This is a genomic window from Spongiactinospora sp. TRM90649 (genome assembly GCF_029382225.1).
Classification (GTDB): Bacteria; Actinomycetota; Actinomycetes; order Streptosporangiales; family Streptosporangiaceae; genus Spongiactinospora.
On the sequence record NZ_JARLTC010000020.1, the window covers coordinates 1 to 114289 of the forward strand.

General features: G+C 72.0%; 108 protein-coding genes and 1 pseudogene (1 of these 109 cut by a window edge). 57 read left to right on the forward strand and 52 right to left on the reverse strand.

Going from position 1 to position 114289, the window contains the following annotated elements:
* The 6 genes from P3X83_RS22800 to P3X83_RS22825 form a co-directional block, all read right to left on the reverse strand.
* On the reverse strand, positions 1–771 hold a 771-nt coding region (locus P3X83_RS22800; protein WP_277307203.1), incomplete at its 3' end, for a sigma factor-like helix-turn-helix DNA-binding protein.
* Positions 772–822: 51 nt separating this feature from the next.
* On the reverse strand, positions 823–2904 hold the full coding sequence (locus P3X83_RS22805) for a UvrD-helicase domain-containing protein (RefSeq protein WP_277307204.1): 2082 nt from the start codon (positions 2902–2904) through the stop codon (positions 823–825).
* Positions 2905–2917: 13 nt separating this feature from the next.
* Positions 2918–5269 carry a hypothetical protein gene (locus P3X83_RS22810; protein ID WP_277307205.1) on the reverse strand — a complete coding sequence of 784 codons (2352 nt, stop codon included), beginning with the start codon at positions 5267–5269 and terminating at the stop codon, positions 2918–2920.
* Between the two features lie 231 nt (positions 5270–5500).
* A complete protein-coding gene (locus tag P3X83_RS22815) occupies positions 5501–6268 on the reverse strand; it encodes a class I SAM-dependent methyltransferase (RefSeq protein WP_277307206.1) in 768 nt (255 codons plus the stop codon).
* A gap of 407 nt (positions 6269–6675) precedes the next feature.
* The gene (locus P3X83_RS22820; RefSeq protein WP_277307207.1) at positions 6676–7788 is read right to left on the reverse strand and encodes an ABC transporter substrate-binding protein; all 1113 of its coding nucleotides are present in this window, start codon (positions 7786–7788) and stop codon (positions 6676–6678) included.
* Between the two features lie 86 nt (positions 7789–7874).
* Positions 7875–8114 carry a hypothetical protein gene (locus tag P3X83_RS22825; RefSeq protein ID WP_277307208.1) on the reverse strand — a complete coding sequence of 80 codons (240 nt, stop codon included), beginning with the start codon at positions 8112–8114 and terminating at the stop codon, positions 7875–7877.
* 110 nt (positions 8115–8224) lie between these two features.
* On the opposite strand from P3X83_RS22825, the gene fdxA reads away from it, so the two are divergent.
* The 3 genes from fdxA (at position 8225) to P3X83_RS22840 (ending at position 10530) form a co-directional block, all read left to right on the forward strand.
* Positions 8225–8551, forward strand: coding sequence for a ferredoxin (fdxA, locus tag P3X83_RS22830; RefSeq protein ID WP_277307209.1), 327 nt, complete (start codon positions 8225–8227; stop codon positions 8549–8551).
* 207 nt (positions 8552–8758) lie between these two features.
* Positions 8759–9838 carry a succinyldiaminopimelate transaminase gene (gene dapC / locus P3X83_RS22835; RefSeq protein WP_277307210.1) on the forward strand — a complete coding sequence of 360 codons (1080 nt, stop codon included), beginning with the start codon at positions 8759–8761 and terminating at the stop codon, positions 9836–9838.
* Positions 9839–9849: 11 nt separating this feature from the next.
* Complete coding sequence (locus P3X83_RS22840; RefSeq protein WP_277307211.1) at positions 9850–10530, forward strand: DUF4178 domain-containing protein; 681 nt, start codon at positions 9850–9852, stop codon at positions 10528–10530.
* 40 nt (positions 10531–10570) lie between these two features.
* Here the strand turns inward: P3X83_RS22840 and P3X83_RS22845 are convergent, their stop codons facing one another.
* Entirely contained in the window at positions 10571–11425 is an 855-nt protein-coding gene (locus P3X83_RS22845) for a hypothetical protein (protein WP_277307212.1), read from the reverse strand.
* 100 nt (positions 11426–11525) lie between these two features.
* On the opposite strand from P3X83_RS22845, the gene P3X83_RS22850 reads away from it, so the two are divergent.
* The 6 genes from P3X83_RS22850 to P3X83_RS22875 all read left to right on the forward strand — a co-directional run bounded on the left by P3X83_RS22850 (position 11526) and on the right by P3X83_RS22875 (position 16218).
* Positions 11526–12362 (forward strand): 2,3,4,5-tetrahydropyridine-2,6-dicarboxylate N-succinyltransferase, encoded by an 837-nt coding sequence (locus P3X83_RS22850; RefSeq protein WP_277307213.1) that lies wholly within the window; start codon positions 11526–11528, stop codon positions 12360–12362.
* Position 12363: 1 nt separating this feature from the next.
* Positions 12364–13422, forward strand: a complete 1059-nt coding sequence (gene dapE / locus P3X83_RS22855; protein WP_277307214.1) for a succinyl-diaminopimelate desuccinylase — start codon at positions 12364–12366, stop codon at positions 13420–13422.
* A gap of 221 nt (positions 13423–13643) precedes the next feature.
* Positions 13644–14441 (forward strand): TIGR00730 family Rossman fold protein, encoded by a 798-nt coding sequence (locus P3X83_RS22860; protein WP_277307215.1) that lies wholly within the window; start codon positions 13644–13646, stop codon positions 14439–14441.
* Positions 14442–14460: 19 nt separating this feature from the next.
* Positions 14461–15042, forward strand: coding sequence for a TIGR00730 family Rossman fold protein (locus P3X83_RS22865; protein WP_277307216.1), 582 nt, complete (start codon positions 14461–14463; stop codon positions 15040–15042).
* A gap of 43 nt (positions 15043–15085) precedes the next feature.
* Positions 15086–15658: a hypothetical protein gene (locus tag P3X83_RS22870; RefSeq protein ID WP_277307217.1), complete on the forward strand. Its 573-nt coding sequence runs from the start codon at positions 15086–15088 to the stop codon at positions 15656–15658.
* Positions 15655–16218: a DNA-3-methyladenine glycosylase I gene (locus P3X83_RS22875; protein WP_277307218.1), complete on the forward strand. Its 564-nt coding sequence runs from the start codon at positions 15655–15657 to the stop codon at positions 16216–16218. Before P3X83_RS22870 ends, P3X83_RS22875 begins: the two co-directional genes overlap by 4 nt.
* A gap of 35 nt (positions 16219–16253) precedes the next feature.
* Here P3X83_RS22875 and P3X83_RS22880 read toward each other — a convergent pair whose 3' ends face one another.
* The gene (locus P3X83_RS22880; RefSeq protein WP_277307219.1) at positions 16254–17033 is read right to left on the reverse strand and encodes an enoyl-CoA hydratase-related protein; all 780 of its coding nucleotides are present in this window, start codon (positions 17031–17033) and stop codon (positions 16254–16256) included.
* Positions 17030–17824: a PaaX family transcriptional regulator C-terminal domain-containing protein gene (locus P3X83_RS22885; protein WP_277307220.1), complete on the reverse strand. Its 795-nt coding sequence runs from the start codon at positions 17822–17824 to the stop codon at positions 17030–17032. The genes P3X83_RS22880 and P3X83_RS22885 overlap by 4 nt, the downstream gene beginning before the upstream one ends.
* 180 nt (positions 17825–18004) lie before the next feature.
* Here P3X83_RS22885 and P3X83_RS22890 point away from each other — a divergent pair, with 180 nt between their 5' ends.
* A complete protein-coding gene (locus tag P3X83_RS22890) occupies positions 18005–18172 on the forward strand; it encodes a DUF3117 domain-containing protein (protein ID WP_277307221.1) in 168 nt (55 codons plus the stop codon).
* Between the two features lie 167 nt (positions 18173–18339).
* Positions 18340–19791 carry a leucyl aminopeptidase gene (locus tag P3X83_RS22895; protein ID WP_277307222.1) on the forward strand — a complete coding sequence of 484 codons (1452 nt, stop codon included), beginning with the start codon at positions 18340–18342 and terminating at the stop codon, positions 19789–19791.
* Between the two features lie 22 nt (positions 19792–19813).
* On the opposite strand, the gene P3X83_RS22900 is transcribed toward P3X83_RS22895, so the two are convergent.
* Complete coding sequence (locus P3X83_RS22900; RefSeq protein ID WP_277307223.1) at positions 19814–20464, reverse strand: O-methyltransferase; 651 nt, start codon at positions 20462–20464, stop codon at positions 19814–19816.
* A gap of 172 nt (positions 20465–20636) precedes the next feature.
* Here P3X83_RS22900 and sigE point away from each other — a divergent pair, with 172 nt between their 5' ends.
* The 6 genes from sigE to P3X83_RS22930 all read left to right on the forward strand — a co-directional run bounded on the left by sigE (position 20637) and on the right by P3X83_RS22930 (position 25522).
* Positions 20637–21266, forward strand: coding sequence for an RNA polymerase sigma factor SigE (gene sigE / locus P3X83_RS22905; protein ID WP_277307224.1), 630 nt, complete (start codon positions 20637–20639; stop codon positions 21264–21266).
* Positions 21263–21856, forward strand: coding sequence for an anti-sigma factor (locus P3X83_RS22910; protein ID WP_277307225.1), 594 nt, complete (start codon positions 21263–21265; stop codon positions 21854–21856). The genes sigE and P3X83_RS22910 overlap by 4 nt, the downstream gene beginning before the upstream one ends.
* The gene (locus tag P3X83_RS22915) at positions 21853–22902 is read left to right on the forward strand and encodes a hypothetical protein (RefSeq protein WP_277307226.1); all 1050 of its coding nucleotides are present in this window, start codon (positions 21853–21855) and stop codon (positions 22900–22902) included. Before P3X83_RS22910 ends, P3X83_RS22915 begins: the two co-directional genes overlap by 4 nt.
* Positions 22903–22998: 96 nt before the next feature.
* A complete protein-coding gene (locus P3X83_RS22920; protein ID WP_277307227.1) occupies positions 22999–24654 on the forward strand; it encodes a trypsin-like peptidase domain-containing protein in 1656 nt (551 codons plus the stop codon).
* 84 nt (positions 24655–24738) lie between these two features.
* Positions 24739–25098 carry a sec-independent translocase gene (locus P3X83_RS22925; protein WP_277307228.1) on the forward strand — a complete coding sequence of 120 codons (360 nt, stop codon included), beginning with the start codon at positions 24739–24741 and terminating at the stop codon, positions 25096–25098.
* A gap of 58 nt (positions 25099–25156) precedes the next feature.
* Positions 25157–25522: a cupin domain-containing protein gene (locus P3X83_RS22930; RefSeq protein ID WP_277307229.1), complete on the forward strand. Its 366-nt coding sequence runs from the start codon at positions 25157–25159 to the stop codon at positions 25520–25522.
* Between the two features lie 82 nt (positions 25523–25604).
* On the opposite strand, the gene P3X83_RS22935 is transcribed toward P3X83_RS22930, so the two are convergent.
* Genes P3X83_RS22935 through P3X83_RS22950 form a run of 4 tightly spaced genes read right to left on the reverse strand, consistent with a single transcriptional unit; the run spans position 25605 to position 31552 of the window.
* Positions 25605–28007, reverse strand: coding sequence for a penicillin acylase family protein (locus P3X83_RS22935; RefSeq protein ID WP_277307230.1), 2403 nt, complete (start codon positions 28005–28007; stop codon positions 25605–25607).
* A gap of 22 nt (positions 28008–28029) precedes the next feature.
* Positions 28030–30306 (reverse strand): FtsX-like permease family protein, encoded by a 2277-nt coding sequence (locus tag P3X83_RS22940; protein ID WP_277307231.1) that lies wholly within the window; start codon positions 30304–30306, stop codon positions 28030–28032.
* Complete coding sequence (locus P3X83_RS22945) at positions 30303–31028, reverse strand: ABC transporter ATP-binding protein (protein ID WP_277307232.1); 726 nt, start codon at positions 31026–31028, stop codon at positions 30303–30305. The genes P3X83_RS22940 and P3X83_RS22945 overlap by 4 nt, the downstream gene beginning before the upstream one ends.
* Positions 31028–31552 carry a PadR family transcriptional regulator gene (locus tag P3X83_RS22950; protein ID WP_277307233.1) on the reverse strand — a complete coding sequence of 175 codons (525 nt, stop codon included), beginning with the start codon at positions 31550–31552 and terminating at the stop codon, positions 31028–31030. The genes P3X83_RS22945 and P3X83_RS22950 overlap by 1 nt, the downstream gene beginning before the upstream one ends.
* A 127-nt stretch (positions 31553–31679) precedes the next feature.
* Between P3X83_RS22950 and P3X83_RS22955 the strand changes: the two genes are divergently transcribed.
* Positions 31680–32978 (forward strand): cytochrome P450, encoded by a 1299-nt coding sequence (locus P3X83_RS22955; RefSeq protein ID WP_277307234.1) that lies wholly within the window; start codon positions 31680–31682, stop codon positions 32976–32978.
* 38 nt (positions 32979–33016) lie between these two features.
* On the opposite strand, the pseudogene P3X83_RS22960 reads toward P3X83_RS22955, so the two are convergent.
* Both P3X83_RS22960 and P3X83_RS22965 read right to left on the reverse strand, forming a co-directional pair.
* Positions 33017–33133 (reverse strand): annotated as a pseudogene (locus tag P3X83_RS22960) (TetR family transcriptional regulator); the annotation flags it as partial.
* Positions 33134–33151: 18 nt separating this feature from the next.
* Entirely contained in the window at positions 33152–34291 is a 1140-nt protein-coding gene (locus tag P3X83_RS22965; RefSeq protein ID WP_277307235.1) for a P-loop NTPase, read from the reverse strand.
* A gap of 108 nt (positions 34292–34399) precedes the next feature.
* Between P3X83_RS22965 and P3X83_RS22970 the strand changes: the two genes are divergently transcribed.
* On the forward strand, positions 34400–34879 hold the full coding sequence (locus P3X83_RS22970) for a MarR family transcriptional regulator (RefSeq protein ID WP_277307236.1): 480 nt from the start codon (positions 34400–34402) through the stop codon (positions 34877–34879).
* A 6-nt stretch (positions 34880–34885) separates the two neighbouring features.
* Here the strand turns inward: P3X83_RS22970 and P3X83_RS22975 are convergent, their stop codons facing one another.
* Both P3X83_RS22975 and P3X83_RS22980 read right to left on the reverse strand, forming a co-directional pair.
* Entirely contained in the window at positions 34886–35383 is a 498-nt protein-coding gene (locus P3X83_RS22975; protein WP_277307237.1) for a DUF1003 domain-containing protein, read from the reverse strand.
* The gene (locus P3X83_RS22980; protein ID WP_277307238.1) at positions 35380–36645 is read right to left on the reverse strand and encodes a CBS domain-containing protein; all 1266 of its coding nucleotides are present in this window, start codon (positions 36643–36645) and stop codon (positions 35380–35382) included. The genes P3X83_RS22975 and P3X83_RS22980 overlap by 4 nt, the downstream gene beginning before the upstream one ends.
* A gap of 96 nt (positions 36646–36741) precedes the next feature.
* Between P3X83_RS22980 and P3X83_RS22985 the strand changes: the two genes are divergently transcribed.
* Entirely contained in the window at positions 36742–37608 is an 867-nt protein-coding gene (locus P3X83_RS22985) for a sigma-70 family RNA polymerase sigma factor (RefSeq protein WP_277307239.1), read from the forward strand.
* 70 nt (positions 37609–37678) lie between these two features.
* Positions 37679–38632, forward strand: a complete 954-nt coding sequence (locus P3X83_RS22990; protein WP_277307240.1) for a DMT family transporter — start codon at positions 37679–37681, stop codon at positions 38630–38632.
* A gap of 15 nt (positions 38633–38647) precedes the next feature.
* Here the strand turns inward: P3X83_RS22990 and P3X83_RS22995 are convergent, their stop codons facing one another.
* From P3X83_RS22995 to P3X83_RS23005, 3 genes are all read right to left on the reverse strand, one after another.
* Positions 38648–39067, reverse strand: a complete 420-nt coding sequence (locus P3X83_RS22995) for a hypothetical protein (protein ID WP_277307241.1) — start codon at positions 39065–39067, stop codon at positions 38648–38650.
* Positions 39064–39435 carry a hypothetical protein gene (locus tag P3X83_RS23000; protein WP_277307242.1) on the reverse strand — a complete coding sequence of 124 codons (372 nt, stop codon included), beginning with the start codon at positions 39433–39435 and terminating at the stop codon, positions 39064–39066. Before P3X83_RS23000 ends, P3X83_RS22995 begins: the two co-directional genes overlap by 4 nt.
* 246 nt (positions 39436–39681) lie before the next feature.
* A complete protein-coding gene (locus P3X83_RS23005) occupies positions 39682–40263 on the reverse strand; it encodes a biotin transporter BioY (RefSeq protein WP_277307243.1) in 582 nt (193 codons plus the stop codon).
* 184 nt (positions 40264–40447) lie between these two features.
* Between P3X83_RS23005 and P3X83_RS23010 the strand changes: the two genes are divergently transcribed.
* A complete protein-coding gene (locus tag P3X83_RS23010) occupies positions 40448–41386 on the forward strand; it encodes a CoA ester lyase (RefSeq protein ID WP_277307244.1) in 939 nt (312 codons plus the stop codon).
* A gap of 16 nt (positions 41387–41402) precedes the next feature.
* Here P3X83_RS23010 and P3X83_RS23015 read toward each other — a convergent pair whose 3' ends face one another.
* Positions 41403–42107, reverse strand: a complete 705-nt coding sequence (locus P3X83_RS23015; RefSeq protein ID WP_277307245.1) for a DUF6529 family protein — start codon at positions 42105–42107, stop codon at positions 41403–41405.
* Positions 42104–42763: a hypothetical protein gene (locus P3X83_RS23020; protein ID WP_277307246.1), complete on the reverse strand. Its 660-nt coding sequence runs from the start codon at positions 42761–42763 to the stop codon at positions 42104–42106. The genes P3X83_RS23015 and P3X83_RS23020 overlap by 4 nt, the downstream gene beginning before the upstream one ends.
* Positions 42764–43167: 404 nt before the next feature.
* On the opposite strand from P3X83_RS23020, the gene P3X83_RS23025 reads away from it, so the two are divergent.
* Positions 43168–44100: a type II CAAX endopeptidase family protein gene (locus P3X83_RS23025; protein ID WP_277307247.1), complete on the forward strand. Its 933-nt coding sequence runs from the start codon at positions 43168–43170 to the stop codon at positions 44098–44100.
* A gap of 1516 nt (positions 44101–45616) precedes the next feature.
* Complete coding sequence (locus tag P3X83_RS23030) at positions 45617–47956, forward strand: exo-alpha-sialidase (protein ID WP_277307248.1); 2340 nt, start codon at positions 45617–45619, stop codon at positions 47954–47956.
* Here P3X83_RS23030 and P3X83_RS23035 read toward each other — a convergent pair.
* Entirely contained in the window at positions 47925–48338 is a 414-nt protein-coding gene (locus P3X83_RS23035) for an NUDIX hydrolase (protein WP_277307249.1), read from the reverse strand. The genes P3X83_RS23030 and P3X83_RS23035 overlap by 32 nt on opposite strands.
* Before the next feature lie 74 nt (positions 48339–48412).
* Between P3X83_RS23035 and P3X83_RS23040 the strand changes: the two genes are divergently transcribed.
* The 3 genes from P3X83_RS23040 (at position 48413) to P3X83_RS23050 (ending at position 50864) form a co-directional block, all read left to right on the forward strand.
* Positions 48413–49057, forward strand: a complete 645-nt coding sequence (locus P3X83_RS23040; RefSeq protein ID WP_277307250.1) for a DUF6758 family protein — start codon at positions 48413–48415, stop codon at positions 49055–49057.
* Between the two features lie 82 nt (positions 49058–49139).
* The gene (locus tag P3X83_RS23045; RefSeq protein WP_277307251.1) at positions 49140–49856 is read left to right on the forward strand and encodes an MBL fold metallo-hydrolase; all 717 of its coding nucleotides are present in this window, start codon (positions 49140–49142) and stop codon (positions 49854–49856) included.
* 87 nt (positions 49857–49943) lie between these two features.
* Entirely contained in the window at positions 49944–50864 is a 921-nt protein-coding gene (locus P3X83_RS23050; RefSeq protein ID WP_277307252.1) for a PD-(D/E)XK nuclease family protein, read from the forward strand.
* 31 nt (positions 50865–50895) lie between these two features.
* Here the strand turns inward: P3X83_RS23050 and P3X83_RS23055 are convergent, their stop codons facing one another.
* The 4 genes from P3X83_RS23055 to P3X83_RS23070 all read right to left on the reverse strand — a co-directional run bounded on the left by P3X83_RS23055 (position 50896) and on the right by P3X83_RS23070 (position 55435).
* Positions 50896–51354, reverse strand: a complete 459-nt coding sequence (locus P3X83_RS23055; RefSeq protein ID WP_277307253.1) for a carboxymuconolactone decarboxylase family protein — start codon at positions 51352–51354, stop codon at positions 50896–50898.
* An 88-nt stretch (positions 51355–51442) separates the two neighbouring features.
* Positions 51443–52354 carry an oxygenase MpaB family protein gene (locus tag P3X83_RS23060; protein WP_277307254.1) on the reverse strand — a complete coding sequence of 304 codons (912 nt, stop codon included), beginning with the start codon at positions 52352–52354 and terminating at the stop codon, positions 51443–51445.
* Positions 52355–52407: 53 nt separating this feature from the next.
* Positions 52408–53286, reverse strand: coding sequence for an alpha/beta hydrolase (locus P3X83_RS23065; RefSeq protein WP_277307255.1), 879 nt, complete (start codon positions 53284–53286; stop codon positions 52408–52410).
* A 193-nt stretch (positions 53287–53479) separates the two neighbouring features.
* Positions 53480–55435, reverse strand: coding sequence for a DEAD/DEAH box helicase (locus P3X83_RS23070; RefSeq protein WP_277307256.1), 1956 nt, complete (start codon positions 55433–55435; stop codon positions 53480–53482).
* Positions 55436–55806: 371 nt separating this feature from the next.
* On the opposite strand from P3X83_RS23070, the gene P3X83_RS23075 reads away from it, so the two are divergent.
* Positions 55807–56481: a ferritin-like fold-containing protein gene (locus P3X83_RS23075; protein WP_277307257.1), complete on the forward strand. Its 675-nt coding sequence runs from the start codon at positions 55807–55809 to the stop codon at positions 56479–56481.
* Between the two features lie 291 nt (positions 56482–56772).
* Positions 56773–57291, forward strand: a complete 519-nt coding sequence (locus P3X83_RS23080) for an SRPBCC domain-containing protein (RefSeq protein ID WP_277307258.1) — start codon at positions 56773–56775, stop codon at positions 57289–57291.
* A 29-nt stretch (positions 57292–57320) separates the two neighbouring features.
* Here the strand turns inward: P3X83_RS23080 and P3X83_RS23085 are convergent, their stop codons facing one another.
* The 4 genes from P3X83_RS23085 to ligD form a co-directional block, all read right to left on the reverse strand.
* The gene (locus P3X83_RS23085) at positions 57321–57548 is read right to left on the reverse strand and encodes a DUF3107 domain-containing protein (RefSeq protein ID WP_277307259.1); all 228 of its coding nucleotides are present in this window, start codon (positions 57546–57548) and stop codon (positions 57321–57323) included.
* A gap of 102 nt (positions 57549–57650) precedes the next feature.
* A complete protein-coding gene (locus P3X83_RS23090; protein ID WP_277307260.1) occupies positions 57651–58271 on the reverse strand; it encodes a TetR/AcrR family transcriptional regulator in 621 nt (206 codons plus the stop codon).
* 99 nt (positions 58272–58370) lie between these two features.
* Positions 58371–58604 (reverse strand): hypothetical protein, encoded by a 234-nt coding sequence (locus P3X83_RS23095; protein ID WP_277307261.1) that lies wholly within the window; start codon positions 58602–58604, stop codon positions 58371–58373.
* A 60-nt stretch (positions 58605–58664) separates the two neighbouring features.
* Positions 58665–59558, reverse strand: a complete 894-nt coding sequence (gene ligD, locus P3X83_RS23100) for a non-homologous end-joining DNA ligase (RefSeq protein ID WP_277307262.1) — start codon at positions 59556–59558, stop codon at positions 58665–58667.
* 128 nt (positions 59559–59686) lie between these two features.
* On the opposite strand from ligD, the gene P3X83_RS23105 reads away from it, so the two are divergent.
* Complete coding sequence (locus P3X83_RS23105) at positions 59687–60550, forward strand: Ku protein (protein ID WP_277307263.1); 864 nt, start codon at positions 59687–59689, stop codon at positions 60548–60550.
* Between the two features lie 3 nt (positions 60551–60553).
* Here the strand turns inward: P3X83_RS23105 and P3X83_RS23110 are convergent, their stop codons facing one another.
* The 4 genes from P3X83_RS23110 to P3X83_RS23125 all read right to left on the reverse strand — a co-directional run bounded on the left by P3X83_RS23110 (position 60554) and on the right by P3X83_RS23125 (position 63387).
* The gene (locus P3X83_RS23110) at positions 60554–60937 is read right to left on the reverse strand and encodes a hypothetical protein (protein ID WP_277307264.1); all 384 of its coding nucleotides are present in this window, start codon (positions 60935–60937) and stop codon (positions 60554–60556) included.
* Positions 60934–61587, reverse strand: coding sequence for a TetR/AcrR family transcriptional regulator (locus P3X83_RS23115; protein WP_277307265.1), 654 nt, complete (start codon positions 61585–61587; stop codon positions 60934–60936). The genes P3X83_RS23110 and P3X83_RS23115 overlap by 4 nt, the downstream gene beginning before the upstream one ends.
* Positions 61588–61660: 73 nt before the next feature.
* Positions 61661–62791 (reverse strand): DUF5808 domain-containing protein, encoded by a 1131-nt coding sequence (locus P3X83_RS23120; protein WP_277307266.1) that lies wholly within the window; start codon positions 62789–62791, stop codon positions 61661–61663.
* 176 nt (positions 62792–62967) lie between these two features.
* Positions 62968–63387 (reverse strand): GntR family transcriptional regulator, encoded by a 420-nt coding sequence (locus P3X83_RS23125; protein ID WP_277307267.1) that lies wholly within the window; start codon positions 63385–63387, stop codon positions 62968–62970.
* Positions 63388–63451: 64 nt separating this feature from the next.
* On the opposite strand from P3X83_RS23125, the gene P3X83_RS23130 reads away from it, so the two are divergent.
* From P3X83_RS23130 to P3X83_RS23140, 3 genes are read left to right on the forward strand one after another with little or no spacing between them, the layout of a single operon-like run.
* Complete coding sequence (locus P3X83_RS23130) at positions 63452–63832, forward strand: hypothetical protein (protein WP_277307268.1); 381 nt, start codon at positions 63452–63454, stop codon at positions 63830–63832.
* Positions 63829–64734, forward strand: a complete 906-nt coding sequence (locus tag P3X83_RS23135) for an ATP-binding cassette domain-containing protein (protein WP_277307269.1) — start codon at positions 63829–63831, stop codon at positions 64732–64734. The genes P3X83_RS23130 and P3X83_RS23135 overlap by 4 nt, the downstream gene beginning before the upstream one ends.
* The gene (locus P3X83_RS23140; RefSeq protein ID WP_277307270.1) at positions 64731–65528 is read left to right on the forward strand and encodes an ABC transporter permease subunit; all 798 of its coding nucleotides are present in this window, start codon (positions 64731–64733) and stop codon (positions 65526–65528) included. Before P3X83_RS23135 ends, P3X83_RS23140 begins: the two co-directional genes overlap by 4 nt.
* Here the strand turns inward: P3X83_RS23140 and P3X83_RS23145 are convergent.
* Together P3X83_RS23145 and P3X83_RS23150 are read right to left on the reverse strand one after the other, a co-directional pair.
* Positions 65518–66777, reverse strand: coding sequence for an MFS transporter (locus P3X83_RS23145; RefSeq protein WP_277307271.1), 1260 nt, complete (start codon positions 66775–66777; stop codon positions 65518–65520). The genes P3X83_RS23140 and P3X83_RS23145 overlap by 11 nt on opposite strands.
* Positions 66778–66867: 90 nt before the next feature.
* Positions 66868–67521: an SDR family NAD(P)-dependent oxidoreductase gene (locus P3X83_RS23150; RefSeq protein WP_277307272.1), complete on the reverse strand. Its 654-nt coding sequence runs from the start codon at positions 67519–67521 to the stop codon at positions 66868–66870.
* A gap of 170 nt (positions 67522–67691) precedes the next feature.
* Here P3X83_RS23150 and P3X83_RS23155 point away from each other — a divergent pair, with 170 nt between their 5' ends.
* Entirely contained in the window at positions 67692–68909 is a 1218-nt protein-coding gene (locus P3X83_RS23155) for a vanadium-dependent haloperoxidase (protein ID WP_277307273.1), read from the forward strand.
* 236 nt (positions 68910–69145) lie between these two features.
* Here the strand turns inward: P3X83_RS23155 and P3X83_RS23160 are convergent, their stop codons facing one another.
* On the reverse strand, positions 69146–69490 hold the full coding sequence (locus P3X83_RS23160; RefSeq protein ID WP_277307274.1) for a hypothetical protein: 345 nt from the start codon (positions 69488–69490) through the stop codon (positions 69146–69148).
* Between the two features lie 357 nt (positions 69491–69847).
* Here P3X83_RS23160 and P3X83_RS23165 point away from each other — a divergent pair, with 357 nt between their 5' ends.
* From P3X83_RS23165 to P3X83_RS23220, 12 genes are all read left to right on the forward strand, one after another.
* Positions 69848–70777 (forward strand): alpha/beta fold hydrolase, encoded by a 930-nt coding sequence (locus P3X83_RS23165; protein ID WP_277307275.1) that lies wholly within the window; start codon positions 69848–69850, stop codon positions 70775–70777.
* Positions 70778–70862: 85 nt separating this feature from the next.
* The gene (gene moeZ / locus P3X83_RS23170; RefSeq protein WP_277307276.1) at positions 70863–72044 is read left to right on the forward strand and encodes an adenylyltransferase/sulfurtransferase MoeZ; all 1182 of its coding nucleotides are present in this window, start codon (positions 70863–70865) and stop codon (positions 72042–72044) included.
* 201 nt (positions 72045–72245) lie between these two features.
* On the forward strand, positions 72246–72974 hold the full coding sequence (locus tag P3X83_RS23175; protein WP_277307277.1) for a hypothetical protein: 729 nt from the start codon (positions 72246–72248) through the stop codon (positions 72972–72974).
* On the forward strand, positions 72968–74245 hold the full coding sequence (locus P3X83_RS23180; RefSeq protein WP_277307278.1) for a S8 family serine peptidase: 1278 nt from the start codon (positions 72968–72970) through the stop codon (positions 74243–74245). The genes P3X83_RS23175 and P3X83_RS23180 overlap by 7 nt, the downstream gene beginning before the upstream one ends.
* 300 nt (positions 74246–74545) lie before the next feature.
* Entirely contained in the window at positions 74546–75382 is an 837-nt protein-coding gene (locus P3X83_RS23185) for a hypothetical protein (RefSeq protein WP_277307279.1), read from the forward strand.
* Positions 75376–76635, forward strand: coding sequence for a S8 family serine peptidase (locus tag P3X83_RS23190; protein ID WP_277307280.1), 1260 nt, complete (start codon positions 75376–75378; stop codon positions 76633–76635). The genes P3X83_RS23185 and P3X83_RS23190 overlap by 7 nt, the downstream gene beginning before the upstream one ends.
* Positions 76636–76758: 123 nt before the next feature.
* Positions 76759–77127: a hypothetical protein gene (locus P3X83_RS23195; protein WP_277307281.1), complete on the forward strand. Its 369-nt coding sequence runs from the start codon at positions 76759–76761 to the stop codon at positions 77125–77127.
* Positions 77115–77444 (forward strand): MGMT family protein, encoded by a 330-nt coding sequence (locus tag P3X83_RS23200; protein WP_277307282.1) that lies wholly within the window; start codon positions 77115–77117, stop codon positions 77442–77444. The genes P3X83_RS23195 and P3X83_RS23200 overlap by 13 nt, the downstream gene beginning before the upstream one ends.
* 126 nt (positions 77445–77570) lie before the next feature.
* On the forward strand, positions 77571–80480 hold the full coding sequence (locus P3X83_RS23205) for a CDP-glycerol glycerophosphotransferase family protein (protein ID WP_277307283.1): 2910 nt from the start codon (positions 77571–77573) through the stop codon (positions 80478–80480).
* 48 nt (positions 80481–80528) lie between these two features.
* Positions 80529–82079, forward strand: coding sequence for a beta-N-acetylhexosaminidase (locus tag P3X83_RS23210; RefSeq protein WP_277307284.1), 1551 nt, complete (start codon positions 80529–80531; stop codon positions 82077–82079).
* A 178-nt stretch (positions 82080–82257) separates the two neighbouring features.
* The gene (locus tag P3X83_RS23215) at positions 82258–85440 is read left to right on the forward strand and encodes an ATP-dependent DNA helicase (RefSeq protein WP_277307285.1); all 3183 of its coding nucleotides are present in this window, start codon (positions 82258–82260) and stop codon (positions 85438–85440) included.
* Positions 85434–88724, forward strand: a complete 3291-nt coding sequence (locus tag P3X83_RS23220) for a UvrD-helicase domain-containing protein (RefSeq protein ID WP_277307286.1) — start codon at positions 85434–85436, stop codon at positions 88722–88724. The genes P3X83_RS23215 and P3X83_RS23220 overlap by 7 nt, the downstream gene beginning before the upstream one ends.
* A 4-nt stretch (positions 88725–88728) precedes the next feature.
* On the opposite strand, the gene P3X83_RS23225 is transcribed toward P3X83_RS23220, so the two are convergent.
* The 4 genes from P3X83_RS23225 to P3X83_RS23240 all read right to left on the reverse strand — a co-directional run bounded on the left by P3X83_RS23225 (position 88729) and on the right by P3X83_RS23240 (position 94370).
* Entirely contained in the window at positions 88729–89850 is a 1122-nt protein-coding gene (locus P3X83_RS23225; RefSeq protein ID WP_277307287.1) for an alanine racemase, read from the reverse strand.
* Entirely contained in the window at positions 89847–91508 is a 1662-nt protein-coding gene (locus tag P3X83_RS23230; RefSeq protein ID WP_277307288.1) for an IucA/IucC family protein, read from the reverse strand. The genes P3X83_RS23225 and P3X83_RS23230 overlap by 4 nt, the downstream gene beginning before the upstream one ends.
* 67 nt (positions 91509–91575) lie before the next feature.
* On the reverse strand, positions 91576–93153 hold the full coding sequence (locus tag P3X83_RS23235; protein WP_277307289.1) for an IucA/IucC family protein: 1578 nt from the start codon (positions 93151–93153) through the stop codon (positions 91576–91578).
* Positions 93150–94370, reverse strand: coding sequence for an ATP-grasp domain-containing protein (locus P3X83_RS23240; RefSeq protein WP_277307290.1), 1221 nt, complete (start codon positions 94368–94370; stop codon positions 93150–93152). Before P3X83_RS23240 ends, P3X83_RS23235 begins: the two co-directional genes overlap by 4 nt.
* Positions 94371–94577: 207 nt before the next feature.
* On the opposite strand from P3X83_RS23240, the gene P3X83_RS23245 reads away from it, so the two are divergent.
* The 5 genes from P3X83_RS23245 (at position 94578) to nudC (ending at position 100020) form a co-directional block, all read left to right on the forward strand.
* On the forward strand, positions 94578–94961 hold the full coding sequence (locus tag P3X83_RS23245; protein ID WP_277307291.1) for a hypothetical protein: 384 nt from the start codon (positions 94578–94580) through the stop codon (positions 94959–94961).
* A gap of 3 nt (positions 94962–94964) precedes the next feature.
* Positions 94965–96386: an ATP-binding protein gene (locus P3X83_RS23250; protein ID WP_277307292.1), complete on the forward strand. Its 1422-nt coding sequence runs from the start codon at positions 94965–94967 to the stop codon at positions 96384–96386.
* Entirely contained in the window at positions 96383–97042 is a 660-nt protein-coding gene (locus P3X83_RS23255; RefSeq protein WP_277307293.1) for a response regulator transcription factor, read from the forward strand. The genes P3X83_RS23250 and P3X83_RS23255 overlap by 4 nt, the downstream gene beginning before the upstream one ends.
* A gap of 579 nt (positions 97043–97621) precedes the next feature.
* On the forward strand, positions 97622–98413 hold the full coding sequence (locus P3X83_RS23260; RefSeq protein ID WP_277307294.1) for a hypothetical protein: 792 nt from the start codon (positions 97622–97624) through the stop codon (positions 98411–98413).
* Positions 98414–99024: 611 nt separating this feature from the next.
* Entirely contained in the window at positions 99025–100020 is a 996-nt protein-coding gene (gene nudC, locus P3X83_RS23265) for an NAD(+) diphosphatase (RefSeq protein WP_277307295.1), read from the forward strand.
* Between the two features lie 26 nt (positions 100021–100046).
* Here nudC and P3X83_RS23270 read toward each other — a convergent pair whose 3' ends face one another.
* Both P3X83_RS23270 and P3X83_RS23275 read right to left on the reverse strand, forming a co-directional pair.
* On the reverse strand, positions 100047–100286 hold the full coding sequence (locus tag P3X83_RS23270; RefSeq protein ID WP_277307296.1) for a mycoredoxin: 240 nt from the start codon (positions 100284–100286) through the stop codon (positions 100047–100049).
* Positions 100287–100365: 79 nt separating this feature from the next.
* Positions 100366–101328 (reverse strand): alpha/beta hydrolase, encoded by a 963-nt coding sequence (locus P3X83_RS23275; protein WP_277307297.1) that lies wholly within the window; start codon positions 101326–101328, stop codon positions 100366–100368.
* Positions 101329–101502: 174 nt separating this feature from the next.
* On the opposite strand from P3X83_RS23275, the gene P3X83_RS23280 reads away from it, so the two are divergent.
* From P3X83_RS23280 to P3X83_RS23295, 4 genes are all read left to right on the forward strand, one after another.
* On the forward strand, positions 101503–103590 hold the full coding sequence (locus P3X83_RS23280) for an ATP-dependent DNA helicase UvrD2 (protein ID WP_277307298.1): 2088 nt from the start codon (positions 101503–101505) through the stop codon (positions 103588–103590).
* Positions 103559–104476, forward strand: coding sequence for an acyl-CoA thioesterase II (locus P3X83_RS23285; RefSeq protein ID WP_277307299.1), 918 nt, complete (start codon positions 103559–103561; stop codon positions 104474–104476). Before P3X83_RS23280 ends, P3X83_RS23285 begins: the two co-directional genes overlap by 32 nt.
* 221 nt (positions 104477–104697) lie before the next feature.
* Positions 104698–104928, forward strand: coding sequence for a hypothetical protein (locus tag P3X83_RS23290; RefSeq protein WP_277307300.1), 231 nt, complete (start codon positions 104698–104700; stop codon positions 104926–104928).
* A 129-nt stretch (positions 104929–105057) separates the two neighbouring features.
* Positions 105058–105327: a WhiB family transcriptional regulator gene (locus tag P3X83_RS23295; RefSeq protein WP_277307301.1), complete on the forward strand. Its 270-nt coding sequence runs from the start codon at positions 105058–105060 to the stop codon at positions 105325–105327.
* A gap of 492 nt (positions 105328–105819) precedes the next feature.
* Here P3X83_RS23295 and P3X83_RS23300 read toward each other — a convergent pair whose 3' ends face one another.
* The 4 genes from P3X83_RS23300 to P3X83_RS23315 form a co-directional block, all read right to left on the reverse strand.
* Positions 105820–106818, reverse strand: a complete 999-nt coding sequence (locus P3X83_RS23300) for a CU044_5270 family protein (protein ID WP_346742736.1) — start codon at positions 106816–106818, stop codon at positions 105820–105822.
* Positions 106706–107428, reverse strand: a complete 723-nt coding sequence (locus P3X83_RS23305; RefSeq protein WP_346742737.1) for an RNA polymerase sigma factor — start codon at positions 107426–107428, stop codon at positions 106706–106708. The genes P3X83_RS23300 and P3X83_RS23305 overlap by 113 nt, the downstream gene beginning before the upstream one ends.
* Before the next feature lie 313 nt (positions 107429–107741).
* The gene (locus P3X83_RS23310; RefSeq protein WP_277307303.1) at positions 107742–109088 is read right to left on the reverse strand and encodes an AarF/ABC1/UbiB kinase family protein; all 1347 of its coding nucleotides are present in this window, start codon (positions 109086–109088) and stop codon (positions 107742–107744) included.
* Positions 109089–109240: 152 nt separating this feature from the next.
* Entirely contained in the window at positions 109241–110419 is a 1179-nt protein-coding gene (locus P3X83_RS23315; protein ID WP_277307304.1) for a thiamine biosynthesis protein ThiF, read from the reverse strand.
* A 731-nt stretch (positions 110420–111150) separates the two neighbouring features.
* On the opposite strand from P3X83_RS23315, the gene P3X83_RS23320 reads away from it, so the two are divergent.
* Positions 111151–111666, forward strand: a complete 516-nt coding sequence (locus P3X83_RS23320; RefSeq protein ID WP_277307305.1) for a M48 family metallopeptidase — start codon at positions 111151–111153, stop codon at positions 111664–111666.
* A 38-nt stretch (positions 111667–111704) separates the two neighbouring features.
* Positions 111705–112310: a hypothetical protein gene (locus P3X83_RS23325; protein ID WP_277307306.1), complete on the forward strand. Its 606-nt coding sequence runs from the start codon at positions 111705–111707 to the stop codon at positions 112308–112310.
* Between the two features lie 29 nt (positions 112311–112339).
* Here P3X83_RS23325 and P3X83_RS23330 read toward each other — a convergent pair whose 3' ends face one another.
* The 3 genes from P3X83_RS23330 to P3X83_RS23340 all read right to left on the reverse strand — a co-directional run.
* Positions 112340–113254 carry an endonuclease/exonuclease/phosphatase family protein gene (locus P3X83_RS23330; RefSeq protein ID WP_277307307.1) on the reverse strand — a complete coding sequence of 305 codons (915 nt, stop codon included), beginning with the start codon at positions 113252–113254 and terminating at the stop codon, positions 112340–112342.
* Between the two features lie 204 nt (positions 113255–113458).
* Complete coding sequence (locus P3X83_RS23335; protein WP_277307308.1) at positions 113459–114001, reverse strand: NUDIX domain-containing protein; 543 nt, start codon at positions 113999–114001, stop codon at positions 113459–113461.
* Positions 113998–114289, reverse strand: partial view of a zinc-dependent metalloprotease gene (locus P3X83_RS23340; protein ID WP_277307309.1) — the 3' portion only. Its footprint extends 1022 nt past the window's final position; 292 of the gene's 1314 nt are visible here — the last part of the coding sequence; its start codon lies beyond the right edge, outside the window; its stop codon occupies positions 113998–114000. Before P3X83_RS23340 ends, P3X83_RS23335 begins: the two co-directional genes overlap by 4 nt.

Consider the following 114289-nt stretch of genomic DNA (forward strand, 5'->3'; position numbering starts at 1 on the left):
CCCGCCCCCCCCCCCCCCCCCCCCCCCCCCCCCGCCCCCCCCCGGCCGCCCCGGCCGCCCCCCCCCCCCCCCCCGGGGGCCCCCCCCCCCCCCCGGGGGGGGGGGGCCCCCCCCCCCCCCCCCCGCCAGGTCGTCGGCCGGGACGGCCGAGCCGAGCCGCCCGCGCAGCCAGGCCACGTGCGCCACCACGGGGGAGGCGTCGGCGCTGGACAGCCACGACTCGATGTGGTCGCGCAGGTCGCGCTCGATCTGGCGGATCCGCTCACGGGTGACCGAGAACCGCTGGGCCAGCTCGTCGAGGGTCGCCCGCTGCGGGGCGTAGAGCCGGTCTCTGGCGATGGCCCGCTGGCGGTCGTCGAGTTCGGCGAAGATCTCGCTGAGCAGCTCGGGGATCGGCATTTCGGGGCGCCCGGGGAGGGGCAGCACCGCCGTACGGGTCTCGGCCGGTTCCAGCAGGCGCTCCAGGACGGCCAGGCACAGCTTGTGCACCACCTCGCGCCCCAGGGTGTCCGGAGTCCGCGCGGAGTCAAGCGGATCGGTGAACCTGACCAGCGGCAGAATGTCGCCGAGCACCAGGTGGCCCCAGCACGCCATGGACAGGTCGGCCAGGCGCGAGGCCACCTGTGGCGTGCCGATGGTGGTGCAGGCGCGCTCTACGGGCAGCGCCTGCCACCACACCTCGGGGAGGCGCGGGTCGTCCGCGATCGGCGCGATCTGCCTTGGTGAGGTCCAGCGCAGGGGTGGCACGATGTCGCTCAGGCTGAGGTTCATTGAAATCCAACCGGCAAAGGATTCATATCCGCAGTTCAGACATTATGGGGGTCAAGATGGCAGGAAAGGGCTTGCCCTGCCCGAATGGGACACGTACAGCAGCTCGCCGGCCCGGGTGCAGGCCACATACAGAAGACCGCGCTCTCGTTGCAGATCATGGGCCCTTGCCGCCGGGTCCTCGGCGGCCGGGGTCAGCGCCTGGGGTGAGGGCACGATCCCATCCGTCACGCCTATCACGGCGACCCTCCGAAACTCCAGCCCTTTCATCCCATGCAACGTGCTCACTCGCACCCCCAGTCCAGCCTTCCTGATCGCCGCCCGCGCCTCGCGGACGAGATCGGCTCCCCGCGCCGCGACCGCGATCTCCGACACCGGGACGCGGTCGTCCAGCACCCACTCCCGCAGCCTGGTGACCAACCCGGTCAGCTCCGCCTCCGGGGAGTCGTAGCCCACCACGATCGGCCGTGCCCCGTGTCCGGCCGCCCCGAAGCCGAACAGTTCGTGCATCGTCTCCACGAGGCCGTCCACGGGCCCGCCGCCGCGCAGCCGCACGCTCCAGGACAGGAGCTCCCGCGGCAGCCGGTGGGAGACCTTGAGCCGCCGAGGCGTCGCCTCGATCCCCACCGAACTGAGCGGGACCCTGTTGTCGGAGATCCGCTGGTGCGGATCGCCGACGATGAACAGGTCGTCGCGCATGTGCGGCACCGCCGCGCGCAGCAGACGCCACTGCGCGGGGTGCAGGTCCTGTGCCTCGTCCACGACGATATGCCGGTACGGCTCCCGCCGGGGGCCCAAATCGTCCAACAGGTCGCCCGTCGTACGGCTGAGCAGCGTCGACGCCTCGGCCGCGAGCTGCAACAACGTCCGCCGTCCGGTGCTCCGCAGCCGGTCGGCCACCTCGCTGATGGCCCGCCAGATGGCCTCCCGCTCGGCCGCGGCGAGCAGCACGCTGCGCCCCGGACGCTCGGCCTTGACGTACTCCTCCAGCGTGGTGAGGTTCTGCGCCAGCACCACCTGCTCCCACTCGCGCAGCACGAAGGCAGGGGAGTGCGGGTCGCCCGAGGTCGCGTCGGTGAGCAGCCGCAGCAGCTCGCTCTCCCCGACCAGATTGGGCCTGCGCCCCTCGGCCTCGGTCACGATGCGATGGGCCAGGCGGTCCACGTTGCCCACCTCGACCCGTTTGCGCAGCAGATCGTCGGTGACGAGCAGGTCGAGCTTGGCGGCGAGCACGTCGCTCAGCCCCCGGGAGAACGTCACCAGCAGCACTGGACCGAAGCCCTGGGTGGCCAGATACGCCGCCCGGTGCAGCGCGATCAGGGTCTTGCCGCTGCCGACCCCGCCGGTGACCAGCACCGGCCGGTCGTAGTGCGGAGTACGGGAAAGCCGGTGCTGCGGCGGGTGCAGGAAGACGCACCAGTCGGGGGACCCGAGCACGCGGTCGAGCTCGTCGCGGTCACCGACGAACGCGGCCCGGTCCGGGCTGCGCATCAGCGCCGCCAGGAAGTCGGCGGTGTCGATGATCCCCTCGCGCTCCGGCCAGGAGGCGGCGGTGCGCCAGTCGTCGAGCACCCGCCAGGCCGCCGCCAGCGACCCGGTCCTGGCCAGCTCGGCCAGCGGGGCGTACTGCGTGGGCGGGAGCAACGGCTCCAGCGCCTCCATGATCGCCTCGGTGGTCACGTGCCGCACGAACGGCAGCAGCCGGGGGTCGATGCCCACGGACGCCAGATCCGTGTCACAGACGTCCTCGAACAGCCGCTGGTCCGTGTTCTCCGCCGAACGGCGCAGCGCGGGCTCGGCCCGCTCCAGCGCCTCGGCGTCCCACACCTCGATCACGCCCAGCTTGGGGTTCACGCCGAAGCCGAGGCCGCGAGCGTAGGACCACGCGTCGCCGTCCGGCAGGATCGTGAGCAGCCAGTAGACGTCGCGCTCGCGCAGCACGACGCCCCGGTGCCGGTCCGCGAGACGCAGGGTCGCGACTCGCGGATCCCTGGCGTTCCTGACCTGCTCCGGGTGCGGCGCGGCGGGCGCCTGGTTCATGAACCGCCGGATCGCGACAACGACATCCCGGCGCACCGGCTCGGCCAGTGCGCCTAGTTCCCTTGGGAACTCGGGGGAGATCGCGAGCCGTGGCAAGGGCGGTCTCCGGCTAGGACAGTAGGGAAAGCAGATCGCGGTCACCACGCTCGCGGAGTCGGACTAGGAGATCTGGCTGGCCCACCGGCCCCGCCATGCCGATTCTCGTGGCGATCACCCTTGACGCCTGGTCGGCTCTGTTCTCTGGCGCGGTATAGCCCACGAGCCGCAGGGCCTGGGTGATCGGCTCTACCTCGGGCCCGGCGGCGTCCAGGTGCCTGGCCCGCAGCGTGCCCTCGTCGGACAGGGTCAGGAACAGGTGGCCGCCCTCCTTGGCCTCGACTTCTTCGAGCAGCCGCAGGAGTGACTCCACCACCGGCCTGGCCTGCCAGGTCATGGTGAGCTCACCAGCGGTGCTGCTAACAGTACGGCTCTGGCCCGGGGTAAGTCCTAGATAAGCGGCGAATCCGCTCGGCAGCGGGCACTCCCCGCCGTTGATGTGATCTTTGGTCAGGTCGATGCGCAGCCACCAGAGGCCGTCGGGCTGGCGGAAGCAGCGGCGGGTGAACGACACGTCCTTGAAGGGCCGGAAGCCCTTGGAGGGGCGTTCCTGGCCGGGGGGTTCCTCTGCGGCGGCCTCGGGCTGGGCGGGGGCGTCCTCGACGGCGGCCTGCTCTGTTTCCACCGGCTGCACGGGCTGCACGGGCTGCACGAGCTGCATCGGTTCGCGGGGGGCGAGGGGGTCGGGGTCGTCGACCACTTCGGCCGCGTCGGCTTCGGCTTCGGGGACGGCGTTGGCCTCGGACGCGGGCTCCGGTAGGGGCTCGGGCATGGGCTCGGCGGCGGGAAGCGGCCCCAGCGGGTCCGCCGGATCGATCGCGGGCGGCTGCTCGGCCTGCACGTCCGGCCCGGTGTGCATCTCCTGCATCGGCATGGGCTGCGGGATGAGAGCGGCCTCCGGCTGCTCGCCGTCCGGCTGACCCATCTGGTCGGGCTGGTCGGGCTGATCGGGCTGGTCCGGCGTGGGCTGGTTGAGGATCCGCAGGCGGGGCACGCTCGCCAGCCAGTCGCGGGCCACCTCCGGATGGATCCCGAGCGAGACCACCAGCTCCATGGCGCGCTCCAGAGTAGGCGGCCGGTCGGCGTGGATGATCATGTTCCGGGTGCGCTCGTGCAGCTCGCCCAGATCGCCCTCCACGACCCACCCGCCGACCAGCCGGTGACCGGGCAGCGAGGCCAGCACGAACTGCCAGCCCGGCACCTCCAGCGCGCGGATCTCCTTGGCGTGCCAGTCACCCGCATCGATGAGCCGGTCTTTGGGCGCGGCCCTGCCCATCGTCTGCTGCAGTTGCGCCAGGTGGGCCCGGTACGGCCGGGCGTCATCGCTCACCAGCCACTTCTTCAGCCGCACCCGCAGGTCGGCCTCGACCTCCTCGATCTCGGCCGGGGGCACCGCGAACAGCTTGGCCAGCTCGTCCACCGCGCCGGGGGCGTCGGTGAACACCCGGTTCTGCGCCACCGCCCAGGTCTTGTCGTCCAGGCCGGAGAAGGAGGACTCGATCAGCGCGAAGAGGTCGGGCTCCTCGGGCTGCTCCAGCGGGACCAGCGGCTCGAACATCGAGCGTCCCGAACCGGTGCCGGGCGGCGGGCCGGGGGGCAGAGGCGGCAGGGCCCCCATGCCGAAGGGGACGAGAGGCTGCGGTTGCGCGCCGAACGGCGGGCCGAGCGGGGCGATGGGCGGTGGGGGAGGAGGGGGAGAGGGCGCGACGGCGGGCGGGCTGAGCGCCTCGGGCGCTTTGGAGCGTCGTAGTGCCTGGCCGTTGACTTGGGCGGGCTCGGCCGTACGGGGCTCGGGCACCGGCGGCACCATTGCCGCCACCGGTTCGGGTTCGGCGGCGCGTACCGGCTCCGGCTCCTGCTGCTGCTCTTGTTCCTGGGCCGGTTCGGCTTCGGGTCGCGGTTCGGGCTGGGGCTCGGCGGCCTGCTCCGGTTCCGGCTCCCGCGCGCGCTCATGCTTGGCCCGCCTGGTCTCCGCCGTGGTGTCCGGTTCCACCTCCGACGCGGGCCGGTCTTCCTCGAAGGGGAGTTCGGCGGCCTCCGCGGCCTCGGCGGGCTCGCTCCGGCGGGGGTCCTCGTCGGGCAGTAGCCGGGCGAAGGCGGCGGTGAACAGCGTGGTCAGCACCGGCCGGGCCTGGACGAACGGCTGGTCCACCAGCTCCCGCGAGGTGAGCGAGAGCAGCGCGGGCCAGGAACCGGCGCGGTCCAGCGCGATCGCCGTGTAGGGATCGTCGGCGTCGTCCGGATCGAGCACGTACAGCGCGGGCAGCACGTCGCCGATGGACGCCGCGGGCCAGTAGTGCAGGGCGATCTCCGCGAGCAGTTCGCCGAGCACCTCGGGCGAGGTCGCCAGTAACACCCGTGCCATCGGCAGACTCCGCCACCAGGCGTCCGGCAGGCCGGGTCGCCGGCGCAGGCCCGGAATGGTGGCCGCGTCGCTCCACCGCAGTGGAGGCACGAGGTCACTCAGGCAGAAGTTCATCCCGTTCCCTCTCCGGCATTCGCACCTTCACCAGCCCCCCAAGGCGCGCCGCGCGTGACCGACGAGAACCATGGAAGAGACATATTCTGGCAAATCACCCCGGTGTTTCGGGGGCGATTAGCGTCGAACGGCAGCGAACCTGAGTCGGACGTAATCCGCCATCCATCCCGTCTCCCTGCGCAGCGCCGGTGCCGCCAGTTCGTTCACCCGGCGGAGCAGCGGCTCCACGATGTCACCGGGCAGCCCTTCGAGCAGAGGAGCGCCGAAGACGCGCACCCAGTCGGCCGCGCCGTCCGGGCATTCGTCCATCGGAGTGGGCCGGTCGAAGTACTCCAGCAACCGCACCGCGAACCCGCCCTGCTCCAGCCGCGTGGAGTACTCGGCCGGGCTGGGGAAGAACCACGGCAGCTCCGGCTCGGGCAGGCCGTGCTCGCGCCAGGCGGTGGACATCGCCGCGATCATAGCGGCGCAATTGCCCGCCCCGCCGAGTTCCGCGACAAACCGCCCGCCGGGCCGCAATGCCGCATGCACGTTCGCGATCACCATGTCCGGTTCGCGGCTCATCCAGTGCAGCGCGGCATTGGAGAACACCGCGTCGAACGGCCTCGCCACGGTGAAGTCGTCACCTTCGCCGACGATGAAGTCGAGCCCCGGATACTGGGCCAGCGCCTTCTCGATCATCGCGGCCGATCCGTCGATGCCCAGCACCTCGGCCCCACGCGAATGGATCTCCGAAGTGAACACGCCGGTGCCGCACCCGAGATCGAGCACCCGCTCACCGTGCTGCGGATCGAGCAGTTCGACCAGGGGAGCACCCTGGGCCGAGACATAACCGAAGGAGCTGTCATACGCGCTGGACACCCCGCGTGCGGTCCACCGCGTCATGCTCGGCGCCTCGTACCGCAAGACCATCAGCTCACATTCCGCGACAACAGGGGAGAGATTACGGCAAGGACACTCTAGAGCCTTGCCCTCGTTAGCCGTGATTCATCCCATAAGCCTCATGCTCCACCTCTTCCACGTCGCAGCCCTTTCGTCCCGCCGCCACCACCCATGACCAGCCAACCCCCACCATTTCGGTCAGTCCTCACAACCCCCGGCCGCATCCCCCATCCCCGGGCCCAGGTCATCAACCCAACTCCTCGGCCGCTGCCATCGGGCGAGGGCCGTGCCGTCCGCGCGGGTGGGTCAGTACTCAAAGAACGACCGAGCGCAGCGAGGCCCTTTTAATACCGGCCTGGGGCGGGTGGCAGGGCCTTTGGGTGCTGGCCCTGGACGGGTGGCAGGGTGGGTTAGCCGATTTGTTTGGGCCAGGCGCGGCGGAGGTAGGTCTTGGCGGCGTCGGTTTGCGGAATGGTGAGTTGGGCCGGGCGGCCGGGTGGGGCCTGGGGGAGCTTGGCCTCGGCCTCGCGGTCTACGGTGCCGCGCATCTGAAGGGCCTCAAGGCGGGCGGGGCGGGCGAAGCCGGCGAGGAAGAGGTTCTGGCCCTCGTCGGAGAACAGGAACTCCTGCCACAGGCGGGCCGCCGCCGGGTGTGCCGCCCGCTTGTTGATGGCCTGGACGTAGTAGGAGGTCAGCGCCGCGTCGCGGGGAATGGTGACCTTCCAGCCCTCGCCCTCGCGGGAGGCGCGTTCGGCGTTGAGGTAGTCCCAGTCGACGACGGCGGTCGGCGGCTTGACCGGCTTGGCCGTCGTGATCAGGTTGCCCGCCTCCTTGAGGCTCGCGAAGAAGCGCACGCCGCGCTCGGCCTCGGCGGAGCCCTTGAGCAGGGAGGCGGCCATCACGCCGTTGAAGGCGGAGGCGGTCTGCAGCGGGCTGCCGGGCAGGGCGACGGTGTAGCCGGGCTTGAGCAGGTCGGCGAACGTGGCGGGGGCCGGGACCTTGCGCGGGTCGTAGCCGATCGACATGTAGCCGCCGTAACCGGCGTACCAGGCGGCCTGGTGGTCTTTCAGCTCGTCGGGGATGTCCTGCCAGGTGCGCACCCGGTAGGGGGCGAACATGGCGGCGTTGGCGACCGCGACGTCGAGGCTGAGGTCGAACACGTCGGGAGTGGTCGCGGCGTCGCGGGACTTGGCGGCCCGGACGGCGGCGTCGATCTCGCGCTGGCTGCCGGCGTCGGGTTCGAGTTCGGTGACCTTGATGCCGTACCTGTCGGTGAAGGCGGCGATGACGTGGCCGTAGTTCACCCAGTCGTGGGGGAGCCCGATGACGGTGAGCGAGCCCTCGTGCTTGGCGGTGTCGGCGAGGCGCTCCATCGTGGAGAACCCTTCGCGCAGCGAGGCGGCCTGGGGGTTGACCGGCGGGAGCGGCTTCTCGCCCGCCGGGGGCGCACTGCCGCCGCCGCATCCGGCGAGGGCGACGATGGCGGCGGTGGAGGCGAGCACGGCAGTGGTACGTACGGTCACAACATGAATACTCACCGCAATGGCGGCCGGAATCGAGGAGGCGCGACCGTGTGTCGGGCAATTCGCGGGGCCTCGTGGACCTCCGGTCAGCGATCGCGGCGAGGAGGCGGCGGGGGGACGACCTTGGCGGCCACCACGGTCTCCTCGGCGAACTCGACCAGTTCGCCGTCGCGCCTGCGGACCGCGAGAACGCCGTCGTGCCAGGAGGTCAGCTCGCCCACGACGTCACGGAAGCCGCCGGGGACGCGTCGTCGTACGCTCACACGGCGACCGACGTCGCCGGGGCTGATCGCGACCACGAAACGGCCGCCGAGCCGGGGCGTCACCGACTTTGCCCCCCTCCGTTTCAGAGATTCGCCGGGCACGGCAATACTAGGGCGTAGCAACCCGCGGTCGAAGACCCGCGCTCAGATGCGGAACGAAGAAGGAGCCCGAGGTGACCTACGTCATCGCGCAGCCTTGCGTGGATGTCCTGGACAAGGCGTGCATCGAGGAGTGCCCCGTCGATTGCATCTACGAGGGCCAGCGCATGCTCTACATCCACCCGGACGAGTGCGTGGACTGCGGCGCGTGTGAGCCCGTGTGCCCGGTCGAGGCGATCTTCTACGAGGACGACACGCCCGAGCAGTGGAAGGACTTCTACAAGGCCAACGTGGAGTTCTTCGACGACCTGGGCTCGCCCGGCGGCGCCTCCAAGGTGGGGAAGATCGACAAGGACCACCCGATCGTGGCCGCGCTGCCCCCGCAGGCGGCCGAGGACTGACGGCGGGGCCGGTTCACCAGCCGGTCCGTCGAGCCGGTCTATCAGCCGGTTCGTCGACCGGCTCATCAGCCGATCCGCCGGTCGATCACGAGTCGGTCCGCCAGTCGGTTCACCGGCCGGCCGGCCGGGCCGTCGGCTGGTCGATCGGCCGGTCACCGACACGTCCGTCCGTCTGGGCGGATCGCCGCCGCGCTTGGGAGAAGAGCTGTGAACGCGCTGCCGGATTTCCCGTGGGACCGCCTCGCGCCGTACAAGGAGCAGGCCGCCGCGCATCCGGGCGGCCTTGTGGACCTCTCGGTGGGCACGCCCGTCGATCCGGTTCCCGGGGTCGTCCGCGAGGCGCTCGCGGCGGCCTCCGACAGTCCGGGCTATCCGCTGACCTACGGGACGGCACGGCTCCGCGAGGCGGCGGCCGGCTGGTTGCGGCGCAACCACCAGGTCGTCGTCGATCCGGCGGCGGTGCTGCCGACGATCGGGTCGAAGGAACTGGTCGCCTGGCTGCCGACGCTGCTCGGCGTGCGGGCGGGGCAGCGCGTGGTCTTCCCCGAGCTGGCCTACCCGACCTACGACGTGGGCGCCCGGCTGGCGGGGGCCGAGCCGTTCGCCACGGACGGCCTGCTCGCCCTCGGCCCCGAGCCGGTGCCGCTGGTGTGGGTGAACTCCCCGTCCAACCCCACGGGGCGGGTGCTGCCCGCCGAGCACCTGCGCAAGGTGGTCTCGTGGGCGCGTGAGCGGGGGGCCGTGGTCGCCTCCGACGAGTGTTACATCGAGCTGGGCTGGGAGGATCGGCCCGTCTCGATCCTGCACCCGGATGTCTGCGGCGGTTCGCACGAGGGGCTGCTGGCGGTCCACTCGCTCTCCAAGCGGTCCAACCTGGCCGGGTACCGCGCCGCCTTCGTGGCGGGCGATCCGGCTCTGGTGAAGCGGCTGCTGGAGGTCCGCAAGCACGCGGGGATGATCGTGCCGCAGCCGGTGCAGGCGGCGATGACGGCGGCGCTCGACGACGACGCCCACGTGGCGGAGCAGCGCGAGCGGTACGCGGCGCGCCGGGCGGCGCTGCGTCCGGTCCTGGACGCGGCGGGGTGGGAGATCGAGCATTCGGAGGCGGGGCTTTACCTCTGGGCGGGCAACGGGGAGAACTGCTGGGACCAGGTGGGCGAACTAGCATCCAGGGGAATTCTGGTGGCACCTGGTGACTTTTACGGACCTACCGGTAGTCGTCACATCCGTGTTGCTATCACCGCTACTGATGAGCGTATCGATGCGGCGGTGAGCCGCCTCCAGTAAGATCCCGCGGCATGACCTCTGCGGTCGTACTCGGATTGAGCATCGCCATGCTCGTCCTTCTGCTTGTCGCGTATCTCGCCACCACGCGGCAGGAGAAGAGGGGCAAGACGGTGCACTCCGCCGGGACGCTTCCCCAGCCGCAGCCCGCTCCCGTCGAGGAGCCGGCGTCGCCGCTGGCCGTGCCCGGAGCCGGCCGTGCGGGCAGTGACTACCCCGATCCGCGCACCATCAGAGTGGGCGACTCCGTCGAGTACCAGGGGGTGCGCGCCCGTGTCCTGGGTGCCATCTACTTCTCCTGGCAGGGCAAGGAATGGACGCACTACCTCCTCGACGACGGCACCCACCGGCAGCAGTGGCTGTCGGTGGCCGAGCAGGGGGGCGTCGCGGGCGGCGACTCGTCGGTCCTTGAGGTCAAGCTGTGGACGACGGTGCCAACGCAGGGCATGGTCCCGGCCAAGAGCATGCTGATCATGGAAGGCGTGGAGTTCTTCCCGATCGAGCGGGGCACCGCTGCCTTCCGCTCAGAGGGCATGACCGGGCGTCCCGACCGCGGGCTGCTCGACTTCGCCGACTACCGGGCCGACGATGGCCGCCTGCTGTCGTTCGAGCGGGTGCAGGGGCAGCCGTGGACGGCCTCCTACGCCAGCCCGTTGCCACCCGGCTCCATCCAGATCGACCGCCGCAAGGGCTGACCAGAGCCCAGCCCAGCCGACCCGAGCCGGGCCGCCACGGTCAGGTCAGCTCGACGTGCCTGGCGGTCGCCCCGCTGTCGCCGCGCCAGCCGTCCTCGCCCCGTCCGGCCGACCAGGCCATGCCATCGAACCGGATCCTGCGCAGGCCGTACTCCTTGGCGTGCGCGATCGACCAGGAGGCGATCAGCCAGCCCCGGCGCGAGGTCGGCGCGCTGATCCTGGTGCCCTCGGCGTCGAGCGCGCCGGAGGCGGTGGAGGGGCCGAGCGCCCGCACCAGCTCCTTGCGCGCGGCGTCGGGCCTGGCCTGGGGCGCCGGGCCGTCGGTGGGCCGGGGGTACCAGCAGTGCAGGGCCCTCGGCACCCGCCCGGTGAAGGCCGCGGCGAGGATCTTGGCGTCCTCCTCGTGCTGGGCGTAGGCGGTGCCGTCGGCGGAGCGCTGCACCTCCTGGGCCGCCTCGTGCAGCGGCTTCTTGGCGTAGTCCCGCACCTTCACCAGCGCGGCGAAGAACTTGGCGGTGGCGTAGACCGGGTCCTGGAGCTGCTTGACCGTCCCCCAGCCCTGCGAGGGACGCTGCTGGAAGATGCCGACGGAGTCGCGGTCGCCGTACTCCAGGTTGAAGAGCTTGGACTCCTGCAGGCCGGTGGCGTAGGCGATCACCACCGCGCGCTCGGGCAGCTTGCGGCGCGCGGCCACGGCCGCGATGGTGGCGGCCATCCTGGCCTGCTCGATCTCCAGATCGAGCTCCCCACGCGGGGTCTTCACATGACAGCGCTCGGTGAGCACCAGCGGCTCGGTCCGGCTGAGCAGCCATAAAACGCCGCCGGTGATCGCGACGGCGAGCACGACGACGATCACGCCGATCGCGATTACCCCACGGGAAAAGCCCTTCCGCACGGTGAAGAACCTACCCGTCCGCAGGTGGACTACGTGCGCTCTCGGACGGTGCTCGGCCATGTTCGCAGAGCCAGCGGGCCGCCCACTAAGCTCGCCTTTCATGAGTCAGAGCTTTTCCAGTCCGCTGCCACGTGCCATCGACGAGCTGTGGGAGCGCAGCGCCGAGCTGAGCCCCGACGACGCGGAGGCCCGTGGCGTCATCGTCGGCGCCGTCGACCTGCTCGACACCGGCAAGGCCAGGGTCGCCTTCGTGGACGACGCGACCGGCGAGGTCGTGGTGGACGAGCGCGCCAAGCGCGCGATCCTGCTGAGCTTCCGGGTGCTGGGCATGACCCGCTCCCAGGTGGGTGATTTCCAGCACAACGACCGCATCCCGTTGAAGACCAGCCTCGACGGCGTCCGGGTGGTCCCGGGCGGAATCGTGCGGTGGGGCGCCTACCTGGCGCCGGGTGTGGTGATGATGCCGTCGTTCGTCAACATCGGCGCCTACGTGGACAGCGGCACCATGGTGGACACCTGGGCGACCGTGGGCTCCTGCGCCCAGATCGGCCGCAACGTGCACCTGTCCGGCGGTGTGGGCATCGGCGGCGTGCTCGAACCGCCGAACGCGGTTCCGGTGGTCGTCGAGGACGACGCGTTCATCGGCTCGCGCAGCATGATCGTGGACGGCGCGCGGGTCCGCCGGGGCGCCAAGCTGGGCGCGGGCACCGTGCTGACCGCCACCACGCGCGTCTACGACGTGGAGACCGGTGAGGAGCTGCCGCGCGGCGAGGCCCCGGCCTGGTCGGTGTGCGTCGAGGGGACGCGGCTCAAGAGCTTCCCCGGCGGCGAGTTCGGCACCCGCTGCGTGCTGGTGCTCAAGCGCCTGGCCGAGGGCGAGCAGCACGACAAGCTGAAGCTGAACGAGATCCTGCGCGAGCACGGCGCCAACGCCTGACATGGCGCTGGATCTCTCCCAGGACGCGGGGCGGATCGCGGCGCGGGTCGTGGACATCGAGTCGGTGAGCGGCGGTGAGCGGGCGCTCGCCGACGCGATCGAGCGGGCGCTCCGCCCGCTGCCGCACCTGACCGTGCTGCGCGACGGCAACGCCGTGGTCGCCCGCACCGACACCGGGCGCGCCGAGCGGATCGTCGTCGCCGGGCACATCGACACCGTCCCGGTGGCCGGCAACCTGCCCAGCAGGATCGAGGGCGACCGCCTGTACGGCTGCGGCACCTCCGACATGAAGAGCTCGGTGGCGATCGCGCTGCGGATGGCCGCCGGGCTCACCGCCCCGAACCGCGACATCACCTACGTCTTCTACGACTGCGAGGAGATCGAGGCCGAGCGCAACGGCCTGCGCCGCCTCAGCGTCGCCCACCCGGAGTGGCTGGCCGCCGACTTCGCGGTGCTGATGGAGCCCACCGACGGCCTCATCGAGGGCGGCTGCCAGGGCACCCTGCGGGCCGAGATCGTGGCCAGGGGCACCCGCGCGCACAGCGCCCGCTCCTGGCTCGGCGTCAACGCCATCCACGGCATCCTGCCGGTCCTGGCCATCCTGGACGCCTACGAGGCCCGGCGGCCCGTCGTGGACGGCCTGGAGTACCACGAGGGCCTGAACGCGGTGTGGGTGCGCGGCGGCGTGGCGGGCAACGTGATCCCGGACGAGTGCGTGGTCACCGTCAACTACCGCTTCGCCCCCGATCTCGACCTCGACCGGGCCAGGCAGCACGTCCGCGACGTGTTCGACGGGTTCGAGGTGCGGTTCACCGACGGGGCCCCGGCCGCGCGGCCCGGTCTCACCCACCCGGCGGCGGCGGCGTTCGCGACGGCCGTGGGCGGCGCTCCGCGCGCCAAACTGGGCTGGACCGACGTGGCGCTGTTCTCCGCGCTGGGGGTTCCGGCGGTCAACTACGGGCCGGGTGATCCGAACCTGGCGCACCAGCGCGAGGAATTCGTGTCGCTTCCGAAGATCGAGCGGTGCGAGCGGGCGATGCTGGACTGGCTGTCGGCCTGAGGCCCTGATGGCCCGGCGCGCCGGCCGAAGACTTCCGGAAATATGAAAGTGGCTTTCCTCGCCGGCCATTTGACGGGGAAAGCCACTTTCAGTCCCGAGCAGCACCCTCGTCTGTTAGACGCGCCCTCATCGAAATCCGGTTCCGCCGTCCCGCAGAGTTTTTTCAAGATTCTTTTCGACCGTCCGCTGCGCGGATCGGGGCGGGGGCTAGCGTGACCGGCATGAGACAGAACCGTCCGGAACGCCGCCACGGCGCCTCGCTGGTGCGCGGCGACCTCGTCCCCGACTCCACGCACGACCAGCGGCTCCTCGACCGCAAGGGGACGACGGACTGGCTGCACCAGGACCCTTGGCGGGTGCTGCGCATCCAGGCGGAGTTCGTGGAGGGGTTCGGGCAGCTCGCCGAGCTGCCGCCCGCCGTCACGGTCTTCGGATCGGCGCGCACCCCGCCGGGCTCCGAGGAGTACCAGATGGGCGTGGACGTGGGCCGGGCGCTCGCGGAGGCCGGATACGCGGTGATCACCGGTGGTGGTCCCGGCGTCATGGAGGCGGCCAACCGGGGCGCCAGGGAGGCCGGGGGCGTCTCGGTCGGGCTGGGCATCGAGCTGCCCTTCGAGCAGCGGATGAACGACTACGTCGATCTCGGCATCGAGTTCCGCTACTTCTTCGTGCGCAAGACCATGTTCGTGAAGTACGCCAACGGCTTCGTCGCGCTGCCGGGCGGCTTCGGCACGCTCGACGAGTTGTTCGAGGCGCTGACCCTGGTACAGACGGGCAAGGTCACCTCCTTCCCCGTGGTGCTGATGGGGCGCCGATTCTGGGGCGGCCTGATCGACTGGGTCCGCAGCACCCTGGAGGCCACCGGCAAGATCTCGCCGAAGGACCTCGACCTGATCCACCTCACCGACGACGTCGACGAGGCGGTCGCGGCCATCGCCGAGGCCGAGGACCAGCGGGCGCGCTGGCCACGTGAGGCGCCGCCCCCGGCGGTGGAGAACGAGGTCGCGGACGGCGAGTGACCTTGGCTAGGGTCGGGGAGTGTTCATCTGCGTCTACTGCTCGTCCAGTCTGCGGATCGACCAACGCTATCTCGACCTCGCCCGTGACCTCGGCGGCCACATCGCCGCGCGCGGCCACACCCTGGTCAGCGGCGGCGCGAAGATCTCCTGCATGGGAGCGGTGACGAGCGGCGCCAGGGCGGCGGGCGGCCGCACCGTCGGCGTGATCCCGCGCGCGCTGATGGACGTCGAGATCGCCGACGACGCCTCCGACGAGCTGATTGTCACCGCCGACATGCGCGAGCGCAAGGGCGTCATGGACGCCAGGTCCGACGCGTTCGTGGTGCTGCCCGGCGGCATTGGCACGCTGGAGGAGCTGTTCGAGATCTGGACCGCCAGGGTGATCGGCCTGCACGAGCGCCCGCTGGTGATCCTCGACCCGTGGGGTTTCTACGATCCGCTCCGCGACATGGTCACCTCGATGTACGACAAGGGGTTCACCCGGCCCGACGTCTTCGACGCGATCACCTGGGCTTCCACGCCAGAGGAGGCCGTCGATCGGGCCGAGGCCCGCACCCCGCGGATCACCACGAGCGCCGAGGAGCTGGCCGAGGCGGAATGATCGGTACGGCACGCCCGGCGGGGAATTGTGGCACGATTCGTATGTGCTGGTCGTACTCGCGCTCGCCGCGGTCGCCATCCTGGGCGGCGTGGTCTCGGTAGCCATGGGTCGCGGCGGTGAGATGGCGGAGTTCCCGCCAGACGTCCCGCCGCTCGATCTGCCCGCCGCGGGCCAGCTCGGCGCGGTCGATTTCGTCGCGCTGCAGCTCCCGGTAAGCCTGGTCGGCTACCACACCCAGAGCGTCGATGAGACGCTACACCGCGCGGCGGGGGCCATCAGCGCCAGAGACACCCGCATCGCGGTGCTTGAGCAGCGGGTGACCGAACTGCTCGCGCACCGGCTGCACGCCCGCCAGGAGGCCCAGGCGGGGCCGCCGCCGGGCGAGCCGTCGTCGCCGTTCGAGCACCGGCCCCAGGGGCCGGAGGTGCCGCCCTCGCTGCCCGAGCCCGTGGACGCGGCGCCGGAGAAGGCCCGAACACCTGAAACACCTGAAACACCTGAAACGCCGCACACACCTGACACACCCGATACGCCTGAAGCGTCGGAGAACTCTGAAACGCCGGAGCCCACCGGTGACCGGGCGGGTGAGCGCACCGGGGTGGAGGAGACCAAGTGACCGGCGCCACCGAGCCGGTCCGCTGCGGCTGGGCCACCTCCGCCCCCGACTACCTCGCCTACCACGACGACGAGTGGGGCCGCCCGGTCCGCGGCGACGACGGCGTCTTCGAGCGGATGACCCTGGAGGCCTTCCAGTCGGGCCTGTCCTGGCTGGTGATCCTGCGCAAGCGGGAGGCGTTCCGCGAGGTGTTCGCCGGGTTCTCCATCCCGAAGGTGGCCGCGTTCACCGAGGCCGACGTCGAGCGGCTGCTCGGCGACGCCCGGATCGTGCGTAACCGGTCCAAGATCGAGGCCGCGATCGCCAACGCGCGGGTCGCCGCCGAACTGCCCGGCGGGCTGTCCGACCTGGTGTGGCGCTACGCGGAGCCCGGTGCGCCGGTGCCGAAGACCCTGGCCGACGTGCCCGCCCAGACCCCCGGCTCCAAGGCGATGGCCAAGGAGCTGAGGTCATTGGGCTTCCGGTTCGTCGGGCCGACCACGGCGTACGCGCTGATGCAGGCGATCGGCCTGGTCAACGACCATCTGGCGGACTGCTGGGCGCGCGACCGCCACATTTAGCGGGCACGTCTGGCGGGTCCAGCCGTCCAGAGGGGTCAGCGCCCGTGGAAGACCGGGGTCTGCTTGGCGACGAAGGCCCTGGTGGCCGCCACGTGGTCCTCGGTGGCCGCGCAGGCGTCCTGCAGGTCGGCTTCGAGGTCGAGCGTCTGCGCCAGGGTGTGGGCCGCGCCGAAGGCCAGCGCGCGCTTGGTGGCGGCGTAGGCGCGGGTGGGCCCCTGCGCCAACCGTACGGCCAGCTCGCTCGCCGTCTTGGCCACCTCGCCCGCCGGCACCACGCGGGTGACGAGGCCCAGTTCCCTGGCCCGCTCGGCGCGCAGCGGCTCGCCGAGCAGCAGCAGCTCGGCGGCCAGCGACGGGCCCACGAGCCGCTGGAGGGTCCAGGACGCGCCGGAGTCGGGGGCCAGCCCGATGGCGGTGAAGGCCATCGCGAACTTCGCGTTCTCGGCGGCGATCCGCAGGTCGCAGGCGAACGCCAGGGACGCGCCCGCGCCCGCGGCCACGCCGTTGACGGCCGCGACCACCGGCTTGGCCATCTCGGTGATCGTCCGGACGATCGGGTTGTAGTACTCGCGCACGGTGCCGGCCAGGCCGTCGCCCGCTTCGAGGTTCGTGGCGTGCTCGCGGAGGTCCTGCCCGGCGCAGAAGGCCTTGCCCGCTCCGGTCAGGACGACCGCGCGGACGGCGTCGTCTTCGGCGGCCCGGGTCAGCGCCGCGAGCAGCGCCGCCTTCATCGAGGCCAGCAGGGCGTTCATCGCGTCGGGGCGGTCGAGCGTGATGGTGGCGACGCCGTCTGCGACGTCGTAGCGGATGCTCACGGGTTCTCCTGCTGATCGGCTAGGTTGCGGTCGACGAAGGCGGCCGCGGCCGGGAGAAGCCGGGCAGCCTCCTGCTCGAAGTATGTTCTGGCCTTCTCGCCCGGCCAGCCGGGGGGCAGCAGTTCGGGCGGAAGGCCGGGGTCGCGGAACAGGAAGTTGCGCCAGCCGTGCACGAGCAGGCTGCGCGCGGCGAAGATCTGGTCGTCGGGGTCGTCGTCGGCCAGCCCGCCGACCAGGGCGGCGGCCTGTGACAGCCACCGGTCGTAGGCGCCCGCGATGCTCGCGAGGTCCCACGCGCGGGCGACCAGGTCACGGGGGTCGCCGTCCAGGGCGGCGTCGAAGCGGTCGGCCCGCACCTGCTCGGCGCCGAGCAGGGTGGACAGCTCCGGCGAGGGCCGGGGGCCGATCCACGTGGTCTCGGACAGCGGGGCGTAACCGAGGAACGCGAGGTCGGCGCGCAGCCGTTCGCGCTTGGGCCGCTCGCGCACCTGTTCCACCACCACGACATGCCACTTTCCGGACCAGGGGATGGCCCCCGCCCGGTAAATTCTCAGCGCGGCTTCGTCCAGGCGACGCACGCATTTGGGGGTCACCGCGTAGCCGGGACCGGGGGGCAGCCGCAGCGGGGCGAGCCACCCCTGCCGAACCATCCGCGAGATGGCCGTGCGGACGGCCGGAGCGGCGATCTCAAGCGGTGCGAGCAGGCGGACCAGTGCGGCTACCGACGCGCGGCCGCCCCGGGAACGCAGGTGGTCACCGTACAGATCGAATAGCGCGGCACGGGCGTTCACGAAGACCAGTTTGGCTGTCAGGAGGGGGCCCGACAACGCATTCTGGGAGGAGATCGTTACCCGGCAGCCATCGAGAGGCGGGATAATAGGACATCCAGAAGACGTGAATGCGCCGGCTGCCCCCACCAGGGGAGGGCTGGAATCGCGACCGCGGAGTCCAAGGCAGGAAGGGATGCACGCATGGCGGCGATGAAGCCGCGGACCGGCGATGGTCCGCTGGAGGTCACCAAGGAAGGACGGGGCATTGTCATGCGGGTCCCCCTTGAGGGTGGCGGCCGCCTGGTCGTCGAGCTCTCCGCGACGGAGGCAGGCGCCCTCGGCGACGCGCTGAAAAAGGTCGTCGGCTGACGGCACCCAGACCTGTTCGACGGCCCCGGCCGCAGGATCATCCCCGCCGCTCGGGTGGTCAGCGCCGGGGCCGTTGACGTTGTGGCAGTTGACGTGAGTGTCGACGCTGCGGCCGCGCCCTTCCCGCCGGCCGCTCCGCAGTCACCCCGACAGGAGAAGACACCAAGGTGCCCATCCAGACCGCGATCACGACCGCCGCCCGCGCCGCCGACGGCGCCGCACTGCTGGCCGTCCCCTTCGCCGCCGACCTGACCGTCTCGCCCGTTCCCGGTGTGCCCGACCTGCCGCTGCCGCCGGAGGGCCTGTTCGCCCAGCACAAGGCCAAGGGCGAGGCGGGTGAGATCGTCGAGGTGCCGGTGGCCCGCGACGGCGAGGTGGCGCGGATCCTGCTGTACGGCGTCGGCGACGGCTCCGCCAAGGCGCTGCGCAAGGCGGGCGCGGCCGTCGTCCGCCGGGCGAAGGGCCGCGAGTCGGTGAGCGTGGCGCTGCCGCCCGAGGGGCCGGTGGCCGCCTTCGTGGAGGGCGCGCTGCTCGGCGCCTACACCTTCCGGATCGGCGAGAACCGATCCGAGCCGGTGGCCGCGGTCGAGTTCGTGGCCGCCGATCCCGCCGCCGTGGCGGACCAGATCCGGGACGGCGAGCTGATCGCCGGGTCCGTGGCACTGGCCCGTGACCTGGCGAACACCCCCGCATCGGTCAAGACGCCCGCCTGGCTCGCTGAGAAGGCCGTGGAGCACGCCGAGGCCCAAGGGGTGGCCGTCCGCGTCCGAGGCCCTGAGGAGCTGCGTGAGGGCGGTTTCGGGGGCATTCTGGCGGTAGGGCAGGGTTCGGCCAGCCCGCCTCGGCTCATCGAGCTGTCCTACGAGCCCGACGACCCCGACGGCCGCCACGTGGTTCTGGTCGGCAAGGGCATCACCTTCGACAGCGGCGGCCTCTCGCTGAAGCCGACCGACAACATGAAGGGGCAGAAGACCGACATGGCGGGCGGCGCGGTGGTCATCGCGGTGCTGTCCGCGCTGCGCCGCGCGGGGGTGCGGGCCCGCGTCACCGGCCTGGTCGCCGCCGCCGAGAACATGCCCTCCGGCACGGCCCAGCGCCCCGGCGACGTGATCACCCACTACGGCGGGCGCACCGTCGAGGTGCTCAACACCGACGCCGAGGGCCGCCTGGTGCTCGCTGACGCCCTGGCCTACGCCGACGCCGTCCTCGCGCCCGACGTCGTGGTCGACATCGCCACGCTCACCGGGGCGATCAGCGTGGCCCTCGGACGCGGCCACGCCGGGCTCTACGCCACCGACGACGACCTGGCGCGGGCCCTGCTGGACGCGGGCGCGAGCAGCGGAGACATCATGTGGCGGATGCCGCTCATCGACGACTACCGCCCCGCCCTCGACTCCGGGGTGGCCGACCTGGCCAACGTGGAGTCCGGCAGCACCTACGGCGCGGGCTCCGTCACCGCCGCGCTGTTCCTGCGCGAGTTCACCGGCGGGCGGCCCTGGGCGCACCTCGACATCGCGGGAACCGGGCGCAGCACGGTGGACGAGGGCCCGCTCAGCAAGGGCGCGACCGGCTTCGGGGTGCGGGCGCTGCTGCGCTGGCTGGCCCCGGACGCCGGCTGATCCCCCGCTACCTGCGTCGCCGCTAGTGGGCGATCTTGACGGCGGTCAGCAGGCCGTCGCCCAGCGGGATCAGCAGCGGGCGCAGCCGGTCGTCGCCGCGCACCAGCTTGCCCAGCTCGCGGATCACGACCGTGTCCGGATCGCGTTGTGTGGGATCCGCCACACGGTCGTGCCACAGCGCGTTGTCGAAGGCGACGATGCCGCCGACGCGCAGCAGCCGGACCGCCTCGGCGAGGTAGTCGGGGTACTCCTGCTTGGCGGCGTCGGCGAACACCAGGTCGTAGCCGCCGTCGGCGAGCCTGGGCAGCACGTCCAGGGCCCGGCCCGCGATCAGGCGGGTCCGGCCGCCCGCGTATCCGGCCTGGGAGAACGCCTCTCGGGCCAGCCGCTGGTGCTCGGGTTCCACGTCGACGCTCGTGAGCTGGCCGTCCTGGCGCATGCCGCGGAGCATCCACAACCCGGAGACCCCGCAGCCGGTGCCGATCTCCACGACCGCCTTGGCGTTGATCGCCGAGGCCAGGAAGCAGAGCGCGGCGCCCCCGCCCGGCAGGATCGGGACGGCCCCGACCTCCTCGCCGCGAAGGCGTGCGGCACGGAGGATGTCGTCCTCTGCATGGAACTCCTGGGCATAGGCCAGAGTGGCCTCCACCGGACTGTTCGGCGACGAGCCCATTGGCCTCTCCTCCCCGCTTTCGCCGTACGCACTCCATTTGGTCGCTGGTCGCAGCCTAGGGGAGGGAAGCCCGAACGGGAACTCATGTCACCCCCGGTGCGTTGCACGGTTTAAGCGGCCTTTGCCGGTCGGCAGGGCATTCAGTGCGCACGGAGGGACGAAACCAGGCACTATGGCGATAGCGGTGGTCCCGGAGAGAGGAGCGGTTCTGGTGGAAGACCACCAGGCGGAGACTCCCGTGTCGGGATGGACTCCACCCACCTGGGAGGAGGTCGTCCGGACGCACTCGGCACGGGTGTACCGGCTCGCCTATCGGCTGACCGGCAACGTGCACGACGCGGAAGATCTGACACAGGAGGTCTTCGTCAGGGTCTTCCGGTCCCTGTCGAGCTACACACCCGGCACGTTCGAGGGCTGGCTGCACCGGATCACGACCAACCTGTTCCTCGACATGGCGCGGCGCAGGCAGCGCATCCGGTTCGAGGGACTGGGCGACGACGCGGCCGAGCGGCTGAGCGGGCGCGAGCCGTCACCCGCGCAGGCCTACGACGACACGCACCTGGAGCCCGACATCCAGGCGGCGCTCGACTCGCTGGCCCCCGAGTTCCGCGCGGCCGTCGTGCTGTGCGACATCGAGGGGCTGTCCTACGAGGAGATCGCGGCCACGCTGGGGGTGAAGCTGGGCACGGTCCGGAGCAGGATCCACCGGGGCCGCTCACAGCTCCGTGAGGCACTGGAGCACCGCGCGCCGCGCGGCGCACAAGTCCCCCCGACCGCCACCTCAGGGGAGGATTTGGCATGAGTCACCTGGGAGAACGCGTTTCCGCTCTGGTCGATGGCGAACTCGGCCACACCGAGCGTGATCGCGTGCTGGCGCACCTCACCTTCTGCGCGGACTGCCGCGCCGAGGTCGAGGCGCTGCGCGCGCTGAAGTCGCGGCTGCGCTCACTCGACGGGCCGGCGATGCCCGCCGACCTGACGATGTCGCTGCTGCGCATGTCGGAGCCCGGAGGGCCGCTGCCACCGCGCATCCGGCCGTTCCCCGACGCGAACAACACGTTCGGCGGGGTGCCGATCCCCGGCATGCACACCATCGCGCCGCCGGACAACCGGCCGCGCGGCAGGGGCAGGGGCCGGGCCGACGCCTCACCAAGAGGCGGCAGGACCAGGCGCGCCGGATACGTCGCCGTCGGCATGGCCTCGGCCGCCGTGGCCTTCGGGACCATGTTCGTGGTCGGCGGGCTCAACACCGCGCCGCCGGTGGTCCCGCAGATGGAGCGGTTCGCCAACCAGCACAAGACCACCGCTCCCTACGTCCAGTCCGGTTCCAACGGACTGCCGTCACCGCACGCCACACCCTCGCCGAGCCGGACGACACGGCACGCCAAGTGAGGCGCCTGCCCGCCGTCGTGGTCGTGGCGGCTCTGGTGCTGCTGGTCCTGGCCGCGGGCAGTCCGACCGTCGTCCCAGCGGCCGCGCCCCAGGAGGCCGCGGAGGGCGACGACACCGGCATCCATCTACTGCGCGAGGCCGCCTACGCGGGTCGTACGGCGGGCTACACGGGCGTGCGGCTCGTCACCGACTGGAGCGGGGGCAGCCCCTCCTCGGCACTGGTCAACGTCCGGAACGTTCCAGGTTCCGGCCTGACGATCAGCCCCGAGATCGCCACCGCGCCCCGCGTGGGCCCGGTCGATCCCGGGTCTCCCGCCGCCGACATGGCCTCCCCGCCGGACGGCATGCTCGACGCGCTGGCCCGCAACTACCGCGTGGTGACCACCGGCACCGGGACCGCCTGCGGGCGCCGCGGCCCCGTCGTGTCGGTCCTGCGCGCCGACGGCACGCCCGCCGCCCGCTACCTGATCGACGCGGCCAGCGACGTGGTGCTGCGCCGGGAGATCTTCGACGGCCGCGGCCGGATCACGCAGAGCAGCGCGTTCATCGAGCTGAGCGTGCCCGACGCGCCAAGCGTGCTGTTGATGGCCGGCACCGGGCGCGCCGGCGGGCCGTCCGCCGAGCGGGTCGCCGCGCTGCGGGAACGCGGCTGGGACTTCCCCGTCACGCTGCCCGGCCGCCTCGAACTGTTCACCGCCGAGGAGTCGGCGGAGGGCTACCTGCATCTGGGCTACTCCGACGGCCTGTCGGTGGTGTCGGCGTTCGTGCAGCGGGGCAGTCTCGACCGCTCGACACTCGCCGGATGGCATGCGCGGCCCCGTGACGGGCATACGATCTGGATTCGTGGCTCGGCGGGATACGGGGCCGCGGCACAGCAGGTGGTCTGGACGAGTGGGGAGCATGTCTACACGGTCGTCGCGGACGCTCCGGCGGACATGGTGGACGCCGCCGTCGGGGCGCTGCCGCACCAGGAGGAGATCGGCGCGTGGGACCGGCTCTGCCGGGGCGCGGACCGTGTGCTCTCCTGGATCAGCCCTTTCGCGTGAGGCCCCCTTTTACATCTCTCGTATGCGACCGTGGGGAGAATTGCGCCACCGCCATGCCGGGCGGTGGGAGCCGACCCGAGGAGTAGTGAGGCATCGATGACCGACGAGCAGCGGACCGGAGCCGCCCGCGATGGCGAGGGTCGCACGCCGTCGGACCAGCCCCGATACGGGCTCGACCTCGGTGAGCCCGCCGACGCTCCGGAACGGCCGGCCGAGACCGGCGACACCGCGAGCCGTCCCACGCCCGTCGCTCCCGGCGGGCAGGGCTGGGGTCGTCCCGACTTCCTGCCCGCGGGCGACGCGCCCGATCCGGCGGTCGAGAGCCCGAAAGAGGGGAGCGGCGGCTGGGGCAACCCGTCCGGCGACACCTCCGTGTTCCCCGACGCGTTCCCCGACGTGTTCCCCGACATCGTCCCGATGACGGGCCCCACTCCTTACCCGGGCCGGTCCGCCGGCGCCCCGGACCCCGGCTACGGCCCCGACCAGGGATACGCCTCGGGCCGTTCCCTGCCTCCGCCGCCTGCCCAGGCCCACGGAATGGGGCCGGGCTGGGCGCCTCCGCCGCCCCCGCCGCCTTCGCACGGCCCGATGGGCGGGCCCGGCGGCGACGTCGCCCCGCCGAAGCGCTCGCCCGGCATGGGGGCGATGATCGCCCTCGCCGTGGTCATCGCCCTGGTCGCGGGCGCCGCGGGCAGCGCGGGCACGTACCTGGTCACCAGGGCGAACGACGACGGCACCAATCCCGGCTACACGCTGGGCGCGTCGTCCGGCGGGCGCACCGAGCGCCCGCCGGAGTCCGTCGCGGGCGTGGCCAGGCAGGTGCTGCCCAGCGTGGTGTCCATCGAGATCGGGGCGGGCACCGAGGGCGGCGCCAGCGGCTCCGGCTTCCTGATCAAGGGCGGTTACGTGGTCACCAACAACCACGTCGCGGCCCCGGCCGCGCAGGGCGCGACCATCTCCCTGCAATTCAGCAACCGCAAGAGCACCGGGGGCCGGGTCGTCGGCCGCGACCCCGGGTCCGACCTCGCCGTGATCAAGCCCGACGACACCTTCGGCATGGCCGAGGTCGCGCTCGGCGACTCCGACGACCTGGTCGTCGGCGACTCGGTGATCGCGATCGGCTCGCCGCTGGGCCTGTCCGGCACGGTCACGCTCGGCATCATCAGCTCGCTCAACCGGCCGGTGGTGGCCGGGGGCGAGAGCGGTGTCATGGACACCAGCTACATCAACGCCATCCAGACCGACGCCGCGATCAACCCGGGCAACTCCGGCGGCCCGCTGGTCAACGGCAGGGGCGAGGTGATCGGCGTCAACTCCGCCATCGCCACCCTCGGCCGCGCGCCGACCAGCGGCCAGGGCGGCAGCATCGGCCTGGGCTTCGCCATCCCGATGAACCACGCCCGCCGCGTCATCCAGGACCTCGTCACCACTGGCAGCGCCAAGACCTCCCGGATCGGGATCAGCATCGACACCAGCTACCAGGGGCAGGGCGTGCGGATCCAGGAGCAGCCGCAGAACGGCATGCTCCCGGTCGAGAAGGGCGGCCCCGCCGACAAGGCCGGGCTGCGCGCCGGCGACGTCATCACCGAACTGAACGGCAGCCCCGTGCAGAACGCCGAGGAACTGATGGTCCAGATCCGCAGCAAGGCCCCCGGCGACAAGATCTCCCTGAAGTTTCAGCGCGGCGGGAAGGAACAGGTCGCCACCGTCACAGTGGCCGCCGGGAATGTTCCCACGCCTCAGCCGTCCTGACGTTCCGGGCATCAGGTAGTGCCGTTACCCTGTAAACGGGGCCGGGCCGGACCCGGTCCCGTCCGTCGGCGGTAGGAGATCACGGTGTTCGGACTCGGCTGGTTTGAGGTCGTGGCCCTTGTAGTGATCGCGCTGCTCGTCTTCGGCCCGGAGAAGCTTCCCCAGGCCGCGGCGCAGGCCGGTCGCACCTTGCGCAACCTGCGCCAGATGGCCAACAACGCAAAGCAGGACATCCGCACGGGGCTGGGCCCCGACTTCGCCGACTTCGACCCGAGCGACCTGAATCCGCGGAACTTCGTCAGGAAGCACCTGCTCGACGACGATGACGACTGGGACCGCAAGCCCTCCGAGCCGGCGGTCTCCACGGTGCTCGAAACCGGCGCGTACACCGAGGGGCAACTCGGCTTCGGCGAGATCCCCCCTTACGACCGCGAGGCGACCTGACCGGCACGGTGGTGTAAGACTGGGAATGACGGAAGGGGGAACCGTCATGATCGAAGTAATGACCATCGAGAAGCCGGACGAACGCCGCGACTTTCCCATGGGGCACTTCGAAATCTGTCACCTGACCGGGCTGACCTTCGGGGTGGCGACCTTCGAGCCGGGCTGGCGGTGGACCGAGTCGTTGAAGCCCATCGTGGGCACCGATTCGTGCCAGGTCCACCACCACGGGTTCGTGGCCAAGGGCAGGTTGCGCGTCCGCATGGACGACGGCGCCGAGGCCGAGGTCGGTCCCGGCGACGTGTTCGTCGCCACGCCGGGCCATGACGCCTGGGTGGTGGGCGACGAGGAGGCCATCGTCTACGACTTCGCGGGCGGGGCCGACGAGTACGCCAAGGCCGGACCGAAAACGTCCAAGTCCGGCTGACAATGTAAAGAACTGATCGACCGGACGCACTTCGCCCGGCCGCGTGGTTCGCGCGGCCGGGCGAAGCCGTGTTCGCGGGAGGTCAGCCGCGCAGGCGCGTGACGCGGAGCGCGGGGTCGGCCATGATCTCGGCCTCGGTGAACCGGTTGGTCACCCACTTGCCCTGGGAGAACAGCACGGTCTGGTCGGTGTGGTGGGGGTTCGTCGGGTCGGCGGACAGGGAGTAGGTCAGGATCGTCCGGGCGCGGGGGCCGGCCGGGGTGAGTTCCACCGCCATCAGGAAGCTGGAACCGGTGTTGACGTCCGGATAGCGTCCGTCGTCGCCGAGCGGCCCGCCGGTGCGGACGCGGTCGAAGCAGCCCTCGCCCTCGGTGCATCCCGGCACCGGGACCGAGCCGTAGTGCTGGGCCTTTCCGGGCATGAGCGTGAGCGGCAATTCGCGCTTCCGGAAATACTGGACGGCGTCGGCCAGCGCGCGCGAGACGTTCGGGTGGTCGCGGTCCAGGCCGTGCGGCGTGGTGAGCGGCCGTTCCGGATCGAACGGCACCCGCCACCAGTCCTTCACCGGCGGCGGCTCGCTCTCGCCCGCGCGCGGCCGGGGCCTCGGGCCGTCGAGGCGCTGGAAGAACTCCCGCCACAGCACGGCCCCCTCGTCGCCGAGCCCCGCACGGGCCTTCCACCGGGCCAGCGTGCGGCACGCCTCCTTGACGTTCACCCGCTCGCCGTCGGACGCCGTGATCACCGGCCGGTCCCGGCACAGCGCGAGCAGGTCGGCGCGGGTGATCTCGGCGCCCAGGTTGCGCTTGCCGAGCGTGACGGCCTGCAGGCTCGCCAGCGTGAAGCCGGACGGCCCGAACCCGTCGCGTCCCGACAGTCGCTTGCCGATCATGTCCAGGCTGAGCCGGGTGCGCAGGTCACGCCTGGTCTCGGTATCGCCATATATGCGGGGATAGCCGGTCAGCGGCGCCTCGGGGTTGGTCAGCCACGGGCTCTCGTTGGAGTTGGCCACATAGTCGGCCCTGGTCATGGCGGGCGCGTTGCCCGGCCCGAACACGCCGGGCTCGACGGCGTCGGGGTCCTTGCCCCACAGGCAGTCCGACGTCGAGCCGTCCAGCACGTACGTGCCGGGGGCCATGCGCTCGCCCTCCGGGACGGCGCAGCGCTCCGCCTGCGCGTCGGTGACGTGCGGCACCACGGAGACGTCCGAGAAGTACGCCGTGCCCGCCGTGTCGGTGGCCAGGGTGTAGACGAACGGCATGCTCTGGTAGGCGCGCTGGGCGGTGCGCAGCCCGGCCACGTCGCGGGCGGCGGCCATGGCCAGCCACTCGTTGCCGCTGCGCAGGTTGGCGACGTTGGCGTCGGCCAGGGCGTAGGCGGCCTCGCCCGACCACGAGATCACCGGGCCGTAGCGGGAGGTGTAAAGGGTGGTGCCGGTCTCGGCCGTGCTGCCGTCGTCCCGTCGCGTGGGGACGGTCACCTCCTGACGTCCCATCGGCTCGGCCCGGCCGTCCACGAGGTAGGTCGTGGGGTCGCCGGGCACGAGCTTGAGCCGGTAGAGCGTGAACCGCTGGGCGTGCGAGACGGTGTGGGTCCAGGCGAGGCTCGCGTTGTGGCCGATCTGGACCAGCGGCGTGCCGTACAGGCTGCCGCCGGCGACGTTGAGCACGCCGGGGATGGTCAGTTGCACCTGGTAGAAGCGGCGGATGCCGTTCCACGGGAAGTGCGGGTCGGCCAGCAGCATGCCGTTCTTCGCGGTGGTGGCCGCGCGGCCCAGCGCCCAGCCGTTGCTGCCGGGGGCGGCCGGTTTCGGCTTGGGCGTGGCCTGGTCGGGGCCCTTGTCAGGGGCCTCGCCGGGGGCCGCGCCGCCGTCCGGCCGTGCGGCGGCGATGGCCTCCTTGAGCCCGGTACTGCCCGCCATCCGGTTGAGGTCGAGCAGGTTGATCCAGATGTCGTCGGCGGTGATGGGCGTGACCCACGCCTTGCCCCGGCAGGACGGGTCCGGCAGGCGGTCGACCCCGGTGTCGGCCAGGTAGCGGTTGTATCCGGCGGCGTAGCCGTCCACCAGGCGGCGCAGTTCCGGCGTGGGGCCGAGCGGTGCGGGCCGGGCGAGCAGCCGCCGGAGCAGCCCCGACTCGCGCAGGCTCCGGTGATATACGTCACTGGCCAGGTTGGGGATGGGGCGGACCGGGTCGTCGGAGAGCGCGCCGGGGCCGAAGTGGCGGGAACGCTCGCCGCGCAGGGTGACCATCCAGGAGGCCAGCACGCACAGGTTGTCCTGGGCGAACGCGTAGCCGTACCCGTAGCCGAGGCTGCCGTGGTCCTTGGCGGTGATGTGCGGGATGCCGTACTGGGTGCGCCGGATGTCGGCGGAGTACCGTCCGTCGCTCGCGGCCGACGGCGCGGGGTCCCGCACCGCCGTCACCAGTCCGGCGAACAGGGCCAGCGCCACGATGGCGCCCAGCCTTGCGGCAGTCTTGGTTCTCACATGCCCCCCTCTCGTAGGCGCGCTATTCGAAGCGCGCGTTGTCGGGCGTGGTGAAGCGGCGCAGCGGCGGCAGGGCGGTGAGGATCACCAGGAAGGTGACGGCCAGCCCACCGCCGAGCGTCAGGAGGTAGCCCGCCCCCGGCAGCGCCCAGGAGACGTTCCGCAGGCCGAGCTGTTCGACGACGGGCCCGGCCACGCCCAGCCCGGCCAGGACGGCCAGCGCGGCGGCCAGCACCAGCGGCAGCGCCGACTCGATCACCACCACCCGGTAGAGGGTCCTGGTGGGAGTGCCGCACAGCCGCAGCAGCGTGAACGGCCGCCGCCGCTCCACCAGGCCGCCCCCGACCGCCACGACCAGCCCGCAAGCCGCGACCAGGATCGTCAGCACCACGATCCCGGTGGCGACCCGCTGGGCCCGGTCGAGCATGATCTCCCGGACCAGGGCGACCTCGGTGAACGTCATGGGCGCCTCAAGCTCGCCGACCCCCGCCTGGCCGCCGTAGCCGGTGAGCAGGGTGCGGACCCGTTCGAGCACCGTGGAGTCGCCGGTGCGGACCAGCACGGCCGCCAGCGGCAGCCCGGTGGGCGCCGCCGCGGCCGGATTCTCCGTGCGCACCAGCGGCAGCCGCTTGTTGATCGACAACATGTTGTCGGCGGACAGCAGGTGCCGGAAGCTCGCCTCGACAGCGGGCAGGCCCGGGGCGCACCGGCCGAGCACCGCGAACCGGGTGAGGTCCGCGCAGGCGACGACCTGCGGGGGCGGCGGCGGAGGCGGGCCGGATGTCCGCTTCGGCGGGGGAGAGGACGCCTTGCCGTAGATGGGCAGCACGGTGACGCCGGGGTGCGCGGTGAGCCGGGCGATCAGGTCGGCCCCGGCCCGCGGGGGAAGCCCACCGGCCGTCGCCTGGCCGCAGCCTTCCTGGCAGGGCGGCCGGGCGAAGGAGGTTCGCAGCACGTCGCCGAGCGTCCCGCCGCCCACGGACCGCTGGGCGGAGATCACCGCCGGGACGATCCCGGCGATGGCCGTGCCCACGAAGACGGCGAGGACCAGCCCGGTCACCGACCGGAAGGCGGTCCTGGGGTCGGCGGTCAGCCGCCGCGCGGCCAGCAGGCCCGCCGCCCCCGGCACGAACCGGGCGCTGAGCCGCGCGGCCAGCAGGGTCAGCCACGGGCCCGCCACGACCAGTCCGATCATGATCAGCCCCAGGCCGAGGTCGATCAGCGGGCCGTTGGGCTCGTTCGCCCCGGAGGCGAACACCGGCCCGGCGAACAGGCCCAGGCCGATCAGCAGCGGGAGCAGCCGCCAGGCCCGGGGCGCCGGGGGCGCCGCCTTGCGCGCCACGCCGAGCGGGGAGATCCGCACTCGGCGCAGCGACCACAGCGCGGCGCACACGGCGGCGACGGGGATCCCGGCGAGCACGGCGGCGTACTGGAGGCCGGTGGGGGTGACGGTGGCGGGCAGGAAACGCGAGCCGGTGATCGCCACGTCGGCGAGGGCGGGCCGTACGAGCTGGAAGACGGCGGTACCGGCGACCGTCCCGAGCAGCGCGCCCACCGCCGCGTCCACCGACGCGATCACGTTGATCTGCCGGGCGGTCGCCCCGGCCAGGCGGATCGCCGCGAAGCGCGCCTCGCGGCGGGCGGAGGCCAGCCGCGTGGCCGCGCCGACGAGCACGAGCGGCGGCACGATCAGCGCGATCGCGGCGATGGCGAAGCCGTGCTGGTAGAGGGCGGTGCTGTCGTCGGCGGACGAGTGGGCGGCGATGGCGCCGACCTCCGTGGTGCCCGCCAGGGCGGCCAGTTCGGCGGGGGACCGTCCGATCATGATGACCAGGTCCTCGCGCCCGGACAGCGCGGCGTCGCCGACCAGCCCGGCCTTCGTGCCGGGGAAGCGGTCGCCGAGCAGGTCGCGGGGGACCGTGCCGAGCAGTCCGGCCAGGGCGGGGGAGGCGTAGAACTCGCCCGCGCGGGGCAGCCGGGGCAGGCCGGGCGGCACCGGCCCCCGGTCGCCCGGCATGGCCACGTCCAGGCGCTTGATGAGACGGCCCGCGTAGTAGTCCTCGCGGTAGTTCCACAGGACGGTGCCGGTGGTGGAGCCGAGCGCCCAGCCGCTGGGGGCCGAGCCGGTGGTGCACTCCCAGCACGGCCGGTCGGCGGCGGTGCGGAAGGCGTTGAACATGGCCAGCGTGGACAGCAACAGCAGCACACCGGCCGTAACGGCGGTGGCGATCAGCGCGAGCCGGACCGCCGACTCCCGGCCGCCGCGCAGCGCCAGCCGCAGGCCCAGCCGGATCGTCATCGGCGGTCCCCGCTGGAACTCGTGGCGAAGGGGTTGGTGACCCGGCCGTCGCGCACGATCACCTCACGGTCGGCGCAGGCGGCCACGCGGGCGTCGTGGGTGACCAGGACGACCGTCGTGCCCTCCTCACGGGCCAGGCTCACCAGCAGGTCCATCACCCGCTCACCGGCCAGCGAGTCGAGCGCGCCGGTGGGTTCGTCGGCGAACACCACCTTGGGGCCGGTGGCCAGCGCCCTGGCGATGGCCACCCGCTGCGCCTGGCCGCCGGACAGTTCGCCGCCGCGCCTGCCGGCCAGTTCGGCCAGGTCGAGCCGGTCGAGCCAGCCGGCCGCCCGCCGGTACGCCTGGGCGCGCTTGACCCGGCCGAGCAGCAGCGGCAGCGCGACGTTGTCGGCGGCCGTCAGCTCCGGCACGAGCTGGCCGAACTGGAAGACGAAGCCGAACCGGCCGCGCCGCAGCTCGGTGCGCCGGTCGTCGCCGAGGTCGTCCAGGCGGGCGCCGTCGAACCACACCTCGCCCTCGTCGGGGGTGAAGATGCCCGCGAGGCAGTGCAGCAGCGTCGACTTTCCTGAGCCGCTCGGCCCCATGATGGCGAGGATCTCGCCCTCGGTGACCGCGACGTCGGCCCGCACCAGGGCGGGGGTCCGGCCGAACGAGCGGCTGATCCCACGGGCCTCCAGCAGGGCGGGCCGGGGCGAGACGGGCACGGCGTCGATCGTCATCAGGCCCGCACCTCCTCGGCGAGGGCGCTGAGCCGGGCCGAGGTGACGTCGATCCAGCGCAGGTCGGCTTCCAGGTGGAACAGGCCGTGGTCGGCCAGCAGCGCGTCCACCAGCGGTCCGCTGCGCTTGATCTCGGTCAGCTCCCGCATGCGCCGCAGGTGGGTGGCGCGCTGCGCGTCGAGGTAGCCGGCGGCGTCGCGGCCGAGCATCAGGGCCAGCACGACCTTGGTGAACAGCACGGTCTGCAGGTACGGCTCGGCGGCGACCGGGTCGGCCAGCCACGCCTCCACCTCGTGCCTGCCGGTGGTGGTGATGGCGTAGCGCTTGCGGTCGGGCCCCTCGCCGGGCTCGCTCGCGCCCGCGCTGACCTTGCCGTCCCTGGCCAGCCGGGCGAGCGTGGCGTACACCTGGCCGAAGGGCAGCGGCTTGCCCCGCCCGAAGTAGGTGTCGTAGTCGCGCTTGAGGTCGTATCCGTGGCTCGGCGCGCGGTCGAGCAGGCCCAGCAGGGCGAGAGGGACGCTCATGCGGGCGACTATATACTGAGTGTATATACGAAGCGCATAAGCGGACCGCTCTGCGGGCCGCGTTGATAGGTCGCTGAATGCGACATACGGTTATCTGTAGGAGCATACGGGCAGGTAGCACCACATGATGACAAGCCGCCCACCTCTCGTGGACAGCACCCTGCTGCTTCTCCTCGAAGGCTACGCCTGGCTGCCGGAACGCCGCCGCCGCTCGCCGGACGGCATCGCGTCGGTCCGGGTGATGGGACGGCGGGCGCTGGGGCTGTGCGGCCCCGACGCCGTGCGCTTCTTCTACGACCCTGCGGCCGTCCGCCGCCACGGCGCGCTGCCGGAGCCGGTGGTGAGCACGCTGTTGGGCCGCGGCGCCGTCCACACCCTTGACGGCGAGACGCACCGCCGCCGCAAGCTGATGTTCATGGCCGCGATGACCCCGGAGAGCATCGCCACCCTCGTCGCCCTCACCGCCACGGCCTGGGACGACGCCGTGGAGTCCTGGGCCCGCGAGCCGGGGATCGTGCTGTTCGACGAGGCCGCCCGCGTGCTCACGCGGGCGGCCTGCGCGTGGGCGGGAGTGCCGCCAGAGGAGTCCGACGGCCTCGCCGCCGACCTGGTGGCCATGGCGGACGGCTTCGCCACCGCCGGGCCCCGGCAGCTCCGGGCCAGGATCGCCAGGCGCCGCCGCGAGAGGCGCTTCGCCGCCCTGGTGGAGCGGATCCGCTCGGGCGCGGCCGAGGTGCCCAAGGGGTCGGCGTCGGACCTGGTGGTGCACCACCGGGGTCTCGACGGGCGTCCTCTCGACTCCCGCACCGCCGCCGTGGAACTGCTGAACCTGGTCCGCCCGGTCGTCGCGGTGGCCTGGTACGTCGCGTTCGCCGCGCACGCCATGCACCGGTGGCCGGAGCAGCGGGCACTGCTGCGCGACGGCGATCCCGACCAGGCCGAGGCGTTCGCCCAGGAGATCAGGCGCTTCTACCCGTTCGTGCCGTTCCTGGCCGGTGAGGCGATCCGTGACCTGTCGTGGAAGGGCCGGCCGATCCCGAGCGGGTCGCTCATCCTGATCGACGTCTACGGCCAGCTCCACGACCCCGAACTGTGGCCGCGCCCCTACACGTTCGCTCCCGCGCGCTTCCTCGGCCGGGAGTTCGGCCAGTACGACCTGATCCCGCAGGGCGGCGGCGACCCGGCCACCGGGCACCGCTGCCCGGGTGAGGTGATCACGCTCACCCTGCTGGAGACGCTGGCCGTCCGCCTCGCGCGCCTGGAGTACGAGATGCCCCCGCAGAACCTGTCGATCTCGCTGCGGCGCGTGCCGGCCAAGCCCAGGAGCGGAGTGGTCCTGTCCGCCGTGCGTCCGTCCCGGTGGGCCGAGGCGATGACGGTCGAAGCGGTCACCGAGGTGGTGACGGAGATTCGGTCACGCGGGTGAGGGGCAGGGCGCGTTCCGGTCGAGCGCAGATCGTTCTTGTCGGTGAAGACCCGGAAGACGGCGCCTTCCCCGATGCCCGCCGCACGTGCCACCTGGCCGGTGGTCACGGCGGTGCCGTGCTCGGCGACCAGGGGCAGCGCGGCGGCGATGATCATCGCCCGGCGCCCTGCGGCTCAGCGGCCGGTGGGCGACAGGTTCAGGTGGCGGCCCTTCAGGCTGCCCGAGCGCCTGCCCAGGCCCTCGGCGATCCGGCGCAGCTCGGAGGCGGCGGGAGAGTCGGGGTCGGTCAGCACCAGCGGCTTGCCCTCGTCGCCCCCCTCACGTAGGCGCAGGTCGATCGGGATCTGCCCGAGCAGCGGCACCTTCGAGCCCAGCGTGCGGGTCAGGCCGTCGGCCACGGCCTGGCCGCCGCCCTCGCCGAACACCGCGATGCGTTCCTCGCAGTGCGGGCACGGCAGCCACGCCATGTTCTCGATCACACCGGCGATCTGCTGGTGGGTCTGCGCGGCGATCGACCCGGCCCGCTCGGCGACCTCGGCGGCGGCCTGCTGCGGGGTGGTCACCACCAGGATCTCCGCGGTGGGCAGGCGCTGCGCCACCGAGATGGCGATGTCGCCGGTGCCCGGCGGGAGGTCCATCAGCAGGACGTCGAGGTCGCCCCAGTAGACGTCGGAGAGGAACTGGTAGAGCGCGCGGTCGAGCATCGGCCCGCGCCACACGACCGGGGTGTTGCCCGGGGGCTTGAACATGCCCACCGAGATCACCTTGATGTCGTGGGCGACCGGCGGCATGATCATGTCTTCGACCTTGGTCGGCCGCTCGCTCACGCCGAGCATCCTGGGCACCGAGTGGCCGTAGATGTCGGCGTCCACGACGCCGACCTTGAGCCCGCTCCCCACCATCGCCGCGGCGAGGTTGACCGTCACCGAGGACTTGCCGACGCCGCCCTTGCCGCTCGCGACGGCGAACACCCGGGTCAGCGAACCGGCCTTGGCGAAGGGGATCTCCTTCTCCGGCCCGCGGTCGCCCCGGAGCTTGGTCTGCAGGGTCTTGCGCTGCTCGGCGCTCATCACGTCGAGTTCGACCGCGACCTGGCTGACGCCGTCGAGACGACTGACGGCGGCGGTGACGTCGCGGGTGATTGTGTCCTTCATCGGGCAGCCGGCGACCGTGAGGAAGACGCCGACGCGGACGACGCCGTCAGGCGTGATGTCGACGCTCTTGACCATGTCGAGCTCGGTGATCGGCCGGCGGATCTCCGGGTCGTTGACCGTGGCCAGCGCGGCTGTCACCTGCTCCGGGGTTGGTGCCATGAGTACATGTTATGAACCCCGCGCCGTGTTGCCGAACCCGCCTTCCCCTTGTGTCGGGAATTCGTCCGGATCCGTGTTGATGCGTGTGCAACGTCCTAGGATTGTCGGGTGACTGTGACGGCGGAAGGCGCGCAGCCCGGGGAGGACCCGGTCCCACCTGGTGACCTGGCGGTCTGGCGCATGCTCCAGCGGGTGCAGGCGAGCGTCACCCGGCTGCTCGAAATCGACCTCATGGCGGCCCACGATCTCCCGCTGGCCTCCTACGACGTGCTCGCCCGGCTCTCCGAGGCGGCCGGGCGGCGGCTCCGGATGAACGACCTGGCCGAACGGGTGCTGCTGTCCCGCAGCGGCCTGACCCGGCTGATCGACCGGCTGCAGCGCGAGGGACTGGTCGAGCGCGAGGCGTGCGCGAGCGACGCGCGCGGCCTGTTCGCGGTGCTGACCGACGCGGGGGAGGCCCGCCTCGCGGAGGCGACGCCCACGTACCTGCACGGCGTCCGCACCCGCTTCCTGGAGATGCTGACCCCGCAGGAGGTGCGGCAGTGCGCGTCCATGCTCGGCAAGCTGCTGCCCGCCGAGGCCTGCTGACCGGCCTCAGCGCGACCTGTCCTCCAGCTCCTCGGCGAGCCGTTGCAGCTCGGTCCTGATGTAGTCGCGGGTGGCGACCTCGGCCAGGGCCACCCGGAGCCCGGCCAGCTCGCGGGCCAGGTACTCGGTGTCGGCCTGGTTCCGCTCGGCCCCCATGCGGTCCTGCTCGTACTGCACCCGGTCGCGGTCGTCCTGGCGGTTCTGCGCGAGCAGGATCAGCGGCGCGGCATAGGACGCCTGGAGCGAGAGCATCAAGGTCAGGAAGATGAACGGGTAGGGGTCGAAGCGCAACGGCGCCGGGATCATGGTGTTCCAGGCCAGCCACACGAGGATGAACACCGTCATGTAGACCAGGAAGCGGGCCGTCCCGATGAACCGCGCGATCTTCTCGGCCATCCGGCCGAAGGTCTCCGGGTTGTAGTGCGGGCGCAGCGTCCGGCGCAGGGCGCGCGGTTGGTCCAGGCGGTCGGCCTGGGGCGTGCGGTCGTAGCGCTCGGCCGTCATGCCCGGGCCTCGCCGTTGTCGCGGCCGCTGTTGTCGTTGTGCTCGCGCCAGTCGTCGGGGAGCAGGTGGTCGAGCACGTCGTCCACGGTCACCGCGCCCACCAGACGGCCGAGCTCGTCCACCACCGGGGCGGCGACCAGGTTGTACGTCGCCAGGTAGGAGGTCACCTGCGGAATGCTCAGCTCCGGCTTGATCGGGTCGAGCGAGATGTCCAGCATCGCGCCCAGCAGGGTGGCGGGCGGGTCGCGGAGCATCCGCTGGAAGTGCGCGACCCCCAGATAGCGGCCGGTGGGCGTCTCGGTGGGCGGGCGCGTCACGTACACCTGGGCGGCGACGGCGGGCGTGAGGTCCACCTGTCGGATGTGGGACAGCGCCTCGGCGACGGTCGCGGTGGGCGGCAGGATGATCGGCTCGCTGGTCATCAGCCCGCCCGCGGTGTCCTCGGCGTAGGTCAGCAGCCTGCGTACCGGCTCGGCCTCGGTCGGCTCCATCATCGACAGCAGCACCTCGGCCTGCTCGGGCGGAAGGTCCTGGAGCAGGTCGGTGGCGTCGTCGGGGTTCATCGCCGCCAGCACGTCGGCGCCCCGCTCGGCGCCGAGGCCGCCGATCACGCTCACCTTGTCGGGCGTGGACAGCTCCTCAAGGACGTCGGCGAGGCGTTCGTCGTCCAGCGCCATGGCCACCTCCAGCCGCCGCTTGCCGGGCAGCTCCTGCAGCGCGTGGGCGAGGTCGGCGGCGCGCATCGACTCGAACGCGGCCAGCAGGTTGGCGGCGCCCTGGTCCCGCTGGACCGCGGCGAACCCCTCGATCTCCTCCCAGTCCACGACGGACGTCACCCCGCGCCTGCGCAGCCGCAGGCCCGCCGCGCTGCGCTGGCTGCCCGCGAGCACGGCGACCTTGGTGACCAGCCACTCCGAGGGCCTGGCGTCCTCCATGGCGACGTCCAGCACGGTGACCCGCTCGCCCTTGACGGTGACGGTGAGGTCGAGCAGCTCGCCGATCACCAGGGTCTCGGTGGCCCGCTGCTGGAAGCGGCGCATGTTGATGCGTCCGGTGCAGATCACCGAACCGGCCTCGATGCTCCGCACCCGGGTGATGGGCAGGAAGACCCGCCGCCGGGGCTGCATCTCGATCACCATGCCGTGGACGCGTGGAGGAGCGGTCGCGCGCAGCCCGGCGACGACGTCGCGCACGCGGCCGATCTGATCTCCGGCCGGGTCGAAGACCGGTGTCCCCGCCAGCTTGGCGATGAAGATCCGCACTCTTGCAGCCTAGAAGCCCCGGCCGGGCATCCCCCGGACTGCCGGGCCACTGCCGCGCTAAAGGATTCTTTGCCTGGTGGCGGTACGCTCGCGAAAGTGACGGACAGTACCGCGATCTTCGAAGAGCATCGGGGCATGCTCTTCGGCATCGCCTACCGCATGCTGGGAAGCGTCGCCGACGCTGAGGACATCCTCCAGGACGCGTGGTTGCGCTGGAACGACGTGGACGACCCGGTGGACAACCCCCGGGCGTACCTGGCCAGGACCGTGACGAACCTCTCCATCAACCGCCTGCGCTCGGCGGCGGTGCAGCGGGAGTCCTATGTCGGTCCGTGGTTGCCCGAGCCGCTGGTGTCCTCGCCCGACGCGGCCGACGGCCTGGAGTCGAGCGAGTCGGTCTCGATGGCCGTGCTGGTCGTGCTGGAGAGCCTGTCGCCGCTGGAGCGGGCGGTGTTCGTGCTGAAGGAGGCGTTCGGCTTCAGCTACTCCGAGATCGGGGAGGCGGTCGACCGTACCGAGGCGGCGGTGCGTCAGGTCGGGCACCGCGCTCGTACCCACGTGCAGGAGCGGCGTCCGAGATATCCGGCGTCCGACGAGGAGCGGCGGCGGGTCACCGAGCGGTTCGTCGCGGCGGCCACCGGCGGTGACATCAACGCCATGATGACGCTGCTGGCCCCCGAAGTGACCACCTGGACCGACGGCGGCGGCAAGGTCCGCGCGGCCCTGCGGCCCATCCACGGCGCGGACAAGATCGCCCGGTGGCTCGTGGCCGTGCTGTCCAAAGAGGAGGAGCTGAGCATGCGGTTCGCCCGGGTCAACGGGCAGCTCGGCGTGGTGCTGGGGCTCGGCGGGAGCGTGGACTCCGTGGTGGCGTTCGACCTGGAGGACGGCAAGATCAGCGCGATCTGGCTGGTGCGGAATCCGGAGAAGTTGCGGGGATTGCACTGGGCTGACCAGATATGACAGCATCAATCGACCGGTTTGCTCGTTACACGCCGGCCGATGGGCTCAGGGTGCGCGCAAAGGAGCGAACGTGAAGAAGGCGGGCCTCGCCATCGCGGTTCTGGCGTCTTGGTGCTTCGGCTTCTCGGGGGCGATGGCCAAGTTCCTCGGCGAGGCGGGACTGAGCTCGAACGAGGCCGTCTGGGTGCGGATGGCGGGCGCCGGAGTGCTGATGCTCGTCGTGCTGGCGCTGGTCCGGCCCCGCGCGCTGCGCATTCCCCGGCGGCGGCTGCCATTGATCGTCGCCTACGCCGTGGTCGCCGTCGCGGGCGTGCAGGTGCTGTTCTTCCAGGCGATCACGCGGCTGCCGGTGGGCGTGGCGCTGCTCTTCGAGTTCACCGCGCCGGTCCTGGTCGTGCTGTGGGTCCGGTTCGTACGGCGGGTCCGCGTACCGCGCTCGGCCTACATCGGTGCCGTGGTGGCCTTCGCCGGGCTGTGCGTCGTGGTCGAGGTGTGGCAGGGCATGGTCCTGGACGGCCTCGGCCTGCTCTTCGCCGCCGGCGCGGCGGCCTGCTGCGCGGGCTACTTCCTGCTCAGCGACAGCTTCGGCGACGACGTGGACCCGCTCGGCCTGATCGCCTGGGGCCTGGCGGGCGCGGCGGTCGTCCTCGCCCCGCTGGCCAGGCCGTGGAACATGGACTGGTCCGCCTTCGAGCGCTCCGCCACCCTCGGCGGGAACACGCTGCCCGCGCTGCTGGCCGCCGCCTGGCTGATCGTGGTGGCGACCGTAATCGCCTACATCGCGGGCGTGACCGCCGTCCGCCGCCTGTCGGCCGCGGTCGGCTCGACGGTCTCCTCCCTGGAGGTCATCGCGGGCGCGGTCATCGCCTGGATCCTGATCGGCGAGGCCCTCGGCCCCTACCAGATCATCGGCGGCGTGATCGTGATCGCCGGCGCCCTGCTGGCCCAGCAGGCCACCGCGGGCCTGCCCACCCACGAACCGCCCGTCCCCGCGCGGAAGGACCCGTCTCCGACCCCGGTCTGACGGGCTCCGAACGGCCTACGGCAGGTCGGGGACGAGGCGGAAGACGCGAGATTCGGTGGCCCAGCGTCCCGTCATCCCGGCGCCGTCCGGGGCGTTCAGGCGTTCCTTGGCCAGGGCTTCGATCGCGGGGACGGCTTCGGGGCCGGTCTGGTCGACGGCCTCGACGGTGGCGTCGAAGGCCGCCAGTTCGCCGCCCTTGTCCTTGCTGCGCAAGGTGACGCGGACCGACGGAGTGTCGCCGAGGCCGGGCAGCTCCTGTTCGGCGCCGCCCGCGACCACGTAGATCGCGCCGTCGTGCCAGGCGTGCCAGGCCAGCCGGGCCCGGCCGTCCAGCGTCAGCCACAGGACGCCGGACTTCTTGGCCCCCTCCTCGATCAGGGCGAGGGTGGGAGGGGCCTGCTCGGGTGCGTGGGGGGTGTTCTGTGACAGGCTCACAGACCGACTTTATGCCCGCCCGCCACGCCCAGCGCGAGTACGTGCGTGAGCAGTTCCGGATACGTGTACGGCTTGGACAGGTATGCGTCGGCCTTGAGCGGTGGTCGGGTGCTGCCCGGGGCCTCGATGAGCAGCACCCGGGCCGGTGCCTCGGTCAGCAGATCGCGGGTGCGGTCCGCGGCCAGCGCGGGTGTGTCGCGTTCCACGATCACGGTGTCGTACGTGTGCGCCGCCTTGAGCAACCGGTCGCCGTCTCCGGCCGCCTCACGGGCGACGTCGGTCGAGATGCCTTCTTCCCGCAGTCCTTCGGCCAGCATGTCGGCCAGTTCGGCCTCGCCGTCGTTGGCGGGAACGATCAGGACGCGCATGTCCGGTTTCCCCCCCGTAGTGCGCGGGCGAGATGAACCCCGCCCTCCATGAACTATGCCATCAACTCTGTTAAGCCCCGGTAAGGATCGCTTTGCAGCTACTTTAGGGGCTTTCCCTGATGGATCGGGGGTGACGCGCGATCGGCGCTCCCCGTGGGAAGCGCCGATCGAGAAGGTTCAGCGGCCGTTCGCGGGCCGTTCGCCTGGCCTTCGGCGGGCCTTCGGCGGATCGGCCGAGCGGGTCGTTCAGCGGTCCTGGTCGCGCCGCTCGACGAGCTTCCATGCCGCGGGCAGCAGCCCGGCCGCGGCCAGCGCCTTGAGGGTGTCGCCCAGGATGAACGGCACCACGCCGCCCGCGAGCGCCGCGCCCAGGCTCGCGCCGGTGGCGACCATCAGCCACGGCACGGCCGTCACGTAGATGAGCACGGTGCCGAGGGCGATCGTGCCGAAGGTCCGCAACGGGGTACGGTCGCCGCCCCGGCGCGCCAGCGCTCCGGTCACCGCGCCCGCCACCACGAAGCCCACGATGTATCCGACGGTCGCGTTACCGCCGTCGGGCGCGAACCAGGGCAGGCCCGCCTGGCCCAGCCCCAGGTACAGCAACATGCCGAGGGCCGCCCGCACCGGTCCGAGCGCCGCCGCCGACAGCAGCACCGCGAAAGTCTGCAGGGTGAACGGCACGAGCGTGCCGGGCAGTGGGATGCTCACCTGGGCGGCGATACCGGTCAGCAGGGCCGCGCCCGCCACCAGCGCGCCGTCGCGCACCCACGTGCCGGGAAGAAGGTCCGTCAGTACGGCGGTCCTGTTCGCGGCCGAGACGTTTGCCATGTGATGCTCCCTAAAGTCGTCGCTTGGCCATCCCATATTCGGACATAGCATTCGTAAGCGGTACGAGGGGTGCGCCAAACTCGACGCCTCCCCTTTGTGGCGGCCCTACTTGCGCGGCTCTCGTTGCGGCCCGCGTTGCGGGCCGCCCCATGACCACGCAAACGCCGCCCGCTACGGTGTGCCCATGCGATCGCGACGTTCCTGCCTCGCCGTACCCGGCAGCAACCCCAGATTTTTGGAGAAGGCCCAGACTCTGGACGTCGACGAGGCGTTCCTCGACCTGGAGGACTCCGTGGCCCCCTCGGCCAAGGAGGAGGCCAGGCGCAACGTCGTGGCCGCGCTCCGCGAGGGCGACTGGACGGGCAAGACGATGGCGGTGCGGGTCAACGACCTCAGCACCCAGTGGACCTACCGCGACGTGATCGACATCGTCGAGGGCGCGGGCGACGCGCTCGACTGCGTCATGCTGCCCAAGGTGCAGGACGCCTCCCACGTCATGTGGATCGACACCCTGCTCACCCAGATCGAGCGGGCCAACGGTCTGCCGGTCGGCCGGATCGGCGTCGAGGCCCAGATCGAGGACGCCAGGGGCCTGGTCAACGTGGACGCCATCGCCGGAGCGTCGCCCCGGCTGGAGACGCTCGTCTTCGGCCCCGCCGACTTCATGGCCTCGATCAACATGCGCACTCTGGTCGTCGGCGAGCAGCCCCCCGGATACACCGAGGGCGACGCGTACCACTACATCCTGATGCGCATCCTGATGGCCGCCAGGACCCACGACCTGCAGGCCATCGACGGCCCCTACCTCCAGATCAAGGACCTCGACGGCTTCCGCAGGGTCGCCGGCCGGGCGGCGGCGCTCGGCTTCGACGGCAAGTGGGTGCTGCACCCCACGCAGGTCGAGGCCGCCAACGAGGTGTTCTCCCCGACCCAGGCCGACTACGACCAGGCCGAGCTGATCCTCGACGCGTACGAGTACCACACGACGGTCGAACGGCGCGGGGCCGTCATGCTCGGCGACGAGATGATCGACGAGGCGTCGCGCAAGATGGCGATCGTGGTGGCCGCCAAGGGGCGGGCCGCCGGGCTGCGGCGGACCACCGCCTTCACGCCCCCGAGCTGACCCGCGTCCCGGCGGGTCAGAACTTCACGCCCATCACCGTGAAGAACCACAGTGACGAGGTCAGCCACAGGCCCACCAGGGCCGTGAACGCCAGGCCGCCGAGCACGGGCAGGCCCCACCCGGGCACGTCCGGTTTGGGCAGTGCGAGCATCTTCGCGGTGAACACGCCGTAGAAGAAGCAGCCGAGCAGCGAATGGACCAGCACGCGGGCCACGTCGTACTGCAGGCCGAGCGCGTACAGGCAGTGGAAGGCCACCGGGATCGTGAGCAGGAACGCCACCCGTCCCGACCAGCGGTGCAGGCCGCCGATCCAGGACGGCGGGCGGGCCACGGGCAGCCTGCCGTACATGACGAGGGCCGATCCCACCTGGACCAGCGCCCCCACGAACGCGCCCGTGGTGAACCACGCCTTCATCGCCAGCGGCCCGGAGAACCCGGCGGGACCGACGGCGAAGCCGGTCGGCGTGTGCAGCCGCCCGTAGACGCCGAGCGCCAGGGCCAGCAGGCCCCCCGCCAGCAGCGGGACCAGCAGCGCCCGCGCTCCCGGTCGCGCTCCCGGCTGGGGGCCCAGTTGAGGGCTCGGTTGAGGGCTCGGTTGGGGGCCCGGCTCCGGGATCGGAGCCTCGCTCCGGATGGCGCCCGCCGCCCTGTCCCGGCCGAGCGGGACGGTCCACGAACTCGTCGGGTCCTGGTCGGGGTCGTGTCGCTGGGATAGGTTCATGGCATTTCTCCGATGAACTCGTCCACGTCCTTGGCGTCCACCCGGGTTCCTTCGATCGTGGGATCGGTGCCCGGGGTGAGCACCGGAGCCTCCACCGGCCGGTCGTCCAGCCGGGCGGCGCCCGTCTGGGTGCCGTCGGCGAGCACGATCCAGCCCGCCTTGACCCGCGCGCCGCGCACGATCGCGCTGGCCCGGTAGAGCCCGGAGGGCTTCTTGGCGACCGGCGCGGTGAAGTCCCACGTCTTGCCGCCGATGGCCAGCTCGCCCGATGCCTTGCCGTCGCCGAGCCGCGTGGACACGGTGGCCTCGCCGAAGCCCTTGAGGGTCACCTCGCCGTCCCCGGCGCGCCCGGTGAACCAGGCCTCGGCCTTGCCGTCGCAGAAGTAGGCGATCACCTTGCCGCCCCGGACCGAGACGGCGATCAGCCCGCCGTTGCCCTTGACGCGTCCCGCGTAGTCGGCGCGGGCGGGCGCCTGCCGTGCGGTCTTGACCGCCTTGGGCGGGGTCGCCCCCGTGGTCGCCTCGGCGCTCTGCGTCTCCGCCCGCGCGGCGTGCGGAGCGCCCGCCGAGGAGGCCGCCGAGACGCTGAGGACACCGAGCGTCGCGGCGACGAGCCCCCCTGCCGCCAGCGTCAGCGCCGGTCCCAGCCTTGCCATGGCTTCTCTCCAAGCAGTCCGTGGAATGTCCGGTACCGAGCGTCGGCGAGGATCGCCGGTGGCGTCTATGAACAAATACGCACAGCCAGTGGCGGGGAAGAATGGAAGACATGTGCGAAGAAGACCGTCCCGAGACCCGGCCGGACAGTCCTGCCCGGCAAGGCGGTCCCGAGCCACCCGGCGACCCCTCGCGCCCCGGAACCCCTCGTCCCGGTGACGCCGGCCGGGCGGCGGGCGGATCGCCCGCCTGGCCGCCTCCGTCCGTCTACCCGGGCGCCGGTCCTTTTCCGGGGCCGGGGCCGTACAACGCCGGCGGGATCAACGGCGTCCACGGTTCGGCCGCGGGTGGTCCATATCCGCCGGAGCATATGTACGGCACGCCTCCGCCGCCTCAGCCCTGGACGGTGGGCCCGGAGCCCGGCCTGACCTACGACCACCTGGCGCGGACCCCGCTGCACCGCTGGTGGCGGCCGGTCCTCGGCAGCGTCCTGGTCGCGGCGGGCTACCTGCTCGTCACCTTCGTCGTGCTGTTCGGCGGCATGGTGGTCGGCGGCCTTCTCGGCTTCAACATGACGCCGCGGGTGGACACCCTGTTCGCCGACCCGATGGTCTCCCTGGTCGTCACCCTGCTGTCGATCGGCGCCGCGCTTCCCGTGGTCCTCGGGGTGGCGTGGCTGATCCAGCGCAGGCCGCCGGGCACGCTCTCGTCCGTGGTCGGGCGCCTGCGGTGGCGCTGGATGATGCTCTGCGTGCCGGTCGCGCTCGGCGCGTGGGTGCTCGGCCAGATCGCCTCCACCATCATCTACGCGTTGACCGGTGAAGACGTCTCGGGCGGGGTCGGCTGGGCCCGTTGGGACACCGCCGTGACCGGGCTGGCCATCACCCTGCTGCTGGTGCCACTGCAGGCCGCCAGCGAGGAGTACCTGTTCCGGGGCTGGGTGATCCAGGCGTTCGGCGCGTTCGTGCGCACGCCGTGGCCGGGCATCCTGGTCGGCGCGGCCGGGTTCACGGCCCTGCACAACTACACCGGCTGGGGCATCCTCGACGTCTTCGCGTTCGGCGCGGTGACGGGATGGCTGGCGGTGCGCACCGGCGGGTTGGAGGCCCCCATCGCGCTGCATGTGATCAACAACGTGCTGGGGTTCGGGCTCAGCTCGGCGGCCGGGACGCTGAACGACGCGCTGCGCCAGGGCGCGGTCGGGTGGCAGTCCCTGATGGGCACCGCGGTGCAGCTCGCCGTCTTCGTGATCGTGGTGCTCGTGCTGGCGCGGCGGCGGGGGGTCGAGACGACGTCTCCAGCCGGAGATAAATCGCCGCCACTCCCGGTAAATATGTGACAAAGCCTCACAAGGACGATTAAAAGCCACCGGCCGCGAAAAAATCTGACTAGAGAGGTCTCGCCAGAGCGAGTCCGCCGTGTTGCCCTGGTGTGGATGAGACACCGCGCAGGGCGGGCGGACGCGAGCGGGAGGTGATCGTCGCGACGGGCCGGGTATGGGTTGAAGAATCCAAATTTGCCGCTCATGTCGGCATTTCGGGAGCCGACCTGTGGAACGGTCCGTATGTGATACTCCGGCCTGGAAAGGGATCGGCGACGCCGCCAGGTTTGGGAGATACGAACGTGCAAGCCCCGACGAGGAGGTGCTGAGCGTGGCCTCGGGCCCCCACGACCCGCGCTCACGAAACCGGCCGGTTGACGACGAAGGCGCCCAGGAGGAATCCTCCGCGCCGCCGCAGCCGTCACAGGAGCCCCACCGGCCGCCCGCGCTTCAGCACACGCCACCGGGGCCGCCCGGCGACGGCTCGGTGGGCACGCCCCTGGCCTCCCCATGGGGGATGCCGCCCTTCTCGGCGCCGATCTCCGAAGACCCGCCGCCCGAGGGCGAACGCCCGCAGTCGCCGCCATCGTCGGCGTCGCGCCGCCGCCCTTACGGCCAGCCGTACGCGCGGCAGCCCCGCCACGGAGCGGGACCGGCGCCAGAAGCCCCTCAGGGCGACGCTGGGGGGCCGGAGGGCGCCGGGACTCCACAGGGTCCCGGACGGCACGCTTCGGGCTCCCAGGGCGACGGCAGCGCCCCGGGGGAGGAACGGTCGAATCCCTTATCGGCGCCCGGAACGCCAGAGAGCCCGCCCGGCCCGCCCAGGCGCATCGCCGACCGCCCCGACAAACTGGTCGCCACAGGCCCGCCACGCAAGCCGTCCAACCGCCCCTCCAAGGGCCGCCACGCCGGCCGCCAGCCCTACGGCCCCGTCCCCCAGCCACCCCCCGAAGACTCCGCCGACACCAAGCCCTACCCCCGCCCCCGAGTCTGGCCGGACCCCCCACACCCACAAGACCCAGCCAGCGCCCCCTCCACGCCACCGGCCACAGACCACGACGCCCCCGCATCCCCCGCCCCCTGGCCGCCGGAGAGCGATGCCGGCGGCACCGCCCCTCCCGCCCCCTGGCTGCCGGAGGGCGATGACAGTAGCGTCGCCCCTCCCGGCCCGCACCCCCCGCACATGGGTACACCTCCGGCCGCGCCCAACAGCGGCCCATGGCCACTGGAGGCGGACGGCGGTGCCGGATCTCCCGGTGCCTGGTCACCGTCCGCCGATGGGTTGGAGGGGGACGGCGGGGCCGGGGCGACCGGGGTTCGGTGGGGGGATGTTGGGAGGCCGGACAGCAGTGCGCATGAGCCGGTGCATCGGGTGGGGCGGCCTCCGGGAGGGAGGCCGGCGCGGCCGGATCGGCTGGTGGCGCAGGGGGCGGCGCGGAAGCCCGGGCACCAGGGGGACGGCGGGCAAGGGACTCATCCGCCGTCCGCGACGCGGCGGTCCACTCCCATGCGCAGGCGCAGTGGTGGACGCCGGTTGCTCACCCCCGTCCTGCTGATCGTCGTGATCGCCGCCGCCATCGGCGCCGGGGTGGTGGTCTGGCAGTGGGTGGGCAGCCCCGTCAGCACCGGCCTGCGGCTCGCCGACGGCGACGGCGGGTCGGGGGACTCGGTGTTCACCGTCCCGGCGGGAGGCGCCGGTTCGAGTCAGGTCCTCAACGCCGTCGCCTCCGTCGGCGACACCATCGTGGCGGCCGGTAGCGACACCACCAGCCCGGTGCCCCGCCCGCTGTTCCTGATGTCGCGCGACGGCGGCAAGTCCTGGCAGCTCGGCAGCGTCTCGGGCCAGGGCGGGTACGAGGCCGGGCCGAGCACGGTCGGCAGCGTCGCGGGCGGTGACGGCCGGTGGCTGGCCGTCGGCGACGCTTCACAGGGCTACCCCGTCGCGGGCCAGGACGCCGGGACCTCCGGCCGTGGCATGTGGACGAGCACGGACGGCTTCGGCTGGAGCGCCGTGGAACCCGCCGGGCTGACGGCGTTCCGGGGCGGTGACAGGATCGCCGACATCGCCCGTACCAAGGCCGGGTTCGTGGCCGTGGGCGCGACCGTCCTGGACGACGGCACGGCGGGCCCGATCGTCTGGCTGTCCCCCGACGGCCGCACCTGGGACCGCGTGCCCGGCGCCGACGTCGGCAGCTCGCAGGAGGTGCGCGGCATCAAGGCCGTCGTGGCCAAGGGCGACGACGTGGTGGCGCTGGCCGACGCGCCCTCGGGCGGGGCCACGTCCGTGGTGCTGCGCTCGGCCGACGGCGGGCGCACCTGGAAGCGGGCGGAGGCCGCGCTGTCCGGCGTGACCCCGAGGCCCGGCGCGCTCGCGGTGGCGCCCGGCGGATTCGTGGTGGTCCCCACCCGCCAGCGCACCGACGCCGGTGACGTGCGCGTCCACTGCTCCTCCGACGGCGCGAAGTGGGACGCCTGCGGCTCCATCAAGGGCCTGCCACGAGACAGCACCGGCGTCACCGGGATCGCCTCCTCGGCGGCGGGTGTCGCGGCCGTCGCCCGGGTCGGCTGGGAGCGTTACGCCGTCTACAACAGCAAGGACGGCAAGAGCTGGGCCAAGGGCACCGACCTCGGCGAGGTGCCCGGCACGCTGCGGGCGCTCAGCGTGTCCGAGTCGGGCACGCTGGTGGTCGGCGGCGACAAGCGGGCCGCCGCCGACGTGGACAACCAGCTCGTGCTGATGACCGCGGCCAAGGGCAGCGCCGCCGTCCCGGTGGCGCTCGGCGACATCGAGGGCCTGACGAGGGTCGCGAGGGCGACGAACGGGCTGGGTGCGGCGAACGGCACGTTCGTCACGGTCGGCGCCGCCGCCGGCGACGCGGCGATCTGGACCAGCCGCGACGGCCAGACCTGGTCGGGCGCCGGACCCGTGGAGATCCTCGGCGGGGCCCATCGCCAGTCGCTGGGCGACGTCGCCTACGGCCGCAAGGGCTGGATCGCGGTCGGCGACACCATGCGCGACGCGTCGTCCACAGAGCCGCTGGTGGTGACCTCGGGTGAGGGCACCTCCTGGCGGCGCGTCCCGGTGAACGGGCCGCTGGCGCTGGCCGACGGCCACTACTACCTGGCCCCGCACGCCGTGGCGGCCTCCAAGGTCGAGTCCGGCAAGGGCGCGGGCTATGTGCTCGTAGGCGAGGACAGGGGGCCGGGCGGCGTGACCCCCGTCATGTGGTTCACCTCCGACCTGCGCCGCTACGCCCGCTCGGCGAAGCTGCCCGCGGGCGGGGCGGGGGTCCGCATCCACGACGTGACCGCCACTTCTGAGGGATTCGTCGCGGTAGGCGGCGCGGGGGCGGCCCGTCACGAGAGCGGCGTCGTGTGGGTGTCGGAGGACGGCCTCAACTGGACGGCCCGCAAGCGGGTCACCCCGCCGGACTCGTCATCCGCCGGGCTGCGGCACGTGGTCGCGGTGGGCGACCGGATCGTCGCCGTCGGCGACGCCAGGACGGACGGCGGGCGCCGCGCCTTCGCCGCCGTCTCCACCGACAACGGAGGGTCCTGGGAGTACGGCTGGCTGCCCGCCGACCAGGCCGCCGCCGTCCAGGACCTGGCCGCCTCGCCCGAGGACGACGACGGCGGCGGCATCGTCGCGGTCGGCTGGCACGGAGCGTCGGCGGAGAGCGACAGCGCCGCCTGGACCTCCTCGGACGGCCTGGAGTGGCAGCGCCAGTCGCTCACCCAGGAGGGCCTGGGCGGCGCGGGGGCGCAGTGGCTCAGGGCGGTCGCGGTCATGAAGGGTGACGTGGTCGCCGTGGGCCGGTCCACCACCTACAGCGCGGATCACCTCACCCTGTGGCGTACCGGCTTCCATCGATGAGTCCCCACTCCCGTAGGGCGTCGAGCAGGCCGTCCGTCAGGGGGAGGAGGCCCAGGTCGGCCACCGGCACCCAGCGGGCGTCGGCGGCGTCGTCGCCAGGCGTGAGGGCGGTGCCTCCGGAAGGGGTGGCCAGGTAGTCGCGGATCACGTAGACGACGCCGGGGGCGCCGGGGCGTTCGACCTCTCCGGCGAGCCCGCCGACGGTGACGCGCAGGCCGGTCTCCTCCAGGAGTTCGCGGGCGAGCGCCTGGTGGTCGGTCTCGCCGGGCTCGATCCTGCCGCCGGGGAGGGACCATAGGCCCTCTCCCGGCGGGCGGCCCCGCCGTATCAGGAGCATCCGGTCGCCGTCGAAGACGACGGCACCCACACAGTTCACCCGCATATATGCAAGATTACGGCCGGATAACGGGTCTGACTCTTGACGAACGGGGCGGTTAAGACGCAGCGTGAGAAAACGTGAGAGCCACGCCCATCTGCCCGCGTTGCCATGGCAGCCTCCGGCCACCGAGCGCCTGGTCCAGTGCGTGGCGCTGTCCCACCCACGGGGACGTGACGCCGCTGCAACCGCCCAGGCAGCCATCGCGCGCCGCCCTGGAGGCGGTTCGCAGGATCGCGGGCGTCCCGGTGTGGGTGCCCTGGCCGCTGCCGTCCGGCTGGCTGGTGACGGGGTTCGCCGAGGCGGGCGACGAGCGCACCGGCACGCGGGCGAGCGTGACGGCGCTGTGCGGGCCGTCCGTGACGCACGGCCCGGCGGACCTGCTCGTCGTGGCGGAGGAGCCGGGCGTGGGCGTGGGCGCGGGGTTCGCCGGGCTCGACGGTCCCGACCCGGGGCAGGGCTTCGACGAAGGCCCCCCGCACGCCAAGATCGACATCTTCGGGCACCCGACGCCCCTGTGGTGCGTGCCGGCCGCCTCCGACCGGGCCGTGTACGCGGGGGAGGCGCTGGGCAACTGGCTGTGGACGATCGCCTGGCCCGCCGAGGCGGGCTGCCTGATCGCGCTGGCCGAGCTGACCCTGCGCGACCTGCGGGAGAACGACCAGGACCTCGACCTGCCGTACGGGGCGTTCTCGCCGCGCCTGCCGGACGACGAGGGCGCCTGATCCGGGCACGGACGGCTTTGAATCGCCTGGGAGAGCGCGTGAACGCTGTGTTCTCTCATCCGGACGGGATAGGGTCTCCCCCGTGACTGCGCGTATCGAGAAAGTGGTGACCGAGGGCGTCGTCGACGTCGACGGCGTCGAGCACAAGGTGACGAACAACACCTACATCCTGGGTGACGACGACGAGGTCATCGTCATCGATCCCGCACGCGACGCGGACAAGCTCATGGAGCAGGTCGGCGAGCGCGACGTGCTCGCCGTCGTGTGCACTCACGGGCTCGCCGACCACGTCGGCGCGGCCATCGAGGTGGCCTCCCGAGACGAGGCCGTCGTGGCCCTGCATCCCAAGGACCGCAGGCTGTGGCGGGAGACCTGGTCGGAGACCTGGCCCGACATCGAGATGGAGGACGAGGGCCTGTTCGGCGTGGCCGAGGTCCAGCTTGAGGTGATCTCCACCCCGGGCATCACGCCGGGCGGCGTCTCGCTGCTCTGCGAGGAGCTGGGCGTGGTCTTCACCGGCAAGACCCTCCAGGCCGACGGCCCGGGCAGGCTCGGCGGGGAATACCCGGCGCTGGCCGACCAGCTCACCGCGATCGGCGAGCGGCTGTTCACGCTGCCCCACGACACCCGGGTGCTGCCGTCTCACGGCGACGAGACGACCATCGGCGAGCAGGAGCGTCACTTCGACGACTGGATCGGCGGCTCGCTCGTCAACCAGGCCGACGCCACTCCGCCCGCCGAATCCCCGCTGCCCGACGGCACCTCCGCCTCCGGCATCCGCCTCAACCTGGGCGACTGACCTCACCGCCCCGGCCGCACCGAAAACGTCGGTGCCCCGGGGTAGCGTGAGGCCCGCGAACCAGGTGACCAGGAGGGGCAGGCGGCGGTGGAGCAGCTCGGGCTTGACGGCATGCCACGGCGGCTCTACTCGTGCACGCCGTCCCGGCTGAACTCCTGGCTCGACTGCCGCAGGCGCTACCGGTTCACCTACCTCGACCGGCCCGCGCCGACCAAGGGCCCGCCCTGGGCCCACAACAGCGTGGGGGCGAGCGTCCACAACGCGCTGGCCGCGTGGTGGCGCGAGCCTTACGATCGGCGCACCCCGCCGATGGCGGGCCTGCTGCTCGACAACGGGTGGATCACCGAGGGCTTCCGCGACCAGGAGCAGTCCACGGCCTGGCGCGACCGGGCCCGCGAGATGGTCTCCGGGTACGCCTCGACCCTCGATCCGGCCGACGAGCCGGTCGGCGTCGAGCGCACCGTCGCCACGCGCACCTCCGTGCTGGCCCTGTCCGGGCGGGTCGACCGCATCGACCGGCGCGGCGACGAGCTGGTCATCGTCGACTACAAGACCGGCCGCCGCCCCCTCGGCCCTGACGACGCGCGCGGTTCGCTCGCCCTGGCCACCTACGCGATCGCCGCCTCCCGGGTGATGCGCCGCCCTTGTCACAAGGTCGAGCTGCACCATCTGCCCACTGGGTCCGTCGCCGAGTGGGAGCACACCGACGAGTCGCTCGGCCGTCATCTCCGCCGCGCCGAAGAGGTCGGCCTGGAGGCGGGGGAGGCCGACGACCGCTACCGCGCCTGGGCCGCGACCATCACCAAGGGCAAGGCGGGCCGTCCGGGCGGCGCGGCGCCCGCCGAGGGCGGGGTCCGCGTGCCGCCCGACGTTCCCGAGGAGGTCGCCGGGCTGTTCCCGGCGAACCCCGGCCCCATCTGCGCCTGGTGCGACTACCGCAAGCACTGCCCCGAGGGCCTGGCGGTGTCCACCGGCCGCGACCCGTGGGACGGCCTGGCCGACACCTGACCCCACCGACCCCGGGCCCGCGTCCCGGGCCTCAGTGCAGGGTGCCGGCGATCTGCCGGGTGGTGACGCTGATCCGGTTGAACATGTTGCTCATGGCGATCATGGAGACCAGCACGGCCAGGCCCTTCTCGTCGAAGTGATCGGCCGCCGCGTCCCACACGTGGTCGGGCACCGGGTCCGAGGAGTCGGCTATGCGGGTGACGGCCTCTGCGAGGGCCAGGGCGGCGCGCTCGCCGTCGTCGAAGCACGCCGTGTCGCGCCAGGCGGCCACGGCGTGCAGGCGCTCGTCGGTCTCCCCCTCCTTCTTCGACGTGCGCGTACCCATGTCCACGCACACGCCGCACCCGTTGATCTGGCTCACCCGCAGGTGCACGAGGTGCAGCGTGGCCGACGGCACCGCGCCCGAATTGTGGACGGCGGCGCCGAGCGCCATGGCGTGCTCCCTCAGCTCGGGGATGACCATGGCGGGGTTCTTCATCCGTGCCTGCATCGTTCGGTCCCTCCTCAAGGGTGAGCGACCGGGACCTTCCCGCCGCTCGCCCATACGACGGAGACGGCCTCGCGAAACGTGACAGGACTCAGGGGAGAACGCCCGGCGGCCAGCGGCGCGGGTCGGTGAGGCCGCGCAGGCCCTGGGAGGTGTCGTAGCCCGCCTCGGTGAGGCGCACGCGGGAGGCGGCGAGCATGGCCCGGGTGCTGGGCATGAAGGCCAGGTGGTGCACCTTCTCGGGGAGCTGGTTGGCGGCGAACCGGAACGCCGTCAGGGCGGCCGTGACGGCGGGCGCCGGCACCTCCGGCAGCGCGCCGTACATGCGCCTGGCCCAGCCGGGCAGGGTGAGGTAGCACAGCGCGCCGAAGGGGAAGTACAGCGGCTTCCCGAACGACAGGTAGCGCAGGTCGTCCGGCAGCCGCGGCCACATCAGGAAGCGCACGGCCGAGGCCGCCTCCGGCGTGAGGGCCAGCGAAGGGCGCATCGCGGCGAAATAGGCGTCCATCTCGGCCACCGAGCCGGGCACGTCCTCGGGGTGCAGGCCCACGTAGGCGGCGCTGCGGCGCTGCTCGGCCAAGTAGCGGTCGGCCTGCCGGTCGGTGACCCGCAGCCCGCCGCGCCGCGCCGTCTCCAGGTAGGAGATGACCTCGGCGCAGTGCACCCAGAGCAGCAGCTCGGGGTCGTCCACCCGGTGGGTCGTGCCGGTGTCCGGGTCCTTGATCCGCAGCGCCTTGTGGATGCCCCGAACGCGCCTGCCGACCTCGTCGGCCTCCTCGGGGCTGCCGTAGGTCACGCGGCCGACGAAGTCGGCCGTGCGGCGGAGCCGTCCGAACGGGTCGGTGCGGAAGTCGGAGTTCTGCCACACCCCGCGCATCGCCAGCGGATGCAGGGCCTGGAGCATCAGCCCGCGCACGCCGCCCACCCACATCGCACGATCGACGTGGATGCGCCAGGTGACCGAGTGCGGTGGCTGGACCACGATGTCTTCGACGCCGACCATCGCCTTCGATTCTCTCGCGCGACCCGCTCGGGCGGGCGGGCGACCCCCGCGATCTAGTAAGGCCCCCGGTAGGCGGCCTCGGCGGTGTGCCAGAACCGGTTCAGCGCCGCCGCGGTGGTCGCCGGGGCCTCGACGGCGGGGGAGTGCACCGCGCCGGGCACGACCACGCAGTCGGCGTCGAGACGCCCGGCCATGTCGGCCTGGGTGTCGGGGGGCCAGCCGTCGTCGTCTTCGCCGAACAGCACCAGGATGGGCACCTGGATCTCGGCCAGCTCTTCCGTGCGGTCACGCGCGGTGAGGATCTCCTGGCCCATGGTGGCCAGGCCGGTGACCGAGTTGGCCAGCAGCCGCTTGTGCAGGAAGTCTCTGATGTGCTCGGGCACGCCCGCCGCGACGGCCTCCGGCTCGACGCGGTTGGTCCAGATGCGCTCCACGCCCTGGACGGGCAGCTCGTCCATCATGATCCGGCCGATCCGCTCCCGGCGGCCGACTATCGCGGCCGGGCCGCTGCTCATCAGCGTGTAGGAGGCGAACCGGGTGCGGCCGTCGATCACCGTCTCGCGGGTGACCAGGCCGCCGAAGGAGTGACCGACCAGGTGCAGCGGCTCGCCGCCGGAGATCTCTTGGGCGATGGCGTCGATGTCGTCGCCGAGCGAGGCGCACCGGTAGGCGCGGGGGTCTTCGGGACCCACGGTCTCGTACTGGCCGCGCATGTCGATGGCGATCACCCGGCGGCCCGACTCGGCGAGCGGTTGCAGGATGGCCAGGAAGTCTTCCTTGCTGCCGGTCAGGCCGGGCACCAGGACGGCGGGCCAGCGCTCCGGCACGCCGTTGACCGGAAGCGCCTCCAGAACGGCGAAGGCGCCCGTGGCGGTCTCGATCCGCCCGGGGTGGACACCTTCCGGAAGTGTAAGAAAACGCGGCGTGCTCACGTGGGACCACAATACCCAGCGCGGACCGCGCCGACACCGTCGTAGCCACTACGCCGGTGCTGGTGGTACGGGGCGGCAGCGGAGTCGCGATCGCGTCCACCGTGACTCCGCGATGGTGGTCCGGTGACCGTGTGACAAGAGAGAAGGGCTGTCCGCAACTTGTTGCGGACAGCCCTTCGCGTCGTCGGTGACGTCAGTTACGGCGGTTGTTGTTGGCGCGCGGCCTGGCCGGACGGCGCCGGCGCTGGGTGCTGCGCTCTGTCGCGGCGGACGGCGCGATGTCGTCGTCGTCGGTGGCCAGGTCGGGTGACCGGAAGATCACCGTGAAGGGGCTCGCCGGGATGATGCGCTCGGGTTCGCGCCTCGTGGCGTCGGCGTACTCCATGTCACTCACCTCCTGGGTGTGGAACGGGGTGTCCGGCCCGGTGCCGTGCGGGGCCCGGCGGACGGACTCGACGGGGAAGTCGCCGGAGTCCTCGTGGTCCTCATGGTCGTCGTAGTCGTCATAGTCCTCGTGGTCGTAGTCGTCGTCCGCGTCGTCCGTGTCATCGATGTCACCGATGTCGCCGATGTCTCCGGCGTCGTCGGTGTGGTCGAAGCGGTCGTCGTCGAGATCGTGCTCCGGCAGCGTGCGCGCCCCCTGCGGGCCGTTGTCGGCGCCCCGGTCGGCTCGGGCGGGCCCGGACTCGGCGACGGGCGTTGCGGCCTCCACCGAGGAATCGGTGGCGACCACGGGCGTCTCGGCGGCCGCGGCCTCCTCCATGACCCGGCCGCCCCTGGTACGGCGGCGCTGCCGGGTGCGGGAGCGGCGCTCCTCGTCACGTGACTCACGTGACTCACGCGAGTCCCTGGAATCCCTGGAATCCCTGGAATCCCTGGAATCACGGTCGCGGTCTCTGGAGTCGCGGTCGCGACCGTCGCGGAACCGCGAGTCACGATCACGATCACGATCACGGTCGCGGCGTCCGGCCCGTCCGCGCGGACGGCCGGTCTCGCCCAGGTCCTCGATCTCCTCGGCCGCCAGGCCCGCCCGCGAGCGCTTCTCGCGCGGCAGGATGCCCTTGGTGCCCTCGGGGATGCCGAGCACGGTGTAGATGTGCGGCGAGGTGGAGTAGGTCTCCTCGGGCTCGGCGAAGTCGAGGCCCAGCGTGCCGTTGATGACCTTCCAGCGGGTGAGGTCCTCCCACTCCACGAAGGTCACCGCGACGCCGGTACGGCCCGCTCGGCCGGTGCGGCCGATCCGGTGGACGTACGCCTTGTCGTCCTGCGGGCAGTCGTAGTTGACCACGTGGGTGACGTCGTCGATGTCGATGCCCCGGGCGGCGACGTCGGTGGCCACCAGTACGTCGATCTTGCCGTTGCGGAACGCGCGCAGCGCCTGCTCGCGCTGTCCCTGGCCGAGGTCGCCGTGCACGGCGGCGGCGGCGAACCCGCGCTCCTGCAACTGCTCGGAGACCATGTCGCAGGCGCGCTTGGTCTCGCAGAAGACCATCGTCAGCCCGCGCCCCTCGCACTGGAGGAGCCGGCCCACGATCTCGATCTTGTCCATCCGGTGGACACGCCAGACGTACTGCGTGGTCTTGGAGGGAGCGTCGGACTCAAGGTCCTTGTTCTCGGCCCGCACGTGGGTGGGCCGGTTCAGGTAACGCCGGGACAGCGCGACGATCTCGCCCGGCAGCGTGGCCGAGAAGAGCATCGTCTGCCGGTCGGCCGGCAACAGCTTGATGATGCGCTCGATGTCGGGCAGGAAGCCCAGGTCGAGCATGCGGTCGGCCTCGTCCAGGACCAGCATGGTGACCTGGCTCAGGTCGAGGTGCTTCTGCTTGACCAGGTCGAGCAGTCTGCCGGGGGTGCCGACGATGACGTCGACCCCGGCCTTGAGCGCCTCCACCTGGGGCTCGTAGGCGCGCCCGCCGTACACCGAAAGGACGCGGGAGCCGAGTTTGCCGGCGGCGGTGGTCAGGTCCTCGGTTACCTGAAGCGCCAGCTCTCTCGTGGGGACGACGACCAGCCCGCGCGGCTTCTTGCGGTTCTTGCGGGGCTTGCCGATGCGCTGCAGCATGGGTATGCCGAACGCGTAGGTCTTCCCGGTGCCGGTGCGAGCCTGGCCGATGACGTCCTGGCCGCTCGCGGCCAGGGGGAGGGCCATCTCCTGTACGGGAAACGGCGTCGTGATGCCCTCGGTCTCGAGGGCATCGGCGATCTCTGGAATGACTCCGAGGTCTCGGAAAGTCGTCAGCGTGTGCCTGCCTAAGTCTCTGTCGAAGGCGGCCACGCCGGGACCACAGGCCGTAAGATTCCCCCGGGCAGGGGTCCTCGCGGAAGGCCAGCCCTCATCAATACATACGCGACCTGCGCACCACTGACATGGGGGCATCCGAGGGCATGGCCCACGGATCTACTCAGCGCGGTCGCACTTTCACAGTGCAGTGTACTCGATAGCACAACAGAGAACAGATTTCTGTTTGTTCCCCACGTTTCGGTCTCGGGGTAACCCCTCTTAACTCGTACCCTGCATCCATGAGTGAAACCCCTCTCGCCGCGAGTTCTTCGGGCGTCGTGGATCTCCTCGGGGTCCTCGCCTACGCCGAGCTGACCGCCTTCTGGCGCCTCGCGGAGGACGCTGCCAGGCTCGCGCCCTCGCTGACCGACCGGGCCGCGCTGAGCGACCTGGCCGCGACCGAGTACGCCCACTTCCGCCTGGTTCGCGACCGGCTCACCTCGATGGGCGCCGAGCCGGAGGAGGCGATGGCCCCGTTCGTCGAGGCGCTGGACGACTGGCATGCCAAGACCGAGCCGGGCGACTGGCTGGAGGCCCTGGTCAAGGCGTATGTGGGCACGGGAATCGCGCTGGACTTCTACCGCGAGGCCGCCCGTCACGCGGATCCGGAGACGAGCAGCCTGGTGGACGAGGTCCTGGCCGACGAGGGCCGCTCGGAGTTCACGGTCGAGCGGGTCAGGGCCGCGCTGGGCAAGAACCCCAAGATCGCGGGCAGGCTCGCGCTGTGGGCCAGGCGCATGGTGGGCGAGGCGCTGAGCCAGGGGCAGCGGGTCGCCGCGGCCCGGCCCGACCTCGCGGCCCTGCTGGTGGGGCCGTCGGGGGAGGACCTCGCGGAGATCTCGCGGATGTTCGCCCGGCTCACCGAGGCCCACGGCAAGCGGATGAGCGCCCTGGGGCTGACCCCCGGCCCCTGATCCGCCCCTGACCTCGATCCCCCACCCCTGATCGTCGGGGCTCGCCTGAGCCGTCCCGGACCTGCCGGGTCTGTCGATAGGGCGGCGCGGAGGCGCCGCGCGGCGGTACCGTGCGAGTCATGAGGGCCTCGCGCCGAGACGGCGGTTCCTTGACGAGATGCGGGCCTGGTCGCTGGACCACGCGCGCGGTGCTGCGCAGGGGAAGCGAGGGGTGCCCGATCATCGGCCGCGGACCCGACGACCACCTCCGGCGGGCACGCCGTCCGGCCGGCTGCCTGCTCGGCGAGCGCGATGAGTGTTCCCGGGGCCGCTGAGCCGCATCCAGGCGTGGTGCCGCCGATCAGGCATGCCGTCACCGTCAGGGGCGACCGCGAGCACGTCTACGACGCGTTCGTCCGCGAGATCGGCACCTGGTGGCCCACCCGCACGCTGTCGCTGGGCGCGACCCTGGCCCGGGAGGTCCGGGTCGAGCCCAGGCTGGGCGGGCGGGTCTACGAGGTGTGGCACGACGGCGGCGAGTACGACTGGGGCGAGATCGTGGTCTGGGAGCCCCCCGAGCGGTTCGCGATGACCTGGGAGGCCACCGCGCTCACCGCGCGCAGTGGCGTGCTGAGCGCGATCGAGGGCGGCGCGGTGACCGAGGTGGAGATCCGCTTCGTCGACCTCGGGCCCTCGCTGACCATGGTCGAGCAGGAGCACCGGGGCTGGGAGCGGCTGTCGGCGGAGTTCAGGTGCGCCTGCCCGCCCGGATACCAGGCGGGCTGGAGCATGCTGCTCGAACGGTTCGCCGCGCATGTGGCGCGGCGCTGAGTGGGCCGGGCGGCCTTCGAGGGGTGGGGTCAGAGGCCGCCGAAGCCCACCGGGCGCGACTCGTCCTCGCCGATCTCGACGAAACCGAGTGAGGTGACGGGCACCACGACCCGGCGGCCGTTCGTGTCGGAGATCGCGAACACGCCTCGCTCGGCCGCGAGGGCGTTGCGCAGCTCCTCCTCGATCTGCTCGGCGGTCAGGTCGGTTTCCACGACGAGTTCGCGGTGGACCGAACGCACGCCGATCTTGATTTCCATCGGGCTCCCTTTCGACGAGGCTGCTTCTCCCATGGTCGCCCTCACCCCTGCCGATGTGGCGGTTGATCGCGTCAAGCGAACAGGGACGGCCGCGCCGGGCGTTCAGCCGGTGCGGGGGAAGCCGCCGATGCCGCGCCAGGCCAGGCGCGCCATGAGCTGGGTCGCCGCGTCCTTCGGGATGGTGTCGCCGCTGGTCAGCCAGTAGCGCGCGCTGACCTCTGCCAGGCCCACCAGCCCGATGCTGAGCAGGTGCGCCTCCTCGCGGGAGCAGCCGGTCTCCTCCTGGATGACCGCGCTGATCATGTCGGCGCTCTCACGCAGCGATCGTTCCACCCGCTGGCGCACGTCGGCCACGTTGCGCAGGTCGGATTCGAACACCAGCCGGAAGGCCTCGCCCTGGCCGGAGATGAAGTCGAAGAACGCCCCGATCGCCGCCTGCACCCGCTGCTTGTTGTCGTTCGTCGAGGCCAGCGCCTCGCGGCAGCGGGTGACCATGTCGTCGACGTGCATGTCGAGCAGGGCCAGATAGAGTTCGAGCTTGCTCGGGAAGTGCTGGTAGAGCACCGGCTTGCTGACCCCGGCGCGCTCGGCGATGTCGTCCATGGCGGCGGCGTGGTAGCCGTTCTCCACGAACACCTGTTGCGCCGCCCCCAGCAACTGGCGGCGGCGGGCCAGCCGGGGCAACCGGGTGCCCCGGGGTTTGGCTTCCGGGGTGGCGGTCACGGCGGTCTCCTAGCTGACGGCGGTCGGTTGACGTGGGGCGGTGGGGTGTTTCTCACTGCCCGCACGGTTTCGCGACATCCTACGCGCGGGTAACACGGCTCAGCGATAGTCGTCTTCGTCGATGTCGACCGTGCGTTCCTGGTCGGCGGCGTCGAAGGGGTCCACGTCGAAGGGGATCTCCTGCCGCCACCGGCCGCCGGTCGCCGCGCGCATCTCGCGATGCTGCTCGACGGCGTCGGCCTCCTCGATCTCGATGGCGATCTCCTGCATGGACGTTTCTTCGTCGAGAGCGCGGTCGACGAGGCTGTCACCGCGCACGTCCATCTCCGACATCGGTCGTCCCTCCCTCGATGAAACCGACAGGGTCCACACTACGGCCCCCCTCCGACAACGCTAGTGCGCCACCGGGCCGAAGAGGTCTCCATGGTCGTCCACCCTGGTCAGGACTTCGGACGCGGTGAACGCCAACTCGTGCGGATTGTCGCACTCCTCGACCTCTTCCCAGGTGAGCGGGGTTGACACGGTGGGACGGGAACGGGCTCGCAGCGAGTACGGCGCGACGGTGGTCTTGGCCGGGTTGTTCTGGCTCCAGTCGATGAAGACCTTGCCCTCGCGCGCCTTCTTGGCCATCACGCTGACGATCTCGCCGGGGTGCCCGGCCTCCAGACGGCGGGCGATCTCCCTGGCGTACTCGCGGGAGTCGCCCGCGCGGCGCCAGGGGGCGTAGAGCTGCATGCCCTTGCTGCCACTGGTCTTCGGGCAGGCGGTCAGGCCGTCCTCGGCCAGCACCTCGCGCAGCAGCAGGGCGACCCGGCAGCACTCCACGACGGTGGCGGGCGGGCCCGGGTCGAGGTCGAAGACCAGTGTGTCGGGGGCGAGTGCCTGCCCCTGCGGGCTCACCCGCCACATCGGCACGTGCAGTTCCAGGGCGGCCAGGTTGGCGTAGTAGACCAGGTCGGGGAGGTGCTCGATGACGGCGAAGTCGATGGTGTCGCGGTCCTTGGTGCTGCCCGGCGCGGGGAGGGTCGCGGTGCGGATCCAGCCGGGCAGGTGGCGGGGGGCGTTCTTCTCGAAGAAGAAGGGGCCGTCGACGCCGTCGGGGTAGCGCTTGACGGTGAGCGGCCTGCCGTCCAGGTGGGGGAGGAGGACCGGGGCGACGCGCGAGTAGTAGTCGATGACCTCGGCCTTCGTGAAGCCCTCCTCCGGATAGAGGACCTTGTCCAGGTTGCTCAGCCGCAGCGACCTGTCGGCGACCCGGACCGTCACCCGGCCGCTCCCAGCGGGCATCGGATTCCCCATGACGGGTATGTCCCCCAAAGGTGAGGGATTCCATTCGGGTGTGGCCTTAATCGAACCTGTGTATGAATATGTGGACGAGGCCCGACGGCTTGGGCGGGATCCGGTTGGGAGAGGCGATGCGCAGCATCTGGAAGGGCGCGATCTCCTTCGGGCTGGTCACGATCCCCGTCAAGCTCTACTCGGCCACCGAGCAGAGGGACGTCACCTTCCACCAGGTCCACCGGGCGGACGGCGGCCGGATCAGATACAAGCGGGTCTGCACCGTCGACGGCGAGGAGGTCGCCTACGCCGACATCGCCAAGGGCTACGAACTGGCCACCGGCGAGATCGTGGTGCTGACGGACGAGGACTTCGAAGACCTCCCGCTGTCCACGTCCCGCCGAATCGACGTGCTCCAGTTCACCCCGGCCGAGCAGATCGACCCGATCTACTTCGCCAAGTCCTACTATCTGGAGCCGGACGCGCAGGGTGCCAAGCCGTACGTGCTGCTGCGCGACGCCCTTGAGCGGTCCGGGCAGGTCGCCGTCGTGAAGATCGCGCTGCGCCAGCGCGAGTCGCTGGCCACGCTGCGCGTCCGCGACGGCATCTTCGTCCTGGAGACGATGCTGTGGCCCGACGAGATCCGCGGCGCCGAGTTCGGGTTCCTCGACGAGGACATCGACGTCCGGCCGCAGGAGCTGAAGATGGCCGAGTCGCTGATCGACACCATGGCCTCCGACTTCGAGCCCTCCGAGTACCACGACAGCTACCGCGAAGCCCTGCAGAAGGTCATCGAGGCCAAGGTCGAGGGTCGCGAGGTCGTCCAGCCCGAGGCCGGCGAGGAGGAGGCCGGGCCCGCCGTCGACCTCATGGCCGCGCTGCGCGCCAGCGTGGACGCCGCCAAGAAGGAACGCGAGGGCACCCCGCGCAAACGGGCGGCCGGGAAGAAGGCCGAGCCCGAGGAGGACAAGCCCAAGCGCCGCCCCCGCAAGTCGGCGTAACCCCTACCCCGTGGGTAGTCGGCTCCTGGGGTGAGATCCATGACCGACGTCGCCACAGTGCTGCGGACCGCCGGGGAGACCTACGCCGAACAGGCCGGGATCAAGCTCCGCGCCCGGCCGCGCCCGCTGTTCCAGCTCCTCGTCCTCGCCAACCTGCTCGGCGCGCGCATCAACGCGGGCGTCGGCGTGGCCGGAGCCCGCGAAGCATTCCCGCCGCCGTGGAGACAAGACCGCCCGCGAACTCACCACCGCGTCAAGCAGTCCACCCGGAGAGGGACGAAGATCGGGCGGTTCGCGGCCTCCGGGAGCGTGCACTCCGTGCTCGCGCAGCCAGTGCCCGTAGTCGTCGGGGATCATGTGCTGCCGCGCGTCGATGTATCCGGTCATGCGGGTTCCTCCTCGGCCGGGGGGCGTAGCAGCCGGTCGGCCTGCTTGAGGACGGCCGTCAAGTACCGGCCCGTGGAGTCGGGATCGTCCGATGCGTTCGAATCGAGGAGCATGCGGTACATCGCCGCGCCGACCACCATGTCGATCACGGTGTCGATGTCGGCGTCGGCGGCCAGGCGGCCGTCGCGCCGGGCCTGCTCCAGCGTGGAGTGGATCAGGCGGCGGCGGGGCCGGATGTACTGCTCGCGGTAGGTGTCCAGCAGGGACGGCTGGGCGAGGCTGGAGCCGATGAGCTGGGCGAGGATCGCCCGGAACCGGGCGTCGCCGAACGTGCGCACCCAGGAGTCGATGAGCCGCTCGTCGGCCGGCCGCGCCGTGAGGTCGGCGGTGGACCAGACCTCCTCCTCGGGGACGAGGGTGCGGGCGTGCTCGATCGCCTGGGTGAGCAGTTCCTCCTTGGACGACCAGCGCCGGTAGACGGTGACCTTGGCGACGCCCGCGCGCTTGGCGATCCGCTCGAAGTTCGCGCCCTCCAGGCCGCGCTCCACGAACAGCTCCAGCGCCGCCTTCATGATCGTCTCATCGGCCTCGGGATCGCGCGGCCTGCCCCGGCTGCGCCGCGTGGAAGCCTGGCCCGGGGTTTCCGGCATCCGCTCGCCTCGTTTCACAAACGCATACGGTTGCGTTTGCATAATAACGCGGCCCGCGCCGCCGCACGTTGGGTCAGGAGAGGGTGGTGCGGGTGGGGAGGTCGATGACGCCGGCGGTCCATAGGAGTAGAACGATGGCCAGGACGGCGAGGATGGACCAGGTCACCGGGTGGCCGAGGTTGAGGGTCCAGGTGGTGCCGAACCTGGCGGGGACGGCTATCGCCGGGTCGCGGCGGTTGGCGTAGACGGCTCCGGCCAGGAACCAGTGCCGGTCGTCGTCGCGCTGGACGAGGCCGGAGTCCTCCGACTCCTCCCCCCGCATGGACGGCAGGCGGTGCCCGCCCTGCCCCGCACGCAGCTCCCACACCAGCGCGCCGATCACCGGAGCCGCCGGCGGCAGGTACGTCGCGACGAGCCACGCCGTCGTCGCGGGCGCGAGCCCCCACAGCCGCAGGGCGGCGATCAGCAGGCAGAAGGCGAAGCAGGCCGCCCCCAGCAGCGACATCCTGGCCATGCCGCGCAGGTAGACGCGGTACTTACGGGCCGAGCCCCGGGGACGCGCGGCGTCCAGGTCGGGGCGGGCGCGCAGGAGCACCAGGGTCAGGGCGGGCAGCAGCAGGGTGATCGCGGCCTGGAGGAGCACCGGCTCGAAGGCGGTGAGCGGGGTGGTTGGGACGGTCCGGCCGTCCTCGACGCCAAGGCCGGACAGGGCCGGGAGCGCAGGGGGCAGCGCGTCGTACCGGTACCAGCCCAGGGCGGCGGTGGTCAGGGTGATCGCGACCGCGGGCAGCAGCCATGGCCAGGGCAGGCGGACGGGGTCGGTCCGGAAGGTGGTGTCCACCGTGACGCCCTGACGGCGGCCCTCGTGCCAGCCGCCGGAGCGCTTGGCCGCGCGCAGCGTGCGGTGCGCGCGGTAGTAGAGCAGCGCGCAGGAAACGCCGAACACCGCCTCGACGGCGATGAGCCGGCCGCTGCCGGTGGTGACGGCGGCGGCCAGGACGGCCGACAGGATCGCTGCGACCCCTCCGGCCAGCAGGACCAGTCTGGCGTAGGCGCGGCGCTGGGCGACCACGGCGGGATCGGCCACCCTGTCGTACGGCACGCGCACCCCGAACGGCAGCGTCGGCCGGGCCAGCGCGGGAGTGATCAGCGCCACGCACGCGATCACCGCCACCGACGCCATCCCCGAGAGGAACGCGCTCATCGCCCCGCCGTTGGAGGGTGTCCGGCCCAGGCCGCCCATGGGCAGATCGCTGTCACCGGTCTGTCACCTCCGAGGTGGGTGTTGCAGTCGGTCCGTAACGAACGCACCTCGCGGACGCGGGTGGTCGGGTCGTCGTCATCAGGCTTTCATGAGCCCTGCTCAGGTCGGGTGCCGGGTCATGTGGTGACCTTCGCCCTCGCGACCGCCACCGCCGTCGCCTGGAACCCGGACAGCATCGTCGAGCACCGGCGCATGATCTCGGCGTGGTCGAGCCCGTGCACGGCGGCCTCGGCGAGCAGCACCCGCATCCGTTCCTCCCACCCCTCCCCGAAGCCCGGTTCCGGCGGCCCCGACGCGGGATCGCGCCGGACGACCGCGCCGCTCTTGCGGTTGACGCGGATGACGCCTTCCTGTTTGAGCAGGTCGTACGCCTTGTTGACGGTGTGGAAGTTGATCCCGAAGTCGGCGGCGAGCTGCCGCGTGGACGGCAGCGGGTCGCCCTCCGCCGTCTCGCCACGGGCGATCGCCTCCACGATCCGGTCCCTGATCTGCTGGTAGATCGGGACGTCGCTGTCGACGTCGATGGTCAGGTTCACATTCGCAGCATATCTGATATACAACTTATAGAACAGATACATCTGATCACTCGGGGAGGACACGATGATCCACGCGGAGGTAAGAGACGGGACGCTCGTGGTGTCGCATGAGCCGTGGACGCGGCTGTTCGTCCGCAGGTCGCGCACGGTGGTGCCGCTCGCGGCGATCCGCGAGGTCCGGCCGGAGCGCGCGCCGCTGGGCGTGGCGCGCGGGCCGCGCAGCGGCCTGGTCGTCAGCGGGTTCCTCAAGGTCGGCTTCTGGGCCGGCCTGGACGGCGTGCGCCGCCTGGTCGCCGCCGACCGCACCCCCGGCCTGCGGATCGTCCTGTCGCACCGGATCGACGGCGTGGACGAGCTGGTCCTCAGCCTGGACGAAGCCGACCGGCTCCAGACGCGGCTCCCCGGGGCCGCCTCCGGCGCGACCTCCAGGAGTCCGGGCGCATGATCGAGGTACGCGGCCTGACCAAGGTCTTCGGCACGGTGACCGCCGTCGCCGACCTCGCCTTCGAGGCGGCCGAGGGACGCGTGACCGCGTTCCTCGGCCCGAACGGAGCAGGAAAGACGACCACCATGCGAATGCTGCTCGGCCTGGTCCGCCCGAGCGCGGGCGTCGCCACCATCGGCGGGCGGCGTTACGCGGAGCTGTCCAGGCCGTCCTCCGAGGTCGGCGCCGTCCTGGACACCGCGGGGTTCCACCCGGCCCACACCGCCCGCGACCACCTGCGCGTCTACGCCCGCATGGGCGGCCACTCCCGCGCGAGGGTCGCCGAGGTGATGGACCTGACCGGGGTCGCCGCGTTCGCCGGGCGCCGGACCCGCGCGCTGTCCACGGGGATGGGCCGCCGCCTGGCCCTGGCGACGGCGCTGCTGGGGGATCCGGCCGTGCTGGTGCTGGACGAACCGGGCAACGGCCTGGACCCGGAGGGCATCGCCTGGCTGCGCGGCCTGCTGCGCGGGTTCGCCGCGCAGGGCCGCACGGTGCTGGTCTCCAGCCACGTGCTCAGCGAGGTGGAGCAGGTGGCCGACCACGCGGTGGTCGTCCGGGACGGCCGGCTGGTCGCCTCGGGTCCGGTGCACGGCATGTACGGCAGGCCCGCCGTCCACGTGCGCTCCCCGCAGGCCGCCCGGCTGCGGGCGGTCCTGGCCGATGCCGACACCGAAACCGACACCGAGGAAGCGGGGAGCGACCGGCTTCGCGTCGTGGGGCTGACCCCCGCCGCGATCGCCGACCTCGCCGCCGCCCACGGCGTGCCGCTGCACGAGATCACCCCGGAGCGCCCCACGCTCGAACGCGCCTTCCTCGACCTGACCTCGACCGGGACCGGCGGCCAGGGAGGCGGCGCATGATCCGCCTGATCGGCGCGGAGTGGTACCGGCTGACGGCCTCCCGCCTGCCCCTGTGGGGAGCGGTCGCGGCGGCGGTGTGCGGCGCGTTCACGGGGCTGCTCGCCCTCATCGGCCCGGAGAACTTCCAGCCCCCGCTGCCCGGCCTTGCCACGGAGGTCGGCACCCGCGCGCTGCTCGGGCTGCTGGGCATCCTGGCGTTCGTCCCGGCGCTGATCGCGACCGGCGCGGTGGCGGGGGAGTACCAGCACCGGACGATCACCACCACCGTCCTGTTCGCCCCCAGCCGGTGGAGGGTGCTGGCCGCGAAGCTGGTCGTGCACGGGGTCGCGGGGCTCGGCTACGGGTTGCTCACCACGGCCGTGGCGGGGGCCGCGCTGCTCGGGACGGCGGCGCTGAAGGGCGTCGCGCTCGGCCTGCCCGCGACCGCCGTCCTGGGGCTGCTGGCCAGGATCGCGCTGACCATGGCCGTCTACACGCTGCTGGGCGTGGCCACGGGGGCGCTGCTGCGCAACCGGGTGGCGGCGCTGGCCGCACTCGGCGGCTACTTCTACCTGGCCGAGACCGCGCTGCTGCTGATCCCGGGCACGGGGGCGCTCTACCCGTACCTGCCAGGCGGGGCCACGGCGTCCCTGACCGGGTTCACCTACCTGGCCGACGCCGTGGCCGCCCAGACCGGAGCCGCGACCGCCGGGCCGCTGCCCGCTCCGCTCGGAGCCGCCGTGCTGCTGGGTTACGCGCTCGTGGCGGCGGTCGCCGCCGTCGCCGTACCGCTGCGCGGTGACATCACCCGCTGACCTGGATCAGCGGGGCGCGGGTGGCCTCGGGGGACAGCCGGCTTTCGCTCCACAGGACCCCGGCCGCGCCGATGACCAGCAGGACGGCGAAGCCGGTCCACAGCGCCACGCCGCCCGCGTCGATCAGGAGGCCGATCAGGCCGGGGCCCGCGGCGGCGGAGACCGTCCAGGTGAGCTGGTAGACGGCGTTGTAGCGGCCGATCGCGTGCGGAGGCGCGCTCGCGGCGACCAGCGCGCCTGCGGCGGGCCCGCTGATCAGCTCGGCGGCGGTGACGGCGAGCACGGAGGACAGGGCGAGCGCGACCGTGACGGCCCCGGCCGCGCCGGGCGCGGCCACCAGCAGCGTGACGGAGAGCAGGAAGAGCGCGGCGGCGGCCACCAGCAGGCGCGTACGGCGAAGCCGCCGCACCGCGTGGGTGACGTACTGCTGCGCGGCGAACACGACCACGCAGTTGATCGCGAAGGCGGCGCTGGGCAGCCAGCCGGGCAGCCCGGCGGCGTTCACCAGGTAGGCGGGCAGGGCGACCGTGGGCAGCATCCACCCGAAGGACAGCGCGGTGAACGCCAGGCAGAAACCGGCGAAGCCCCGATCGCGCAACACCGCCCGCCAGGTAGCGGCAGGCCGGCCGGACGTGGTGTCTTCCGGTGCGGCCGGGGCCCGCTCGGTGGGTGCCGTGCGGTGGGTGCCGATGAGGGCGGCGGCGAACAGGGAGGTGATCACGTTGATCAGCAGCAGCAGGCGTCCGGCCTGCGGGTCGAGGACCAGGGCGATCGAGGCGAACAGCGCGCCCAGGCCGATGCCGCCGTTCTTCAGCATGGCGACCAGCGCGTACCAGGCGTCGAGCCGGTCGCGTCCGGCCACCCTGGCGACGTAGACGGGCCAGGACGCCCAGTACAACCGGTCCGCCAGCATGATCAGGAACGCGGTGAGCAGCACCGCCGGGAACGTGTCGGCGATCAGGAACAGCGAGTATCCGGCCGCCACGATGACGTTGCCGCCCGCGAGCGGCCATCGGGAGCCGAACCGGTCGGCCAGCATGCCGCCGACCGGTCCGAACGGCAGGGCCAGCAGGGTGCCCGCGGTGACCGCCAGGCCCACCGTGCCCGCCGACAGGTCCGTCTGCCGAAGCAGGTAGAGGAACGAGAGCGGGTAGAAGGCCCCGACGCCGAACGCGTCGATGGCGGCGGCCACGAGCACCTTGCGATGGCCCTTGACGGACGGGAACGCGGATCCCGATAAGCGCCGCATGTTTACCTCCGTGGTCGCGCCGATGAATGATCAGCACAACCACGGACGCCCGCCGTTTTGTTTCGGTCTACTCCTTTTGTTGCCTCCGGATCACGGCTCCGAGTGCAGGACCTCGTGTTCCCAGCGCTCGCGCGGCTGCTCGTGCAGTCGCCAGTAGTGCTCGGCGATGTCGTCGGGGTCGAAGTAGGTGCCGGGCGCGACCGGGCCGTCCACGGTGACGCTCGCCGCGTGGAAGCCCTCGTCGCCGTATCGCTGGTGGAGGAGCGTCACCAGGGTGCGGACCCCGGCCTTGCCGAGCGACAGGCTCACATACTCCGGCTTCGGCACGGGCATGCCGCCGGTGATGAGGAACGAGCCGCCGCCGCGCGCGGCCATCGCGGGGGCGAGGTGGGCGGCTGCGGTGAGTGCGCCGACCACGTTGACCGCCCACGCGTCGAGGTGGCCGCGCGCCGACAGCTCGCCCGGCCCGTCGGCGCGTACGGCGGCGGCGTTGTAGACGGCGACGTCGGGCGTGCCGAGTTCGGCCGACGCCTTGTCGATGGCGGCCCGCAACGCGTCCTCGTCGGTGCTGTCGGCCGTCAACCGGACGACCTTGACCCCGGTGGGGGCCACGGCCTGGGCCGCGGCGGCCACCGTGTCCGCGCTGCGGGCGATGAGGGCGACGGGCATGCCCTGCGCGGCGAAGCGCCGCGCCACGGCCTGGCCGATGCCAGGTCCGACCCCGATGATCAATGCTCCGGCCATCGTAAGTTCCCCCCCGAATCCCTGTTAGGGCAGTAAGTGGATCACCAAGCACCGTGTCCCTGTGCCGTCATCATGCTAAATTCATGTAAATCCAGTAGGAAATATTGCTTTTAAGATCGCGCGTGCCTATCGTGAGGATCGCCGCCGCAACCGACTTCCGGAGGACCCTCATGTCGTTGTTATCGGTACTCACGGCCGCGCTGGTCGCCGTCCCGGCGGTGGCACCGCCCGCCGCTCCGCCGCTCGCCCTCCCGCAGCGGCAGGGCGTGGACACGGTCGCCGAGTGGTACGACACGACCGTCGCCACCATCGCCGCCGCGCCCGCCGCCACGCAGGTCACCAACAGCCGCACCTGGGCGATCAGCTGGCTGGCGGCGGCCAGGGCGCTGCGCCGGCGCCCGGCGCCGCCCGCGTTCCGGGACGCCGCGCTGGCCTCGGCCGTCCACCGGTCCCTCGTCGCGCTGGTCCCGGCGCGGAAGACCGAGCTGGACGCCGCGCTGGCGACCGCGCTCGCCCGCATCCCCGAGGGCGCGTCCAAGCGGCGGGGGATCGCGGCGGGAGTCCGTGAGGCCGACGCACTGCTCAGGGAGCGCGAGGGCGACGGCCTGGACCCGGCGTCGGTGAACCGCGCCTACACGCCGCAGCCCGCCGCGCCCGGCGTCTGGCAGCCCACGCCGCCCACCTTCAGCCCTGGAGCCCAGGCGGGGACGCGTCTCGCCAGGCCGTTCCTGCTGAGCAGGGCCGACCAGTACCGCCCCGCCCCGCCTCCGGCGCTGGACTCCGAGCGGTACCGCAAGGACCTTGAGGAGGTCCGCGTCTACGGCGCGCTGAACAGCACCGCGCGCACCCAGGCGCAGACCGACACCGCGCAGTTCTGGTACGGCTCCTCGCTCACCCTGTACGACGGCGTGCTCGGCGCGGCCGTGCGCCAGTCGGCCGACAAGCCGCAGGCGTGGCGCGCCGGACTGGTGGCGATCTTCCACGTGGCGCTCGTGGACACGCAGATCGCCACGTCCGACGCCAAGTACGCCTACGTCCTGTGGCGTCCCGTGACCGCGCTCCGCGTCACCGACCCGGAGTGGACGCCGCTGCACAACACGCCGGCCCACCCCGACTACCCGAGCGGCCACAACACCTACTCGGGGGCGGCGGAGAAGGTGCTCACCGCCCTGGTCGGGTACCGCGCCAAGCGCCCGTACACCATCACCAGCCCTACCCAGCCGGGCGCGACCAGGACCTACACCGACTGGAAGAAGCCCACCGAGGAGAACGTGAACGCGCGCGTGTGGTCGGGCATCCACACCCGCTCGGCCGACGAGACCGGCGTACGCCTGGGCGGCGACGTCGCCGCGCACGCCCTGCGGGACGCGGTGCGACTGTTCCGCTGATCCGGGGGAACGGGAACTCCGATGGTCCTGACGCCGCGTGGGGGGAGGCGTCAGGGCCTTCGCCGTCGCGATGGTGGACGAGCATGGCCGACTTCGTCAGCAGGTGGTCGCGCCCGTCGTCATCGACATGCGCGGAAAACATGTCAGACGAGGACCGGACGGGAATGGCGGCCGTCCGGTCCTCGCTGCGTAATTCCTTTTTCGTGACCCGTCAGTGGTTCACGAAAAGGAATCGTTTACCAGTGTGTCGGCGAACCGCCGAGCACTTCGAAGTTCTTGCGGATGTGGAGGCAGCCTCTGGCGTGCCGCCACCGCACGTTGCCCGTGACATGGTTGATCTTGACCGTGCTCCGGTTGGTCCACCGCTTGTGGCCCCAGTTGCCGCCGCAACCGCCACCGCCGCAGCTGCCACCGCCACAGCGGTTGCCGCAGCCATGGCCGCCACCGCACCCGCCGAGGGCGACGACGGAGACTCCGGCGTTCGCTGAGGTGGTGGTAGTCGCGGCACCCAGGCCGACGACCCCACCCGTCAGCGCGGTGCTGATCGCGAGGGTTGCGGCGATTTTCTTGACCTTGGGCATTGCGTATCCCCCTTGGAAGGCATGATGGTCCGCTGAGACATTCGATCCGGATGAGTCGGTAAATGTCTGGGATGACACCACATTGTGGGTGATCCTGGTTGTCTGATTTCCGGGGATGTTGAGGGGCAAACAGCAATCTCCCACCTTTACTAACTAATAATCTCTGTATTGCTGGCATTAAACTATTATCGCTTGATTAGGTAACATATGTCGTGAATGTCTGATTAGCTGGCATCCGTCCAGGGGCCCCAGGCATCCCCCCGGCCATCCGGGGCAGGGGATTGCGCAGCGGGACACCGTGGCTATCGTCGAAGGAGACGGAGGTCATGCGGGGGCACAGGAGAAGAAGGGGGCGCGGTGAGCGGGGAGAACAGGGAGCAGGACATGGGCCCGATCCCGCACTGGACCGGCGAGATGCTGACGCTCGGTGGTCACGAGGTACACGTGCGCTCAACCCCCACCGGGGCCGAGCAGAACGCCGTCTTCGTCCACGGACTCGCGGGTTCGTCCACCAACTGGACCGACCTGATGGACCGCCTCAAGGACATCGTCCGGGGCCACGCGATCGACCTGCCGGGTAACGGCTACTCTCCGGAGCCGGACGACGCCGACTACTCCATCGCCGCCCACGCGCAGGCCGTGATCGACCTCATCGAGCACGTGTCCGACACCCCCGTTCACCTGTTCGGCAACTCGCTGGGCGGCGCGGTCTCCGTACGGGTGGCCGCACTCCGGCCCGACCTGGTGCGGTCGCTGGTGCTGGTCTCGCCCGCGCTGCCCGACCTGCTGCCCCGGTACGGCCCCGCCCGCGTGGCGCTGTCCACGCTGCCCGGGATCGGCGTCTGGGCGATCGAGCGGATGCGGATGATCCCCGCCGAGCGCCGGACCAGCGCCACGCTGGGCATGTGCTACGCCGACGCCTCGCGCGTCCACCCGGCCCGGTTCGATGAGGCGGTCGAGGAGCTGCGCCGCCGCGACGGCCTGCCGTACGCGGGGGCCGCGCTGGTGGGCTGCGCCCGCGCCATTGTCAGCGAGTACTTCCGCCGGGGAGAGGAGAACCTCTGGCGGCAGGCGGCCAGGGTGACCGCGCCGACGCTCGTCATGCATGGCCGCCACGACCGCCTGGTGCGGCCGAGCATGGCCGCGCGCGCAGGGCGCACGTTCCCCAGGGTGCGCCTGGTGCTGCTGCCCCTGGCGGGACACGTGGCGCAGATGGAGTTCCCGGAGGCGGTGGCACGCGAGTCGCGCCTGCTGATCAGGGACGCCACCGCACTGGCGGTCGGCTGAGCGGTAACGTTCGGCTTTGGGGAATGCCCGGTGACCGGGTTAGGTTGACGAACACGGAGACCCCCTGAAACGGGAGCGTAGAACTGTGTCCTTGCCACCGCTGGTAGAACCGGCAGCCGAACTGAGCGTCGATGAGGTTCGCCGGTATTCGCGTCATCTGATCATCCCCGACGTCGGGATGGCCGGGCAGAAGCGCCTCAAGAACGCCAAGGTGCTGTGTGTGGGCGCGGGCGGGCTGGGTTCCCCGGCCCTGATGTATCTCGCCGCCGCCGGCGTGGGCACCCTCGGCATCATCGACTTCGATGTCGTCGACGAGTCGAACCTGCAGCGGCAGATCATCCACGGCCAGTCCGACGTGGGCAGGCTGAAGGCCGAGAGCGCCGCCGCCTCGGTCAAGGAGATCAACCCGCTGGTCGACGTGATCGTCCACAACGTGGCGTTGAGCACCGACAACGTGATGGAGATCTTCTCCGGCTACGACCTGATCGTGGACGGCACCGACAACTTCGCCACCCGCTACATGGTGAACGACGCCGCGGTGCTGCTCGGCAAGCCGTACGTCTGGGGCTCGATCTACCGCTTCGACGGCCAGGCGAGCGTCTTCTGGGCCGAGCACGGCCCCTGCTACCGCTGCCTGTACCCCGAGCCCCCGCCGCCCGGCATGGTCCCGTCGTGCGCCGAGGGCGGCGTGCTGGGCGTGCTGTGCGCCTCGATCGGCTCGATCCAGGTCAACGAGGCCATCAAGCTGCTGACCGGCATCGGCGAGCCCCTGGTGGGCCGTCTGATGGTCTACGACGCCCTGGAGATGCAGTACCGCTCGGTCAAGGTCCGCAAGGACCCGGAGTGCGTGCTGTGCGGGAAGAACCCGAGCGTCACCCAGCTCCTCGAAGACTACGAGGCGTTCTGCGGCGCGATCTCCGACGAGGCCCAGGAGGCGGCGACCGGCTCGACCATCACCGCCCGTGAGCTCAAGGACATGCAGGACCGCGGCGACGACATCTTCCTGGTCGACGTCCGCGAGCCCAACGAGTACGAGATCGTCTCGATCCCGGGCGCGACGCTGATCCCCAAGGGCGAGTTCCTCAACGGCTCGGCCCTGGAGCGGCTGCCCCAGGACCGGAAGATCGTGCTGCACTGCAAGTCCGGCGCCCGCAGCGCGGAGGCCCTGGCGATCGTGAAGAACGCCGGTTTCTCCGACGCCGTCCACGTCGGGGGCGGAGTGCTGAGCTGGGTCAAGTCCATCGACCCGAGCCTGCCCAGCTACTGACGTACCCGCACGACACGAACGAGCATCCGCCGTTCCGCCGATACCCGGCGTCCCGGCTTATCGGAACGTTCCTAAGCGGAACGGTGGATGTCACACGCTGACTTGACCTCATGGCGGCATGGACCGCGTTAAAGTCGAGCAAGTGAGCGACAGCGGTCTTCGAGCGTGGTCCCGGGGGCTGGACCGGCTGCTGGGGGCCGTATGAACGAACCCAACGATCCGCGCGCCTGGCCGGCCCTCATCGTCACCACGGTGCTCGCGCTGGTCTGCGCGGTCGCCGCCGGGGTGGCGGCGAGCGCGGCGGTCGCGGAGCTGACCCGCGAGCCCACCGCCGACGAGCTGCGCCGCGCCGCGACCGCGGAGGTCTCCAGGCGCTGGCAGGTCTGGCCCGCGGGCCGCCTGTTCCCCGAGACCATCCAGTACGCCGCCGAGCAGGGCGGGCAGGAGAGCGCCCGCAGGGTCGGCATCGCCGCCGACCACCGATGCCACACGGCGGTCGACGCGAAGCTCGTGCCCGCGCTGCGCGCGGCCGGGTGCCAGGCCCTGCTGCGGGCCACCTACATCGACGCGCTGCAGGGCGTGGTGGTGACCATCGGCGTCGCCGCGTTCCCCGACGAGACCCGCGCGATGCGCGCCGAGGAGGCCCTGCCAAGCGGCGAGCGTCCGGAGCCGGGGCTGCGGGCGCTGGCCTTCCCCGGCACCGTCACCGACCGTTTCACCGCCGAGGGCCGTCAGGCCGGGTCCGTGCGCCAGGGCGGCCCCTACGTGGTGCTCACGACCGCCGGTCAGGTGGACGGCAGGCCCGCGCGGGCCGTCGGCGAGCAGCGGCCCGCCGTCTTCGCCTTCGCCCGGTCGCTGGCCGAACGCGTCCTCACCGGGCTGACCCGCCCCGTCACCCCCGACTGCGCCTCCCCGGAGTGGTTGTGCTGAGGGTCGCGTTCGCCACGCTCACCGGAGGGGTCCTGGTCTTCCTCACCGGCGTCACGGCGTCGCCCGCCCGCGCCGACGACGTGCGCGAGAGCCAGCGGCCCGTGCTGCGCACCCTCCAGGTGGCCAAGGCCTGGACCCTCTCCGAGGGCAAGGGCGTCACGGTGGCGGTGCTCGACTCCGGCGTCGATCCGCGGCACCGCGACCTCGCGGGCTCGGTGACCGTCGGCCGCGACTTCACCAAGGGCGCGAACCCGCCGGGCGTGCGGCCGAGGCGGCTGCACGGCACCTACATGGCCTCGCTGATCGCGGGCCACGGGCACGGCAAGGGCGGCGGCGACGGCATCATCGGCATCGCCCCCAAGGCGCGCATCCTGTCGGTGCGGATCATCCTGGAGGACGAGGAGCCGGGCTTCCGCGAGTTCAACTCGGCCGAGCGCTACGAAGACGTCGTGGCCCGGGGCATCCGCTACGCGGTGGACCACGGGGCCGACGTCATCAACATGTCGATCACCAAGGAGCTGGCCACCAAGGAGGAGCGCGCGGCGGTCCGCTACGCGATCTCCAAGGGTGTCGTGCTGGTCGCGGCGGCGGGCAACGACGGGGCCGCGGAACCGGGGGCCGACGGCTTCGCCCCCTACTCGTATCCGGCGGCGTTCCCCGGCGTGGTGTCGGTCGGGGCGGCCGACCGGGGGCTGCGGCGGGCGTCGTTCTCCAACTTCAACCCCTCGGTGATGGTGGCCGCGCCGGGGGTGGACATCCTGGGGGCGGGGCCGGGCGACGAGTACTGGGTGGGGCGGGGCACCTCACAGGCGAGCGCCATGGTTTCGGGGGTGGCTGCACTAATTAGGGCCAAATATCCGAAAATGTCGCCCCCGCTTGTCGTACAGGCGCTCACCTCGGGCACCAGCGAACGCCCATCGGACGGCTACGACACGGGCATGGGCTTCGGCGTGGTGAACGCCGCGGGCGCGCTGGCCGAGGCCGCCCGCATCTCCGGGCACACGCTGCGCGCCAAGGGCACCGGCACGATGAACCCGATCGGCTCGCTGGCCGGACGCCCTCCGCCCCCGGTCCGGGTGGTCCGGCGCGATGAGCGGGCCATCACCCTCTACGGCGGCGTCGCGGCGGCCTCCGGGCTCGGCGCGCTGGCGTGCGTATGCGTCATCGCCGTCGTCGTCGGCCGGGTCCGCCGCGCTGCGGCGGCCGCCGCCATGGGTTCCCCACCCGGAAATGACACGGGTGAGGGCGGGCCGCCGATCGGCGCGACGTAGCATTGAGGTGTGTCACAGCCCCGGCGGCCCGAGGAGCCTGACGGGCGCCCGGAGACGACGGGGCCCCAGGCGTCCACGTCACGCCAGGGCCCCTCCCCTCAACCCGCCCAGGGCCCCTCACGCCGCCCCACCGAGGGCACGCCGCGCAGGCCCGTACACCGCCCCGCCGAGGGCGGGTCGCCTTCACCCGGCCAGGGGCCACGACCCCGGCCATTTCAGGGGGGTTCGCGGCGGGTCGCGCAGGGGCTGCCCCGTTCGGGTGGGGATTCGAACGCACGGAGCCTGCCGCGTCCGGCGCGGGTGCCCGGTGAAGGGGCACGGCAGCGGGCGGGAGCCCGGGTCCGGGCATGGCCCGCCGCCGGGCGCGCCTCGGCCGCCGCCACCGCCGCCGCCGAGCGGGCCACGCTGGCGCGCGGCATCCGCTACCGCACCGTGTTCCTGGTCCTGGTCGGCACGATCCTGGTGGTCGCGGCGGTGAACGTGCTGTTCGGCACGATCGGGCTGCTGCGCGAGACCCGTGCGCGCCCGCTCACCGTGGGTGAGCGCGCCGAATACGTCAAGGCCGACGTCGCCCGCCGCTGGCACGCCTGGCCCGCCACCGTCGTCTTCCCCGACGAGCTTGAGTACATCGGCATCGCCCGCACCCAGCAGCACGCCAGGCGCGTCGGCATCGCCCCCGAGACGAGCTGCGCCGGGGGCCTCGACACCCCGATCGGGTCGATCCTCGGGGCGAACGGTTGCCGCACGCTTTTGCGGGCAACATACGTGGACCAGACATCCAGTTTCGCCATCACCGTGGGCGTCGCCGTGTTCGCCAGCGAGGAGGACCGCGTGCAGGCCGCCGCGCAGCTTCCCGCCGACGACCGGATCGGCGTGCGCCCGGTGTCCTTCCCCGGCACCGCCACCGAGCTGTTCGGGGCGGCCCAGCGGCAGCGCAACGGCTGGGTGGGAGCCGGTCCTTACCTGGTCTTCTCGACCGCCGGATACTCCGACGGCCGCACCCGCGAGGCGGTGCCGCCCGAGGAGATCCTGCACAGTGAGCTGTGGCCCACCGCCCAGTCGGTGGCGGGCCGCATCGCCCGCTCGCTCGGCGAGCCGCCCGCCGTCCCGCGTTGCACGCAGGGGAACGTGTGCTGAGGTCACGTCGCGTCGCGAGCGCGGCGCTGGCGCTCGCCGGGGCGCTCGCGCTGACCCCCGTCGCGCCCGCCGCCGCCGACCCAATCCCGCAGGGGCAGGTGCGCGAGCGGCAGCAGTGGGTGCTGCAGACGCTCAACGCCGAGGCCGCCTGGCGGGTGACGAAGGGCGCGGGGGCGACGGTCGCGGTCATCGACAGCGGCGTGGACGACGGCGTCGCGGAGCTGCGCGGCAGGGTCACCACGGGTCCCGACATGACCGGCGCCCCCGTCGCCGCCGTCCGTGAGCCCGGCTCGCACGGCACCGCGATGGCCTCGCTGATCGCCGGTTCCGGCGGCAAGGGCGGCGTCGCCGGCGGCGACGGGGTGCTCGGCATCGCGCCGGAGGCCAAGGTCCTCTCCCTGCCACTGCTGCCCGACCAGCCGATCGGCCCCGACGGCACCGCCGAGCCCGACACCGGGCGTCAGCTCGGCGACGACAGCCCGCTGGCCCGCGCCATCCGCTACGCGGCCAACCACGGGGCCGACGTGATCAGCATGTCGATCGGCGCGTACGGCGCGCACCCGGCCGAGCGCGAGGCCGTCTCCTACGCGCTGGACAAGGGCGTCGTGCTGGTGGCCGCCGCGGGCAACGACGGCGCGCTCGCCGTCAGCAGGCAGAAGGACACCTCTTTCTGGAGCTTCCCGGCGGGCTACTCCGGGGTCGTCGGCGTCGGCGCGGTCGACGCCGAGCTGCTGCCCGCCCCGTTCAGCAGTGACAACCTGTCCGTCCTGGTGGCCGCGCCCGGCGTCGACGTGCCGGTGGCGCTGCCCGGCGGCGGCCACGAGTCGGCCGAGGGCACGAGCGCGGCGACGGCGCTGGTGGCGGGGGTGGCGGCGCTGCTGAAGGCGGCGCACCCGGACCTCTCGCCCGCCATGGTGGCGCGGGCGCTGTCCACCGGCACGCGGGGCACTCCGGCGGGCGGATACGACGACAAGGTGGGGTTCGGCGTGGTGGACGCGGCGGCGGCGCTGGCCAGGGCCGATCGCCTGGCGGTGGTGGGGCGGGCCGTGCAGGTGCCGGACGACCGGCACTTCGGCCAGGGGCCGCTGTCGGCGCCGCCCGACCCTCCGGGGCCCAACGGGCTGCGCGTGGGCGCGTTCAGCGGCGCGGTGCTGCTCGGGCTGGTCATCTTCGGCGGCGCGGTGATGGTGCTGACCCGCAAGGCCGAGGAGAGAGCGGGGCGGGAGCGCTCCCGGCAGGGGCCGTTCTCTTGATCACGTAGCGGCTTCGGTTCGAACGCTATTCGGACACCAAATGCGAACAGTTCAGATGCAGTGCCGCTTTTAGCGGACATTCCCGGCACGTAGGTACATGGGGGTCCGCTACTGTCGCGGCCCATGGGTTACGAGTTGCGGGTGGAGCGGGAACGACCGCTCGCCCACGCCGAACTCGCGGCGGCGCTCACTCCCGCGGGATACGCCTTACGCGGCTCGCAGGAGCAGGGCGAGGTCGTCGTACGCCATGAGGGCGACGAGCACGTGATCGCCACGTGGCGGGGACGCCTGGCCGGAGAGCCGCTGTCGGACTGGCAGGTCGCCCAGCTCGCGCGGATGGCCGGGCTGCTGGGCGCGCGCCTGATCGGCGAGGACGGCGAGGTCTACGCGATCCGGGACGGCGTGGTCGAGCAGACGAACAAGGACGCCAGCTACGTGTTCGGCAAGGTGGAGGAGATCCTCTCCGCCGGTCCGGCACAATGGAGCAAATGACAGCGCAGGGTGATCCACCCCCTTTCGCCGAACGCGTCCTCGACGTCGTCGAGCGCATCCCGCGCGGCAAGGTGATGTCCTACGGCGACATCGCCGAATACCTCGGAGAGGGCGGGCCGCGCCAGGTCGGCCGGGTCATGTCGCAGTGGGGCGGCGGAGTTCCCTGGTGGCGGGTGGTCCACGCCGACGGCACTCCGGTGCCCGGTCACGAGCGGACCTGCTACGACCGGTGGCGGGCCGAACGCACTCCGGTACGCGGCGAGGACGGCGAGCGGGTGGACATGCGCAAGGCCCGCTGGGACGGCGACACGGGCTGAACGCGGGGGCCGCAGGGGCCCCCGCTCTCCCAGCAGACGCTCAGGAACGCGGCGGGTTCTTGGGCCTCCAGGCCCACTACCATATGGAGGGACAGGCCACCCGTCCGGAAGGCGGTGCCCCACTCCATGGCCACCGGCGCGACCCCCGAGCGTGCGAGCCGCGACCTCGGTGACCGAATCCGAGCGGTTCAGGATCTCTGCGACCGTGGCGAGCCCCTGGAAGCGGTGATGGCCGCCGTCCGCGAAGAGGGGCTGTCCGCCGCCGATCGGCGGCGTCTCGACGCCGAGGCCCTGGCGGGGCCGCTGGGCGCGCGGATCGACACCGCGATCAGGCGTGGCACGGCCCGCCGCCGCGAGATGCTCACCCTGCTCACGCCCTACCTGGGCACGGTCGATCCGGCGGTCAAACGCGCCCTCCCCGTCGCCAGGCGGGTGGTGCTCCACCTCATCGAGTCGCGCGAGCTGGCCGAGCTGGCCGAGGGCGACGCGCTCACGAAGGTCGTGGCCGCGGCGGCCGAGCCGTACCGCCGGGTGCGCAAGGGCCTGCGCTGGTACGCCGACCTGCCGTTACGGGGCGAACTGCCCGACGAGCTCTACCGCCTGCGCCAGGCCGACCTGGTGCCGGTCACCCAGATCGACGACATCTCCTGGATCGACGGCCGGCTCCGCGTGACGGGTCACGCCTACCTGGCCGGGCTGTCGGTGCGCGGGCGCCGCTTCAACCGGGCCACGGTCGTGCTGCGCGGCCCGCGCTGGCAGCCCTCCGTGCGGCTGCGCACCCGGCGCACCTTCCGGCCGGAGGCCACCTACGGCGCGCACGAGCTGGGCTGCAACTACGACTGGTCCGGGTTCACCGCCGAGCTGCGGCCCTGGACCCTGCGCTGGCGGTCCTGGCTGCGCGGCGTCGCCCGGGGCGGACGGCGGCTGCTGCGCCGCCGCCCGGCCGTCCGCGACACCACGACCTGGCGCGCCGAGATCGTGATCTGGAGCCGGGGCGCGCGGGCCGTGGGCCTGCTGCGCGGCCCCGCGCTCGGCCGCACCGAGCGCCCGCAGGGCCTGGAGGTCCGGCCGCGCTGGTGGGTGCGCCCGGTGTGGACCTCCGACCGCGCGCTGCAGGTCGTGCTCCAGCCGTACCGCGCCGAGCTGACCGGCGTGAGCCTCGACGGCGACGACGCGCGGCTGCGGGTGTTCCTGCCCGGCCGTCAGGTGAACAAGGGCCACGTGCGCCTCGGCGGCCACCGCATGTCCGCCGACTTCACCCCGGTCGCGAGCGGCACCGAGGTCGCCTTCGCGCTGTCCACCCAGAGCCTGCTGGCGGAGAAGGACGGCAGGCGGCTGTGGGTCGAGCCCAAGGGCGATCCGGCCGCCACCGTGATGCTCGGCGCGGCCGAGGAGTTCCGCGGCGCGATCGGCGACCGCGAGATCACCGTCCTGTCCGACCGGCGCGACCGCGTGGTCGTCTCGGCCCACCGGATCCGCCCGGTCATCACCGGGGCTTCGTGGTCCGCCGACGGCGCGGCGCTCGTGCTGGAGGGCCGCTACCCCGACCCCGGGGCCGAGGAGCGCGCGCTGACCCTGCGGCACCGCACCGGCCTGACCTACCGGATGCCGCTCTCGCGCGACGGCGACCGCTTCACCGTACGTCTCGACGCCGCGGCGATGCCCCGGTTCGGCGAGCCCGTCCCGCTGATGAGCGGCACCTGGCATCTGTCGGTGTTCCACCCCACGGCCCGCGAGTCGGTCCCCTTCCGGGTCGATCACCAGGCGCTCGCGGCGCTCGACGAGGCCCCGCGCGTCCACGACGGCCGCCGCTACCAGTTCGTCTCCACCCGCTACGACGTCCCGGTCCTGATCGCCGCCGAGGAGAAGCCCGACGACGAGAAGGGCATGGCGGGCGTCTACGCGCTGGAGCGCCAGTTCTACCCGGCCCAGCGCCGCGAGCCGCTGCGCGAGGCCACCGTCTACGTCGCCTACGACGGCAGGCAGTACGAGGGCAACGTGCGCGCCGTCTACGAGGAGCGGCTGCGCAGGGGAGACGGCGGCGAGCACATCTGGGTGGTCAAGGACGGCGCGTTCGTCCCGCCGGGCCCGGCCGAGCTGGGCTACGGCCCGGGCGAGCGGCCCAGTGTGGTGCGGGCGGGCAGCCGTGAGCACTACGCGGCCCTCGCCAGGTCGCGATACGTGGTGACCAACTCGTTCCTGCCGCCGTGGTTCCGCGCCAGAGACGACCAGACGATCGTGCAGACCTGGCACGGCACCCCGGTCAAGCGGGTCGGCAACGACCTGCCGCACATGTCGCGCGACCCGCGCCCGCCGGTGTGGCACCGGCAGGCCGCCGAGGTCCGGGGCTGGGATCTGCTGCTGTCGCAGAGCCCATGGGCCACGCCGGTGCTGCGCAAGGCGTTCGGCTACCAGGGCGAGGTGCTGGAGGGCGGCTACCCGCGCAACGACGTGCTCGTCGCCCCCGAGCGCGACGAGCTGGCCGCCGGGGTCCGCCGCCGCCTGGGTCTCGCCGAGGACGCCAAGGTGGTGCTGTACGCGCCGACCTACCGCGACTACGACCGGAAGAACACCTCGCTGCGCCTCAACCTCGTGCAGGCCCGCACGATCCTGGGCGAGGGGCACGAGCTGCTGATCCGGGCGCATTCCATGCAGGCCGCCCCAGTGGTGCCCGACGACGGCTTCAGCCACGACGTCACCACATATCCAGACATCACCGATCTGCTGCTGATCACGGACGTCCTGATCACCGACTACTCCTCGGTGATGTTCGACTTCGCCGCCACCGGCCGTCCGATGATCTTCTTCGCCTACGACCTCGACCGGTTCGCGGCCAAGCGCGGCGTCTATCTCGATATCGCCGAGGAGGCCCCCGGGCCGGTGCTGGCCACCTCCGCCCAGGTGATCCAGGCGGTCAAGGGCATCGACGGCATCGCCGCCGAATACGCCGAGCGCTACGAGAACTTCCGCCGCGCCTACGCCCCCCGCGACGACGGGAAGGCCACGCGACGGCTCGTCGATCACGTCTTCGGTTAGAATCGAACGGTAAAGAAACTTACCGATTTCCGGCGGGCCGGGTCGAACATGGTCAAACGTTGGTCAACGGTCCGGCTGACGCTGGCGGCGGTCCTGGTGTGGGCGGGTGGCATGACCGGATGCGGTGCTGACGTACGGGTCGAGGGGGCGGCGCTGGTTCCACTGCCGGCGTCGGTCGTCCCCGCGGCCGAGGGCGAGGACTTCACTCTCGAACCGGCGGTGGTGATCACCGCGCCCGGCGAGGCGGCCGGGGTGGCGGAACACCTGGCGCTCGCCGTGCAGGAGGCCACCGGGCAGAGGCCGCAGGCCGGGCCGGACGGCGCGATCCGTCTCGCGCTCACCCCCGGGGCCGGTGCGGAGGGCTACGAACTGGTCGTCGGCCCCGACGGCGTCGACCTGCGCGCCGAGACCACGGCCGGGCTCTTCTACGGCGTGCAGACCCTCCGGCAACTGCTGCCGCAGGCCCGCGACGGCGGGCCGTCCCGGATGGCGGGCGTGCGGATCACCGACCGCCCGCGCTTCGCCTGGCGCGGCGCGATGCTCGACGTGGCCCGGCACTTCCGGCCGGTCGCCGACGTCAAGCGCTACCTCGACCTGATGGCCGCCTACAAGCTCAACGTGCTGCACCTGCACCTGACCGACGACCAGGGCTGGCGGCTGGCCATCGCGGGCCGTCCCGAGCTGACCAGGATCGGCGGCTCGACCCAGGTGGGCGGCGGCCCCGGCGGCTTCTACACCGCCGACGACTACCGCGAGCTGGTGAAGTACGCGAGCGACCGGTTCATCGACATCGTGCCCGAGATCGACATGCCGGGACACACCAACGCGGCGCTGGCCTCCTACGCCGAGCTGAACTGCGACGGGCGGGCCCGCGAGCCGTACACGGGGATAGAGGTCGGGTTCAGCACGCTCTGCGTGGGCTCGGCGGCCACCGACCGGTTCGTCTCCGACGTCATCGCCGAGGTGGCCCGGCTGACCCCCGGCGACTACGTCCACATCGGCGGCGACGAGGTGCGCGAGCTGAGCGAGGCCGACTACACCCGCTTCGTCGAGCGGGCGCAGGAGCTCGTCGTCCGCGCGGGCAAGCGGATGGTCGCCTGGCAGGAGGTCGGCAAGGCCAGGCTCGCGCCCGGCTCGGTGGTGCAGTACTGGCAGACCCGCGAGGAGCCCGACGACGTCGTCAACGCCGTGCGCCAGGGCGCGAAGGTCGTGCTGTCGCCGGCGTCCCGGGTGTATCTGGACATGAAGTACGACTCCGACAGTCGTGTCGGCCAGCAGTGGGCGGGCCTGGTCGAGGTCGAAGACTCCTACGACTGGGATCCGGCGGCCCTGCTGCCCGGCGTCGGCGAGGCGGCCGTGCTCGGCGTCGAGGCCCCGCTGTGGACGGAGACCGTCACCAATATCGACGACCTGGAATACCTCGCCTTCCCTCGGCTGCCCGCGGTCGCCGAGGTCGCCTGGACCCCGCAGAAGTCGCGCGACTTCGAGGTCTTCGCGTCCCGGCTGGCGGGGCACGCCGAGATGTGGCGGCGCTGGGGCGTCGACTTCCACGAGTCGCCGCAGATCCCCTGGGGCACCACAGATCCGCTCACCCGATGACCCGCTGATCGTTGACCGGTGGGCGTGACATACGACTCATTCCTACATCGGCGTGTCGTCGTACATACCGCTAAAGCCGCCGATAACGTAGGTCGGCATGCCGTACTCGCCGTCAAGGGCGAGGAAAAGCGGTCAACCCGGCACGATCTTTCTCTGTGGTCTGATGGAATTCTGAGTTGTGAGTGGTCAGACCTGGCGCCTGGTGCGCAACGGGACGCGGGGGCAGGCGTCACCTCCCGAGCTGGACGAGAACCAGCGGGCGGTGGTCGATCATCCCGGCGGCCCACTGCTCGTCCTGGCCGGTCCCGGCACCGGCAAGACCACCACGATCGTCGAGACCATCGTCGATCGCGTCGAGCGCCGGGGGCTCGACCCCGAGCGGGTGCTCGTGCTCACCTTCAGCCGCAAGGCGGCGGGGGAGCTGCGCGATCGCATCACCGCCCGGTTGCGCCGCACCACCCGCACCCCGCTCGCCCTCACCTTCCACGGCTACGCCTACGCGCTGCTGCGCCGTGCCGCCGCCGACCGGGGCGACGAACCGCCGCGCCTGCTCACCGGCCCAGAGGAGCTGCTGGAGGTACGCCGCCTGCTGCACGGCGAGCTGGAGGACGGCGCTCCCGACTGGCCGTCCTACCTGCGTGAGGCGCTGAAGACGCGCGGGTTCGCCGAGGAGGTCAGCGACTTCCTGGCGCGGGCCGCCGAGCGCGGCCTCGACGGCGACGACCTCGTCGAGCTGGGACGCGCGCACGGCCGCGCCGACTGGGCGGCGGCGGGCCGCTTCGCGCGGCGCTACCAGGCCCGCTTCGACCTCGACCCGGTGCCCGCGCTCGACTACGCCGAGCTGATCAGGGCCGCCGCGGGCCTGCTCACCGAGGGGCCGGTCCGCGAACGAGAGCGCGCCGCCTACGACATCGTGTTCGTGGACGAGTACCAGGACACCGACCCGGCGCAGGAGCACCTGCTGCGCCGGCTCGCCGGAGACGGCCGCGACCTGGTCGTGGTGGGCGACCCCGACCAGTCCATCTACGGCTTCCGGGGCGCCGAGGTGGACGGCATCATGCGCTTCCCCGAGCGGTTCCGCACCCGCGACGGCGACGAGGCCCCCGTGATCGCGCTGCGCACCTGCCGCCGGATGGGGCCGGAGATCCTGCGCGCCTCGCGGCGGATCAGCGCCCGCCTGCCGTCCACGCCCGCGCGCGAGCACCGGCAGCTCAAGCCGGTGCGGCAGGACGGCGAGGTCAGGGTGCTGCTGACCGACAGCGCCACCCAGGAGGCCGCCGTCGTGGCCGACACGCTGCGCCGCGCGCATCTGCTCGACGGCGTGCCGTGGTCGCGGATGGCCGTCCTGGTCAGGTCGGCGGTGCGTCAGATGCCGCTGCTGCGCAGGGCGCTGGCCACGGCGGGCGTGCCCGTCATGGTGGCCGCCGACGAGCTGCCGCTGGCCAGTGAGCCGGGGGTCCGCCCGCTGATCGCGCTGCTCCGCGTGGCCACCGATCCCGCCGCACTCGACGAAGCGGTCGCCGAAGACCTGCTCACCGGCCCGATCGGCGGCACCGACATGATCGGCGTGCGCCGCCTGCGCCGCGCGCTCCGCGTCGCCGAGCACGCCGCCGCCGCCGAGCTGAGCGCCGAGGGCGCCGCGCCGGTCCCGGTGCGCTCCTCGGGCGAACTGCTGGTGGCCGCGGTCACCGACCAGGCCGAGCTGATCCGCGTGGAACCCCACGTCGCCGCCCCCGCCACGAGGGTGGCCAGACTCGTCGCCACCGCCCGCGACGCCGTGCGGCGCAAGGGCTCGGCCGAAGAGGTCCTGTGGGAGGTGTGGCAGGCCAGCGGCCTCGCCGGCACCTGGACCGACGCGAGCGTCTCGGGCGGCCCGAGGGGCGTGCAGGCCGACCGCGACCTCGACGCGGTCGTCGCGCTCTTCGACCACGCGGCCCGCTTCGTGGACCGCCTGCCCAAGGCCGGGGTCGAGGTGTTCCTCGACGACATGGCCTCCCAGGAGATCGCGGGCGACAGCCTGGCCGAGCACGCGCCCGACGCCGAGGCCGTCCGCATCCTGACCGCGCACCGCGCCAAGGGCCTGGAATGGGACATCGTGGTCGTCGCGGGCGTGCAGGAGGCAGTCTGGCCCGACGTCCGGATGCGCGGCTCCATGCTCGGCATCGACGCGATGATCGAGCTGTCCAAGGGCTCGGCGCTCGACACCACCGAGTTCGCCGCCGCCGCGCTGGCCTCCAAGCAGCTCGCCGAGGAGCGGCGGCTGTTCTACGTGGCCGCCACCCGGGCCAGGAGCCGCCTGGTGGTCACCGCCGTCGGCGGCGACGACACCGACGAGCGGCCCTCCCGGTTCCTGAACGAGCTGCTGCCCGGCGGCGTGGAGCCGGCCGGAGTCGACGACCGCGCCCGCTGGCTGAGCATGTCCGCGCTGGTCGCCGACCTGCGCCAGGCCGTCTGCGACCCGACCAGGCCCGCCGTGGTGCGCCGCGACGCCGCCCGCCACCTGGCCAGGCTCGCCGAGGCGGGCATCGCCGGGGCACACCCCGACGACTGGTACGGCCTGACCCCCCTCACCGACGACCGCCCGCTCGGCTGGCCCGACGACGTCGTCCGCATCTCCCCGTCGGCGGTGGAGAGCTTCAGCAAGTGCGGGCTGCGCTGGCTGCTGGAGACCGCGGTCGGGGCGTCCGGCACGTCGGCGGCGCAGGGCCTGGGCACGATCATCCACGCGCTGGCCGTACTGGCGGCGACCGGCGTCCCGGCCGAGGAGACCCTCGGCAAGCGTCTCGACGCGATCTGGGACGAGCTCGACTTCGGCGGCAAGTGGTTCAACCGCAAGCAGCGCCAGGTCGCCGAGCAGATGATCAGGAAGTTCGTCCGCTGGCAGCAGGACAACGACCGCGACCTGATCTCCACCGAAGAGGCGTTCACCGCCGTGGTCGGCGAGGGCATCGAGATCAGGGGCCGGGTCGACCGCGTCGAGCGCGACGGCGACGGCCGCGCCGTCATCATCGACATCAAGACCGGCGGGTCCAAGCCGTCCGAGTCCGAGATGGACCGCCACCCGCAGCTCGGCGTCTACCAGCTCGCCGCGCTGCTCGGCGCGTTCCGGCGGCACGGCATGACCGAGCCCGGCGGCGCCGCCCTGGTGCAGGTGGGCAAGGCCGCCGGTAAAGACGCCAGGGAGCAGCAGCAGCGGGCGCTGGCCGACGACGACGACCCCGGCTGGGCCAAGGACATGGTCGACACCGTGGCCACCGGCATGTCCAGCCAGTTCTTCCAGGCGTCCGTGAACGACGGCTGCCGCACCTGCGCCGTCAGGTCGAGCTGCCCGGTCAGCGACGACGGAGGTCAGGTGTGCTGAGCGCCGCCGACCTCGCGGTCAAGCTCGGCATCCCGGCCCCCACGCCCGAGCAGGCCGAGGTCATCGAGGCCCCCCTGGAGCCGATGGTCGTGATGGCGGGCGCGGGCTCGGGCAAGAGCGAGACCATGGCCGGCCGGGTGGTCTGGCTGGTCGCCAACGGCCTGGTCAAGCCGGAGCACGTGCTCGGCCTCACCTTCACCCGCAAGGCCGCCACCGAGCTGGCCGCCCGCGTCCGCAAGCGGCTGACCGGGCTGGCCGACGCCAAGCTGGTTCCCGTGGAGATGCTGGAGGAGGAGCCCACGGTCTCCACCTACCACGCCTACGCCGCCCGCCTGGTCACCGACCACGCGCTGCGCGAGGCGCTGGAGCCCACCATGCGGCTGGTGCCGCCCGCCGTGTCCTGGCAGATGGCCAGCCGCGCGGTCAGCCTCTACGACGGGCCGATGGAGCAAGTCGAGTGGGGCCCGGCCACCGTCACCCGCGCCGTGCTCGAACTCGCCGGTGAGATGTCCGAGCACCTGCGCGACGCCAAGGACGTCCGCGACCTCGGCACCTGGCTGGCGGGGAAGCTCGACGACGTGCGCGGCACGACCAACGCCGCCCAGCGCAGGCCGCTGGTCACCCAGCGGGCCAGGGAGCAACTGCTGCCCATGGTCGAGGCGTACGAGCGGATGAAGCGCCAGCGCGAGGTCATCGACTACGGCGACCAGATGGCGCTGGCCGCGCGCATCGCCGTCAACCACCCCGAGGTGGGCGCGATCGAACGCGACCGGTTCGCCGTGGTGCTGCTCGACGAGTACCAGGACACCAGCCACGCCCAGCTCGTGCTGCTGCGCTCGCTGTTCGGCGGCGGCCACCCGGTCACCTCGGTGGGCGACCCCTGCCAGTCCATCTACGGCTGGCGCGGCGCCTCCGCGGGCAACCTGACCCGCTTCTCCCGCGACTTCCCCACCGGGACAGGCGACCGGTCCAAGGTCAGCCGCCTTTCGGTCAGTTTCCGCAACGGCGACAAGGTCCTCGACGTGGCCGCCCGCGTGCAGCTCCCGCTGCGGATCGAGGCGCGCGACGTGCCGGTGCTGATCCCCGGCAAGACCCGCGTCGAGCGCGGCCGGGTGCTGTGCGCGTTCCACGAGACCGCCGAGGACGAGGCCCGCTGGATCGCCGAGGGCGTCGCGGGCGTGCTCGGGCAGGAGTCCGCGCCCGACGGCCTGCCGTGGGGCGAGGGCGAGCGCGACAAGGCCAAGCCCAGCGCCTGGGGCGGGCAGCAGTCCGTGCAGCCCGCCGACGTGGCGATCCTGGCCCGCAAGCGGTCCCAGTTCCCGGCGCTGCGGCGGGCGCTTGAGGAGCGCGGCATCCCGGTCGAGGTGGTCGGCCTGGGTGGGCTGCTCGCCGTGCCCGAGGTCGCCGACATCGTGGCCACGCTGCGCGTCCTGTACGACCCGACGGCGGGCGACGCCCTGGTGCGGCTGCTCGGCGGGCCGCGCTGGCGGATCGGCCCGGCCGACCTCAAGGTGCTCGGCGACCTCGCCCGCGAGCTGAACCGCGAGACCGACCAGGGCGCGTCCCGGCCCGACGACCCGCTCGACCAGGTCGTGGCCGACATGGCCGAGGAGCGCGGCAGCCTGGTCGACGCCCTGGACGAACTGCCCGAGCGCGACGAGTGGCAGGACCGCTTCTCGCCGCTGGCCCGGGTTCGGCTGCTCGCGTTCGCGGCCGAGCTGCGCACGCTGCGGGCCCACGCGGGCCGTCCCCTGCCCGACCTGATCGGCGAGGTGGAACGCCGGACCGGCCTGGACATCGAGGTCGCGGCCCGCTCGGGCGCGGCGAGCGCCTTCGCCGCCCGCGCCGACCTCGACGCCTTCCTCGACGCCGGGGCCCGGTTCGCCGGAGACGCCGAAGATCCCACCCTCGGCGCGTTCCTCGCCTACCTGAAGGCCGCCGACGAGGAGGAGAACGGCCTCGACGCCGGCCGGGTGGGCGACAGCAACAGCGTCAAGCTGATGACCATCCACGCGTCCAAGGGCCTGGAGTGGCCCGTGGTCGTGGTGCCAGGCCTGTCGCAGCTCACCAACAAGAGCGGGGCGCTCACCACCGGCACCGTCTTCCCCGCCAAGCCGGTCACGACCCCCCGATGGACGGAGAACCCCCGCAAACTGCCCTATCCGCTTCGCGGCGACGCCGGTGACCTGCCCCGGCTCGCCGGGCTGGAGAAGGACGACCTCATCGACTTCGACGCCGAGTGCCGCGAACGCGACCTGATGGAGGAGCGGCGGCTCGCCTACGTCGCCGTCACCCGCGCCCACTACCTGCTCATCGCCTCCGGCTACCGGTGGGGCAGCGCGTCCAAGCCGCTGGAGCCGTCGGAATTCCTGCTGGAGATCCGCGACACCTGCGGGCGGGTCGCCCGGTGGGCGGCCGACCTCGAAGAGGGCGCGGCCAACCCGCTGCTGGCCCAGCCCGCCGAGGCCACCTGGCCGGTCACTCCGGACGGCGTCCGCTACGTCGCGATGCTCGACGGCGCCGGGCTGGTGGAGGACGCCCTGGCCGGAACCCTCACCGAGCCCGCCGTGAACGAACCGGTGCGCGAGCGCGACCGCGAGCGGGTGCGGGCCTGGGAGCGCGACACCGAACTGCTCATGCTGGAGCGCGAACGCCTGCGGCGGCGGCCCCCCACCCAGGTCACCCTGCCGGAACGGCTGACCGTCTCGGCGCTGGTGAACCTGGCCTCCGACCCGGGCGAGCTGGCCCGCAGGATCAGGCGTCCCATGCCCGCGCGCCCGGCGCCGCTGGCCCGCCGGGGCACCGCGTTCCACCACTGGCTGGAGACCCGCTGGGGGCAGCAGAGCCTGTTCGCCGAGCTGGAGCTGCCCGGTGCCGCAGACGACCTGGCCGAGGCCGACGTCGCGCTCGGCGAGCTGTGCGACCGGTTCGAGGAGAGCGAGTGGGCGGCCCGCCGTCCGCTCGACTTCGAGGTGCCGTTCGAGACGATGGTCGGCGACCGCCTGCTGCGGGGCCGGATGGACGCCGTCTTCCAGGCGCCCGACGGCACCTACGAGGTCGTGGACTGGAAGACCGGCGAACGGCCCCGGGGCAAGGCCGCGCAGGCGGCTGCCGTCCAGCTCGCGGCGTACCGGCTGGCCTGGGCCGACCTCTCGGGCGCGCCGGTCGAGCGGGTACGCGCGGCCTTCCACTACGTGCGGGCCAACGAGACCGTCCGGCCGGTGAACCTGCTCGACCTGGCGGGGCTGGTCGCGCTGATCGAGCGGGTTCCGGTCGTGGAGTAGCGGATCACACGTAGTGGAAGGCCGGCTTCTCGTGCATCAGGAAGTCGTGGTGGGAGATGTTCCACGCGTACGCGCCCGCCATCGCGAACGCCACGACGTCGCCGGGGGCCAGGCTCGCTGGCACCTGGCGGGCGAAGACGTCCTTGGGGGTGCAGAGCTGTCCCACGATGGTCACCGGTTCCTCGCGTGGCCGGTTCTCCGGCCCCGGCACGACGGCGAAGGGCTGGTCGTGGCCCTTGGTCACCGGGGTGCGCAGATGGTGGGTGCCCCCGGTGACGACGGCGAAGGTCTGCCCGTGGACGCGCTTCACGTCGATCACGCGGGTGAGGTACCAGCCGCAGTAGGCGGTCATCGCCCGCCCCGGCTCCACCCGCAGGGTCTCGCCGGGACGCCGCAGGGCGCGCAGCCCCGAGCCGTAGGCGGGCCAGTCGAAGCGCGTGGCCGGTTCGGTGTAGGAGACGGCCATGCCGCCGCCCAGATTGACCTCCAGATCGGCCTCGGTGTGGCCGAGCCCCCTGGCGTCGCCGAGTACGGCCCCGGCCAGGGCGAGCAGTTCCGGCGCGCCGAGCCCGCTGGCCAGGTGGGCGTGCACCCCGCGCAGCCTCACGCGGGGTTGGGCGGGGAGGAGTTCCAGGCACTCGCGCATGCCGTGCTCGTCCATCCCGAACGGCGTCGCGCCGCCGCCCATCGCCAGGGCCGCCCCCGCGACGGGTATGTCGAGGTTGAGGCGGAGCAGGACCTGGACGGGCCCGCCGCCGAGGTCGAGCAGACGCCGCAGCTCGTTCGGGCTCTCGACGTGCAGCCGGGCGACCCCGGCCGCCTGGGCCAGTTCGGCGGCGGTCTTGCCCGGCCCGCCGAGCGCGACCGGCATCTCGGGCGCCACGGCCCTGACGTGCGCCAGCTCGCCCCCCGAGGAGACCTCGAAGCCGTCCACATGGCGGGCCAGCACCCGCAGGATCTCGGCATCAGGGTTGGCCTTGACCGCGTAGTACAGCTCCACGTCGCCCAGCGCCCGGCGCACCGCCCCGGCGTGGGCGTCGAGCCCGGCCAGGTCGTAGACGTAGGCGGGCCGGTCGCCGGGCAGTCGCTCGGCGACCGCGAGCACGGCGGGCGGAACCGCGATCATCCGGCCACCTCCATGATCCCGTCGCCGTCGCGCCCGGCCAGGGGGTTGGCGACCGGGACGTATCCAGCGGCGCGGTCGGCCGCGCGCGACCACCGCACCGACAGGTTCGCCTTGGCGGGCAGCGGCACCCCCGACAGCAGGTCGCGCATCCGCGCGGGCCACTCCCGCGAGCGCGCGTAGGCGGCCAGCTCGTCCCAGGCCACCCCCCACAGCTCGGCCAGCAGCCGATCGCCGTCGTCGCCGGCGCGGCCCGCTATCGTGGCCGCGATCTCCGGAAGGTGGTTGACCAGCAGGCAGTAGGCGACGCGGTTCCACCCCTGGTCGGCGGTGTAGGTCAGCGCCCCCGCGACCGGGCCGGGAACCCCCGCGAGGTCGTGGCGCCCCGCGACCAGCTTGGCGCCCTCCAGGTCGCGGAAGACGGCTCCGGACGGCATGCCGTCAGGGGCCGTCTTGACCAGGACGTTCTGTAGGTGCGCCTCCAGCACCACGCCGTGGGCGCAGAACGCGTCGAGCGCCGGCAGCGCCACGTGCCTCACGTAGGCGGCCCACCACCGCACCGGCTCGGCCGCCTGCCGTTCGGCCACCATGGCGGGCAGGGCCGTCGCGGCGGCCAGCGCGGCGGCCAGCAGCGCGGTGGGGGAGGGGGAGGCGCGCAGGATCACACCCAGCCCTTCGAGCAGGCGGGTGCCGAGCGCGGCGCTGCGAAACCCCGGCTCCGGCAGCCAGCCGGTGCCCGGGAACCGGGTGGCCAGCGCGCCGAACACCGGCTCCAGCCGCTCGCTGAGCGCGACCGCGCCCTCCAGCTCGTACCAGGCGTTCTTTCGCACGCAGTTGGTTATCCGGACGTCTAGGCTGAACTTCAGGCACATGCCGCTGACCGGCTCGTGCACGGTGCGCACCGACGAGGTCGGCACCACCGGGCGGGAGCCGTGCCCGAGATCGACCAGCCGGCCGTCCGCGAGCGGGGCCGCGAGGTCGGCGGCCAGCAGGTCGAGCTGCCACGGGTGGGCGGGCAGCAGGGTGTATCCGGGCGGGGTCGCCGCCCCGGCGTCGAGCTTGTCCAGCGCGGTGGTGTCGCCTCCGGACAGCAGCACGTCGTGCCGCACGCCGAGCAGCCGCAGCGGGAAGGTGGCGTGCGCCTCCGGCGCGTAGCGCAGCCAGCCGGTGGCGTCTCTGGCCTTGGGGCTCGGGTGGAACGGGTGCCCGATGGTGAGCGCCTGCTCCGAGGCCAGCCACGGCCCGGCGGGCGGGGCGGCGCGCTCGCGGGCCGCAAGGATGCGGGTGATCGCGTCCCGGCTGGCGGCCACCTGCCCGCCGAACTCGTCGTTTCCGTCGTCGTTTTTGCTCAGACCGGCCTGGACGAGCCTGACCAGCAGGGCCGAGGTGAGCGGGCGCCACGCGCCGTCCTCCAGCCACGCCGGGGGCTCGGCGAATCGCAGCGCCATCCCGCCGCGCACCCGGGCGCGGATCAGCGTGCCCGCCAGCCGCAGGAACGTGTACGGCGGGCCGTCCCACACCTCCCCGCGCGGCCCGGCGATCTCCCGGAGGCAGCAGCGCAGCAGCGCCGCCACCGTCGCCTCCTCGGCGGTGGCGCGGTGCCGCGCCCGCCCCGGGGAGTCCTCGGCGCGGGGGACGTCGGGCGACAGGAGGCTGTTCACGTGCGGCAGTGCCCCTTCTGGTCGGACTCTTCTGGGTGGGCTCTCTGGGTGGGTTTCGATCGGACGATCAGACCCGGCGCAGGTAGTTCGGCCCGCCGGTGCCGTAGAACTTGTTCACGTCGGCCGCCCCGGTGCGGGCCTTGTCCACGAGGGTCCCGGCGGTCAGCATGGCCTTGCCGACCAGGCGCGCCGCGTCGAGGGTGCGGGCGCGCAGCAGGCGGGCCAGCGGATCGTCGCCGTGCTCGGCCAGCGCGTCGGCCAGGGCGTCGCGCACCATCCGCCGCGCGGCGTCGGCGGGCAGCGCGCCGAACGCCACCGCTGCGGCGGCGAGGTGCAGGGTGATCGTGACGAACACGTCGGCGAGCGCGTGCGGGTCGTCGGTGAGCATCCGCTCGTCGGCGAACCGGGGGACGGCCAGCCCCGCCGCGCGTAGCCGCTCGGGGGAGGCGAGCAGGCCGTCGTTGTCCTTGATCAGCAGTCTCGGCGGCCCGCTGGCGACGAGGGAGATGTTCTGCTGGTGGGCTTCCAGGGCGATGCCGTACTTCACGAACAGCCGGACGTTCCAGCGGAGCAGCAGCCGCAGGTAGCCGCCCAGCACCGTGGTCACGTCGCCGCCACGGGCGCGCGCCAACTCGGCGATGACGGTCTCGCCCGCGCCCGCCGGGGACGGCGCCAGCAGGGCGGCTACCGGGATCACCCGCGTGTCCGGGAGGGTGCGGACCATCCACGCCAGGTACTCGTGGTCGGCGTGGCCGTACCGCTGCTCGTCGGCCAGCAGGATCGCGTCGCGGAACTCCGGCTCGGCGGCCAGCACCTCGCGCAGCAGGCGCTCGGCGAGCGCGCCGTCGCCGAGCGTGGCCGGCTTGATGGACCGTCGGTTGCGCAGCCCCAGAGTGCTGGTGGCCAGCGGCAGCTTCAGGTGGATGCCCGGCGCGGCCTCGACCGTGCGCATCGAGAGCGTGGGACGCACCCGCAGGTACGGCACCGGCCCGACGGTCACCCCCGGCATGCCGCCCACGACCCGCACGGACAGCGGATGCACCGGGAACGGCACGTGCGTCCCCGCCAGGCCGGGCAGCCCTACGTCGGCCGGCGACGGCCCGAACGGTACCCGCCCGCCGCGCGCCCGCTCACGCGGCACCGCCGCCCACCGCAGCTCGAACGACGGAGCGAACTCCGGCGCGTAGGCCAGCAGCTCCGCCTCCGACATGCCGTAGCGGGCCCGCGCGGTCGGATAGACCGGATGGTCGACGAAGGCCGCCAGGGTCTCGTAGTCGATCGCGTCGCGGTCGCGCGGGTCGAGGTGGATCCGCCCGAGCACCTCGTCGCGCCGGGCGTCGTGCAGCTCCAGCGCCCGCAGCGCCGCCCCGCACTCCACCGCGAGCGCCTTCACCCCCGCCGCGTCGGCCGGATGGGCGATCTCGGCCACCGCCCCCAGCACCGACGACAGCCCGAGCGACTCGTCGGGGGCCACCACGAAGTCCTGATAGAGCGACCCGGGGGTGAGCCGCACCCGGCGTGCGCCCGGCAGTTCCAGCGCCACGCCATCCCGGGTGCGGGTGACCCGGTCGGCCAGCCCTCCGTAGTCTTCCCGCAGCAGGGCGTTGACCACGCGTGCCGCGACATACGGCTCCCGCTCGCTCATGCGGTCACCGTCCAGGGGTGGGCGGCGCGGAAGGCGTCGAGGGCGGCGTCCACGCCCGCCTGGTCGTCGCCGACGGCGCGCACGATGCCGAGGTAGTCGCGGTTGGTGCCGGTGCGCTCGACGCGCTCGCCCATGGTGCGCAGCGGCCGGTGCCACAGCCGCACGCCGTCGGCGTCTCGTGGGGTGATCGGGGGCGGCGCGGCGCTGATCACGCCCGTGCGGTCGGCGAGCAGGCTGAGCGCGGCTCCGGCGCGGCGCGGGGGCCGCTCCTGGCGGGGCAGCGGCTCGCCGAGGTGGACCCGCAGGATCCACTCGAACAGCGGGACGCCGAGCAGGTCGGCCAGCAGGAAGTCGCAGTGGTCGCCGATCACGCGGTAGTTGACCTCGATCACCCGAGGCCCGGCGGGCGTGATCGCGTACTCGGTGTGGCACGCGCCGAACCCCGCGCCGAGCGCCGCGAGCGCGGCGAGCACATGCCCGGTCTCGTCGGACGGCCGGGCCGGGGCCCAGTCCAGGCGTTCCTCCACGAAGTGGGGCGGGGGGCCGAGCGTCGTGGCGAACCCGCCGAGCACGCGCACGCCGGTGGCGTCGCCGAGGGTCTCCAGCGTGCGAACGGGCCCGTCGAGGTACTCCTCGACCACGACGGCCTTCCCTGGCCGCCGCGCCCTGATTCCCTCGATGGCGGACGCGAGCGCTTGGGGGTCGTCCACGAGGAGCACGTCTTCGCTGGCGACGCCTTCGCGCGGCTTGACCACGACGGGGAAGGGCACGCGCGCGGAGGCGGCTGCGGCGTACGGCCCGCCGTCCGCTCCACGGACCGTTTCGCAGTCGTCGCCGGGAGCCAGGCGCAGCGAGCGGACCCGCTCCACCCCGGCCTCTGCCAGCGTGCGGCGGGTGAGCGCCTTGTTCTTGGCCGCCAGGCAGGCCCGCCAGTCCTTGCCCGGCAGGCCGAAGTAGGCGGCGGCGAGGGCCGTCTCCGGCTGAATGTGGTCGGAGTTGGAGAACACGGCGTCCGGGCGGTGGTGGTGGGCGATAGTGTCGATCACCGCTCGGGCGTCGCGCACGTCGCACCGGACGACCTCCTGGGCGTCGGCCCGGCCATGATCCTCCGGCCGGTCGGTCAGGATGGTGACGTCGCAGCCCAAGGCGCGGGCGGCGGGGAGGAATCCGTCGGTGACGGAGTCGGTCGGTTTGAGCGCGGTGATGTACAGCCGCACGCAGGCACCCCCGGATCAGGTAAGCCTAACCTAACTCAAGGCATCTTAGTGCCGCCACCACGGGCCCGTGGCGCGAGTTGTCATTCACGAAGGATGTCGGTCTTGTCGGGGACAGTGATGATCGATAAGTCGGCGGGGACGCTTGGATGAGAGGGTTCTCATCCAGCTCTCACGATCGTTTCCGAGATCGCCGCCTACCGTTGAGGGATGAACCCCCGTACCTCCATCATCGCCGTTCTCGCCGGGGCCGTCGTCGCGGTGCTGGCGATGGTGGGCCTGGTGCAGGTGGTCACCGTCGATCCGCCCGACCTTCGCAGGGCCATCGTCGTCACCGAACGTCCCACCGGCTCCCCGAAGGAACCGGTGGACGAGCCGTCCGCCGGAGAGCCCGAGCCGAGCCCGCGTGAGTCCACCGCCCCGAAGGGCAAGGACGCCCCTCCCAGGCAGCAGGCCCGCAAGAAGACGGCCGAGCCCGTCCGCCCGCCGCCGCTGCCCCGGGGCGGGAGCGACGACGACGGCGGCAGCGGTGGCGGTGGCGGTGGTGACGACGGCGACGACGATGACGGCGGGGAGAGCGACGGAGATGACTGACGGATGAGCGCCCGCGCCCGGATCGTGGGCTGGATGCTCCTCGTGGTCGCCCTCGCCCTCGGCGTGTCCGTCTTCGCGACCTGGACCCTCCTGCACGCCCGCATGGAGGGCAGGGTGAACGCCGAACTGACCAACGAGGTGGCGAAGCTCAACAACTACGTCGAGTCCGCCGACACGCCCGTCGGCGACCTGTCGGCGCTGCTCGACGGGCATCTCATGGTCAACGCGCCCGACGCCTACGAGACCTTCTTCAGCATCGTCAACGGCGAGATCGGCCACCGCTCCTACGCGCGTCCCCTCGCCGACCTCACCGCGGACGAAGCCCTGGTCACCCGGCTCGCCCAGGCCACCACCCCGCTCGCCGACTGGGTCGACAGCCCCGCCGGGACGGTCCGCTACGCCGTCATCCCGGTCGAGAGCGGCGCCGAGCGCGGCCAGTTCGTCATCGCGATCTTCTACGACCATCACCTGAAGGAGGTCGTGGACGCCGTGGGCGCGGTGGCCGTCACCGCCGTCGTCTCGCTGGTGATGGCGGGCCTGGCCGGATGGCTGGTCGCCGGCCGGGTGCTCGCGCCGGTGCGCCTGGTCCGCCAGGCGGCCGAGCGGATCAACGACTCCAGCGACCTCACCCGGCGGCTCAACGTGCCCGGCAACGACGACGTCGCCGCCCTCGCCGGGACCTTCAACCACATGCTCGACCGGCTGGAGCGGGCCTTCGCCGTCCAGCGCGACTTCGTGGACGACGCCGGGCACGAACTCCGCACCCCGATCACCGTCATCCGGGGCCACCTGGAGCTGATGGGCGACGAACCGGAAGACCGCGCGGAGACGATCGCGCTGGTCACCGACGAACTGATCCGGATGAACCGGATCGTGGACGACCTGCTCACCCTGGCCAAGGCCGAACAACCCGGGTTCCTCGCGCTCGACGACGTCGAACTGGCCGACCTCACGGTCAGCGTGCTCGCCAAGGCCCGCCCGCTCGGCGAGCGGACCTGGCGGGTGGAAGAGGTCGCCGACGCCTCGATCAGGGCCGACGGGCAGCGGCTCACCCAGGCCATGATGCAGCTCATCGCCAACGCGGTACGCCACACGCAGGTGGGCGACCTCGTGGCGGTCGGCTCCGCCGTACGGGGGGCCGAGGTGGTGCTGTGGGTGCGCGACAGCGGCCCCGGCGTCCGGGTGCAGGACCGCGAACGGATCTTCGCCAGGTTCGTGCGCGGCGGCGGCCGTACGCACGAGGGGGCCGGGCTGGGCCTCGCCATCGTCCGCTCCATCGCCGAGGCCCACGGCGGCGACGTCCACGTGGTGAGCGCGGACGGCGGAGGCGCGCTGTTCGTCATCGGCATCCCGTTCGAGAACGCGCGCCGAGACGGAGCAGGCGAGGAGCCGGACCCGATCGAGATCATGATGGAGCCCCGATGAACCGGATTCTGATCGCGGAGGACGAACAGCGCATCGCGTCGTTCCTGGAGAAGGGGCTGCGCGGCAACGGGTTCGCGACGACCGTCGTCGAGGACGGCGTGGCGGCCTGCGAGTACGCGTCCAGCGGACGGTTCGACCTGCTCATCCTGGACATCGGGCTGCCGCTGCGCGACGGCTTCACCGTGCTGCGGCGGCTCCGCGAGACCAGGACCCCGATCCCGGTCATCATCCTCACCGCCCGCGACAGCGTCGCCGACACGGTGGCGGGCCTGTCGGGCGGCGCCGACGACTACATCGCCAAGCCGTTCGCCTTCGAGGAACTGCTCGCCCGCGTCCGCCTGCGCCTGCGCGGCGACCGCGTCCCGGAGGTGACGGTCCTGCGGGTCGGCGACATGTCCCTCGACCTGCGCGCCCGCCGCGTCAACGCGGCCGGCCGATCGGTCGACCTCTCCACCCGCGAGTTCGCCCTCGCCGAGGTCTTCTTCCGCCACCCCGACCAGGTCCTCACCCGCGAGCAGTTGCTCAGCCACGTGTGGGGCTTCGACTTCGACCCGGGCTCCAACGTGGTCGACGTGTACGTCCGCTACCTCCGCCGCAAAATCGGCTCCCACCGCATCCAAACCGTCCGAGGCACCGGCTACCGCCTTCGCGCCTAACCCCCCACACCCCCTCCCCTCCCGTCCGCCGGTATCCGCCCAATGGGCCTCGCTGCGCTCGGTCTGTGTTTCTGTGTCGGGCTTCGCCCGACGCTGTCGCCACCGGCTGAGTCGGGATTTGAATGGCATTGAATAAGCCATTCGGCGGCGCGTCCCATTTCCGCGTGGGGCGTATGGGAGAGCGTCCAAGTAATGGTGGCTGAGGCGGGCGCCGCGATGGGCTCCGTGACCTGTGCGAACAGGCCGTCTTTCGCCGCCGTGCCTCTGGTGGAGGACACCCCTGCGTATGGAGAAAGGCGGATCTTTCTGTCGGAGATCGGAGTGCGGTGCTGTCCCCCCGAGTGCTGTAAGCGCAGGTCGGGTGGACTCCGTCAGGCAGAATTCACGCCTCTCCGGAGGGTGAGACCTGGCGTGGGCATGGTGACCTTTGTGAATGCCAAGGGGTTCTGACGCCGGGTGGGCCGTGCCGGGGCCCGGATGGATGGCAGACCTCTCATACGGCCCTCATGGGCTCCTCACCGCCCGCCCACAGGCTGGGAGGAGCCGCGGGAGGACCGCGGGATACGACAGGAGCCATAGATGACCATGGAACTGCGCCGCGCTCTCACGGCGGTTTCCATCACCCTGGGCCTCGGAGCCGTGGGGGCGACCCTGGCCCAACCTGCGGTGGCGGCGCCGCCACCGGAGTCGCCCGTGACCGCCCAGGTCGATGACACCGAAGCCGTCGCGCCGCCCGATGACGTCACGGTTGAGGAGGAAGCGTCGCAAGGCGCGGTAGTCCTGCCTCGGGGGGACGAGCGCCTTGCCGTCCCGGCCCTGGACGATGACGACGACGGTGACGACGACGGGGAAGACCCCGAGGACGGCGAGGACGACGGCGCGCGCACCGGGCGGGTGGCGCTGCGCGGGGACGTCGACGACCGGCGTGGTGACGACACCGACGACCGTGCGGGCGCCGGCAAGGTGGCGCTGCGCGGAGACGACAACGGCGACGACAAGGGCGACGACAACGGCGACGGCGACGACAACGGTGACGACACCGGCGGCGACGGTGATGACGACAACGGCGATGATGGCCGGGTACGTCTTGGTGCCGCCTCGGCGTCCCACTACGACTCCAACGACGACACCTCGGACGCCGCGAGCACCGAGGGTTCCCGAGACGACGACGCCACGGCGCCCCAGGGCGGCGTGGACACGGGTGCGGGGGGCACGTCGGCGGTGACCGACGCCGGTGCCTCGACCCCCGTCGCAGCCTCCTCCGAGAGCCTTCCCGGCGGCCTGGTGGCCGGTCTGGCCGGACTCGCCGGGCTTGCCGCCCTGGCGGGCGGCGGCTTGTGGGTGAGGCGCAGGCTCGGATCGGAGAGCTGACCATGCGCCGGCCGGACGGCGTTCCCGGTCTGCCCGCCGAGCCGTCCGACGATCTGCCCGTTGACGGCCCCGGAGCCCCGCCCTCGCATCCACGCGGCCTCCGGCGCGGGCACCGCCCCCAAAACCCGTCCGGCCGGTTCCCCACTTCGCAGGAGCCCCAGGCTCGCCCATACTCGGACACGTCCCCCTCCCGCCGCTGCCTGCCGGGTGAGTCTCATCACCGGCGAAAGGTGTGGGTCCGGGTGCCCCGGCAGTGGTTGTCCCTGTTCGGGCCGATGGCCGAGCGTCCCGCTCGTCGTACGGCAAGCCGAAAAGCCGCCGGGGTCACCGTCGCGGCGGCCCTGGTGCTCGGTGCGTGCGCCGCACCCGACACGGTGACCCAAAGGACAGCGGTGACCCAAACGGCAGCGGCGACACGCACCTCGCACCCGCTGATCACCCGGCATCCACTGATCAACCCGATGACTCCCGGGGCCGCCACCTCGGGTACGCCCTGGGCTCCCTCGTCCTTGATTCTCCAAGGCCGCCGACGAGGGGGCCCAGGCGCGTCAACCGCGAAATGCCATCTTTTGCGCGGCGTAGGATAGGCGAGGCAAAAGGGGTGGAACGCGTTGGGGATCTTGGCAGACGAAGAACTCCTGGGACCGCTGCTGCTCGCGCGCAGTGCCATCGACAGGTCGGCGGCGCTGCGGAACGACGCAAAGTGGCTCGCACGGGCCTGGGACGACCAGGCCACCCGAGTGATGGTGATCGAGCAGGGGAGAACCCTGGTCAGGCGTACCGGTGACGACACCGCGATCGTCTACCACGCGCCTACCGAGCTGCCGCAGGGCGAGCGCTACCTCCTGGGCGTCGATTCCGAGGGGATCGCCTACTTCGCCTTCGCCGGGCCGCTTCCCGGCGTGCCCGTCGCGATGGAGAACCATGCGAACCGGCGCCAGGTCCGGGCCGTACCGCCGGTCAAGGCGGCCGACCTTGAGGAGGGCCACACCATCCCGGTGGGGCTGCGCCAGGTGGGCATGCTGCTGGGCGACCGCGACGCCGGCCTGATGGTCTACGCGGTCGCGCTGGAAGCATGGCACGCGACCCACGAGTTCTGTCCGCAGTGCGGCGGCCCGACCGAGGTCAGGGCCGGGGGACACATGCGGGTATGTCCCGCCGACGGCAGTCAGCACTTCCCTCGCGTGGACCCTGCGGTGATCATGCTGGTGCACGACGAGGACGACCGCTGCCTGCTCGCCCGCGGTCCCCAGTGGCCCGAGGGCCGCTTCTCGGTGCTCGCCGGGTTCGTCGAGCCGGGGGAATCGCTGGAGCACGCCGTGATCCGCGAGGTCGCCGAAGAGGTGGGCGTCACCGTCGAGGGCCCGCGTTACCTGGGCAGCCAGCCGTGGCCGTTCCCGCGCAGCCTCATGCTCGGCTTCTTCGCGCGGGCCGTCTCCACGGAGATCCGGCCCGACGCGGACGAGATCGTCGAGGCCCGCTGGTACAGCCGGGACGAACTCGCCGCCGCTCTGCGCGCGGGAGAGGTACGCCTGCCGCCCGAGGTCTCGATCGCGCGGCGCCTGATCGAGACCTGGTACGGCGAGCGGCTCACCGGCGACTGGTGATCAGCCCCCGGTGACGGCCGTCGCGCTCAGATGGCCGCCATCCTGGCCTTCACCTGGATGACGGAAGGGTTGGTCATCGCCGTGCCGTCGGGGAAGACCACGGTCGGCACCGTCATGTTGCCGTTGTTGACGCTCATCACGAGCTCGGCGCCCTTTGTGTCCCGCTCGATGTCGATCTCCTGGTAGCTGATGCCCTCCCGCGTGAGCTGGCTCTTGAGCCGCTTGCAGGGGCCGCACCAGCTGGTGGTGTAGACCGTCAGCGCCATGTCCGCGTACTTCCCTTCGTGTGCGGGTACCTCGGGGGGGTGAAGGTCGGCCGCTCATTGGCAACAAAACGAAGGTCGCTCATCTTCCCGGGCGAAGCATGCCCCCGACCCACTCATACACCCCGGCCGACACGCTGGCCAGGGCGTACAGGGCGGATGAGTGGCCGGTTCCGGGCACAACACGCACCGCCATCGGCACGCCCACCTGCCTGAGCTGCTCCTTCAGCAGTTCGCTCTGGGCGGGCGGCACGAACTCGTCCTGGGAGTGCACCGCGAGCATCGGCGCGTCGCCCCGGCTGGCGTGCCACGGCACCTCCATGCTCGCCCAGATCCTCTCGCACTTACCGCTCGGCCCGCAGCCGCCGGCGAGCTTGATCGCGGCGGTCCGCAGCCTGCGCTTGGCCACGTCGGTGCTGCCCGCGCCGTCGGCGTAGGCGGTCAGGGGGGAGACCACCGGCGAGAGGCCGACGACGCCCTTGAGGCCCGGCATGCCGTCGCCGTAGGTGCCGACGGCGGCGGCGATGTGACCGCCCGCGGAGAAGCCGACGATGACGTAGTTGGCGGGGTCGAAGCCGAGACGGGCGGCGTGGCGCTTGGCGGTGGCGACGGCGGTGAGCGCGTCGGTGCGCTGGGCGGGCCAGGCGGCGTCGGAGGAGAGGCGGTAGTTGACGTTGAAGACCGTGTATCCCTGGGCCACGTAACCGCGGGCGATCGACGACATCGACCGCTTGTCGCCGCTGGACCACCATCCGCCGTGCAGCAGGAACACGCCGGGACGGGGGGCGGTGCCGGGCAGGCGGGAGACGTCCATCCTCTGGCGGCGGTGCTTGCCGTACGCGACGGTTCTGCTCACCGCGTCGGTGACCTCGGGGAACTCGGTCGGCGCGGAGGTCGGCGGGTCGGTCGGCGTCTGCCCCGGCGGGATCGGCACCGGCGGCGGAACCGGGCTCGACGTGGCCGCCGCGGCGGGCGCGAGGACCGGAGTGGCCGGCAGTACGGCTGCGGCCAGAGCGAGGGCACCCGCGGTCAGCACAGTCCGCACGATTCTCATCCTCCCCAAGGAATGGTCGCCAACATTGTGGGGTACACCCACAGGTTTTCGCATCCTGACGCGATCAGTGGTTATCCACAGGCGATCTCCGAACCGGAGCGAGCCGGCCGCGATCACTGAAAGGATGGTCGCTGCAGACCTGTTCGACGCGCGTAAGGAGATCGCGTGGAGCCCGATGACGTTCTGGCGGGGCTTGACCCCGAGCAGCGCGCGGTCGCCGAGGCCACGCGTGGTCCGGTGTGCGTCCTGGCGGGCGCCGGCACGGGCAAGACGCGCGCGATCACCCATCGCATCGCCTATGCCGTCCACACCGGAGTGGTCGAGCCGTCGGCCGTCCTCGCGGTGACATTCACCACACGCGCGGCGGGCGAGCTGCGCCAGCGGCTGCGCTCGCTCGGCGTGCCGGGGGTGCAGGCGCGCACCTTCCACGCGGCGGCGCTGCGCCAGCTCGGCTACTTCTGGCCGAGGGTGATCGGCGGGGAGCTGCCCTCGATCATCGAGTCCAAGGTGCCGGTGCTGAACGCCGCCTACCGCCGAGTCCGCAGAAATCCCGACAAGTCCGAGCTACGCGACGTCGCCGCCGAGATCGAGTGGGCCAAGGTCACCCAGGTCACGCCCGAAGACTACGCAGACCTGGCGGCGAAGGCCGGCCGCAAGTCGCCGCTGCCCCCCGAAGAGGTCGCCCGCCTCTACGACGCCTACGAGCAGATCCGCCGCGAGCGCCACCTGATCGACTTCGAGACGATCCTGGAGCTCACCGCCGCGGTGATGACCGAGCACCGCGAGGTCGCCGCCCAGATCAGGCAGCAGTACCGCTACTTCGTGGTCGACGAGTACCAAGACGTCAACCCCCTGCAGAAGCTGCTGCTCGACACCTGGCTCGGCGGGCGCGACGACCTGTGCGTGGTCGGCGACCCCAACCAGACGATCTACTCCTTCACCGGGGCGACCCCGCGCTACCTCACCGGCTTCGTCGTGGAGCACCCCCAGGCGCCGGTGATCACGCTCATCCGCGACTACCGCTCCACCCCGCAGGTGGTCGGGCTGGCCAACAAGGTGCTGGCCAAGGCCAGGTCGCCGCACCGGCTGGAGCTGGTGGCCCAGCGTCCGGAGGGTCCCGAGCCGGTCTTCGCCGAGTTCGACGACGAGCCCAGCGAGGCCGAGGGCGTGGCCAAGGCGGCGCGCAAGCTGATCGACTCGGGGGTGTCCCCCCGCGAGATCGCCGTGCTGTTCCGGATCAACGCCCAGTCGGAGGCGTACGAGGAGGCGTTCTCCGCGGCGGGAGTGCCGTACCTGCTGCGCGGCGCGGCGCGGTTCTTCGAGCGGCCCGAGGTGCGCGAGGCCATCGTGCTGTTGCGCGGGGCCGCCAGGTCCGCGACGGCCGACGACCCGCTGGCCCCGACCGTCCACCACATCCTGGGGAGCAAGGGCCTCACCCCGCAGCCGCCCGACGGCGGCAAGGCGCGGGAGCGGTGGGAGTCGCTCAAGGCGCTGGCCGAGCTGGCGGAGGATCTCGCCGCCAAGGGGGCCGACCTGCCCGCGTTCGTGGCCGAGCTGGAGCGCCGGGCCAGCGAGCAGCACGCCCCGCCGCTCGAAGGGGTGACCCTCGCCTCCCTGCACTCGGCCAAGGGCCTGGAGTGGGACGCCGTGTTCCTGGTGGGGCTCGTCGACGGCGTGATGCCGTATCGCGAGGCGGAGTCGCCAGAACAGATCGAGGAGGAGCGCCGGCTGCTCTACGTCGGCGTCACGCGCGCCCGCGCGCACCTTCACCTGTCGTGGGCGCTGGCCCGGTCGGCGGGCGGGCGCAAGAGCAGGCGGCCCTCGCGCTTCCTCGACGGCTTGACCGGCCGTCCCTCCGCGCCCCCGCGCGCGGCCTCCTCCGGGCGCGACCGCCGTTCCATCGCGGCTCCGGTGAGCTGCCGTGTGTGCGGCAGGACCCTGGTGACCGGGGCGGAGCAGAAGCTCGGCCGGTGCGGCACCTGCCCGTCCGACTACGACGAGGAACTGCTGGAGAGACTGAAGGCGTGGCGCGGCGCCTCGGCCAAGGAGGCGAAGGTCCCCGCCTACGTGATCTTCACGGACGTGACCCTCCAGGCCATAGCCGAACGGGTTCCCGCCACCGAGGCCGACCTCCTGATGATCCCTGGTATCGGACGAGTCAAACTGGATCGGTACGGCGAGGCTGTGCTCTCCATGTGCCGCGCGGCGGGGGAGCCCGCAGATGAGCCTGCGGGAGATCCTGCGGGCGAGTAGGAGGATCGGCTACGTGAACGAGGCCCTGAAGGAACTGCTCGACCTGCTCGACCTGGAGCAGATCGAGCTGGACATCTTCCGGGGGCGCAGCCCCAAGGAACGCATCCAGCGGGTCTTCGGCGGGCAGGTGGCGGCGCAGGCCTTGGTCGCGGCGGGCCGTACGGTGCCGTCCGACCGGCAGGTGCACTCGCTGCACGCCTACTTCATCCGGCCGGGCGACCCGTCCGTGCCGATCGTCTACAACGTCGATCGCCAGCGCGACGGCCGGTCGTTCACCACCCGCAGGGTCGTCGCCATCCAGCACGGCAGGCCCATCTTCACGATGTCCGCCTCCTTCCACATCGACGAGCCGGGCGTCTCCCACCAGGCGGCCCCGATGCCCCAGGTGCCCAGGCCCGAGACCCTGCCCACCGTCCAGCGGCGGGTGCGCGACCTGCTCGGCGACGAGGCCGAGGCGCGGGTGGCACTGGAGGCCCCGCGTCCGGTCGACGCCCGCTATGTCACCCCGCTGACCTGGGAGGCCCAGCGCGACCCCGCGCTGGTCGGGTCCGAGAACCAGGTGTGGTTCCGCTACGACGCCGACCTGCCCGACGACCCGCTGCTGCACATCGTGCTCGCCGCCTACGCCTCCGACTACACCCTCGTCGACACCGTGCTGCTGGCCCACGGGCTGGCCTGGGGCACCTCGCCGATCATGGGAGCCTCGCTGGACCACGCGATGTGGTTCCACCGCCCGTTCAGGGCCGACCAATGGCTCCTCTACGCGCAGGAATCACCGTGGTCCGGGTCCGCCCGCGGGCTCGCCCGCGGACAGATGTTCACGGAGTCAGGCGATCTCGTGGTATCGGTGGTTCAGGAGTGCATGATCCGCGTGCTCGACACGTAAAAGTGCAGGTCGAAAATATGTTGCCCGGTCGCGGTGCTGGGGTTTAGGGTCATGGTCAAGCGAGTCGGACGCTCATGTCCGGCCGACTTCATCAGCAAGATCAGCTAGTCGGAAAGTTTCCCCTGAGCGGAGGTGAGTCCCCGGTGATTATCAACACGATGCCGTCGGCGTGGCTCATGTCCGCGTGCCCCGTCAGTGCCGTGCCCACCGGAGCTTTGACCGTGAGGCTCGCCGATGGCCCGGCCAAACTGCGGCAGGAGAAGTCTGTCCGCGTCATGCCGTCGTACGCGCGCCTTGAGCGTACGGCCGCCCCGACCGCCTACCTGCCCGGCGTCGAGGGCCTTCCGGTCGCGGTGACCGGCAGAGGGCAGCAGCCGACCGACCACGACTACCACTTCGCCAATGGTGGCCTGCGTGGTTCGCATCCCTGGAGAGATCCGGTCAAGACCTGACCGGCAGAAAGCCTCCAGGGCCGCGGATCCGCAGACAGGATCCGCGGCCTTACTTATTTCCGCACTCCTGACCCCCACCTCAAGAGGTAAACCCAGCAGATCAACTGACAATTCAGAGAGGTGACTCAGATGGGGGCCAAGCCGATCATGGACCTGATCGACGAAGCCGACATCCCGTGTCGTTCCGAGCCCGACCTGTGGTTCGCCGAGTCTCCGGAAGACGTCGAGTTCGCTAAGGCGCTCTGCGGAGGCTGCCCCATCCAGAAGACCTGCCTGGCCCGCGCGCTTGAGCGCGGCGAGCCATGGGGCGTCTGGGGCGGCGAGCTCATCCTCAGGGGAACCGTGGTTCCCCGCAAGCGGCCTCGCGGGCGTCCGCGTAAGACCCCGGTCGCCGCCTGACTTTCCGCGACCACCGACAATTCAGCATTTTCGAAAGGACCACCACAATGAGCGGCTTCATCGGTCGGAGCAACGAGATCCCCTCCATGTTTGAGGAGCTGGTGCGGGACCGAATACGTTCCCTGCACCAAGAGGCGGAGGAGCAACGCATGGTCTCCCAAATCCGGCGCGTGCGCCGCGCCCGCCGCGACGCCGAGCGGGCTTCGGCCCGCCTGCGCCAGGCCCTGCTCCGCCTGAGCTGAGCCTTGTGTCCCGGCCCCGCATGGGGCCGGGACACGCCCGATCGCTTTTCACCACTCTCGTCGGGCAGCACCTGCCCGATCGTCTTCCATCACTCCGGCCGGGACGGCACCCGCCCCGGCCCCCGACCCGAAGGCCGGGTGAGCAACCCCTCACCCGGCCTTCGGCGTGCCCTACCCCGTGCCCGTGCGCCCCGCGAGTGTCCCCGAACCGCAGCGCGGCACCCCCGAGCTCGCGGCTCACATCAGGCGTTCAGTCGCCGGCGGGGAGACTGTCGGTCCATCGCGCCTCGAAGGTCACCGGCGCGCTCACGTCAAAGGCCACGCCTCCATCAGGGAGGACGAAAAAGCTGGTGTTCCGCACCCGAGAGGTCTCGGGATCGACGACCAGTCGCACATGTGAGCTCTTGGTCTCAAATTCGGAGGGAATCAGCAGTCCCTGTCCGCCGTCGACCGCACCGAGGGGTTCGACTCCTGGATATGTGGCCAGAGCGCGGAATGACGCGGCTCGGACCGCGGGCGTGGCAGGGAGCGCCGTGACCAGGGAGACCAAGCCTTGTAGGACTCTACGAGCCCTATCGGCGGCGTTCAGCGGACCGGCGGCATTCCCGCCCTCGCCACGCTTCAGGCGATCGTCGATCCAGTCCATCAGCGCCGCAGGCTCGGAAGGCAGCTCGTGAAGTTGCTCAAAGCTGACATCCAGCCCCCCCAGACGAAACGGGGTCGGCGGCAAGCCCAGTTCCGCGAGCGGCTCATCTCTTCTCTTGACCCAGGAACGGCCGTCACGGGCGGTCCACGTTTGATGCCCCGGAGGACCGTCATCCAAGCTGAATCCGACGTACCAGTAGTCGCCCGAGCCTTCCGGCAGGCGCTCCGCACTGGCGGCGGCGGCCAGCAGAATCTGACCGGCCGTAAACCGAACGGATGCGGACGGCGGGCCGTTCGGAGCGGCTGTCGGCGCACTCATGCTGGAGACGACGATGGCGGTGGCGGCGGCCATGCCCACTCCTACCGCGAGCCATCTGGTCCGGTGAGAGCGCGGGACGCGACGCATCCGCCGCTGGAGTCGGTGCAGACTACGCTCTGCGGCCTGGGATGAAGGCTCGGGCGCGGCCAGTAGCGTGGCGAGAGTCTGCAGGTCATCCATGGACGGCCTCCTGATCAATGAACTTTCGAAGTTTGAGGCGGGCGCGGCTGAGCCGTGAGCCCACGGTGCCGGAGGAGATGGCGAGTGCTTCGGCCACTTCCTCATAGCTGAGCTGAGCGAGTGCGATGAGCAGCAGCACGTCGCGCTCGCCGGGCAACAGTTCGGCCATGGCCTTGGCCAAGTGCGGCTGCATGCGCTGGGCGGTGACCGAGGCCAGGATGCGGTTCTCGGGTCCCTCGGTGTCCGGTTCACGGGCGACGCGGCTCAGCGCCGCGTAGTGCCGGGCCTCCTTACGGCGGTGCCGGGCTATCAGGTTGGTGGCGATGCCGAACAACCAGGGGCGCAGGGCACCGCGTTCCGGATCGAACTCGTCACGCTGGTCGAAGGCGGTCAGAAATGTCTCGGCGGCTATGTCCTCGGCCGTCTGCGCATCCAGTCGTCCGGCCGCGTAGCGGTAGATGTCGCGGAAATAGCGGTGATGCACGGCCGTGAACCGTTCCGGCTCCGATCGCAGGCGGTCACCGAGATCGGCATCGGCTTCTTCCTCGCTCACGTTGACGGTCACGTCGCTGCTTCTGTCATCGGCGGAGGTCTTCCTGGTCGGTGAATTGGCCATCGACCGTACTTCGCCGTAAGCGCCGATCGTCTTCCCGGCGGCTCTGATCAGATCGCGAACGTGAGCCGGGTGCCGGATCACGACGGCTGAAGTGATCACCGCATCGAGGAATGCCCGAGCAGTCGCGCGGCGGGCCGGTCGGCCCAACGCGGCGGCTTCCGCGAGGGGTGCCGTGGTGGTGGCCGATGCGCTCGTGAGTGCCGATCATCCGGGAGCCCGGTCGGCCCCGACATCGTGCTCCCCGGACGCCGCGGTCTTCCCGCCTACTGACCTGGGCGTGCTGGGAAACGGCACCGGAACTCGCAGGAGAGCGACGCCCGGCGCGAGCGTCGGGCGAAGCCCGACACCATGAAGAAGAGTCCGAGCTCAGCGAGAGCCCTTGCGGTGTGGTCTTGGTCGGGGGCGGGCGGGGTCAGCCGGTGGCGACGGGTTCGGGCTGGGGGCCGGGGCCGGGTTCGTCGGCGAAGCCGGGGACCCAGGTGATGACCTCGTCGCGGAAGCGGGCCGTGGTGCCGAGTTGGCACAGCACTCCGATTCCGGCGGCGTGGACGCGGTGGATGAGCATGTAGGACGGGGGCAGGTTGAGGTGGCGGACCACGTTGGTCGGGCGGAGGTCGGCGACCGTGGCGGCCTGTCGCTGGAGCCATTCGCGGCTGAAGGTGAACTCCTCGACGCGGGTAGGTTCCACGTACGGGGCGAGGAAGCCGCGCAGGGCATCGGGGTCGATGGTGATGTGGTCGCGGATGAAGCCCTCATTGCGCAGGCCTTCGACCACGGAGTCCATGTCGCCCTGGTTGAAGATGCGGGTCAGGGTGCCGAACATGGGGGGATAGCCGTCGGGCAGGCGGTTGACCGCGCCGAAGTCGAGGACGCCCAGGCGGCCGTCGGGGGTGATCCGGAAGTTGCCGGGGTGGGGATCGGCGTGGAGCATGCCGACCCGTGCGGGGGAGCAGAAGAGGAACCGGACCAGCAGCAGCCCGGCCCGGTCGCGCTCGGCCTTGTCGCTCTCGGTGATGACCCGGGACAGCGGCGTGCCGTCGAGCCATTCGGTGACCAGGACCTGCTCGTTGACCGCGATCACGTCGGGGACGTGGAAGTCGGGGTCGTCGGCGAACTCGGTGGCGAAGGCGTGCTGGGCCTCGGCCTCGTTGAAGTAGTCGAGCTCTTCGGCGACGCGGTCGCGCAGTTCGCCGAGGAGCGGCTTGATGTCGAGGCCGGGCAGCAGCACGCCGAACAGCTTGCCGAGCCGGGCGAGCTGGTTGAAGTCGGAGAGCAGTGCCTTGCCCGCGCCGGGGTACTGCACCTTGACGGCGACGGCGCGGCCGTCGTGCCAGGTCGCCCGGTGGACCTGTCCGATGGACGCCGCCGCGGTGGGCCGGTCGTCGAAGGACAGGAAGTTCTCCCGCCAGTCGTCGCCGAGTTGCTCGGCGAGCACGCGGTGCACCACTGAGGCGGGCAGTGGGGGAGCGGCGTCCTGGAGTTTGGTGAGGGTCGCGCGATACGGCCCGGCGATCTCGGCGGGCAGCGCGGCCTCGAAGATGGACAGCGCCTGGCCGAGCTTCATCGCCCCGCCCTTGAGCTCGCCGAGGACCTTGAAGATCTGGTCGGCGGTGCGTTGCTGTATCTCCTGCGCGACGATCTCGGCGGATTTCCCTCCGATGCGCTTGCCGATGCCGAGGGCCGTTCGGCCGGCGAAACTGAGGGGAAGGGTCGCCAGTTTGGCCGAGCGTGTCACGGCACGGCGTGGAAGGTCACTCACCTGTCTTCGCGGTGTCGCGGCGGCGTGTCTCGGGCACCGACACCACTACCTCCCTTCGAACTTCTCGCACGCCCCGCACGGCGGTGCCGTCCGCCGTCGGGCAGGCCGGTCGGCCGCCTGTCAGGCCCGGGTCGTTAATATCACTATTGTCGCTAAACCAACTCGTTTCGGGCACAACGACATTTTGGGTGGATTCTCCAGGATCGCCGCCGCCAGCCCCACTCCGGCACGACATCGAGTGTGCCGTTCATCACATTGCTCCTCGTGTCGTCGATCCACATCAGGGCCTGGGCGGCGGCCGCGGCGGCGACCCAGGCGGAGGTGACCGTGTCGCAAGCGACCTCACCGGCGGGGTAGCCGCCCAACCGGGCGCTCACCGTCGGCCACTCCGGATCGCGGTCGCGGCGCGTCAGCTCCATGCAGCGCAGGCACGCCGTACTGCCGGGCACGACCAGCGGCCCGATGGACCCGAACCCCTCGAACGCGCTGACCAGCAGGTGCGGGGTCCCGGCGTCGAGCAGGTCGCCCACCATGACATGGTCGAGCGGTTCTGCCGGAGCAAGGATCGCCAGGTCGGGGCCACGCCCCCGGTCGGCCGGCCGCGGGGCCGACGCCGAGGTCCAGGCGTTGACGCCGGGCGCCATGACGCGCACCATCGCGACCGTGCCGTTCTGCCGGGACTCGCCCACCGCCGGCCAGCCGAGCCCGCCTGGAACGATGTCGCGCGCCCGTGCCGTCGTCGTGTCGTCCACGCACAGGTTACCCACTCCCGAGGCCGCGAGCAGCGCCGCGACCTGGGCGCCCACCCGTCCGGCGCCGTAGAGCCGGACCTGCGCCGCCCGCCTGCGCTCCAGCACCGAGAAGCCGCCGTCGGTGGTGCCGGGGAGCAGGGAGATCGCGTCGAGGTCGGGCTGCAGCCGGTCGCGCTCGGCCATAGTGAGGGAGCGCAGGGGCGTCGGCCGGGCCGCGGCGTCGTCGAGCACGCCGCGGCGGAACAGCATGCCGATGAGGGTGTGGGTCTGGTCTTCCCGAAGGCCTTCCTTCGTGGCGTCCTTGACGACCTGGTGCAGCTCACGCGTGCCGTCGAGGCTCTCGATCACGCGGAGCACCGGGGGCTCGACGTCGTGCAGCACGGATATGCGCTGCGGATGGAGGCCGAACTGGATGGTGCGGTCGTCGCGGGCGATCCGCCGCAGGGCGGGCTTCAACCTTGGCCGGACCACCTCGCACGGGCCTGACTCCTCCGCTTCATCCGCTTCATCGACTATGTCCGCCTCGTTCGCCGCGTCGGTGCCGGCCGCCGTCTCAGCCGTTTCGGTCGCGTCTGTCATGGGCTCATCCGCGCTCTGGGGGTCGGACACAGCGCTCCTCCTGATCCGCTCGATCGAATTGCTGGACTGATCGACTTTCCGGCCGAAGTGGCCGATCGCCGCCGCGCGGTCGTCAGAATCGCATGCCGCGCGGCCCTGCGAGCAGCCCAAAGAGTGATCTGTGGATAACTTCGCGGAGCCCGATCAAGGGGTGTGGATAACTCGCTGTGGTTATGTCGCTATCGAGGGTGTAGGTGTGAAAAGCGCTGAGCGGATCGGAGGAAAACTCGCAACGCGGAGTGCGGTCGGCTTATCCGCTCGGCTTTTCTCGGCGTTCCCTCGGCGGGGCCGCCCGGGCCGGATCTCCCGGAGGCCCGCTCGCCCTCGCGGAGCTCGTCTGGGCGCTCAACTCACAGTGAAGATCCGATTTTCTCCCTCTCCCCGGCGAAGGGATCACCGCTGACGCCGATCCGGCGAATATCGGTGATCATGGATCCGGGAACCGTCCCGCGATGCCGTCTGTCCTGCGGTGATCACCGAGCGTGGTGGCGGCCGATGAAATGGATCAAGGTCCGCCCGCATGGCGGCATGGATCTTTCCCGGGCCGCTGGGGGTGCTGTTAAGCCCGTGAATTGGGAAATGTCCCCTCTATAGCCCTCTGGTGTGGTTGAACATTGAGCGAACGGCGACTGACCAGCGAGAACAGGTCTTGCCCCTGTTGGAATTTCCCAACTCTCGGCTACCGTGCATATGTGCCCCCCGAGACAGTCGAGGTCCGTCGAAGTTCTCGTCGCCGTCGGACCGTCTCCGCATACCGTGACGGCGACAAGACCATCGTCTTGCTGCCAGCCGGGCTCAGCCGTACCGACGAGGAACAATGGGTACGCAGAATGCTCGACCGCCTGGCCGCGAAAGAGCAGCGCAGGCGTCCCTCCGACGCCGAACTGCTCGATCGGGCCCGGGACCTCTCGGCGCGCTACCTGGACGGCAAGGCCGACCCCGTGAGCGTGCGCTGGGTGGAGAACCAGCGCCACCGCTGGGGATCGTGCACGCCCGACCACGCCACCATCAGGATCTCCACCCGGCTGCGCGGGATGCCGTCCTGGGTGGTCGACTACGTGATCATGCACGAGCTGGTCCACCTGCTCGTGCCCAGTCACGGGCCGGCGTTCTGGGAACTGGTCGAGCGTTACCCCAAGGCAGAGCGCGCACGCGGCTTCCTGGAGGGCTTCTCAGTGGCCTCCCAGGGCTCGGCGGAGGAGTACTGACGGCGAAAGCCCGGGCGGGCGGCGCTACGCTGCCATGCGTGCAGCGAATCGCGGCCGTACTGGTCACCTCGACGGCGGGAAGCGCGGTCCCTCCCGGTGTGGATCCCGCCGCGTTCCGCACCGCGGTCGCGGAGGACACCTACGAGGTCGCCGCAGGGCTTGAACTCGTCACACCGGCCGTCGTGACCAGCGTCCCCGGCATCGAGGAGATCACCTGGCCGGGCACGCCGGTGATCACCGTCCCCGAGCTGCCGGGGGCCGAACTGGTCGCCGCCGCCTTCGCGGGGCTGGCGCGGGCACTGCCCGACGCCGAGCAGGCGGTGCTGATCAGCGCCGACGCGCCCGACCTGCCGTCCCTGCTGATCGGCAAGCTCTTCCGGGCGCTCGGGCGGGCGCAGGTGTCGGTATGCCCGGCCGAAGGGGGAGGGGCGGTCGCGCTCGCGGCGCGCCTGCCGTACCCCGAGTGGGCGCGCGCCGGGCTGGACGCACCGGACATCGTCACAGACCTGCGCGCCGACGCGCCCGAACGGCGGGCCGTCGCCACCGGGCCCGGCTGGCACCGCCTGCGCAGTCCCGCCGACCTGAGCCTGCTCGACCCCGGCCTGGAAGGCTGGGAGAACACCCGCGACCTGCTCGCGGGCTGACCTCACAGGCCGTCCCCGGCGGCGGGCGATCAGCCGGCCGGCAGGTACAGCTCGGCGAACACCGCGCGGTGGTCGGTGCCCGGCACGGTATGGACGCTCACCGCGCGCACCCCCGCCCGCTCGTCCACGAGCACGTGATCGATCGTGATGATCGGCGGCACGCCGCGGTTGGCGGGCCACGTCGGGATCAGCCCCTGCCCGGCCCGGTCGGCGGCGTCCGCGTACCCACGGGCCAGCAGACGGCGCAGCGCCGCATGGTCCAGGCTGGCGTTGAAGTCGCCCGCCAGGACGCGCACCGGCGCCTTGGCCGCCGGGGGCAGGGCGTCCAGCGCCGCCGTCCACTCCTGGACCTGCGTGCCGAGCGGCGGGAACGGATGGACGTTGACCACCTGGATCGGAGCCCCGCCGGGCAGGGCCACCTCGGCGGCGGGCATGTTATGACCGATCGCCTGGAACAGATCGCGGACCGGCGTCATGGGATATTTCGCGAAAATGCCAGCTCCGCCGGCACTCCAGACGGCCTCCAGATGCCGGTACGGCATCAGCCGGTCCAGCCCGGCGGCGTCGAAGTCCTGGACCGCTCCGGGGGTGAGCTCCTGGGCGCTGAGCACGTCCGGGTCAAGCCGCCTGACCAGGTCCAGCACGGCTGCGGGGTCGGCCTTCCCGAACAGCAGGTTGATCGTCAGGACCTTCAGCGGACGCCCGCCGGGCGCCGCGTTCGCCGTCCCCACGGCGCGCGGCAGCACGCTCAGCCCGAGCGCGGTGGCCGTGACCAGCGCCACGGCCGTGGCCACCCGGTTGCGGGAGAACGCGGCCAGCAGCACCGGGACCAGCGAACCCGCAGCCGCGAACGGCGTAGCCGTCATGAGCTGGGTGGCGAACGACCCTCGCTCCAGGCCCGCCACCCGTGCCACCGCCCACGCGGCGAACGGTGTCACGGCCACCCACGCCAGCGACCTGGGCACCCGCCACCGCCACCGCCGGCGCGGCGGTGTGACGATCACTCCACCAACCGGTTGCCCGGCATCCTCGGCCGTGAGGTTCACGTGTTTCCCGCCCCGTACGTTGAGAACCCGATATCCGCGCGTCTGTGCCGGTGACGCCCGATACGAACTCTAATTGGAACGTGTGAAAGCGGTGATAAAGCGCTACCCCCGCAGGATCGCCCTGGCCCTCAGCGCGAGACGGCGGGTGGCGTGGTCGGTCGGCTCGGGGATCTCGTCGATCGGGTACCAGCGCAGGTCGAGCGACTCGTCACTGATCACCGGCTCGATCCCGGCGGGGGCGACCGCGCCGTACTCGACGTCGAGGTGGAAACTGCTCGGGGGGTGACACCAGACCTCGTGGCGGTCCAGAGCGAGCGGGCCGGGCAGGAGCCGCAGCCCGGGCAGGCCGGACTCCTCGGTGGCCTCGCGCAGCGCGGCGTCGCCGAGCGTGGCGTCGCCGAGCTCGCAGTGGCCCCCCATCGGCAGCCACTTGCGGGCCTTGGGGTGCAGCGTGAGCAGCACGAGCTCGCCGTCGTGCGACAGGACCGCCGTGGTGGCGGTCAGGTGCGCCGGCGCGCAAGCGCGCCACATGGCGTCGTCGTGGGACTCCAGGTGGCGCAGGAACTCCTTGCGCAGCGACTCCTCCTCGTCGCTCGGCGCGACCCACGCGGAGAGCACGGCCCGCGCGTCGGCGTGGAGTGTCACCGCTTGTCGTCCGGAGTGTCCTCGTCGCCGCTGGTGTCGCCGCTGGTGTCGCCGTCGGTCTTCTCCGTGGGCCCCTCGCCGGAGGCGTCCAGCAGGGAGAGGTCGAACCGTGCGCCCCCGCTCACGAAGGAGTCGGGATCGTCGAGGTCCTCGGCGTGCGGCAGCAGGTCGGGGTGACCCCACACGGCGTCGCGGCCGTCGAGCCCGCGAGCGGCCTCCAGCGCCTTCCACAGCGCGGCGGCCTCACGCAGGCGTCTCGGACGCAGTTCCAGACCCACCAGGGTGCCG

Bases quoted from the DNA above. Each gene is read 5' to 3' on its own strand.
- P3X83_RS22920 (WP_277307227.1), top strand. From the start codon at position 22,999: ATGACCGACGAGCAGCGGACCGGAGCCGCCCGCGATGGCGAGGGTCGC.
- P3X83_RS23245 (WP_277307291.1), top strand. From the start codon at position 94,578: ATGAACCCCCGTACCTCCATCATCGCCGTTCTCGCCGGGGCCGTCGTC.
- P3X83_RS23020 (WP_277307246.1), bottom strand. From the start codon at position 42,763: ATGGCAAGGCTGGGACCGGCGCTGACGCTGGCGGCAGGGGGGCTCGTC.
- P3X83_RS22810 (WP_277307205.1), bottom strand. From the start codon at position 5,269: ATGGCACGGGTGTTACTGGCGACCTCGCCCGAGGTGCTCGGCGAACTG.
- P3X83_RS22965 (WP_277307235.1), bottom strand. From the start codon at position 34,291: ATGGCACCAACCCCGGAGCAGGTGACAGCCGCGCTGGCCACGGTCAAC.
- P3X83_RS22815 (WP_277307206.1), bottom strand. From the start codon at position 6,268: ATGACGCGGTGGACCGCACGCGGGGTGTCCAGCGCGTATGACAGCTCC.
- P3X83_RS23035 (WP_277307249.1), bottom strand. From the start codon at position 48,338: ATGCGGGTGAACTGTGTGGGTGCCGTCGTCTTCGACGGCGACCGGATG.
- P3X83_RS22890 (WP_277307221.1), top strand. From the start codon at position 18,005: ATGGCGGCGATGAAGCCGCGGACCGGCGATGGTCCGCTGGAGGTCACC.
- P3X83_RS23160 (WP_277307274.1), bottom strand. From the start codon at position 69,490: ATGCCCAAGGTCAAGAAAATCGCCGCAACCCTCGCGATCAGCACCGCG.
- P3X83_RS23015 (WP_277307245.1), bottom strand. From the start codon at position 42,107: ATGAACCTATCCCAGCGACACGACCCCGACCAGGACCCGACGAGTTCG.
- P3X83_RS22910 (WP_277307225.1), top strand. From the start codon at position 21,263: ATGAGTCACCTGGGAGAACGCGTTTCCGCTCTGGTCGATGGCGAACTC.
- P3X83_RS22850 (WP_277307213.1), top strand. From the start codon at position 11,526: ATGAGTCAGAGCTTTTCCAGTCCGCTGCCACGTGCCATCGACGAGCTG.
- P3X83_RS23175 (WP_277307277.1), top strand. From the start codon at position 72,246: ATGAACGAACCCAACGATCCGCGCGCCTGGCCGGCCCTCATCGTCACC.
- P3X83_RS23085 (WP_277307259.1), bottom strand. From the start codon at position 57,548: ATGGAAATCAAGATCGGCGTGCGTTCGGTCCACCGCGAACTCGTCGTG.
- P3X83_RS23145 (WP_277307271.1), bottom strand. From the start codon at position 66,777: ATGCGGCGCTTATCGGGATCCGCGTTCCCGTCCGTCAAGGGCCATCGC.
- P3X83_RS23000 (WP_277307242.1), bottom strand. From the start codon at position 39,435: ATGCGCGTCCTGATCGTTCCCGCCAACGACGGCGAGGCCGAACTGGCC.
- P3X83_RS22930 (WP_277307229.1), top strand. From the start codon at position 25,157: ATGACCATCGAGAAGCCGGACGAACGCCGCGACTTTCCCATGGGGCAC.
- P3X83_RS23295 (WP_277307301.1), top strand. From the start codon at position 105,058: ATGGGGGCCAAGCCGATCATGGACCTGATCGACGAAGCCGACATCCCG.
- P3X83_RS23250 (WP_277307292.1), top strand. From the start codon at position 94,965: ATGAGCGCCCGCGCCCGGATCGTGGGCTGGATGCTCCTCGTGGTCGCC.
- P3X83_RS22860 (WP_277307215.1), top strand. From the start codon at position 13,644: ATGAGACAGAACCGTCCGGAACGCCGCCACGGCGCCTCGCTGGTGCGC.
- P3X83_RS23130 (WP_277307268.1), top strand. From the start codon at position 63,452: ATGATCCACGCGGAGGTAAGAGACGGGACGCTCGTGGTGTCGCATGAG.
- P3X83_RS23075 (WP_277307257.1), top strand. From the start codon at position 55,807: ATGAGTGAAACCCCTCTCGCCGCGAGTTCTTCGGGCGTCGTGGATCTC.
- P3X83_RS23270 (WP_277307296.1), bottom strand. From the start codon at position 100,286: ATGGCGCTGACGGTCTACACCACCAGCTGGTGCGGCCCCTGCAAGCGG.
- P3X83_RS22950 (WP_277307233.1), bottom strand. From the start codon at position 31,552: ATGAGCGTCCCTCTCGCCCTGCTGGGCCTGCTCGACCGCGCGCCGAGC.
- P3X83_RS22900 (WP_277307223.1), bottom strand. From the start codon at position 20,464: ATGGGCTCGTCGCCGAACAGTCCGGTGGAGGCCACTCTGGCCTATGCC.
- P3X83_RS22945 (WP_277307232.1), bottom strand. From the start codon at position 31,028: ATGACGATCGACGCCGTGCCCGTCTCGCCCCGGCCCGCCCTGCTGGAG.
- P3X83_RS23070 (WP_277307256.1), bottom strand. From the start codon at position 55,435: ATGGCCCTCCCCCTGGCCGCGAGCGGCCAGGACGTCATCGGCCAGGCT.
- P3X83_RS23150 (WP_277307272.1), bottom strand. From the start codon at position 67,521: ATGGCCGGAGCATTGATCATCGGGGTCGGACCTGGCATCGGCCAGGCC.
- P3X83_RS22840 (WP_277307211.1), top strand. From the start codon at position 9,850: ATGACCTCTGCGGTCGTACTCGGATTGAGCATCGCCATGCTCGTCCTT.
- P3X83_RS23255 (WP_277307293.1), top strand. From the start codon at position 96,383: ATGAACCGGATTCTGATCGCGGAGGACGAACAGCGCATCGCGTCGTTC.
- sigE (WP_277307224.1), top strand. From the start codon at position 20,637: ATGGCGATAGCGGTGGTCCCGGAGAGAGGAGCGGTTCTGGTGGAAGAC.
- P3X83_RS22955 (WP_277307234.1), top strand. From the start codon at position 31,680: ATGACAAGCCGCCCACCTCTCGTGGACAGCACCCTGCTGCTTCTCCTC.
- P3X83_RS23115 (WP_277307265.1), bottom strand. From the start codon at position 61,587: ATGCCGGAAACCCCGGGCCAGGCTTCCACGCGGCGCAGCCGGGGCAGG.
- P3X83_RS23080 (WP_277307258.1), top strand. From the start codon at position 56,773: ATGAGTGTTCCCGGGGCCGCTGAGCCGCATCCAGGCGTGGTGCCGCCG.
- P3X83_RS23010 (WP_277307244.1), top strand. From the start codon at position 40,448: ATGCGATCGCGACGTTCCTGCCTCGCCGTACCCGGCAGCAACCCCAGA.
- P3X83_RS23315 (WP_277307304.1), bottom strand. From the start codon at position 110,419: ATGACAGACGCGACCGAAACGGCTGAGACGGCGGCCGGCACCGACGCG.
- P3X83_RS23235 (WP_277307289.1), bottom strand. From the start codon at position 93,153: ATGAGCGAGCGGGAGCCGTATGTCGCGGCACGCGTGGTCAACGCCCTG.
- P3X83_RS23300 (WP_346742736.1), bottom strand. From the start codon at position 106,818: ATGAGGAAGTGGCCGAAGCACTCGCCATCTCCTCCGGCACCGTGGGCT.
- P3X83_RS23135 (WP_277307269.1), top strand. From the start codon at position 63,829: ATGATCGAGGTACGCGGCCTGACCAAGGTCTTCGGCACGGTGACCGCC.
- P3X83_RS23055 (WP_277307253.1), bottom strand. From the start codon at position 51,354: ATGCAGGCACGGATGAAGAACCCCGCCATGGTCATCCCCGAGCTGAGG.
- P3X83_RS23155 (WP_277307273.1), top strand. From the start codon at position 67,692: ATGTCGTTGTTATCGGTACTCACGGCCGCGCTGGTCGCCGTCCCGGCG.
- P3X83_RS23195 (WP_277307281.1), top strand. From the start codon at position 76,759: ATGGGTTACGAGTTGCGGGTGGAGCGGGAACGACCGCTCGCCCACGCC.
- P3X83_RS23210 (WP_277307284.1), top strand. From the start codon at position 80,529: ATGGTCAAACGTTGGTCAACGGTCCGGCTGACGCTGGCGGCGGTCCTG.
- P3X83_RS23225 (WP_277307287.1), bottom strand. From the start codon at position 89,850: ATGATCGCGGTTCCGCCCGCCGTGCTCGCGGTCGCCGAGCGACTGCCC.
- P3X83_RS23205 (WP_277307283.1), top strand. From the start codon at position 77,571: ATGGCCACCGGCGCGACCCCCGAGCGTGCGAGCCGCGACCTCGGTGAC.
- P3X83_RS23060 (WP_277307254.1), bottom strand. From the start codon at position 52,354: ATGGTCGGCGTCGAAGACATCGTGGTCCAGCCACCGCACTCGGTCACC.
- P3X83_RS22940 (WP_277307231.1), bottom strand. From the start codon at position 30,306: ATGACGATCCGGCTGGGCCTGCGGCTGGCGCTGCGCGGCGGCCGGGAG.
- P3X83_RS23285 (WP_277307299.1), top strand. From the start codon at position 103,559: ATGAGCCTGCGGGAGATCCTGCGGGCGAGTAGGAGGATCGGCTACGTG.
- P3X83_RS23260 (WP_277307294.1), top strand. From the start codon at position 97,622: ATGACCATGGAACTGCGCCGCGCTCTCACGGCGGTTTCCATCACCCTG.
- P3X83_RS23200 (WP_277307282.1), top strand. From the start codon at position 77,115: ATGGAGCAAATGACAGCGCAGGGTGATCCACCCCCTTTCGCCGAACGC.
- dapE (WP_277307214.1), top strand. From the start codon at position 12,364: ATGGCGCTGGATCTCTCCCAGGACGCGGGGCGGATCGCGGCGCGGGTC.
- ligD (WP_277307262.1), bottom strand. From the start codon at position 59,558: ATGCCCGCTGGGAGCGGCCGGGTGACGGTCCGGGTCGCCGACAGGTCG.
- P3X83_RS23005 (WP_277307243.1), bottom strand. From the start codon at position 40,263: ATGGCAAACGTCTCGGCCGCGAACAGGACCGCCGTACTGACGGACCTT.
- P3X83_RS23095 (WP_277307261.1), bottom strand. From the start codon at position 58,604: ATGTCGGAGATGGACGTGCGCGGTGACAGCCTCGTCGACCGCGCTCTC.
- P3X83_RS23105 (WP_277307263.1), top strand. From the start codon at position 59,687: ATGCGCAGCATCTGGAAGGGCGCGATCTCCTTCGGGCTGGTCACGATC.
- P3X83_RS23110 (WP_277307264.1), bottom strand. From the start codon at position 60,937: ATGACCGGATACATCGACGCGCGGCAGCACATGATCCCCGACGACTAC.
- P3X83_RS23120 (WP_277307266.1), bottom strand. From the start codon at position 62,791: ATGAGCGCGTTCCTCTCGGGGATGGCGTCGGTGGCGGTGATCGCGTGC.
- P3X83_RS23140 (WP_277307270.1), top strand. From the start codon at position 64,731: ATGATCCGCCTGATCGGCGCGGAGTGGTACCGGCTGACGGCCTCCCGC.
- P3X83_RS22975 (WP_277307237.1), bottom strand. From the start codon at position 35,383: ATGACGGCCGAGCGCTACGACCGCACGCCCCAGGCCGACCGCCTGGAC.